Here is a 112,983-nt window from a genome sequence, read left to right as displayed (position 1 = left end):
CCCCCGCCCCCAGGTTCCCCGGCCTGGTCGACCTCGACCAGGCCGCTCATCAGCCGACCCCCTGTGCCGTCTCGCGAGCCGCCTACCGGGTCACCCGAATCCGCCGGGCGGTCTCCTCCCGTACCGCCCGGTGGGTCTGGGATGGTCAACGTTGTCTCGACAGCAGGTCGTCGGCCTGCTTGGCGGCGGCGTCGAGCGCCTGCTGGGGAGATTTCTTGCCGGTCAGGGCCGCCTGGATCTCGGCGGCGAGCAACGACATCACCTGCCGGGCGGCCGGGTTCGGCTCACCCGGGAAGGCGAACTCGAGCGCGTCGGAGAACTGCTGCGCCTGCGGGTCCTTGGCCGGCACCTTGGCGTCGGTCCGCGGCGACAGGAAGCCCGAAGCGGTGCCGAGGGCGATCAGTTGCTCGGGCTCGATCATGAAGCCGAGGAACTTCTCCGCGGCGGCGATGTTCTTCGAGCCGGCGTTGATCGCGAGCCCACCGGGCAGGCCGAAACCGACCTGCTTCTTGCCCTGCAACGGCTTCCCGACGATCACGTTGCCCGCGCCCCAGGTGCTCGCGACGGTCTTGGCGTCGGCCGGGGTGTTGGTGAAGCCCATCGCCACCTGCTGCTTGCCGAGTGCCTGGTCGGCGATCACGTTGCCGTTGGTCAGGCTGCTCTTCGGGATCGCGCCCGCGGAGTACAGGCTGGTCAGGAAGGTGAGTGCCTCGACGCCCTCGGGTCCGTTGAAGGCGGCCTTCTGACCGTCCTCGGAGAACACCGAACCGCCCGCCTGCCAGAGCAACGGGTAGAAGTTCAGGTTGAGTGTCGCCTCGGGAGAGGCCGAGTAGTCCAGCGTCGCGACGCCCGCGGCCTTGAGCTTCGGCGCCGCGGCCTTGATCTCTTCCCAGGTCTGCGGCGGGGTGGTGATGCCGGCCTTGTCGAGCAGTTTCTTGTTGTAGAGCGTGGTCGTGACGGTGTGGTAGATCGGTGCCCCGTAGACCTTGCCGTCCACGGTCAGGGCGCTGAGCGCGTTGGGCAGGAAGCTGTCCTTGGCCGGCTCCACCACCTTGTCGACCGGCGCCAGCGACCCGTTCTTCACGTACTGCGGGATCTGGTCCGGGTTGAGCAGCAGCACGTCCGGGCCCTTGCCACCGGAGAAGGCGGCCGCGAGTTTCTCGTCCCGCTTGGCCCACGGCTGCTGCTCGACCTTGAGATCGGTGTTCGTGTTGGCGGCTTCGAAGTCCTTCTCGATCTGCGCCCAGTAGGCGGTGTTGGCCTGCTCGTCGGCGATCACCGGATACATCCAGACCGTGACGGAGGCCGTCGACGACTCCGCGGAGTCCCCGCAGGCGCTGAGTGAGGCCGCGACCGCGAACGCGGTGAGCGGCGCCAGGATGCGGCTGACACTGGTTTTCATCGGACCCCTTAGTCCAGAGGAGGTGGAACAGTGGGACGTCGGGCTAATAACGGTCCAGGCCGAAACTAGCGGCCGACAATTTCTGCTGTCAACGGTTGAGGTCGACCCGGAACAACGAGGCGCCGGACGTCAGCAGCAATTGACAGTCACCCCGTACTCCGAGCCGCCGGTGCGGCTGCTGGAGGAGTAGGGTCGGGGCGTGGTTCGGCCGATGATCGATCCTGAAGACCTTGGTGAGATCGATGCTCACGTAGACGCCCTTGCTGTTGGCGACCAGGTCGCCGCTACTCGAGGTGGTGCCGAGGACGTAGCTGCGGACGACCTTGCCGTGCTTGGGTTCGAGGGCGAAGACGGTCTTGCCGGCAACTCCCCAGAGCAACCCGTCCGGTCCGAACGCGACCGCGCTGACCGTGGCCGCGCCGGGAACGGGAGCGGTCTCCCAGAGTTTGCGGGAGCCGGCGACGTCCCACGCGAAGATCGCGCCCTCGGTGCGGGTCGGCGGCGTGGTGGCCAGACCGCCGACGATCGAGGTACCGCCGTAGACGATGCCCTTGCGGGCGGTGAGCCCGAAGACGCTCTCGTCCTGGACGACGTTGCGGAACACCTGCGTGGTCCCTGTCTTCGGATCGTGGATCGCCAGTGCGCCACCGAGCCGGTCGCCGTCGGGGACGGTGCCGATCGCGATCTTGCCGTCCACCTCGACCAGGGCCCGGGCTCGCGTCTGCAGGTGTGGCTTGAGATTGACGGCGAGCTTGGGGTTGTCCGGCGTACCGGGTGGGCCGGGGGCGTACTCCGGACTGCTCCACGGCTTGTCCGGGTCGTAGGAGTAGAGCCGTGCGTCCGGGTAGGCGCCGACCCAGACCTTGCCGTCGGAGGTCTCCAGCAGGGCTTCGATCTGGGAGAACCGGTTGAAGACGGACGCTCCGGTGGTCGGGTTGACCACGCCCAGACCGCCGTTCAGGAAGCCGCCCGCGTAGATCGACGACTTCCCGCCCGCCACGGACAGAATCTCGATCGGTTCCCGCCGTACCTCGGTCGGCAGGATCGCGAACTTCTGGGTCTGCGGGTTGTAGCGGAACATCTCACCCCGCCACAGCGTCCCGACGATGCTCTTGCCCGGGTAGTCCGGCAGATCCAGTTCGGCCCAGCCGATCGAGCGGGTGTTCTGCACCCGGCCGGTCAGCGTCAGGCCCGTCCCGGTGAGGGTCTTGGCCACCGGGTCGTACCGCTTCAACTCGCTCTGCTGGAAGAAGTAGATCTCGCCGGCATCGCCTGGCGGTGACACGTCGAGCCCGTGGGCGCTGGGGATCTCGTCCACCCACGCGCGGGTGGTGAGGTCGTAGACGAACAACGGGCCGGGGAAGGTGTTGATCCGCGCGTAGAGCCGGCCGTCGTACGCGTTGAGGTCGTAGATGGTCTTGCCCGTGACGTCGCCGAGCCCTGGTGGTGTGGGGAGTTCGGTGATCGCGCCGGTGACCGGGTCCAGTTCCATCACGTGGGCGTCGGGGAGTGAGCCGGTGTAGATCTTGCCGCCGGCGTACACGATGCTCTTGACGTACGGCTGTCCCGGCTTGACCTGGCCGTAGTCGCGGACCGCCTTGGTCACCGGGTCGTAGCGGAAGACCCGGCCGCCGGGGTACGTACCGCCGTACACGTTGCCTTGGTCGTCGACGGTGACGTCCCAGGTGATCCCTTGTCCGGGGATCGGCTGGCCGAGGTCCTCGGCGACGTTGCCGGCGCCGGGCCGCCAGCGGTAGAGGTGGCCGTTGTTGTAGGTGCCGACATAGATCGAGCCGTCGGGTGCGGCGGCGACGGCGTAACTGCCGTCCGCGCCGGGGAGGGCGGCGGAGACCAGGCTCGCTCCGGTCGCCGGGTCGACGGCGTTGAGATACGCGGGCTTGCCGGTGGAGACGTTCCACAGAGCGGGTTTGCCGTTCGGGCCCGGAGCGACGGTCCCGCCGATCAGCAGGACGTCTGCCAGCGGCATCCCGAGCGGCACGACGGCTGGTGGGCCGGGCCTGGCAGGGGGCACGGCTTGGGCGCCGGTCAGGGGCGTGACGAGTAGGGCGGTGAGTGCTACCGCGATGAGCGAGCGGGCTGATCGCATGGGATCTCCCCTTGAAGCTGGCCTATTTACGGTCCTGTCCGAAAGTAGAGCCGCTCGCGGTGGGGTAAGTCAACCTCTAAACATGCCCATTGCCTGCAGCTTGTCATCCGGCCTTTCGGCCCTGGTCCTTACGGCTTGGGTAGCCGGGCCAGCAGGTTCTCCAGCATTTCGCGGGTGGCGGCGAAGTAGCTGTTCTCGCGGGTCAGCGCACGGTGGAAGGCGGCCAGTTCGGCGGCGGAGATGGTGTTGGAGAAGGTGCTGATCTCGGTCAGGTCGAGTCGGCGGTTGAACAGGTGCACGGTGTCGCGCCAGCGGTGCAGCAGGCCGACCAGTTCCGCGTCGCGGTGCCGGCCGAGCGCGCCGGACACCAGCGCGAGGTCGACCGCCGAGACGACCAGCCGCGGATAGACCTGGCGCTGGGTCGGGGTTTTGGGGGAGAAGCGCTCGTCGGACAGCAGCCGGGTGTTCTCCTGCAGTTCGTCGGCGACGGCCCGCAGTACTTCGGTGCGCCGCTCGGCCTCGGCGCTCAGGCGTTCGACGAAGATGCCGGTCAGGCCGGCGACCAGGGTGAGCGAGTTGACCGCAGGCTCCCAGCGGCTGTTCTCCGGCCAGAAGAACCAGATCACGCCGAGCACGAACGCGAGAGCCAGCAACCCGTAGCTGACCGCCGTCACGACCGTACGCCGGTACGCCGCCCAGCGCGGGTTCCCCGTCGTCCGGATCAGGGCCTTCGACAACACCCGCAACCGCGCGAGCACCCCGAGCCGGGCCCGGGCCACCCGTCGGGCCGAGTCCGGCGCAGCCGGGTCGAGCGGCTCCGGCGGGTCCTCCGCGGCGGGGCGGCCCGGAGTACCGGTCATCGGGCCCAGATGTCGTCGGCCAGGGTGTTGACGGTCTCCTTGGCCGCGCCGGGTGCGAGCAGCAGCAGGTCCAGGCCGAACGGGCTGGGCCGGCGGGTGTAGCGGAACCCCGAATGGGCGTGCTCGATCGGCGTCAGGTCGCACGCCACGGTGAGCTTCTTCAGCCGCTCGGTGGAGAACTTGCGGGTGGTGTAGAGCAGGATCGTGTCGTCCGGCTCGAGCACCACCTCGGTGTGGTCCGGCAGCCCCATCGTGATCGGCTTGCCGGTGTTGTTCTGCCAGACGATCTTGACCAGCAGCGCGTCGTCGTCCTCGACCTCGCCGCGGAAGTCGATCCGCTCGTTGTCGATCTTGAGGTCGGTGTTGTAGCGCAGCGCGCTGGTGACGAACTCGGCGAACGCCCGGGTCTGGTGGTACTCGTCGGCGGCCGCGTTCGCCGCCTCCTGGTCCAGGCTGCTGGTGCTGGCGACCTCCAGCAGCAGCCGGTCCTGCGGGCGCAGTACCCGGGTGATGGTGGCGAGCAGTTCCTGGTCGCTCTCGAAGTTGGCCAGCGTGTTGCCGGTCAGGGTGTAGAGCAACGGGTCGTCGCCGACCAGCCGGGACAGCATCTGGCCGAGCTCGTCGACGTTGTCGGAGATGGAGAAGTCGATCTGGACCGGGAGCACCTGGGCCATCGGGAACCTGGCGCCGCGGACCGGTTCGAGGGTGCCCATCCGGAGCATCTCCGAGCTCATGTCGACCGGGATGTAGAACATGTTGCGGTTCTGCCGGTAGAGGTCGCCGAGGATGGTGCGGTCCTTCACGCCGGTGCCGACGCCGAGGCTGACGAAGTGGAAGCCGCCCTTGTCCACGTGTGGGCGGATCTTGCGCCAGTGCCGCAGGAACGACTCCGCGCCGGCCTTCATCACCAGGTAGAAGGGGTCGTTGGTGGCGTTGGCCCAGGCGATCGTCGGGCCGATTCCCCAGTAGGAGAAGCCCGAGGTGATCTGTTTGCCGTCGCCGGTGGTGGAGAACGGGCCGCGCAGGTCGCCGGTCAGGGTGGCGAGCTTGTCGGTCTGGTCCTCGCCGACCAGCAGCAACGACCAGGCGAAGTCGTCGTCGGCCAGCGCCTGCTCGAGCTTGCGGATCACGTGCACCGGCTCGTCGGTCACAGTTGGCTACCCCTCCCACGGATGAGTGGTCAGGTTACCGGTTGGCCACGCTCCGCGCAGAGACGGAAAAGCCCTGACCGGCCCCGGCGTCGTTCCCACCGGCCCGGTCAGGGCTGTCTCGCGATCGTTCGGTCAGACGGTCTTCACCGCGTCGGCCTCACGGCCCTTGGGTCCGTCCACCACCTCGAACTCGACCTGCTGCCCGTCCTCCAGGGTCTTGTAGCCGTCGGAGACGATCTTGCTCCAGTGGACGAACACGTCGTCCTGGCCGTCGACGGCGAGAAAGCCGTAGCCCTTGTCGGCGTTGAACCACTTCACGGTGCCGCGCACCATCACTACTCCCGTAGACCTTCAACGGGACCCGCTCAGCTCGGGCCCCTCGGTTGATCGAGCGGTCAACAAGCCTAGCCCAGCGGCACCGGCGAGCGAATTTCAGCCGCGGTGGGAGGCGGCCAGGCCGATGATGCCGGCCGCGACCAGCAGCAGGGCGGCGGTCAGGCCGAGGTCGTCGGTCTGGACGATGCCGTTGTCGTTCAGGATCCAGATCGTCGCGCCGCCGGACAGCACGGTGCCGGCGATGATGCCGGGGACGTCCGGCTTCGGCTGCTTCATCCGCGCTCCACCTTGATGCTGCCGAGCTTGAGGTTCATATCCAGCACGACCGTCTGCGGGCCTGCCTTCCCGTCCGCGCCGAGGTCGTTCAGTATCACCTGAGCACTGTGCCCACCCTTGTGCCGGCCGAGCGCGTCCACCTCACCGGTCTTGGTGGTCAGGGTGCCCGACACGTCGATGTTCTGCGGCAGTTTCAGCACCACCTCGCCGACGCCGCCGGCGACGACCACCTTGGCGCCGGGCGCGAAGGTCGCCTTGGTCAGGTCCAGACGCACGGCCCCGGCGTCGAATTGGTACGCCGTACTGGTCGCGGTGATGGTCGTGTTCGCGTCGGCGACGACGTTCGCGTCCTCGAAGTCGCGGGGGATGTCCGGGAAGACCGTGCTCGCGCCGATGCCGAGGGCGAGCAGGATGCCGACCGGCAGCAGCGCCAGCGTCCGGCCGAGGAAGCCGCCGAGAAGCATGCCGAGGCCGAGCGTCCCCAGGCCGATCACCAGCATCGTCGTGGTGCTCGCGCCGGCCGCCCAGGCGATCGCGATCGCGAGACCGGTCAGCACGAGGATGGCCGGCTTCACGCCGCGGTAGCCCTTCACCGGCGGCGGTGCGGTGGTCCTGGTCGCCGCGGCGGTGGGCGCCGGCGGCTCGTCGACGTACAGGCCGAGGGGATCGTCCTCGGTCCACACAGGGTGGACCGGCTCGGTCACCCGGTCCTGAGGTCGCTGCGTGGCCGAGGACGATTGGCCCGCTGGGGGAGGTAGCGGGCCGCTCTGAGGTGCGCCCTGGTACGGCGAACCGGGCGTGGACTGCTGCGCCCCGGGCCCGTACTGCGTACCCGGGCCGTACTGCGCCGGTCCGTACTGCGCCGGCCCGTACGGCGAAGCCGGCGGGTACTGCGAGCCGGGCGCGTCCTGCTGCCCGTGCGCGGTGGTCTGACCCGGCGCGGGCTGCTGACCCGGGGCGGCGGGGGAGCCGGGCCGGTTGACGCTGCGGGACCAGTTGGCCCGGTCGGACCAGTTCGAGCGGCCGCCCTTGCGGCGGAACACGAACAGCCAGAGCAGCCCGAGCACCACCAGCGGTCCGGGGATCAGTTTGCCGAAGTTGAAGGACGACATCATTGCGATGGCGACGAACACGCAGACGCCGATCACCACCGGCCACAGCCACGGGTGGTCGGGCCGGACCCGGTCGCCGAGCAGGCCCTGCGCGGCCGAGCGGTCGCTGCCCTCGTCGGGCATCAGCACCCACGCGGCGACGTAGAAGAGCAGACCAGGACCGCTGAGCACCAGCACCGCCATCACGACGCGGATCAGCACCGGATCGACGTTCAGCGCGCGGGCCATCCCGCCGCAGACGCCGGCCAGCATCCGGTCGGATCGACTGCGCCGCCAGCTCTGCACATCCTTGAGCTGGGGGCGGTCGAATCCGCCGTTCGAGTTCTGCTCCATGTCATCGATACTGTCTCGCCGCGTCCGGCGGCAACATAGGGGATCCCCCTCGATCACCCCGGACGTCACGCAACGTGAGGCTGAGCGGGGCGGTCGGCTCGGGGTTGTCCCTCAGCGGCCCCTGACCCGGGCGGCGCCGAGCTGAGGAGACAGCCGGGGACAAGCCTGCTGGTGTCGGCCCGGTCCGCGTGTGACGATCGTGGGGATGACTCAACCAGCTGCTCCCGCGCCCACGGGCGGATCTCCGGTTCCCGGGGGCCCGGCCGCGGGTCCGTACGCCCCGCTGCCCTACGCGCAGCAGCCGTACGGACCGGCCGGCCAGCAGCAGCCACCGCCCAACGAGCCCCCTCCGGTACGCCGTGCCTACCGCCGCGCCGATGGACGTGTACTGAGTGGAGTGGCCGGCGGGATCGCGGACCACCTGGGCGTGTCCGACACCGTCGTACGGCTGGTGTTCATCGCCGCGACGGTGTTCGGCGGGTTCGGCGTACTGATCTACGCGGCGTTGTGGTTCCTGATGCCGCTGGAGGTTCCGACGGTTCCGGCGGCGCCGGGGCTGGCGGCGGCGACTCGCAACGACTTCCGGCGGGACCAGCCGCCACCCGTGACGGAGTACAAGGAACGCAAGCGGGAGAAGAACCGCGGCCAGCTGACGGCGCTGGTGGTCGTCGGGATCGGCGTGCTGCTGCTGCTCAACGTGGCCGGGATCGGTATCGCCGGGAAGATGTTCTGGCCGCTGGTGTTCGCCGGCACGGGCCTCGCGCTGATCTGGCGGCAGGCGGACGAAGGGCAGAAGCAGGCCTGGTCCACCAAGGCGCCGACGCTGGGCGCGCTGTTCGGCAAGGGCACGCTGAAGTCGGTCATCCGGGTACTGGTCGGGCTGATCCTGATCGGGACCGCGGTCACCGTATTCCTGGTGCAGAACAACCGGCTGTCGATGGTCGGCGACGTCCTGGTCGCCCTGCTGCTCGCGGTCGTCGGCATCGGCGTGATCGCCGGGCCCTGGATCCACCGGCTGACCAGAGACCTGAACTCGGAGCGCTCGGAGCGGATCCGGTCCCAGGAGCGGGCCGACATGGCCGCGCACCTGCACGACTCGGTGCTGCAGACGCTCGCGCTGATCCAGAAGCAGGCGAACGACCCGCGGGCCGTAGTACGGCTCGCTCGGTCGCAGGAACGGGATCTGCGGTCCTGGTTGTACGACGAGGACGACAACGCCGACCAGACCCTGGCCGGAGCGGCCAAGCGGGCCGCGGCGGAGGTCGAGGACTCGCACGGCGTACCGGTCGAGGTGGTGACGGTCGGGGACTGCGAGCTGACCGAAGGACTGTCGGCGATGGTCCGGGCGGCGCGGGAGTCGATGGTGAACGCCGCGAAGCACTCCGGAGCTGACAAGATCGACGTGTTCGTCGAGGTCGACGGGGACCGGGCCGAGATGTTCGTCCGGGACCGCGGCAAGGGCTTCGACACCGACGGGGTGCCGGAGGACCGGCTGGGGCTGCGGCACAGCGTGATGGGCAGGATGGAACGGCACGGCGGTCGCGCGACAGTGCGGTCGAACCCGGAGACAGGCACCGAAGTGCGACTGGAGATGGACAGATGAACGGACAGCGGCGAGTGGTCGTGGTGGACGACCACGACATGTTCCGGGCGGGCGTGCGGAGTGAGATCGGATCCTCGGTCGAGATCGTCGGCGAGGGCTCCGACGTGGACACCGCGGTGAAGGCGATCGTCGGGACCGAGCCGGACGTCGTCCTGCTCGACGTGCACCTTCCCGGCGGCGGTGGCACCGAGGTGATGAAGCAGGTGCACCAGCGGCACCCCGACATCAAGTTCCTGGCGCTGTCGGTGTCGGACGCGGCCGAGGACGTGATCGGTGTGATCCGGGCCGGCGCGCGCGGCTACGTCACCAAGAACATCAGCGGCACCGAACTGGTCGACGCGATCGGCCGGGTCGCCGATGGCGACGCGGTCTTCTCGCCGCGACTGGCCGGCTTCGTCCTGGACGCGTTCTCGGGTGCGATCGACATCGCCTCGGTCGACGAGGACCTGGACCGGCTGTCCCAGCGCGAACGCGAGGTACTCCGGTTGATCGCCCGCGGTTACGCGTACAAGGAAGTCGCCCGCGAGCTGTTCATCTCGGTGAAGACGGTGGAGACCCACGTCTCGTCGGTCCTGCGCAAGCTGCAACTCTCCAACCGCCACGAACTCACCCGCTGGGCCACCGACCGCCGCCTGGTCTGACCGCGCCCCGAAGTACAGGAAAGACAAAGCAGGAAAGACCGAGGCAAAAGCGGAGAGAGTCAGCTGCCGCAGGCCGGTGCCGGCGGAGGAGATGGGCCGGATGGCGGGCTGGTGCGGGCGTACCAGCGCCGCCTGATCGAGTGAGCGTCCCGGTCGGGGCAAGGGGCGCACGTGGCGAGTTTTGGACAGGGCGCACATTCGCCACCCCGACAGGGGCGCAAGGAGCTTTGCCGCTGTTATACCGTCGACTCTCATGGAGCGGAATCTCACTGCCGAACAGCTCGCGCTCTTCGAGAAGGAGTTCGCGTCGAACCCGCAGTACCGGGTGATGCAGAACGCCGTCACGGAGACACCGGTCACCAAGATCGCGCTGGACCGTCAGGTCGTCACCTCGATCGACCATTCCGTGTCGAACCTGCTCGACGACTGGAAGGTGACGAACCAGAAGAAGAGCGGCCGGTGCTGGCTGTTCGCGGGCCTGAACCTGCTCCGGGTCGGCGCGGCGGACAAGCTGAACGTCAAGGACTTCGAGTTCTCCCAGAACTACCTGCTGTTCTGGGACAAGTTCGAGCGGGCCAACTTCTTCCTCGAGGCGATGATCGACACCGCCGAGCGCGACGTCGACGACCGGACCGTGGCGCACCTGCTGTCCGACCCGATCGGTGACGGCGGTCAGTGGAACATGTTCGTCGCGCTGGTCCGCAAGCACGGTCTGGTGCCGAAGACCGCGATGCCGGAGACCGAGAGTTCGTCGGCGACCGCCCAGATGAACGACACCCTGCGCAAGCTGCTCCGCCAAGGCGCCCGGGACCTGCGCAAGCTCGACGGTGCGGAGACGCAGCGGGCCCACAAGCAGAAGATCCTCACCGACGTCCACCGGGTTCTGAGCATCCACCTCGGCACCCCGCCGCAGAAGTTCCTGTGGCAGTGGAAGGACAGCGAGAAGGACTTCCACCGCGACGGCTGGACCACCCCGGCCGAGTTCGCGGCGGCGTACGTGACGCTGCCGGTCGACGACTACGTCTGTCTGGTGCACGACCCGCGCGAGTCCAGCCCGACCGGCAAGACCTTCACCGTCGACTACCTGGGCAACGTCATCGACGCGCCGCCGGTGGTCTACCTGAATGTCGAGATCGAGCTGATGAAGAAGCTGGCCCAGGACGCCATCGTCGGCGGCGAGCCGGTCTGGTTCGGCTGCGACGTCGGCAAGCAGATGTCGGGCGACCTCGGCTACTGGGACGCGAAGCTGTACGACTACGACGCCGTTTACGACACCGAGTTCACGCTGGACAAGGCCGAGCGGCTGCTGCACCACGAGACGCTGATGACGCACGCGATGCTGTTCACCGGGGTCGACCTGGTCGACGGCAAGCCGCGCCGCTGGCGGGTGGAGAACAGCTGGGGCGACGAGAAGGCCGACAGCGGCTTCTGGACCATGAACGACTCGTGGTTCGGCGAGCACGTCTTCGAGATCGCCGTCCGCCGGTCCGCCCTGCCTGAGGACCTGCAGGCGCGTCTCGACGACGCCCCGATCGTGCTGCCGGCCTGGGACCCGATGGGCGCCCTCGCCGACTGACCTTTGTACGTTCCCGACGGCCGGCGCACCTCCTGGGGTGCGCCGGCCGTCGGTCATTTCACGCCAGAGCGGTACTCCGCCTGTCGGGCTGTTCTCAGCCCAGAGCCGTGCGGATCACCGCGTTCATCTCGTCCGGACGCTCCAGCGAGGGCAGGTGGCCAGCCCAGGCGAGCTCGGTGTGCTCGACGTCCGGGAGGAGCTCGGTCAAGTAGGCCGCGCAGGCGGCGAAGAACTTCAGCTCGTGAGCGCCGGTGAAGAGCTTGATCGGCGCCGGGATGCCGCTGACCTCCCACTCTTCGTTGTCCACGTCACCGGCAGCCAGCTGTACTTCGAAGGCGTGCTTCTGCATCACCCGCACGAGCTCACGGGCCTCGTCCCCGGCCTCCAGCAGCCGGTCTTCCTCGGCCGCGAACGCCCGGAAGTCGTCGGTCGGCTGCACGTTGTCCGCCGGCGGTGACATCAGCACCAGCCGGCTGAACCGCTCCGGCTGCCTGCTCGCCGCCTGCAGTACGACGTACGCCCCGTACGACGATCCCACCACCTTCGTGCTCTCGACTCCCACCTCGTCGAGCACGTCCAGCACATCCTGAGCATCCGCGTACTTCGCCCCCGCCTCGAGCGGCGACTGGCCGTACCCGCGCAGGTCCAGCGTGATCACCCGGTGGTCCCGCCGCAGGTCCTCGACCTGCCGACCCCACATCCGCGAATCACAAACCCCCGCATGAACCAGCAGAACCGTCGGCCCGTCGCCGACCACCTGATGAAAGATCGTCATCCCCGGAGCCTCCCCGGCCCGACCACAGACCGCAAATCCTTTACCTGTCCGTGGTCAGCCCATTCGGATGACGGTGAAGGTTTCCGCGTAGTGGCCGGTGGGGAAGCCGGCCGTGGTGGCGTTCTGCCGGAACCAGCCGCGCATCTTGGTGGGGAGGGTGTCCGGGTCGGGGTGCTGGCTGGTGTGGGACATCAGCGCCGCGATCTTCTGGTCGAAGGTGTCGGTGATGTCGACGTAGTGGTTGACGTCGGGGTGTTCCATCATCCACAGCTCGCCGGCGGTCCACGCCTCCTCCTCGACTTCCGGCAGGGCGAACGGGTTGCCCGCGGCCGGGAAGTACGCCCGGACGGTGGCTTCTCCGGCCGCCAGGTGGTCCGGGTGCGAGGCGGGCAGACGGCTCCAGTTCCGCTCCGGCGACTGGCTGAGGATCCGCTGCGGCCGGACCTTGCGGATCACCCGGACGATGTCGCGGACCAGGTCGTACGTCGGCTCGAGCGACCCGTCCTCGTAGCCGAGGAAATGCAGGTCCCGTACTCCGACGTGCTCGGCCGCGGCGGTCTGTTCGGCCCGGCGTACGGCCGGCATCTCGGCCCGGTCGCGGTCGGGCTCGAACCCGCCGGCCTGCCCGTCGGTGATGACGCAGTAGCTGACCTCGAGGCCGGCCTTGGTCCACAGCGCGACCGTGCCGGCGCCGCCGAAGTCGATGTCGTCGGGGTGCGCGACCACCACCAGTACGCGCTCGATCTCATCGTCTGGGCGGGGATTGCCGGCAGGAACGCTCACAAAGGCGACCCTAACCGCTCGGAGCAGGCGCCGGAGCGGGACCCGGCCCCGGGTCAGGCACCGACGGCGGCGCGGTCGAAGGTCAGTCCGGCCGGCAGGCGGTGCTCGATCACCGAGTCGACGATCCCGTACTCGCGGGCGTCCTGCGCGGTCAGCACGTGATCGCGATCGGTGTCGTGCCGCAACCTCTCGATCGACTTGCCGGTGTGCGCGGACAGGATCATCTCGACCTGGCTGCGCACCCGGACCACCTCGTCCGCCTGCAGAATCAGGTCGGGGATGGTGCCCTGACCGCGCGCCGCCGGCTGGTGCAGCACGACCCTGGCGTGCGGGAGGATCGCCCGCTGTCCCGGGTCCCCGGCGGCCAGCAGTACGGCGCCGGCCGCGATCGCCTGGCCGACGCAGAACGTGGCGATCGGCGACCGGACGAACTGCAGGGTGTCGTAGATCGCCAGCATCGCCGTCATGTCGCCACCCTCGCAGTTGATGTAGAGGTTGATCGGCATCTCGGGCTTGTCCGCCTCCAGGTGCAGCAACTGCGCGATCATCGCGTTGGCGACGCCGGCGTCGATCGCCGTACCGAGGTAGATGACGCGTTCGGACAGCAGGTGCGAGTAGACGTCCATGATCCGCTCGCCGCGCGGGTGCTGGGTGATGACGTTGGGGATCGTGTAGCTGCTCATCGCGCGGCCCCCGCTCCGACCTCGACCGGCTGTTTGCGCAGCGGCATGATCTGGTCGAACGAGTCGACCACGTGGTCGATGAACCCGAACTCCAGCGCCTCGGCCGCCGTGTACCAGTGGTCGTGCAGCGAGTCCTCGAACACCGTCCCGCGCGGCTGCCCGGTGTCCTCGGCGATCAGGCCGAGCACGGTGTCGCGGATGTGCCGCAGGTCGTTGGCCTGGATCTCGATCTCCACGGCCGATCCACCGATTCCCGCCGACCCCTGGTGCATCAGCACGCGGGCGTGCGGCAGGGCGAACCGCTTCCCCGGAGTACCGGCGGACAAGAGGAACTGCCCCGCACTGCAGGCCAGCCCGAGCGCCACGGTGGCGACGTCGCACGGCACCAGCCGCATCACGTCGCGGATCGCGAGCATGGAGGGGACGGACCCGCCGAGCGAGTGGATCCAGAGAGCCACGTCGGTGCCCGGGTCCTCGGCCGCCAGCGTCAGGATCTGCGTCGCCAGCAAGGTGCCGTTGTCGTCGTTCAACTGCCCGTCGAGTACGACGATCCGCTGCCGCAACAACTGCAGCCGCGCCTGCTCGGTGAACAAGGGAGCCTTCGATTCATCTGCCATGTCACCACCCTGACCGCCCGGGATCCGGCACCGAAGCGATTCTGCTGCCAGCAGGTCTGCTCACAGCCGACACGGATCCCGGCCGTCCACGGTGAAGGGCCCCGGTGCCGAAGCACCGGGGCCCAGGCACCCGCCCGGCGAAGTACCGGCACTGGCGGGTGATCCGACGGTGTAATCCCGTCCCTTCTTCTCGCGGACTGCGACTTGCGTACAGCAACTGCGAACTGCGTATTACCACTGCGAACTGCGACTGCGAACTGCGACTGCGAACTGCGACTGCGAACTGCGTTACTACAACTGCGAGAAAAAGGATCGGATCCGGCGTGAAACCCGAGCCCCTTCCTTGATCGGCCCGGCGGAATCCGCCGTCGTACTACTTCACAACTTTGGACAGGTCGTCAGCTGTCCACGTCAGCTTCGCTGTTCTCCTCTGTCAACACGAGGAACCTTACCCAGCCCAGCGGGCAATGTCTAATCCATCCACCATAGATTTTCCGAGCGGCTCGAATGAGCTTCGGCGGGTGCTGAAGTCTCGCTCCGGTTGGTGAGCCGCGCCGGAGAAGCAGCCTGGCGGCGGTGGTCACCGTCGTACGGCGACTGTCGGCGGGAGCGCCTAGGCTGGTGGGCGATGACGACGCTCTTTTCTCCAGACGAACTGCCGGTGCCGCTCGAGGAGCCCAAGAAGCACCGGGCCGACCCGGAAGCGCTGCTCGAGGGGCTGAACCCGCAGCAGCGGGCGGCTGTCGTGCACGCGGGGAAACCGCTGCTGGTGGTCGCCGGTGCCGGCTCGGGCAAGACCCGGGTGCTGACCCGGCGGATCGCCTATCTGCTGGCGGCGCGGGACGCGCATCCGGGCTCGATCCTGGCGATCACCTTCACCAACAAGGCCGCGGCGGAGATGCGGGAGCGCGTCGTCGAACTGGTCGGGCCGCGGGCGAAGCTGATGTGGGTGTCGACGTTCCACTCGTCCTGCGTGCGGATCCTGCGCCGCGACATCAAGCGGTTCGGGATCTCCTCGACGTTCTCGATCTACGACGACACCGACTCGCGCCGGCTGATGACGCTGGTCTGCCGTGAGCTCGACCTGGACGTCAAGCGGTACAACCCGCGCGCGGTGCTGAACTGGATCAGCACCCAGAAGAACGAGTTGATCGACCACGAGACCGCCGCGGCGAAGACCTCGAACTCCCTCGAGGAGACCTACGCCGAGTGCTACCGGATCTACCAGGAGCGGCTGGCGCAGGCGAACGCGCTGGACTTCGACGACCTGCTGATGACCACGGTCAACCTGCTGCAGGCCTTCCCCGAGGTCCGCGAGTACTACCGGCGCCGATTCCGCCACGTGCTCGTCGACGAGTACCAGGACACCAACCACGCGCAGTACACGCTGATCCGGGAGCTGTGCGCGGACCTCCAGCCGGGGCCGAACGACGGGCCGGTCAGCCCGCCGGCCGAGCTGATGGTGGTCGGTGACGCGGACCAGTCGATCTACGCCTTCCGGGGCGCGACGATCCGCAACATCCTCGCCTTCGAGGAGGACTTCACCAACGCCGAGACGATCCTGCTGGAGCAGAACTACCGCTCCACCCAGACCATCCTGACCGCGGCGAACGCGGTGATCAGCCGTAACGAGGGCCGCAAGGCCAAGAACCTGTGGTCGGACTCCGGCCAGGGCGAGCAGATCGCGGTGTACGTCGCCGACAACGAGCACGACGAGGCGCAGTTCGTCGCCGACGAGATCGACCGGCTGACCGACGCGGACGGGGTGAAGCCGTCGGACGTGGCGGTGTTCTACCGGACCAACGCGCAGTCCCGGGTGTTCGAGGAGGTCTTCATCCGCACCGGCCATCCGTACAAGGTGGTCGGCGGCGTCCGGTTCTACGAGCGCAAGGAGGTCCGCGACGCGCTCGCGTACCTGCGGGTGCTGGTGAACCCCGAGGACCTGGTCTCGCTGCGCCGGATCCTCAACGTCCCCAAGCGCGGCATCGGCGACCGGGCCGAGGCCGCGATCGAGGCGCTCGCGCAACGCGACCGGATTCCGTTCTCCGCCGCGCTCCGAAGGGCCCAGGACGCGCCGGCGATGGCGAGCCGCAGCGTGAACGCGGTCCAGGCCTTCGTCGACATCCTCGACGAGCTGACCGCGATGGTCGACTCGGGTGCTCCGCCGGACGACATCCTGGACGTCGCGCTGCACCGCTCCGGGTACTACGAGGAGCTGCAGAAGTCGCCGGATCCGCAGGACGAGACCAGGCTGGAGAACCTGGACGAGTTCATCTCGGTGGCCCGTGAGTTCGTCGAGGAGCGCACGGCGGCGGCGGAACCGTCCGACCTGCAGGCGTTCCTCGAGCGGGTCGCCCTGGTCGCCGACGCGGACCAGATCCCCGACGCCGCGGACGACGGTGGTGTCGTCACGCTGATGACGCTGCACACCGCGAAGGGCCTGGAGTTCCCGGTGGTGTTCCTGACCGGCATGGAGGACGGGGTCTTCCCGCACTCCCGGTCGCTGACCGACATGAAGGAACTCGAGGAGGAGCGCCGGCTCGCGTACGTCGGGATCACCCGCGCGCGGCAACGCCTGGCGATCTCCCGGGCCGCGGTGCGCTCGGCGTACGGGGCACCGCAGCACAACCCGCCGTCCAGGTTCCTCGAGGAGATCCCGGCCGAGCTGCTCGACTGGCGCCGCGACGAGTCCGCGATCACCCGCTGGTCGAGTACGGGTACGTCCACCACGCCTGGCAGCAGGATCACCAGCCGGTACGAGCCACCCCGCAAGACGGCGTCCGACAAGCCGGTGATCAGCCTGAACCCGGGAGATCGGGTGGTCCACGACAGCTTCGGGATGGGCACGGTCGTGGTGGTCCGCGGCGAGGGCCAGCAGGCTCAGGCGGACATCGACTTCGGCTCCCAGGGGGTCAAGCGGCTGCTGCTGCGGTACGCGCCGGTCCAGAAGATCTGAGCCGGATCGGTTGCTATCTGAGCTGGTTCGGTTGCTATCTGGGCGCCGACTGGGACAATCGGGGTTTCGACCCTCCCCGGACGAAGGTCCTCGCCCATGCCGAAGGCTCCCGACAGCAACCGCCGGATCATCCTGGCGGGTGCGAACCCTGGCCTGCGGCTGTTCGACACCGACGGCAAGGTCACCGCGTTCGCGTCGATCTGGATGGTCGACTGGTCGATCTGCGGCGCCGGTACCGCGGTGGTGCTGTGGTTCGACGGCATCGTCCGGGTCGTCTCGGAGGATGTCGATCTCGCCTCCTGGCTGGAGCGGTACTTCGTCCGCTCGTTCCTCGAGGTCCAGGGCCTGCCCTGGCACGAGCCGGCCGTCGAGCGGGATCTCGTCCAGGTGTCGATGAACCTGGCGGACGGCTTGAGCGCCAAGGCGGCCGACATCCAGATCGAGATGGGTGGCGTGCTGGACCGGCGGCTGTTCGCCACCGACGACTTTCAGCTTGCCGAGGGCAACCACAGCCTGAGCCTGGTGATCGCCCCGGTCCGCTCGGCCACCGTCTCCATCGGCGGCGCCGGCGTCCCCGGCTTGGTTCAGGTCGACGGCTCAGCCGACCGCCCCGGCTCCTCGGCTTTCCTCACCACAGCAGAAGTCTGGCGCCGTTAGTCAGTGCGGACTGTGGCCCACCAGGTGTCCATGCGGGGCGCGACGGCGGCACTGCGGCCTTGCTCTGTCACGCGGGCGGTGCGGAACAGGTAAGCGGCTATTCCGGCGGCGCCTTGCATCCAGCCGACGCCCGGGGGGAGTAGCGGGTCTTCGTTGCGGTGTTCGATGAACTGCCAGTACGCGTGGGAGCCGTCCCGGACCGCGCGCTCGACCAGGACGTCCGCCAGATGCAGAGCGAACTTCAGGTCCGTCTGGTCGCCAGTGGCCTGCCAGGAGTCCAGCAGCACGTCGGCGACGCCCGTAGTACCGCAGCAGCGGCCGTCGTTGTCCCAGAAGCCGGGGTAGAGCCGCTCTGGCAGGCCGGACGACTTCACGCTGTGCAGGCAGCGCTGTCGCCAGGTCATTGGCGCGTCGCCGGCCACGCTCTCGACTCCGGCATGATCCAACGCGGCGAAGAGCAACGAAGTACCGGCGGGGCCGTGGCACCAGTTGTAGGTGACCGGATCCTGGTCGGAGTCTTCTTTGATCGGCACCATCCGGGGAACGGCGAAGCCCTGGTCGTCACTGACGTTGAGGGTCACCAGGTAGTCCGCGCCGCTCCGGGCCGCCGAGACGAGGTCCGGCCGGTCGAGCTCGACCCCGGCAACAGCCAGGGTGGCCGCGATCCCCGCCAGGCCGTGCGTGAGGTTGGGCATCTCCGACCGCTGATCGGTGAGGAACCGCTGCGGAACGAAGGGCCAGGTGACACCAGGCGGCGCGGGAACCGCCTCGGCCAGCAACAAGGCCGCCGCCTGTTCGGCGAGCTCAGTGGCCGTGTCCACGCCGTGCCTGCGCGCCCACAAGGCGCCCAGAAGTACTCCGGCGGTGCCCAGAGTCATGTCGTTCAGCCGCGCGCCCGGCAGGTACCTCGGCGGCATGGCGAACGACTGCGGCCATCCGTCGGGCTCTGCCAACTCTTGGAGCCGCTGCACCGCCTCAGCCACACCGGGCGAATCCAGTGCCACCAGTACGTCGATGTTGCTGACCAGCCCGTCGAAGTACGTGCAATCGGTGCTCTTGGAGATCACCGCCCGCAGCCGCTCGGCGATTCCGTCGGCGAGCACCTGCTCCTCGTCAGTCCACGGTCGGTGAAGCTTGATCTCCGCCAGCACATGCGCCAGCCCACCGATCCCGCTGTGCACCCCGTCGCGGTCTGCCGGAATCTCTGGCCGCTCCGGACCGCCCACGGACTCCGGGATCCACGGGCCATCGTCCCAGCGCACCTGGTCGAGCACCCAGCGCCAGGCGGCATCAGCCACCTCGCGGTACATCAGCCACCCACCGGCAAGGCGGCGTTGCGGAACTGAATCCCGCTGAACTCGACCTCGATCGCGTGCACGCGGGTGCCAAGCCTTAGTCGGGAGCGGCAGGATCAGGGGTTGAGGCCGCAGTCGTTGCGCAGCCACGACAGCGGGTTGATCGGCTCGCCGCCGCCCGGCCGGACCTCGAAGTGCAGGTGCGGGCCGGTGGTGTTGCCGGTCATGCCGACCGCACCGACCTGGTCACCGGCGTACACGGTCTCGCCGACCGACACGGAGAACTTCGACATGTGGTTGTACCAGGTCTCGGTGCCGTCCTCGTGCCGGACGCGGACCTGGCGGCCGTAGGCGCCGGCGAACTCGGCGCCGACGACCTCGCCCTTCTTCACCGAGCGGATCGGCGTACCGATCGGGGCGGCGAAGTCGGTGCCGGTGTGGTTGCGGGCCCAGCGGCCGCCGCCCTGACCGAAGGTGGCGGTGATGTGGTAGCCGGAGATGATCATCTCGCAACGGCTGGCGGAGGTACGGGCCTTCTCCTCGGCCGCCTCGACGGCGGCCTTCGCGTTGGCCAGCGCGGTGGCGCGCTTGGCGGTCAGGTTCCGGGTGGCTTCGAGCTTCGCGGCCCGGAGCTTCGCGGTCCGGTCGGCCGAGGCCTGCTTCTTGGTCAGGTCCGCGCCGGTGAGCTCGACCCGGGAGGAGTCACGGGTGGCGAGCTGGCGCCGCTCGATCCGGGCGGTGGTCACCTCGGAGAGCTGGCTGTTGCCCATGCTGAGCGCGGCGATGTTGACCGCGGAGTTCGCCTGCGTCGGTGAGGCCAGCGAGCTGTGGCTGAAGCCGACTGCTCCTGCCGCGGCCGCGAGGGCCGCGGTCAATCCGACTACCTGCGTACTGCTGGGGGTATTACGCCTGGCAACACGATGCTTGGCACTGTGACGTCCTGCGCCGGTCTTGCGCGCAGCGTTGCCTGGCGTGACGCGGCTGGCCGCGGCACGGTGCTGGGACACAACGTGGCCTTTCGGTCACAGGGGAGGGGCTGGGACGGGCTAGGGAGGCCTTGTCCCGCCCTCGGGAGTTTTATTCCCCCCGGGGGCTCATGCACCATAACGGAACCGCAACGAGCCGACAAACCCCGCCACCCGTTTTTGGGCCTCTCCTTCACGAAACTTTTGCATGAGCCGCTGCACGTGCATCGGCGCGGCCGCTCAGTTGCCTGCTATGTCAGGAACAACTGTCACGCAACTGTGCCCTTCTCGTCGTCGTGTTCGTCGAGGTGCGAGAGCGCCCCGGTGATCTGGTGCACGACCTCGCCGTGGAAGGGCAGCGACAGGTGGCCGACGCCGTTCACCCGGACGTTGCGAGCGGTCAGGTCGGGGTGCCGGATCCGGGCCCGCCGCTGCGGCACGATGAGTTGGTCCACGTCGCTGTAGAACGCGACGAACCGGGTCCGGCAGCCGGGCGCCGGCTCCTCGAGTTCGGCCATCAGGTCGCTGTCCGGCCGGACCTGCTTGACCAGCGGCCAGGGCAGCAGCCGGGCGGCGACGGTGCCCTGGTGCGGAGTGCCGAGCGTGACGCAGGTGTGCACGCGCTGGTCGCCGCCGAGCCGCTGGACGTAGTACCGCGCGATCAGGCCGCCCAGACTGTGCCCGACCACGTGGATCTGCTCGGACCCGGACTCCTCGCAGAGCGCCTCGATCTCCTCGCCCATCCGCTCCGCCGTACTGCGGACGTCGAGCGTGAGGGGTGAGTACGAGAACGTGTGGATCCGGGTGAACCCCCGCCGGCGCAACTGGCGGCGCATCAGCGCGAAGATCGTGTGGTTGTCGATGATCCCGTGCGCGAGCAGGATCGGCGTACCGGCGGCGCGGACGTCGCCGACGAGCAGGCTGCGCTGGGCCGGGGTGAGACCGCTGAGGTTGAGCCGGTCGGCCCGGCTGCCGGCTGCGCTGACCAGGCCGAGTGGATACATCGCCAGATGGGTGGTGATCCAGCCGAGCTCGACGGCCGCACCCTGCAGGACCCGGGGTGACAACGCGGCCTGGGCGCCGTACCGGAGGCCGTCCAGCGCCTCCCGGAGACTGCTGCGGGCCGCCTCGTCCGCGAGGGCGGCGACGGGCTCTTCTGGTGGCTCGACGGCTTCGGAGCTCATCGGCGTCTCCTCGCTGGAATCAGACCCCCCGCGACATTGGTCCGATCTCTTTCCACGGTAACCGGTTCCCCGTTCGCGTGGCCGGGAACACACACCTCCGTGTCTTATCCGTGAGGGTGGGGCTCGGATAGCCTGCGAATGCTCCTGCACCATCCGGGGCGCACTGCCGCGTCCGCGTACCGAGAGGCCCACCACATGCCAGCCACCAGCCCACTGCGGGTCGTCGTCGCCAAGCCGGGACTGGACGGCCACGACCGGGGAGCCAAAGTGGTCGCCCGGGCGCTGCGGGACGCGGGCATGGAGGTCATCTACACCGGGCTGCACCAGACGCCGGAGCAGATCGTCGAGACGGCGATCGCCGAGGACGCCGACGCGATCGGCCTGTCGGTGCTGTCCGGCGCGCACATGACGCTGTTCAAGAAGGTCCGCGAACTGCTGACCGAGCGGGACGCGGACGACATCGTGGTCTTCGGCGGCGGGATCATCCCCGAGGCCGACCTGCAGCCGCTGGCCGAGCTCGGCGTGCACAAGATCTTCACCCCCGGCGCGACCACGGTCGAGATCGTCGAGTGGGTCCGCGCCAACGTCGGCGACGCCTCCGCCACCGCCTGAGCCTTCCCCGGGACGCCTGAGCCGCCGGACGGCGGTTGCGCCACCCATTCGACCCCCCGGATCCGTTCCGGAGCGCGTCGGCGACTTTGTGCAGCCGATCCGGGCATTCCTGCCCGCGGAACCGATGTTACTAATCGGTAATACCGAATCGTTAAGAAACACCTGGTTGTGCACGGTGTGGAATCGCGGTCGCATACAGCCATGCGTTTGTCTGTTCATGACGCTGGGATCGGCAACATGTGTGGCTCAGGACACATCGCCCCCGATCTCGGTTACTGTCCGGATAAGGCGGCTCGCAGCACAGGTGGGGGTCTGCGAACGGCCGACGCAGGACCAAGGACGTCCCATCGGGAGAGGGCAGGTACACGATGAGGTTTGAACGATCACACACACGCAAAGCGGTCGCTCTGGCCGTGGCCGGCAGCCTTGCGCTGCTCGCCTCCGCGTGTGGCGGTGACGACGGGGACAGCGGTGGTGGCTCGACCGGGGGCGGATCGGCTCTGGAGGGTCGTGGCCCGATCACGTTTGCCACCGGCAAGGACACCTCCGGCAACCTGACGAGCCAGGTGGCAGCCTGGAACTCGCAGCACCCGGAGGAGAAGGTCACGGTTTCGGAACTGCCGGAGTCCGCCGACCAGCAGCGCAACCAGATGATCCAGAACGCGCAGGCCAAGTCGGACGCCTTCAGCGTGCTCAACCTGGACGTGGTGTGGACCGCGGAGTTCGCGGCGAACCGGTGGGTCACCGAGTTGCCGGAGGACAAGTTCCCCGATCTCGGCAAGTTGCTGCCGTCAACGGTCGACACCGCGAAGTACCGCGACAAGTTGTACGCGGTACCGGTGACGTCCGACGGCGGGTTGCTCTACTACCGCAAGGATCTGCTCGACAAGGCGGGTGTCAAGGCGCCGACGACGTGGACCGAGATGCAGGAGGCCTGCACCAAGGTCAAGGCGCTGCCGGAGGCGAAGGCCGCTTCCTGCTACGCGGGCCAGTTCGAGAAGTACGAGGGCCTGACGGTGAACTTCTCCGAGGCCGTCAACGGCGCCGGTGGCGTCGTCGTCGGTGACGACGGGAAGCCGAACGTCGACACGCCCGAGGCGCTGGCGGGTCTGCAGTTCCTGGTGGACGGCTTCAAGTCCGGGATGATCCCGAAGGCCGGCATCACCTACACCGAGGAGCCGGGTCGCCGGGCGTTCCAGGAAGGCAACCTGATCTTCCACCGCAACTGGCCGTACGTGTACGCGCTGGCGAACAAGACCGACGGCTCGTCGAAGATCGCGAACAAGTTCGGCGTGGCTCCGCTGCCGGGCAAGGACAAGGCCGGCGTCTCGACGCTGGGCGGTCACAACTACGCGATCTCGGAGTTCGCCAAGAACAAGGCGACCGCGGCCGACTTCATCAACTTCATGGCCAGCGAGGAGCGGCAGAAGGCGAACATCGAGAAGACGTCGCAGGCACCGACCTGGGCGTCGCTGTACGACGATGCCGCACTGAACAAGTCGTTCCCGTACCTGGCGCCGCTGAAGGCCTCGATCGAGTCCGCGAAGTCGCGGCCGAAGGTGGTCAAGTACGGCGATGTCACCACCGCCATCCAGGAAGCCGCGTACGGCGCCCTGACCGGCACGACACCGCCCAAGGATGCGCTCGCCGGTCTCCAGACCAAGCTGAGCTCACTCATCACCCAATGATCGAAACGGCGGGGCCGGTGCGCGACGTGTTCGTCGCGTACCGGCCCCGGCCTGTCCCTGCCCGGCCCCGCCGGGCGGAGAGAAGGAGGCAACGGTGAGTGCATCCGCTCCGGTCGCCCAGCGACCGAGCAAGGAGACCACCAAGGCGCGGCGCACGACCTCGTTCAACGAGGGCACCGGCCGACTCGCGGCGACGCTGCTGTCGCCGACCCTGATCGTCTTGATCCTGGTCGTCGTCTATCCGATCCTCTCGGCGCTGCGCGAGTCGCTCTACACCAGCGGCCAGCGCATCGACGAGTCCGGCTTCGTCATCCAGGGCTCGGAGTTCGTCGGGCTGGACAACTACTCGGCGATCTTCAGCGGAGAGACCGCCGACCGATTCTGGAACGCCTTCTACAACACCACGTTCTTCACCGTCACCTGCGTCGCACTGGAGACCGTACTGGGTGTCGCGATGGCCCTGGTGATGCACAAGGCGTTCAAGGGCCGCGGCATCGTCCGGGCCAGCATCCTGGTGCCGTGGGCGATCCCGACCGTGGTGTCGGCGTTGCTGTGGAAGTGGATCTTCCAGGCCGACGGTGCGGCCAACGCCCTGCTGGGGCAGCAGATCCTGTGGTCCACCGAGGGCTGGCAGTCGGTGATGTCGGTGATCATCGCGGACACCTGGAAGACGGCGCCGTTCATCGGCCTGCTGGTGCTGGCGGGCCTGCAGACGATCCCGGACGAGGTGTACGAGGCGGCGAAGGTGGACGGTGCCAGTCCCTGGCAGACGTTCGTCCGGATCACCCTGCCGCTGGTCAAGCCGGCGCTGCTGGTCGCCGTACTGTTCCGCATCCTCGACACGCTGCGGATCTTCGACCTGCCGTTCGTGCTGGTCGGCCCGAACAAGTCGTCGGTGGAGACCTTGTCGATCCTGGCGTTCCTGGAGGCCAACCAGACCAGATACGGGCCGGCCGCGGCGTACGCGACGTTGCTGTTCATCTACGTCGCGGTGGTCGCGTTCGTGTTCGTCAAGTTGCTCGGTGCCGACGTGCTCGGTGACGCGGTGCAGAAGAAGAACAACAAGAAAAAGAAGAAGAACAAGGACGTCGAGAGCGCGCCGCCCGGGGTGGCGCTGGGTTCGGCATCCGGGATGAGCGGTCCGGGGAGTGGGGTCTGATGGCTGTTGCGGAGAAGGCTCCTGCGAAGGTTGACGTCAAGGCGGCCGAGGCCAGTCCGATGCGCCGGTACCTACCGCTGCTCGGCGTGGCGCTGATCGTCCTCTACTGTCTGGCGCCGTTCTACTGGATGGTGGTGTCGGCGCTGCGCCGGCCGAGTGATCAGTTCGACAACTCGATCATCCCGACCACCTGGTCGCTGGACAACGTCAGGGACGTGTTCAAGTCGGGCACCGGCTTCGGCCGCGGTCTGCTGAACAGCCTGCTGGTGGCCGGTACGGTGACGATCCTGACCCTGATCATCGGCCTGGTCGCGGCCTACACGCTGGCCCGGCTGGACTTCAAGTTCAAGAACTTCGTGCTGGCGATCATCATCACCACCTCGATGTTCCCGGGGATCTCGCTGGTGATCCCGCTGAAGAAGCTGTTCGTCGACATCGGCTGGATCAACACCTACCAGGCGATGATCGTGCCCAGCCTGTCGTTCGCGCTGCCACTGGCGGTGTGGACGCTGACCACGTTCTTCCGGCAGATGCCGCGAGAACTGGAACAGGCGGCGATGGTGGACGGCTGCACCCCGGCGCAGGCGTTCCGCAAGGTGATCCTGCCGCTGGCGGCACCTGGTGTGTTCACCACCGCCATCATCACCTTCATCGCGGCCTGGAACGAGTTCCTGATCGCGCTGAGCATGGTGAACCGGAAGGAGATCCAGACGGCGAACGTGGTGATCTCGCAGTTCACCGGTACGTCGGGACGCGACCAACCGTTCGGCAGCCAGATGGCGGCCGGCGTGGTGGTCACCATCCCGCTGGTGATCGCGGTGCTGATCTTCCAGCGCCGGATCGTGGCCGGCCTGACCGCGGGTGGTGTGAAGTGAGCTACGACGACGAGCGGCGCCGGCGCGAGCAGGAGGATCGCGACCGCCGGGACCGTGAGGAGCAGGACCGGCGGGACCGGGAGGAACGGGACCGCAGGGATCGCGATCGTCGGTAGGCGAACAAGCAGAAGGGGCTGGGATCGGTTGCCGATCCCAGCCCCTTCTGTCGGTCAGACCTTCAGCCAGGCCGTGGCGTCCACTGGCAGTTGGCCGTCCTGCAGCGGCTCACTGGTCAGTAGTACTTCGCTCTGAGCCGGTACGTCGATCGGCTCGTCGCTCAGGTTCACCAGGCACCGGAAACCCGGGTCACGCGTGAACGACAGGACCCCCTCCGGCGCCTCGGTGTCCCAGGTCAACCGGCCCTCGCCGAGCGCCTCTTCCGCATGGCGGATCCGCAGAGCCGCCTTGTAGAGCTCCAGGTGGCTCTCCGGATCACCCTGCTGGGCCTCGGCCGTCAGCGGAGCCCAGTCCGCCGGCTGCGGCAACCACGGCTGCCCGTCACCACTGCCGAACCCGTACGGCGGCTCGCTGCCGCTCCACGGAACCGGCACCCGGCAGCCGTCACGGCCACGCACGGTGTGCCCCGAGCGCTCCCAGGTCGGATCGTCCAGCACCTCTTCCGGCAGGTCCTCGACCTCCGGCAGGCCCAGCTCGTCACCCTGGTAGATGTACGCGCCACCCGGCAGTGCCAGCTCGAGCAGTGCCGCCGCCCGGGCCCGGCGCAGTCCCAGCGCCAGGTCGACCGGGACCGCTCCGGCCGCTGCCTGGGCCTCGGTCTGGTCGCGCCCGTAGCGAGTGCGGTGCCGGATGGTGTCGTGGTTGCTCAGCACCCAGGTCGCGGGCGCCCCGACGGCCCACAGGTTCTCGGTGGTGTGGTCGATGACGTTGCGGAGTTCCTTCGCGTCCCACGCACAGCGCAGTACGTCGAAGTTGAACGCGGAGTGCAGTTCGTTCGGCCGGACGTACTGCGCCAGCCGCTCCGCGGGGGACAGCCAGGCCTCGGCGACGAACACCCGCGGTCCCTGGGGCGTGTCGGCGTACTCGTCGGCGATGGCGCGCCAGCGCTGGTGGATCGTGTGCACGCCGGGCTGGTCGTAGAACGGGTTGCCGACGTACTTGTCCCGGGTCGGCTCGCCGTTCTCCAGCGGCACGTCCGGCAGCGCGGCGTCCTTGGCCATCGAGTCGGCCACGTCGATCCGGAAGCCGTCGATCCCGCGGTCGAACCAGAACCGCAGGATCGAGTCGAACTCCTCGATCACCTTCGGGTGGTCCCAGTTCCAGTCCGGCTGGGAGATGTCGAACAGGTGCAGGTACCACTGCCCGTCGTCGATCTGCTGCCAGGCGCCACCACCGAAGGCGGCCGGCCAGTTCGTCGGCGGCAGGCCCTCCTTGCCGTCGCGGAACCAGAACAGGTCCCGCTCGGGAGAGCCCTTGCCGGCCTCCAGGGCGGCCCTGAACCACGGGTGCTCCCAGGAGCAGTGGTTCGGCACCAGGTCGATCAGGATCCGGATCCCCAGCGCGTGCGCCTCGGCGATCAGCGCGTCCGCGTCGGCCAGGGTGCCGAAGTCGGGGTTGATGTCGCGGTAGTCGGACACGTCGTACCCGCCGTCGAGCAGCGGCGACGGATACCACGGGCTGATCCAGATCGCGTCGATGCCGAGGTCGGCCAGGTACGGCAGCCGGGCCCGGATGCCGTTCACGTCACCGGTGCCGTCACCGTCCGCGTCCGCGAAGGAGCGCGGGTACACCTGGTACACGACGGCGCTACGCCACCAGTCGTCAGCTGGTCTGGTTGATCCTTCAGTCATGCCATCCAGCCTTTCACGAGAGAGCAAGCCCGCTGTGACAGTCGTCTCAGCGTGTACCCCGACTGTTGCGGCGCGCGCCAGGGTGGCTAGTCTCAGGCCGACGGAACGCGCCGGCGACCGTGCCTCTCCGCACCGCAGCCTGCCGCGGCCTAACTCGAAAAGGCGAGAGAGGGACCACAGTCGTGGACTTGATGGAGTACCAGGCGAAGACTGTCTTCGCCAAGCACGGTGTACGGACGACGGTGGGTGAAGTCGTCCACACGCCCGAGGAAGCCCGCGCGGCGGCCGAGAAGCTCGGCGGCGGCACGGTCGTGGTGAAGGCCCAGGTGCTGACCGGCGGCCGCGGCAAGGCCGGCGGCGTCAAGCTGGCCTCCTCGCCCGACGAGGCGGAGGAAAGGGCCCGCGAGATCCTCGGTCTGGACATCAAGGGCCACATCGTCAAGACCCTGAACATCGTGCCGGCCGCGGCGATCGCGGAGGAGTACTACTTCTCCTTCCTGATCGACCGCGCCAACCGCAACTACCTGTGCATCGCCTCCGCCGCCGGCGGGATGGAGATCGAGGAGGTCGCGCACACGAACCCCGACGCGGTCGCCAAGATCTCGATCGACCCGGCCACCGGTGTCGACGAGGCCAAGGCCCGCGAGATCGCCGAGGCGGCGGGCTACCCGGCCGACATCCTCGACGCGGTCGCGCCGGAGATCGTCAAGCTGTACGAGGTCTTCCTGGCCGAGGACGCGACGCTGGTCGAGGTGAACCCGCTGGTCAAGCTCAAGGACGGCAACGTCGAGGCGCTGGACGGCAAGGTCTCGCTGGACGAGAACGCCGACTTCCGGCACCCCGACCACGCCGCCTTCGCCGACTCCTCGGCCGAGGACCCGCTGGAGGCCGCCGCGAAGGCCAAGGGCCTGAACTACGTGAAGCTCGACGGTTCCGTCGGCATCATCGGCAACGGCGCCGGCCTGGTCATGTCGACCCTCGACGTGGTCGCCTACGCCGGCGAGGCCTATTCAGACGGCAACAATGGAGGCGTCAAGCCGGCGAACTTCCTCGACATCGGCGGCGGCGCGTCCGCCGAGGTGATGGCGAACGGCCTGGAGATCATCATCTCCGACCAGCAGGTAGAGAGCGTCTTCGTCAACGTCTTCGGCGGCATCACCGCCTGTGACGCGGTCGCCAACGGCATCGTCCAGGCCTTCGAGTTGCTGGCGAGCCGGGACGAGCACGTCGACAAGCCGCTGGTCGTCCGGCTGGACGGCAACAACGCCGAGGAGGGGCGCCGGATCCTCGACGAGGCGAACCTGCCCGGACTCGAGCGGGTCGACACCATGGACGGCGCCGCCAAGCGGGCCGCCGAGCTGGCTGCGAAGTAAGGGATCGCTGAAATGTCTATCTTCCTGACCAAGGACAGCAAGGTCATCGTCCAGGGCATGACCGGCTCGGAAGGCACCAAGCACACCACCCGGATGCTTGCCTCCGGCACCAACATCGTCGGCGGCGTGAACCCGCGCAAGGCCGGCCAGAGTGTGGACTTCGAGGGCAGGGCCGTGCCGGTCTTCGGCACCGTCGCCGACGCGGTCAAGGAGACCGGCGCGAACGTGTCGGTCATCTTCGTCCCGCCGAAGTTCACCAAGGACGCCGTACTCGAGGCGATCGAGGCCGCCGTGCCGCTGGTCGTGGTGATCACCGAGGGCGTGCCGGTGCACGACACCGCCGCGTTCTTCGCCGCCGCGCAGGCGTCCGGCACCACCCGGATCATCGGCCCGAACTGCCCCGGCGTCATCACCCCGGGTGAGTCGAACGCCGGCATCATCCCGGCCGACATCGCCGGCCCCGGCCGGATCGGCCTGGTGTCGAAGTCGGGCACGCTGACCTACCAGATGATGTACGAACTGCGGGACTTCGGCTTCTCCACCGCGATCGGCATCGGCGGCGACCCGATCATCGGGACGACGCACATCGACGCGCTGCAGGCGTTCCAGGACGACCCGGACACCGACGCGATCGTGATGATCGGCGAGATCGGCGGCGACGCCGAGGAGCGGGCGGCGGCGTTCATCAAGGAGAACGTCACCAAGCCGGTCGTCGGCTACGTGGCCGGCTTCACCGCTCCCGAGGGCAAGACGATGGGCCACGCCGGCGCCATCGTCTCCGGCTCGTCGGGCACCGCGGCCGCCAAGCAGGAGGCCCTCGAGGCCGTCGGCGTCAAGGTCGGCAAGACGCCGACCGAGACCGCCAACCTGATGCGCGAGATCATGCAGGAACTGAACAAGTAGTACTTCGCACCGACGGATACGGCCCCCTGGGACTTCCCAGGGGGCCGTATCCGTTTGCGAGTCCCGGGTCCTACTTGTAAGCGACGGAGCGTTCCGCGGCGCGGGTGAGCACCTCGTTGAAGGCGGCGTCGCTGATGTCGAGGTCCTCGAGGACCGGGTAGAGGACGTAGACCGAGCGGGAGCCCGCGACGGCGATGCCGATCCGGTAGGTGAAGATCTTGCCGCCGCCGGTGTCGTAGGAGGCTCGCCAACTCTCGCCCTTGATGGTGCCGAGGCTGACGGTGCCGGTCGGCTTCACGGTGGCGTTGGACGTCGTCTTCTTGCAGTTGTCGACGTTCTTGCGGATCCCGCTGACGAAGGTGTTCGCGGCCGCCGAATTGGCGAAGGCGGCGACCATCGTGTCCAGGCCGAACTCGGTCGGCACCTTGGCCTCCGGTACCACGTACGTCTGCGCCTTCGAGGTGCGCGCCTTCGCCTTCTTCAGGTCGATCTTCTCGCAGCCGGTGCCCTTCGGCGGAGTGCTGGCCGTGCTCACCCACGGCTTGTCGATCGCCGGCAGCACCGGCAGGTCGATCGGTGCCATGAAGCCGGCCGGCTCGGCGGTGGGCAGCAGGCCCGGCTTGGCGGCCGGAGTACCGGTGGCGCACTCGGCCTCGGCGCAGATCCGCTGCAGGCCCACTCCCGCGGTCGCGAGCAGGCCGTCCGGCTTGGGCGGCGTCGCGCCGGTGCTGTCGTGCTCGACCACCATCGTGGTCTGGCCGACCGTGCTCACGCTGACCGTGCGGTACTTGTTCGTCTTCGCGCCGGGCTGGCCGAACACGGCGACCACGCCGCGGGCGCCGAGACCCTCGGTGACGTAGCTCGCGACCAGCCGGACCTGCGGAGTCGCGCAGGAACTGAGCCAGCCGGTGATCGTGGTGTACGCCTTGCCGGCGGCCGCCTCGTCGTTCGAGACCTCGACGTACTGGACCGCGGTGCCCTTGGTGGTGGCGTTCTTGAAGGTGCGGATCCAGGTCCGGATACCGGCCGGGTCGGCGAACCGCTGGGCCTGGCAGACGAACGACTGGTCCGGGGCGTTGCTGCCGTTGTTCGTGCTCGCGACGGTCCAGGCACCGGTGGTGGCCAGCGGCTTGGCGCTGGTGCCGTCCAGCAGCACCTTCTCGTCGGCGAGCAGGTTGGCGTCGTCGCCGGACTTGTCGTCGGTGTTGCCGGACTTGGCGTTGTCGGCGGAGCCGCCGCCACCGAAGGCGTTCACGGCGGCGATGCCACCGCCGCCGACCAGCAGCACGACGGCCGCTCCGGCACCGATCAACTGGTTCCGTCGGCGCGCCTGAGCACGGCGCGCCTCCCGGGCAGCGGCACGACCGCCGCCCCGCGGGGCACGGTGGGAACCGGTCATCGAACTCCTTGACCTCCTGACTGATCCCACCCGACGGTACCCGGTGGCCCAGCATCATCCACCCCGAGCTACAAGCAGGAGCGAAGTCTTCCATATCCGGCGTGTCAGAACGAGCCGTCCCCCGGGCGGGGGCGACCATGGACGCAGATGACCGACATGCTGAGCCGTCCGGGCGCCCGTGACGGCGGATCTCACCAGGCGCCCGGGCCCGCCCAGCCCGACGCCACCGCACCGACCAAGCCGGTGATCGTGTCGGCGGTGATCGGTGCGGGTGCCTGCCTGCTCACCGGGCTGCTGGCCTGTGCGGCCGTCGCCGTGGTCGGCTGGCTGGCCGCATCCTTCGGCGGTGCGTCCGGAGCGGTCCGGGCGGGGGCGACGGTGTGGCTGGTCGCTCACAAGACCGGAGTGACCTTCAAGGAGGCACCGATCTCGCTCGCTCCGCTGGGGCTGACCCTGTTCCTCGGCTGGTGCCTCTACCGGGGCGGCCGGTTCGCGGCCCGGGTCAGTGGCGCCGACCAGACGAAGGACCTGGCGACGGCTTCGGGCGTGCTCGCCGTCACTTACGGCATCGGCGCGCTCATCATCGCGTTGCTGACCTCCGACGGCTCCGTGAGGGTCTCCCCGCTGTCGGCCTTCCTGGGTGCTGCCACGCTGGCCATCGTCGCGGGAACAGCTGGGATCCTCGTGGAGTCCGGCGCCGGCGCGGATATCGCCGATGCGACACCGCAGGGCCTGCGCGACGCAGTACCGGCTGCTGCGGCCGCAGTACTGGGTGTGGTGGCCGTCGCGAGCCTCCTGTACGCCGTACTGCTGGCTGTGCACTTCTCTCGGGTCACCTCGATGCTGGAACTGCTCGACGCTGGCGTGGTCGGCTCGGTGGTTCTGTTCGCCATCTGCTTGATGCTGCTACCGAACGTGATCCTGTACGTCGTGTCGTTCCTCGCGGGGCCGGGGTTCCAGTTGGGCGTCGGTACGACGATCGCGCCGACTGGGGTGGACGTGGGGAACCTGCCGGCCTTGCCGCTGCTGGCCGCAGTACCGGCGGATGGGGCTACGCCGACGTACCTGCTGGTGCTGACCGCGGTAGTGCCGCTTGCTGCCGGAGCGTTGGCCGGGCTGGTTGTTGCCCGGCGAGGCCTGGCTGCGGAGGATGCGGAGGCTCTGGGGTGGGATGCCTTCGCTCTGCGTGGCTGTATCGCCGCACTACTCGCAGCGCTCACGCTGATGGTCCTGATGGTTCTGTCAGGCGGTGCCGCAGGCCCCGGCCGGATGGCTGAGGTCGGTATCCCCGGCGCGCTGCCCGCCGCTGGGGTGCTGGGTGCGGGGATGGCGATCGGTGCCGCGGTCAGCGCGGGCCTGCTGGCCGCCAGGCGTCCGCAAGCCGAAGCCTGACAGCCGCGGGACCGGCCGCGAGGCGGCTGATGCCGGGCGATAGGGTTTGCGCGTGACAGACCCGGTTGCGCCCACTCCGCCTGTGCCTGATTCTGGGCCGGCTCGGCTTGTCGTCCTCATCTCCGGATCGGGATCGAACCTGCAGGCTCTCCTCGACGCCTGCGCCGACCCGGCGTACGGCGCTCAGGTGGTCGCCGTCGGCGCCGACCGCGACGGGATCGCCGGGTTGGACCGGGCCCGGCAGGCGGGCGTGCCGACCTTCGTGCACAAGGTCAAGGAGCACGCTGAGCGGGCCGACTGGGATCGCGCGCTGACCGCGTCCGTCGCGGAGTACAAGCCCGATCTGGTCATCTCGGCCGGGTTCCTCAAGCTGGTCGGCGACGACTTCCTGGCCGGCTTCGGGGATCGCTACATCAACACCCACAACGCGCTGCTGCCGGCCTTCCCCGGCATCCACGGCCCGCGCGACGCGCTCGAGTACGGCGTCAAGGTGGCCGGCGCGACCCTCTTCTTCGTCGACGGCGGGGTGGACACCGGGCCGATCATCGCCCAGGTCGTCGTGCCGGTCGAGGACGACGACACCGAAGAAACCCTGACCGAGCGGATCAAGGAGGTCGAGCGCCGCCAGTTGGTCGAGTGGGTCGGCCGCCTGGTCCGCGACGGCTGGACCATCACCGGACGAAAGGTTCGAACGAAGTGAGCACCGATCGCAGGCCGATCCGCCGGGCGCTGATCAGCGTCTACGACAAAACCGGTCTGGAGGAGCTCGCGAAGGCGTTGTCCGATGCCGGGGTCCAGCTCGTGTCGACCGGTTCCACCGCCGCCCGGATCGCCGCGGCGGGCGTGCCGGTGACCAAGGTGGAGGAGCTCACCGGGTTCCCCGAGTGCCTGGACGGGCGGGTGAAGACCCTGCACCCGAAGGTGCACGCCGGCCTGCTCGCCGACGTCCGGCAGCCGACGCACGTGGAACAGCTCGCGGAGATGCGGGTCGAGCCGTTCGACCTGCTGGTGAGCAACCTGTACCCGTTCACCGAGACCGTCGCCTCCGGTGCCTCCACCGACGAGTGCATCGAGCAGATCGACATCGGCGGACCGTCGATGGTCCGCGGTGCGGCCAAGAACCACGCCAACGTCGCCGTCGTCACCTCGCCGGCCCGGTACGCCGAGGTGCTGGCCGCCATCGCCGAGGGCGGCTTCTCGCTGGAGCAGCGGCAGCGCCTGGCCGCCGAGGCGTTCGTGCACACCGCGTCGTACGACGTGGCGGTCGCCTCCTGGATGGGCAACGTGCTCACCGACACCAGCGACGGCACCGGATTCCCCGCCTGGGTCGGCGGCACCTGGGAGAAGTCAGCCGTCCTGCGCTACGGCGAGAACCCGCACCAGCCGGCCGCGCTCTACTCGAACGGCAGGGGTGGACTCGCCGCCGCCGAGCAGTTGCACGGCAAGGAGATGTCGTACAACAACTACGTCGACGCGGACGCGGCCCGTCGGACGGCGTACGACTTCAGTGAGCCGGCCGTCGCCATCATCAAGCACGCCAATCCCTGCGGGATTGCAGTCGTCGGCAAGGCCTCTAAAACATTGGCCGAGGCCCACCGGCGCGCGCACGAGTGCGACCCGGTCTCGGCGTACGGCGGCGTGATCGCCACCAACGCGCCGGTGTCGGTGGAGCTGGCCAAGCAGGTCGCCGAGATCTTCACCGAGGTGCTGGTCGCTCCCGCGTTCGAGGACGGCGCGGTCGAGATCCTGCAGGGCAAGAAGAACATCCGACTGCTGGTGGCGCCCGCGCTGGACAAGGGCGACGCGGTCGAGACCCGCTCGATCAGCGGCGGCCTGCTGATGCAGCACGTCGACCGCTTCCAGGCGCCGGGCGACGACCCGGCCGGCTGGCAACTCGCGGCCGGCGCCGCGGCCTCGGACGAGGTCCTGGCCGACCTCGCCTTCGCCTGGAAGGCCTGCCGCGCGGTGAAGTCGAACGCGATCCTCCTTGCCGCTGACGGTGCCTCGGTCGGCGTCGGCATGGGCCAGGTCAACCGGGTCGACTCGTGCCGCCTGGCCGTCTCCCGCGCCGGCGAGCGCGCCGCCGGCTCAGTGGCCGCCTCCGACGCCTTCTTCCCGTTCCCCGACGGCCTCGAAGTACTGATCGAGGCCGGCGTCAAGGCCGTCGTCCAGCCGGGCGGCTCCATCCGAGACGACCAGGCCATCGAGGCGGCGGAGAAGGCCGGGATCACGATGTACTTCACCGGGACCCGGCACTTCTTCCACTGAGCTCAGGGCTTCTCCAACTGGACCACGTCGTAGTCGGTACCGGGTGGGATCCCGGTACCGAGCGGCGGCGGCAGGCCGAGGTCGAAGCGGGCGTTCACGATCGCCAGCCGGTTACCGCGTTCGGCCACCGTGGTCGGGATCCGGAACAGCTCACTGGTGATCGCGGCGGTGATCCGTCCACTGGTCAGGTCGGAGCTGAGCCGGATCTTCACCAGTCGCTCGGCGAAGTTCTCCACCACCCACAGGGTCTTGCCGTCCAGCAGGATGCCGTCCGGCGTGCCCGGGGTGATCGCACCGCCGGTGATCGCGATCGTCTGGCTCGCCCCGGTCCGCGGGTCGACGGTCATCACCGCGCCCAGCCCCGAGTGCGCGACGATCAGAACCTTGCCGTTCCGCGGCGCGGTGATGCCGTTGAGGTTGAAATCCCCGCTGATGGTTGCCGCGGGCCCACTCAGCGCGATGGTCCGCGGTACGCCGATCCGGCCGCTCGGCGAGATCGGCACGTGGTAGAGCACCGGGTTGAGCGAGTCGGTGAAGTAGGCGCCGCCCTTCGTCACCACGACGTCGTTGATGAAGCTCGGCGAGCCGGAGCGGAGGACCAGATCGGCGATCGGCGAACCGCTGCGAGTGCTGTAGACGTACGCATGACCGGTCGGCCCACCCGCGACCCACAGGCGCGGGCGTTTCGGCTCGACCTTCAGCCCGGTGGCGATCCGTCCCGGCGGGGCGTCGACGAAGACCGCGCCCTTGCCGGTGCGCAGGTTCCCTCGGTAGATGTCGCCGTCGGCGAGCGAGCCGACGTAGAACGTGTTCCCCTTCCCGATGGCGATCCCCTCCGGCGAGAACTCGGGCGGCAACGGCACCGACGCCGGGAACGGGGCCGCCGCGGCGACCGTCAGTACGACGGCCGCCACGATGAGCAGCAATTTCCTGAACCGTGACATGAGACCCTCCCCCAAGGGGACGAAACCCCTTGTTCGGAAGGTAGATCCGGCCCCTCGATGCTGTCCATCTCCGGCGGCGGTAAGAAAATGCTCCGGCGGGCTCCGGGGCGGTCGGAAATTGCTTTCGGTAGGAAGGTTGCTTAACTATTGGCAGCGACCTAGGGTGAGCGCACTATCCCTCGAACCGCCCGTTGGGGAGAAGCATGGTGCTGAAACGTCGCAGTCTCGCGCTGCTGGTGGCAGCCGCGGTCACGGTCCCGCTGGGACTGGTCGCGGTGCCTGCCGAGGCTCACAGTCAGAAGCTCGTCGTCGGTTACTACACCCAGTGGAGCGGCTACGACCGCAACTTCCTGGTCAGTGACCTGGTCAAGAACGGAACGGCCGCCAAACTCACCCACCTGAACTACGCGTTCGGCTTCCTGGATGCCTCCGGCAACTGCATCTCCAGCGACCCGTGGGCCGACTACCAGCGGCCCTTCAGTGCCGAGCAGAGTGTCAGTGGCCAGGCCGACGAGCCGGGCCAGGCGCTGGCCGGCAACCTGAACCAGCTCAAGCAGTTGAAGAAGAAGTTCCCGAAGCTGCGGATCAGCATCTCGCTGGGCGGCTGGACCGGGTCGAAGTACTTCTCGGATGCCGCGCTGCCCGCCAACCGCGCCGCGCACGTGAGGTCGTGCCTGGACATGTGGCTGAAGGGCAACCTGCCGGGAGCTCCGGCCGGTGCCGCCAAGGGTGTCTTCGACGGGATCGACCTGGACTGGGAGTGGCCCGCCAGCGAGGGCAACCCGGGCAACGTGATCCGGCCCGAGGACAAGCAGAACTTCACCGCCCTGGTCCGCGAGTACCGCAAGCAGCTCGACCAGGCGTCCTGGCCGTTCAAGGGCCGGTACAACCTGACCGCATTCCTGCCGGCCGCACCGGCCCAGGTGGACGCCGGGTTCGAGGTCAAGCAACTGTTCAAGGACCTGACCTTCGGCACCACCCAGGGCTACGACTACCACGGTGCGTGGGACCCGGTGACGAACCAGCAGTCGGCGATCGACGGACCGGAGGGTGACCCGTCGACGGCCGAGTTCAGCTCGCAGGTGACGATCGACGCCTACCTGACCCGGGGTGCGCCGCGGAACAAGCTGGTGATGGGCGTGCCGTTCTACAGCCGCGGCTGGACCGGGGTGACGAACCAGAACAACGGCCTCTTCCAGCCCGCGACGGGACCCGCGCCGGCGACGTACGAGGCCGGCTATGAGGACTACCGGTTGCTGAAGCCGAAGTTGGCCGACTTCACCGTGCACCGTGACAACAAGGCCGGGTTCGCCTGGCTGTTCGACGGGACCACCTTCTGGACCTGGGACGACCCGACCGAGATGAAGCGCAAGGCGAAGTACATCTCGGACCGGCGGCTGGGTGGCGCGATGATCTGGTCGCTCGACGGTGACACCGAAAAGGGGGAGCTGATCTCGGCGTTGCACCGTAATCTTCGCTGAGTGAATCTCGACTCTCTGCTGGATCGGTTCGGCGCCTCGAGCGCCGAACCGATCCAGCTCGGTCAGTCCGCCGCCACCGTGGTCCGGTTGTCGCGCGGCGGCGAAGTCCTTTTCCACAAGGAAGGACCCGGGGTCGACGCGGAGGCCGATCGGCTCGCCTGGCTGGGCAGTACGGGGTTCCCCTGCCCGCAGGTCCTCGACCGTGGTGACGACTGGATGCTCAGCACCGAACTCCCCGGGCGCGACGCCTCCCAGCCCTGGCCGGCAGCCGACCGCCCAGCCGTCCTCACCGCGATGGCGGAAGGCCTGCGCGCCCTTCACGCGCTGACCGATTCCCCCTTCACCTCGCCCTTCCGCGGCGCCCGCGAGGTCGTCACCCACGGGGACTTCTGCGCCCCGAACGTTTTCATCGACCCCGCCACGCTCCGCTTCAGCGGAGTACTCGACCTCGCCCGCCTGGGCACCGGCGACCGCTACGTCGACATAGCGCTGATGGTGAAGAGCCTCTCCGGCACCCTCAATCCCCAGTACGGCGGCCCACCCGCCGCCCACCAGTTCGTGGAAACCTACGGCGCCGACCCCGAAGACCCCCGCATCGAGCTCTACATCGACCTGGACAACACCGAGACCTACTGACGAAAAGACCGGCGGAAGGCACCCGGGGGTTGATTAGTTGGACTCGTGCAGGTCGGTGCCGAGGCCGTGGACGGCGGGGATCGTGCCGAGCTTGCCGGCCTGGAAGTCTTCGAAGGCCTGGATGACCTCGGCGCGGGTGTTCATCACGAACGGGCCGGCCATCGCGACGGGCTCGCGGATCGGGCGGCCGCCGAGGACCAGTACCTCGAGGTTCGGCTCGGCGGACGACTGCGACGCGGAGGCCGCGGTACGGATCGTGTCGCCGGGGCCGAAGAGTGCCAACTGGCCCTTGCGGATCGGGCGGTGCTCGGCGCCGACCGTTCCCTGGCCGGCCAGGACGTACACCAGCGCGTTGTACTGCGGCTGCCACGGCAGCACCAACTCCGCGTTCGGGCTGACCGTCGCGTGCACGAGCGTGATCGGCGTATGCGTCGAGCCGGGCCCGTCATGGCCGTCGACAGAACCGGCGATCACCCGGATCAGCGCGCCGCCGTCCTCGGTGGACAGCAGAGCGGAGTCACCACCGCGGATGTCCTGGTACCGGGGTGCGGCCCACTTCTGGGCCTGCGGCAGGTTCACCCAGAGCTGGATGCCGTGGAAGAGGCCGCCGCTGAGCACGAGGTGCTCCGGTGGGGTCTCGATGTGGAGCAGGCCGCTGCCGGCCGTCATCCACTGGGTGTCGCCGTTGGAGATGACGCCGCCGCCACCCTGGGAGTCCTGGTGCTCCATGATGCCGTCGAGCATGTAGGTGACGGTCTCGAAGCCGCGGTGCGGGTGCCACGGGGTGCCCTTCGGCTCACCCGGCGCGTACTCCACCTCGCCCATCTGGTCCATGTGGATGAACGGATCCAGGTCGCGCAGGTCAACCCCGGCGAAGGCACGGCGTACCGGGAAGCCCTCGCCCTCGTAGCCGCTGGGAGCAGACGTCACCGACCGCACCGGACGCTCGTTAGCGACGGCCGGGTCGGGCTGGTGGACGCGGGGCAGCACAGTGATGTCGCTGACGGTGACGGCGGGCATCTGGGTCTCCTTGCTCGGGTAGTTAAAGAATAAACTAACCGCTTCAACTCCGGCAAGCCCCGGCGCATTCCGCGCTCTCAGCCGGCGACGGCGAGGGCGCGGAAAGGCCTGAGGCCCGGTGGTCAGTCGACGCTGACGAGTTCCTTCTCGGGAGCCTTCTGGCCGGTGCGCAGGTTCTCGCCCTCGATGTCGACCTTCGGGGTGATCCGGTCCAGCCACTTCGGGAAGGCCCAGGCGCGGTCGCCGAGCAGGGTCAGCACCGCCGGCACCAGTGTCATCCGGACCACGAAGGCGTCGATCAGGACGCCGATGGTCAGGCCGAAGCCGATCGTCTTGATGATCGGGTCGTGCACCAGGATGAAGCCGGCGAACACCGCGGCCATGATCAGGGCGGCCGCCGTGACCACCCGGGCGCCGTGCCCGACGCCCTGGATCGTCGCCTCGGTCGCGTGCTTGCCGTGCACGAACTCCTCCCGGACCCGCGACACGATGAACACCTCGTAGTCCATCGCGAGCCCGAACAGCACGCCCATCATGATGATCGGCAGGAAGCTGACCAGCGGACCGGGTGAGTCGACGCCGAGCAGTTCGGCGCCCCAGCCCTGCTGGAACACCGCGACGGTGATGCCGAAGGTCGCACCGATCGTGAGCAGGAACCCGAGCGTCGCCTTCAGCGGCACCAGGATCGACCGGAAGGCCAGGAGCAGCAGCAGGAACGACAGCCCGATCACGACCAGCAGGTACATCGGCAGCGCCGCGGTCAGCTTGTTCGACACGTCGACCCCGACGGCCGTGTTCCCGGTGATGGAGATCGACGCGTCCCCGGTCGCCAGCGGACTCACGGCCGACCGCAGATCTTTCACCAGGTCGGCGGTCTCCTCGCTGGCCGGACCGCTCTTGGGAACAACGCTCACCAGCCGCGTCGATCCATCAGCACTGGCCGGACCAGGCTGCGCGGCGACGACGTCCGCCAGGTCCTTGGTCTTCGCCATCACCTGCTGAACCAGTACTTCGGACGCCGCCGCGTTGTCGCTCTTCACCACGACGACCAGTGGCCCGTACGACCCCGGGCCGAAGGCCGCCGCGGCCAGGTCGTACGCGACCCGCTGGTTCGTGCCGGCCGCGGCCGCAGCGCCGTCGGGCAAGGCCAGCCGCATGTCCTGCGTCGGAATCGCCAGTACCCCGAGCCCGATGATGCCGACGGCAACGATCGGGATCCGGAACCGGGTCACCAGCCGGGCCCAGCGGAAGCCGAAGCCCTCCTGCTCCGGCGCCGCCGCCGTCTTCCGGATCTTCCGCGGCAGGATCCGCCGGCCGACGAACCCGAGCATCGCCGGAAGCAACGTCAGAGCAACCAGTACCGCGGTCAGCACCGTCGCCGCCGCGGCAAGCCCCATCGCCGTCAGGAACGGAACTCCCACCAGGCTCAACCCGGCCAGCGCGATCACCACAGTGGCGCCCGCGAACAACACAGCCGAGCCGGCGGTTGCCGTAGCTCGCGCGACTGACTCCTCCTCGTCCATCCCGGCAGCGAGTTGGGTGCGGTGGCGCGAGCTGATGAACAGCGCGTAGTCGATGCCGACCGCGAGCCCGAGCATCAGGGCCAGGATCGGCGCGGTGGAGGAAACGTCGATGACGGAGGTGGCCAGGAACAGGCCGGCCATTCCGGCGAGGACGCCCAGCAAGGCCGTCAGCAGGGTCATCCCGGCGGCGACCAGTGAGCCGAAGGTGACGACCAGGACGACGGCGGCGATCGCGACGCCGATGGCCTCGGTCGACCCGATCTCCGGCGGTCCGCCGACGACCTGTCCGCCCGGCACCACCTGGAGATCGGCGTTGCTCAGCGACGACAGGTTGTCGTAGGCCTCGGTGCTCTCCTTGGACAGCTCATCGGCGGCCTTGTCGAACTGGACGCTGATCAGGCCGGTCGCGCCGTCCGGGCTGACCGCCTTGCTGGTGAACGGATCGATCGCGGCGACCACCTCGGGCACCTTGGCGACCTGAGCGACGGTCGCGCCGACCGCTGCCTTCACGGCCGGGTCCGTCAGTGTCTTGCCCGCGGGTGCTTTCACAACGACCGATGCCGACGCGCCGCTGGCGGCCGGCAGATCCTTCTGCAGAGCGTCCAGGGCGCGCTGCGACTCGGTGCCGGGGATCGAGAAGGTGTTCGTGGTCCCGCCGCCGAGGGTCAGTGCCCCGACGCCGAGCAGGATGAGGACGAGCGCCCAGATCGCGGCGACGAGCCGCCGGTGGAGGTAGGAGAACCGGCCGAGCCGGTACAGCAGATTTGCCATCGGGAATGCGTCCGTTTCGCTGGTCGGGCGGGATCAGGCGGGCGGTTGAAGGAGGCGGCGCAGGGCCGTGTCGCACAGCTCGTGGAGCTCGGCGTCGGTGCGTTCACCCGGGTGGCGGCACTCGCCGAGCAGGCCGTTGATGGCGAACTTGGCCACGTCCAGCTCGAGCCGGCTGCCGGTGCCGCCGGCGAGGATCTCGGTCAGCCGGATGCCCTCGGCGACCAGGTCGGCGAACTCGGGTAGTTCATCGATCATCGGCAGCACGTCCTGCAGCACGCTGATGAGTCCGCGGAACTCGACCGCGAGCTCGACGAACCGGCTGATCGCCAACTGCTGGGCCTCGGCCGCGGGCAGCTTCGAGGTCTCCGCGACCACCTCGGCCAGTGCCAGGTGCGACGGCTCCAGCACGGCGGCGAGCACCGCCGCCTTGCCGTGGAAGTGGTAGAGCACGGTCGCCTTCGAACAGCCGGCCGCGGTCGCGATGTCCTGCAACGAGGTCGCGTTGTAGCCGTTGCTCTGGAACAGCGCCATCGCCTGCTGCACGATTTCGCGCCTGGTGCGCTCCCGCACCGGGGTGGTTGCTGCCATACTCGCCATGGTTCCTGACCGCTCGGACAGTTTTCAACCGATCGGTCAGATTGTGGCTGAGGTCACCACCTCCGGCTGCTGTCCGGGGTAGTGGCAGCGCGTGGCAGACTCTTGCCTTGTGACGGCGCAGATTCTGGACGGAAAAGCCACCGCGGCGGCGATCAAGAGCGAGCTGGCCGTGCGGGTGGCGAAGCTGGCCGAGCAGGGAGTGGTGCCCGGGCTGGGGACCATCCTGGTCGGCGACGATCCGGGCAGCCGGGCCTATGTGGCCGGCAAGCACCGTGACTGCGCGGCCGTCGGGATCGCCTCGATCCAGGTCGAGCTGCCCGCGACCGCGAGCCAGGACGAGATCGCGGCCAAGGTCCTCGAGCTGAACGAGAACCCGGACTGCACCGGCTTCATCGTCCAGTTGCCGCTGCCCAAGCACGTGGACACCAATGAGATCCTCGGGTTGATCGACCCGGCCAAGGACGCCGACGGGCTGCACCCGGTGAGCCTCGGCAAGCTCGTGCTCGGTCAGGACGGCCCCCTGCCCTGTACTCCGAAGGGCTGCGTCGAGCTCCTCCGCCGGTACGACGTACCGATCGCCGGGGCGCACGTGGTCGTCGTCGGCCGGGGTGTCACCGCGGGGCGCCCGATGGGCCTGCTCTTCACCCGCCGGTCCGAGAACGCGACCGTGACCCAGTGCCACACCGGTACCAAGGACCTGGCCGGGGTGGTTCGTACCGGCGACATCGTGATCGCGGCCGCCGGCTCGGCCGGGCTGATCACCGCCGACATGGTCAAGCCGGGTGCTGTTCTGCTCGACGTCGGCACCAGCCGCAGCGCCGAGGGCAAGATCGTCGGTGACATCGAGGAGGCCGCCCGCGAGGTGGCGAGCTGGATCGCGCCGATGCCGGGCGGTATCGGCCCGATGACCCGGGCGACGCTGCTCACCAACGTCGTCGAGGCAGCCGAGGCCGCTCAGCCGAACGCGGCCCAGGAGAACGCAGCGCAGGCAGGGTCGGCCCCGGCAGGGTCGGCGGGGTGATGGCGGGCGAGGCCGAGCGCCGCAGTGAGTGGCCGCTGGCGTTGGCCGGTGCCGTCGCCATCGCGGGCCTGGTGATTCTCACTTTCTACGACTGGCGCGACGGCGTTCTGGTCTTCGCCGGCGGCGTCGGGCTCGCCGCCCTGCTCCGAGCCGTCCTGAGTGACAGCGCCGCCGGCCTGCTGCACGTCCGCGGCCGGATGTTCGACACCCTCCTGCTCGTCGGCGTCGGTGCCGCGATCCTCCTGCTGGGGCTGATCGTCCCGAACTGACCGCTTATAGAAAATGATTGTCATGTGCTAACTTACCGCTCGACCCGTCCGCCATTCCGGGAAGAGACTTCGTGCGCACCCCTGTCGCCCTCACCGCCTGCCTGCTGTCCTCATCCCTGCTGCTGACCGGATGCTTCGCCGGGGCCGGTGCGCAGACCGCCGCGACCGACGAGGCGGGCGGCGGTGGCCGGATCAAGCTGGCGATGATGCAGCCACCGCGCTCCGGCTTGTCGCCGTTCAGCGATGACGCGTTCAAGCTGTCCCGCTGGAGCACTGCCGAGACCCTGGTCAAGCTGGACGAGGTCGGTGACGCCCAGCCGGCATTGGCCACCTCTTGGAAGCGAATCTCGCCGCAGGTCTGGGAGTTCACCATCCGGTCGGGCGTGACGTTCCACGACGGCACCGCGCTGACAGCCGACGTGGCCGCTTTCGCCCTCACCAGAGCCACCTCCGCCTCGCCCAAACCGCGCATCCTGGACGGCGTACGGCTGACGGCGGTTGCCAAGGGCAACAGCCTGGTGGTCACCACCGCCGAGGCCGACCCGCTGGTCCCGCAGCGGTTGTCCTCGCCGCAGCTGTCGATCCTGGCCAAGGCCGCGTACTCCGCGACCCGGGTCAACCCCGTCGGTACCGGCTCCGGCCCGTACCGGCTCGTCGAGGTACGCGGCACCAGCGGCGCCCGTCTCGATCGGTACGACGGGTACTGGGGCGGCAAGGCCCGTGCCGACGGCATCGATGTCTCGTTCGTCCCTGACGGCGCCGCTCGGGCCGCCGCGATCCGGAGCGGCTCAGCCCATCTGGTCGAGTCGGTGCCGGTGTCACAGGCGGCGCTGCTCGCTCCGGAGACGATCACCGAGGTGCCGATGCCCCGGACGAACACGCTCTATCTCAACACTCGATCGGGACGTCTGAAGGATCCGGCTCTGCGGGCAGCCATTCGTGCGGCCGTCGACCGCGAAGCCCTGGTGAAGGGTGTGTACGAGGGCCGCGCGGACCTGGCCACCGGCTTGCTCGGTCCTGCGCTGCCTTGGGCCGCGAAGGGACGAGCCGAGCTCACCGGCCGTACCGCGGCCAAGGCCCCGGCCGGTACGACGATCACGCTGGCCACCTTCTCCGATCGCGCCGAGCTTCCCGAGGTCGCCTCGGTCCTGCAGCAGCAACTCCAGCAGGCGGGCTTCGTCGTCAAGCAGGTCGTCCGCGAGTACGCCCACATCGAGGAGGACGCGCTGGCCGGCAAGTTCGACGCGTTCATCCTGTCGCGGGCCACCGTGCTGGACTCGGGTGACCCGATCGCCTACCTGTACAGCGATTTCGCCTGCGAGGGGTCCTTCAACATCGCCCAGTTGTGCGACCCGCGGGTGGATGCGGCGCTGACCACGGCGAAGGGAACCGCCGCCGGTGACGCCCGCCGCGCCGCGATCCTGGCGGCCGAAGCGGCGGTTCTCCGCACCGACGCGGCCGTCCCGCTGCTGCACGAGCGAGTTATCCAGGGTGACTCGGCCGACCTGATGGACTCTGCCAAGGACCCGCGGGAGCGGATGCTCGTCACGGCGGAGACCCGGTTGCGGTGAAACGCAGGACGACGGCGCTGACCTCCCGGGTCGGCGCGATGGCGATCGTCGTCATCGCCATCGGACTGCTGCCCTGGCTCTCCGGCCGCGATCCCGCCTTGTCGGTACTCCGGGCCCGCTCGGCCGAGCAGGACCCGACCCCCGAGGCGATCGGCGCGGTCCGCGCGGAACTCGGGCTGGACGCGGGACCACTGCACCTTCTCGGTCGCTGGTTCGGTGGAGCCCTGCGCGGCGACCTCGGACGGTCCTGGAGCAGCGGCGCAGAGGTCCTGCCGTCAGTCTTGTCCGGCGCCGGGGCGTCCCTGACTTTGATGGCTGCCGCGCTGATCATCGCCGTGGCGATCGCGGCGGCGTTGTGCGTACCCACGCTGGTTCGCGGTGCCCGCGGGACGTTGCGGACGGGTGGAACCGGTGTCGGTGCGAGCACGCTGGCCGCGCTGCCCGAGTTCCTTCTGGCCACGCTGCTGATGCTGGCGTTCTCGGTCTGGCTCCGCTGGCTCCCGCCGTACGGATGGGAAGGGCCACGCGACCTGATCCTTCCGGCCCTCGCGCTCGCCCTGCCGGCGGGCGGGATCCTCGGTCGCCTGGTCGATGACGCCTTGCCTGCGGTGTTCGCCGAACGCTGGGTCAGCCTCTGGCGATCCGCCGGCTGTACCCCGGCGCGGATCGCGGCAGCCGCCGTACGCCGGGCAGTGCCGGCCGTCGTACCGCAGCTTGGATTGGTGGCGGTCGGGCTGACCGGCGGCGCGGTCGCTGTGGAGACAGTGTTCGCGGTACCCGGTATCGGCCGTACTGCGTTGGGCGCGGCCGAGTCGCAAGATCTGCCTTTGCTGCAAGGCGCTGTCCTGACCCTGGTGTTGCTGGGAGTCGTGGCCGGGCTCGTGGCCCAGGCGGCAAGGCGTCGCTTGCTAGGGCCGGGACTGCGGGACGAGATTTTGTCTCTGCCGGTCCCGGTGGCGTCCTCCGGGCGCATGCATCAGGTGGCGCCGGCCGGCTGTGCCGCTCTGCTGGTCATCGTGATCGGCTGGGGTCTGTTCCTCGATCCGCTGCAGCTGGACACGACTGCCCGGCTCGCGGCGCCGAGTTGGGCGCATCCGCTGGGAACGGACTCCCTCGGTCGCGACGTTCTCGCCCGGGTTGGCCATGGTGCCGCCGCTACTGCCGGGGTGGCTGTCCTCGTGTGTGCCGCCTCGTACGTCGTGGCGATCGCCGCGGGTTTCCTGCCAGGGTTCACGATCGGTGCCTCCGAGACGGCGAACGCGGTACCGCCGGTGATCGCCGGCATCCTGGTCGTGGCCGTGCTCGGCCCGGGCACCACCGGCGCGTCCATCGCCGTGGCGCTCGTCTCCTGGCCGCCGCTCGCCGCGCATGCCGCGGCACTGGTACAGGAGACCCGCGCGGCCGGTTATCTGACCGCCCAGCGGGCGATCGGGTCGAGTCCCGGCTGGATTCTCACCCGCCATGTCCTTCCTGCCGTCGCAGGGCCGGTCGCCCGTCATGCCGTCCTTCGGCTGCCCGGAATCGCCTTGGCCCTTGCCTCGTTGGGATTCCTCGGCCTCGGCTCGCAGCCGCCGGCTCCTGAATGGGGCTCGAGCCTGGCCGAGGCGCTGCCGTACGTGGAACGCGCGCCGTGGGCGGCACTCGCGCCGGCGGTCATGCTCCTGCTCCTGGCTGCTCTGGCGGTCTCGTTGTCGACGCTGCGCGCCAAAACCCCTTTGCTGCGAGGGATTCGCGGATGACCGCGCTGCTCGAAGTACGCGACCTCGAGGTGACGGTGCCCGGCCGGAGTGGTGAGGTGCGAGCTGTCCGCGGACTGTCCTTCGAGGTGCGGCCCGGAGAGGTCCTCGCGATCGTGGGTGAGTCCGGTGCGGGGAAAACCCTTACTGTCCAGGCGGTTCTCGGCCTGCTTGGGTCCGCGGCCGTCGTACGGGGCAGCGTCCGTTTCGACGGGCAGGAGCTGGCCGGGGCGTCGCAGAGTTCCTATCGCGGGCTTCGTGGCCGGCGGTTGGGCTTCGTTCCGCAGGACGCGCTGTCGGTCTTGAGTCCGATCCACAGGGTCGGCGACCAACTGGCCATCGCGGTACGGTCCGTCCAAGGCGGTGGCCGGAAGGCGGCCTGGGACGTGGCCGTCCGGGCTCTCGACCAGGTCGGGATTCCCGACGCCGGCCGCCGGGCGCGGGCCTATCCGCACGAGTTCTCGGGCGGGATGCGGCAGCGGGCCGTCATCGCGATGGCGATGATCAACGAGCCGGAGCTGATCTTCGCCGACGAGCCGACCACCGCGCTCGACCCCCGGATCCAGGCGCAGATCCTGGCGTTGCTGACCCGGCTGCGCGACGAGTCGGGCACCGCGGTGGTGCTGGTGACGCACGATCTGGCCGCCGTCGCCGGATCGGCCGATCGAGTGCTGATCATGCAGGCCGGCCGCGAGGCCGAGTCTGGTCCGGTGGATCGCGTGCTGTCCGCTCCGCGCTCGCCCTACACCGCGGGCCTGATCGCGTCGCTCCGGGAGCTCTACCGATGACCGCGCTGCTCGAAGTACGGGACCTGACTGTCCGGTACGCCGGCCGCCGGCGTCGGGCGGAGCCGCTCGTGGCGGTCGACGGGGTGTCGTTCGAGATCAAGGCGGGGGAGACACTCGCGCTGGTCGGGGAGTCGGGGTGCGGCAAGTCCAGCACCGCGGCGGCGGTGTTGCGGCTACGCCGGCCCGATGGCGGCGAGGTCCGGTTCGGGGGAGTGGATCTGGCCACCCTCGACGAGTCCGCACTGCGTGGGTTGCGGCCGGCGCTGCAGCCCGTGTTCCAGGACCCGTACGGCTCACTCAGCCCGCGGCTGCGGATTCGTGCCGCGATCGCCGAACCACTGCGCGTCCAAGGGCGCTGGGATCCCGCCACCGGACCGGCCCGGGTGGCCGAACTCCTCGATCTCGTCCAGCTCGACCGATCCCTGGCCGGCCGGCTGCCGCACGAGCTGTCCGGCGGTCAGTGCCAGCGGGTCGGTATCGCGCGTGCTCTGGCGAGCGAACCCCGGCTACTCGTTCTCGACGAACCGGTGTCGGCGCTGGACCCGTCGATCCGGGCGGGGGTGATCAACCTGCTGACGAGGCTGCAGGCTGATCTCGGGCTCGCCTACTTGTTCATCTCCCACGACCTCCGGCTGGTCCGCCACCTCGCGCACCGGATGGCGGTGATGCGGCAGGGGCGGATCGTCGAGTCCGGCGACACCGCGGAGATCTGCGCGATGCCGTCGTCCGCCTACACCCGCGCCCTGCTGGACGCCGTACCGCCGTTCCCGCCGTCGCATTTCCGCAAATAGGGTCGATAGGCAACCAAACCGGCGAACCCGCGCGTCTCGCTCTTCGCGGTGCCCGGGGCTTCGCACAGTGAGGTCCGTCGGGGTGCCGCTGTTGAGGCCACCGACTTCACTGTCTATTCGCTGGGAACCCCTTGCTGCGTCCGGACACTGACCGGGTGATCCTCCTGGCTCCTTGGCTGTGTCTCGAAGGGGTGGGGAGCCCGACCACACCGACGAACTGAGGACCGAGTGGCGCACGTGGTGATGATGGTTGCCAACAGCATCGACAACGACAGCAGGGTGCTGAAGGAGGCCGTCGCGATCGCGCGCACCGGGGTCCGGGTCACACTGCTGGGGGTAGCGCCGACCGGCGGCTTGTCCGTCGACTGCCTGGACGCGAGTGCGGTGCTGGCACGGCTGCCGGCCGCCTTCCCGCTCCGCGACGAGCGTCGGCGACGGCTCGGCCGGCGCCGGGCCCGCCGGTTGCCCTTGCTGGGTTACCGGATCACCGCTGACCGCCTCGCCCGCCAGGCCTGGATCGGAGCGCGCCAGGCGGACCTCAAGGCCGAATCGGGCTGGGCCGTGGCGAACCGCCGCAGCGGGGCCCTCGGATCACTGCGCTACCGGGCCGGTGTCGCCGATCGCCGGTTGCGCCAGGAGTTGCTGCGCGTCGCTGCCAAGGGCGTGCGGGTGCGGGTCGCTCTCACTAGCCGGCAGAACAAGTGGTTCACCTCTGCCTGGGGACGCTGGGACCGCACGCTCTCCCGGATCGAGAGGCCGGCCCGGTGGCGGCGGGTCGTCCCGGAGGCCTACGACTACGAGCGGATCTTCGGTCAGGCGCTCGACGAACTCGCACCGGACGTGCTGCACGCCCACGATATGCACCTGGTCGGTGTCGCCGTTCGCGCCGCGGGCCGGGCCGCACTGCGCGGCCGGAAGATCGAGGTCATCTACGACGCCCACGAGTACGTCGTCGGCCTGTCCCGGTACGGCGGCCGCACGCCGCGGTTCATTTCCGCCTGGGCCAATCACGAGGCGGAGTACATCGGCGCGGCGGACCGGGTGATCACCGTCAGCCCGGCGATCGCCCGTACGCTGCGGGACCGCTACCGGCTGGACCGCGAACCGACGGTCGTGATCAACACCCCGAGGCGGGCCGAGATCGCCGCCGGCGTAGTCGATGTGCGCACCCGGCTCGAGTTGCCCTCCGACGTGCCGTTGCTGGTCTACAGCGGCGGGATCACCAAGGCCCGCGGGGTGGAGACCGCGATCCAAGCGCTCCCGTCCCTGCCCGGCGTTCACCTGGCGGTGGTTTGCGTGCCGTCGACTGAGACCGGGCCGGTGCGGGAGTTGCGGAAGCTGGCCGAATCACTGCGGGTCGGCGACCGGATGCACTACCTCGATCCGGTCGAGCCCGACGAGGTGGTGTCGTTCCTGCGGACGGCCGACATCGGGCTGATCCCCATCCTGCGTTATCCGAGCCACGACATGGCGCTGCCGAACAAGGTCTTCGAGTACGTCTTCGCCGGTCTGCCGGTGGTGACCAGCGACATGACCAGCCTGACGGAGTTCGTCCGTCGGACCGGGATCGGGGAGGCCTTCGAGGCGGAGAACCCGGCCGACCTGGCCGCCAAGGTGACCCGCGTCCTCGCGGACCCGACGCCGTACCGGGAGCAGGCGAGCCGTCCCGACTTCCAGGAAGAGGTGTCGTGGGAGGGGCAAGCCGCGAAACTGCGGGAGTTGTACGGCGAACTACTGGGCCAGGAATTGGCAGTAGCCGAGCGGCAGCCGACCGAGCCACGCTTGCTGATCACTCCCATCGACGGGAGTGGACAGGCTTCGCAGTGGGCGCAAGCGGTCGAGCGACTCCAGCCGCGGATCGGAGCCGAGGCGATGCCGGATCACAGCTCTGGTACCGGCCGGCTGCTCGGGCACGCCGACTACCTGCTGAACAACGTCAGCCATGTGCTTTTCCAGGCGGGACAGACCCCCGATGGATGGTTCCCGCTGGACCCGCGGTTCCTCGATGCGGCTGGGATCGCTCACGCGGTGGTGCTGCACGAGCCGGAGGTCCACGGGACGGGCTGGGCCGGATTGAAGGATCGCTTGGCCGATTACAAGGGGCTCCGGTTCGTCACGTCACCCGAGTTGCTCGACTACGTCGACGACAGCCTGTGGTTGCCGCTGGTGGTGGAGCTCGGCCACGAGGCGAATCCGCCGGTACTGGAGCGCGCAGTACCCAGAGTCCTTGCGGTGAAGGGAAGTGGGGCAGATGCGGCGCTCGGCGGGCTGGCCGAGCGCGGCCTGATCGAGTACGAGCTGATCAATCCCGCGCCGTCGGCAGATCTGCGGTCGAAGATGCGGGCCGCGGATCTGGTGATCGAACGGCCCGGCTCGTACGGCGTAGTCGCGGTCACTGCGATGGCCGCCGGCCGACTGACGATCGGCCACGTCCCGAGCAACGTCCGGGAGCGGCTACCGCTGGACCTCCCGATCGTGGAGGCAACACCCGAGACCGTCGGCGAGCTGATCGAAAAGCTCCTCATCGAGCGGGACGAGCCTCGGCAGCAAGCGGCGCGCGGCCCCGCCTACGTCCATCAGGTCCACGACGGAGGCCAGTCCGTCCAGGCGCTCCTGCCCTTCTTGCAGCAATAGCGAAACCCCGGGGCTCGATCCGCCCCGGGGTCTCCGTCGCGCTGAGGGTCAGCGTCAGCCGAGCAGGCCGAGCGCCTGTACTGCGTCGCGCTCCTCGCCGAGCTCCGCGGTGCTGGCGTCGATCCGGGCGCGAGAGAACTCGTTGATCTCCAGGCCCTGGACGATCTCGTAGTTGCCTTCCTTGGTGGTCACCGGGAACGAGGAGATCAGCCCCTCCGGTACGCCGTACGAGCCGTCGGAGACGACCGCCATCGACAGCCAGTCACCGTCGGCCGAACCGCGCAGCCAGTCGCGCGCGTGGTCGACCGTGGCGGCGGCGGCAGAAGCAGCCGAAGAGGCGCCGCGGGCCTCGATGATCGCCGCGCCCCGCTTCTGCACGGTCGGGATGAAGTCGTTCTCCAGCCAGGTCTGGTCGTTCACGACCTCGGCGGCGTTCTTGCCGGCCACCTCGGCGTGGAAGATGTCCGGGTACTGGGTGGCCGAGTGGTTGCCCCAGATCGTCATCTTCTTCAGGTCCGTCACGTGGCTGCCGGTCTTCTTCGCCAGCTGGGCCAGGGCGCGGTTGTGGTCCAGCCGGGTCAGCGCGGAGAAGCGCTCGGCCGGGATGTCCGGGGCGTTGCTGCGGGCGATCAGCGCGTTGGTGTTGGCCGGGTTGCCGGTCACGGTGATCCGGATGTCGTCGGCGGCGTGGTCGTTCAGCGCCTTGCCCTGGACGGTGAAGATCGCGCCGTTGGCCTCCAGCAGGTCGCCGCGCTCCATCCCCTTGGTGCGGGGGCGGGCGCCGACCAGCAGGGCCACGTTCGCGCCGTCGAGGATGATGTTCGGGTCGTCGCCGATCTCCACCCCGGCCAGGGTCGGGAAGGCGGAGTCCTCGAGCTCCATCACGACGCCCTCGAGCGCCTTCAGGGCCGGGGTGATCTCCAGCAGCCGCAGCTCGATGGGCGTGTCCGGGCCGAGCAACGCTCCGCTCGCGAGACGGAACAGCAGGCTGTAGCCGATCTGGCCGGCAGCGCCGGTGACGGCGACCTTCACGGGTGAATTGCTCACGACACGCTCCTCAGGAGGGTTCAACGACGGACTTGCTTCGGACGCTAGCAAGTCGGCCCGGAGTAGGCGACGGTGGGTCAGGTGATCCACACCACCCGTTCATCGACAGGTTGCCGTCCGGCCCTCTGCCGGCCGTCACCCGCGCTGAGGGTGTGCTCAGTCCCTGACCTGTAAGGAGAAGCTTGATGAGAACGGTGCTGCCTCGCCGGTTCATCCCGGCGACCGCCTCGGCCCTGGCCGTGGCCGCCGCGGTCCTCGTGCCGCAGGTGTCTGGTTCGTCACACGAGTCCGCCCCGAACGCCGCCGCCTCGGCGGCCGCCGCGACCAAGCACGACGACTTCGTGGTGGTCGGGCACCGCGGCGCGTCCGGCTACCGCCCGGAGCACACGCTGGCGTCGTACGAGCTGGCCGCGCGGATGGGCGCCGACTACATCGAGCCCGACCTGGTCACCACCAAGGACCGGGTCCTGGTCGCCCGGCACGAGCCCGAGATCGGCGGTACGACGGACGTCGCCGCGCACCCGGAGTTCGCCGCCCGGAAGAAGACCAAGATCCTCGACGGCGCGCCGCTGACCGGCTGGTTCACCGAGGACTTCACCCTGCGGGAGCTGAAGACGCTCCGGGCGAAGGAGCGGATCCCGGCGATCCGGCAGCAGAACACCGTGTTCGACGGGCGCTACCAGGTCCCCACCCTGCAGGAGGTGATCGACCTGACCAAGCGGCTGTCCCGCGAGCTCGACCGGCAGATCGGGATCTACCCCGAGACCAAGCACCCGACCTACTTCCAGCAGCAGGGCCTGGCGCTCGAGCCGGCACTGGTGAAGACGCTGAACCGCAACGGCCTGAACCGCCCGGACGCGAAGGTGTTCGTGCAGTCGTTCGAGGTGTCGAACCTGCAGGCGCTGGACAAGGACCTCCGGGTCCCGCTGGTCCAGCTGACCAGCTCCTCCGGCGCGCCGTACGACTTCGTGGTGCGGGGCGACACGCGCACGTACGCCGACATCGTGTCCGCCAACGGACTGCGCGAGGTCTCCACGTACGCCGATGGGGTCGGTCCGTCGAAGGACCAGGTCATCCCGCTCGACGCCACCGGCAAGCTCGGCACGCCGACGGCGCTGGTCCGGGACGCGCACCGGGCCGGGCTGGTGGTCCACCCGTACACGTTCCGGGTGGAGAACAGCTTCCTGCCGGTGAACTTCCGCAGTTCGGCCGTCCCGGACGACTCGGGCAACCTGTTCGGCGAGATCGAGGCGTACCGCAAGGCCGGCATCGACGGGCTGTTCTCGGACAACGCCGACATCGCCGTGGCCGCCGACGCCGAGGCGGGCTGACCCAGCTGACAAGATGACCGGGTGGAACGGAAGGTAGCCGGCGGGACGGCGACGGTCGAGGCGGAGCCGGACGGCACCTTCGTCCTGCGGGTCGACGGGTCGCTGCAGTCCCAGGTCGACCTCGCCGACCCCACCCATCTCGGGTTCGAGTACGTCCGCCGCATCGGGGACGTACTCGACCTGGTCGCTCCCCGCCGGCAGCCGATCTCCGTGGTGCACGTCGGGGGCGCGGGGTTCACGCTCGCCCGGTACGTCGCCGTCACCCGGCCGCGGTCCCGGCAGATCGTGCTGGAGCCCGACGAGGATCTGACCGAGTTCGTCCGGGAGACGCTGCCGCTGCCGAAGCGGGCCGGGATCAAGGTGCGCGGCGTCTCCGGCCGGGCCGGGATCACCGACCTCTACGACGACTCCACCGACGTCGTGATCATCGACGCCTTCGTCCGCGAGGCGGTCCCGCCGAACCTCGTCACCGCCGAGTTCGTCGCCCACTGCGCCCGGATCCTACGGCCGACCGGACTGCTCGTCTTCAACCTGATCGACGGAACCGCCGGCCTCGGCTTCGTCCGCCGCGTCGCCGCGACGGTCCGCGCCGGCCTCGGCGACGGCGTGGTACTGGCCGAACGCAAGGTTCTCCGCGGCAAGGGCTTCGGCAACGTCGTGCTGGTCGCCTCGGCCCAGCCAGTCCCGCCGCTCGAGGCCTCCGGCCGCCGCGCGCAACCGCCGTACGAGGTCCTCCCACTCGCGGACCTGGCCGGCAAGGCCCAGCCGCTGACCGACGCGGAAGGCTTCACCACCCCAGCCGCCCCGGCCGGCACCTTCGGCCGCTGAACAGCCTGCCGGCAGGTCGAACTGGACAAAGTGCGGTCAGGTTCGGTCGATCCACAGGAAACCGGAGGCCGCTGCCGGGTAGCTTTGGCGGGTGTCTGACGCCAGAGTCTCAGCTTTGATCCACTACCCGGTGAAAGGTCTCGCCGGGGTTCCCGTCGAGCGCACCGAGGTGGGCGCGACCGGCCTGCGGCACGACCGGAACTTCATGCTGGTCGACGCCGACGGGGTGTTCCTCAGCCAGCGCAGCGTGCCCTCGATGGCCCCGCTGCGGGTCCACGTCCTGGCTGACGGCGACGCGCTCCGGCTGTCCGCCGACGGCGCCGACGACCTCGAAGTACCGGTCGCGTACGACGGGAAGCGGCGCGACGTGAGCCTGTTCGGCAAGTGGTTCGGTGCCGGGGTGGTGCAGGCCGCCGCCGCCGACGAATGGTTCTCCGAGCGTCTCGGCCGGCCCGTCGGACTGGTCCGGGTGACGCCCGAACACGATCGGCCGGGATGGGGCGTGCATCAGGGGCAGACCGGGTTCGGTGACGCGCACGCGCTGATGATCACCTCGCTGTCGTCCCTGGACGGCCTGAACGAGCGGATCGTGGAGACCGGCGCCGACCCGATCCCGATGAACCGCTTCCGCCCGAACCTCGTCGTCTCCGGCTGGCCCGAGGCCCACACCGAGGACCGGGTACTGCGCGCGTCGGTGGGCGAGGTCGAGTTCGGGTACGCGGCCCGGTCGATCCGTTGCGCCGTACCGACGGTCGACCAGGCCACGGGGGAGAAGCGCGGCCCCGAGCCGACGCGGACGCTGGCGACGTACCGGCGGCAGCCCGACTACGGCGGCGGCGTCAGCTTCGGCATGAAGGCAGCCGTCCTGAGGCAGGGCGTAGTCGCCGTCGGCGACGAGATCCTCGTCCACGACTGGCTCCAGGACGGCCCCGACCCCGCGCCCTCCAGCCGCTAGCGCGTCCCGTTTGGCAAGTGCACTCGAAGTACGAGGAGCTCACAGTGACAGGGGCTTTCCGGCGGGTGGGAGGTGGAGGTCGAGACCTGCGGCGGCGAAGGTCTTGGCGAGGACTTCGGGACCCTCGGAGAAGTGGGCCCAGCCTTCGGTGTGGACGGGGACGATGGCGGCGGGGGCCAGGAAGCGGGCGGCTTCGACTGCGGCTTCCGAGGTGAGGGTGAGTGGGGCGCCGCCCAGGAGGGGAGTGCGTGCCGCGCCGGCGAAGAGTACGGCGACGTCGACCGCGCGGGCGGTGATGCCGGGGATGGTGCCGGCTGCCAGGCGGGTGGTGAGGTCGGCGACCAAGTCGACCGAGGCGTTGTCGCCGGAGACGTAGACCGTCGGCAGGTCGGAGCCGCTGAGCAGGAAGCCGGTGACGACGCCGGTGATCGGCTCGCAGCCCTCGGGCCCGTGTCGCGCGGGTAGCCCGGTCACCGTCAAGGTGCCGCCATCGGGTCGGGCGAGTTCGACCGACTCCCAGTTCTCCAGACCGCGCACGCCCTCGATCCGCCCGGCGGCATCCGGTGTCGACAGAACCACCGGCACCGACGACAGCAGTTCCCGGCCGGACTCGTCGAGGTTGTCCTTGTGCTGGTCGTGTGAGAGCAGCACCGCGTCGATCGGGCCGAGGCTGGCCACGGACACCGCGGGCCCGGTCAGCTTGGTCATCACCCGCCCGGCCAGGTGGTACTCGCGGGGTTCGTCGAAGGCAGGATCCGTCAGCAGGGACAGTCCACCGAGGCTGATCAGAGCGGTCGGCCCGCCCACATGGGTGATCTTCATGCCTTCATCCTCCGGCCTGGTTGGCCGCCGGGCCATTGGCCCGAGGGACATGCTTCCTTAAGATCGGGCCATGAGGTCAGTTGCCGTTCTCGCTTATGACGGGATGAGCCCGTTCCACCTGTCCGTGCCCTGCCTGGTCCTCGGGGACCGCCTCGGCGGCGAGCGCCAGTACGACGTGCTGGTGTGCGCGGAGCGGCCTGGTCGCCTTCGCACCAACGCCGGCTTCGACCTCCATGTCGAGCACGACCTGGCCGTGATGGAGCGAGCCGACCTGGTCATCCTGCCGAGTTGGGAGCCTGACCAGCAGCCGTCCGGGCTGCTCATCGAGGCCATCCGGGCGGCTCATGCGCGAGGTGCCACCGTGGTCGGGTTGTGTATCGGGGCTTTCCTGGTCGCCGCCAGCGGGATCGCGGACGGGCGGGAGGTGGTGACGCACTGGCGCTGGGCCGACCGCCTCGCTGCGCAGTACCCGAAGGTGGATGTCCGGGCGGACGTGCTCTGGTCGGATCTGGGCGACCTCGTGACCTCCGCCGGTACTGCGGCCTCCCTCGACTGTTGTCTCCACCTGGTCCGCGCCCACCACGGGGTGGAACTGGCTGAGCGCCTGGCCCGCTCGATCGTGGTCGCGCCGCACCGGAGTGGGTCGCAGGCGCAGTACATCCCCGTGCCGGTGCCGCCGGATCCCTCGGACGACGTGATCGAGCGCGCGATGGTCTGGGCTCGATCCAGGCTGGACGAGCCGATCTCGCTGGACGAGTGGGCCGCGGCGGTCGCGTTGTCCCGGCGTACGTTCACCAGGCAGTTCCGGTTGCGGACGGGAAGCAGCGGGCAGGCCTGGTTGCTGCGCCAGCGGCTGGATCGGGCCCGGCTGCTGCTCGAGACCACGGACCACCCGGTCGAACGGGTTGCGACGGACAGCGGCTTCGGCTCCAGCGCCGCGCTCAGGCACCACTTCCACCAGATTCTCGGTACTACGCCGCAGCGGCATCGGCAGGAGTTCGGGGTGATATCTTGACGTCAAGAGATATATCTTGATGTCAAGAAACCTGACCGAGGGGACCGATCCATCGCCATGGCCAAGATCAGAGTGACCAACCCTGTCGTCGAACTCGACGGCGACGAGATGACCCGGATCATCTGGCAGTTCATCAAGGACCGCCTGATCCACCCGTACCTCGACCTCGACCTCGAGTACTACGACCTCGGCATCGAGCACCGGGACGCCACCGGCGACCAGGTCACCATCGACGCGGCCCACGCGATCAAGCGGCACGGCGCCGGCGTCAAGTGCGCCACGATCACGCCGGACGAGGCCAGGGTCGAGGAGTTCGGCCTGCAGAAGATGTGGGTCTCCCCGAACGGCACCATCCGCAACATCCTCGGCGGCGTGGTGTTCCGCGAGCCGATCATCATCTCGAACATCCCGCGCCTGGTGCCGGGCTGGACCAAGCCGATCATCATCGGCCGGCACGCCCACGGCGACCAGTACAAGGCGACCAACTTCAAGATCCCCGGCGCCGGCGAGCTGACCATCACCTTCACCCCCGAGGACGGCTCCGAGCCGATCCAGCACGTCGTCGCGAACTATGGCGCCGACGGTGGCGTGGCGATGGGCATGTACAACTTCACCAAGTCCATCGAGGACTTCGCCCGCGCCTCGTTCTCGTACGGTCTGCAGCGCGACTACCCGGTCTACCTGTCCACCAAGAACACCATCCTCAAGGCGTACGACGGCGCCTTCAAGGACATCTTCCAGCGGATCTTCGAGACGGAGTTCAAGGAGGAGTTCGACAAGAACGGGCTGACCTACGAGCACCGCTTGATCGACGACATGGTCGCCACCGCGATGAAGTGGGAGGGCGGTTACGTCTGGGCCTGCAAGAACTACGACGGTGACGTGCAGTCCGACACCGTCGCGCAGGGGTTCGGCTCGCTCGGCCTGATGACCTCGGTGCTGATGACCCCGGACGGCAGGACCATCGAGGCCGAGGCCGCGCACGGCACGGTCACCCGGCACTACCGCCGGCACCAGCAGGGCAAGCCGACGTCGACCAACCCGATCGCGTCGATCTTCGCCTGGACCGGTGGCCTGAAGCACCGCGGCAAGCTGGACAACACCCCCGAGGTGATCGGCTTCGCCGAGGCGCTCGAGCAGGTCTGCGTCGAGACCGTCGAGGACGGCAAGATGACCAAGGATCTGGCGCTGCTGGTCGGCAAGGACCAAGAGTGGCTGACCACCGAGGGCTTCCTGGCCGCGCTGGACGAGAACCTGCAGAAGAAGGTCGGCTGACCTTCCTCCCGCGTCTTCAGACCAGCAGGAACAGGGTGTACAAGGCCGGCGCGGCGAACGTGACGAGCAGGACCCAGGCCATCATCTTGTGGCCTGGCTTCGCGCCGTCCAGCTGGGCCGCGAAGTGCACGACCGCGCCTTCCTCGGTATGACGGCTCAACCCGACCCGCTTGGCGTCCTCGGGGCGGCGGTCGGGCCGCTCGTCGGCGAGGGCGTCCGGCGGGATCCCGAACAACGCAGGCCGGGCCGGATCGAGATCGTCACGCTCGCCGTACATCCGGCCTCCCGCGGAATGGTGGAGGCTCAAGCTAACCCCGCGCCGGCGGCCGGCTCAAGCACCTCACTCCATCGTCCCACCCACAAGACAGAACGGCGGCTCAACCTGCCGAGCCGCCGTTCTGCGTAGTCTTGCGGTTACTTGAAGTCAGCCACCCAGGCGACCCGGGTCGACGTACCGACGCAGAGGCCCAGCAGCTTCGAGGAGCAGTAGTCGGCCTCCGCGCGGCCGACCCCGAGCTCGTCCAGACCGCAGTTGAACAGCGTGCCCGAACTGTCGGACTTGAGCCGGTCGAACGCCGCCTTCGCCGTCATGCCCTTGCCGCCGGCGGCGGCCTTCGACGACGTGGTCCCGGAGAGCTGACCGCTCTCGGCTCGGTCGCCCGCCTCGGACCGGGCGCCGCCGGTCAGGTTGCTGTCGCGCTCCAACGGCTGGCAACCGCGCTCGACCCGCGCGTTGTCCACCAGCGTGAAGAGCTCCTGCTCGGCAGCCTCCATGTTGCCGTCGTCCGCGGGCGGCGGCGGGGTCGTCGTCCTGGGCGTACTGGGCGTACTGCTCGGGGAGCTCGACGGCTTCGGGTCCTCGGTGGTCGGCGGCCGCGTCGGAGCGGACGTCGTACCGGGACCGTCCGTCGGGGCGGTCGTCGTCGGGCCGTCGGTCGGGGTGGTCGAAGGGGTCTGGCCCGGTGTCGGCGTCTTGGATGGTGTTGGCGTCGGCGTGCCGGTGGTCTGCTCGGGCGTCGGAGTCGGGCTGTCGTCCGGCGCGGGCGTCGGCGTATCCACCACCGGCTCGTTCGACGGCTCGAGGTAGGTGTCGTCGTCCCGGGTGACATACGGGACCGAGGCGTCGGCCTGGTCGGACTGTGGTTCGTGCAGCAGGATCCAGGAGATCGGGGTGATCACCAGGACCACGGTCCCGAGAGCGACCAGGGTGCGCTTGGCCCGCGATTCCGGCCGGGCGGCCGCTCTTCTGCTGCGCCGCCCCCAAGAGGCGGTTCCTCGCTGTGACATTACGTGCGTGTTCCCTTCACGGTCGCCCCCAGGACGTGCCTCATTCGTCTCACCGCGGCGCTGTGAGGAGCGCCCGATGGCATAGCAAGGACGGATCTACCCGCAGTGATCGGCCACCAACCGGAGAGTCGTCGTGGTGCGGCCACAACAAATCCGGCGAACACGGTGGCCGCAGTACAACGGTCAGCCGCGACCAAAGTCCTGCACCCAACTGCCGGCGCCCCACTGGGACTTGACCTGCCCCGGGTCGTACCCGATGCCGATCTTGGTGAACTTGCAGTTCAGGATGTTCGCGCGGTGCCCGTCGCTGTTCATCCAGGCGTTGAACACCCGCTGTGCGGAGTCGTAGCCGGCGGCGATGTTCTCGCCCCAGCCCGAGCCCTGGAACCCGGCGGCCTTCATGCGGTCGCCCGGTCCCTTGCCGTCGGGATTGGTGTGGTCCATGTAGTGCCGGCGGACCATGTCCGACGCGTGCGATCCGGCGGCCTCGACCAGGCTGTCGTCCAGGCTCAGCGCCCGGCAGCCCTGGTTGCGCCGCGCCGCGTTGGTCAGTTCGAGCACCTCGCGCTCCTGCGCGTTGGTGCCACCTCCGCCCGGCGGTGGCGGCGGCGGGTCGTCCGGCGTCGGCTCGCTGGTGACCGTCCTGGTCGGCGACTTCGTCGGCCGGGTGGTGGTCCGGGTGGCTGTCTTGGTCGGCTTCGGCCTGCCGCTGCCGGAGGTCGTCCGGCGCGCGCTCGGCGTGACCGTCACGGTCTCGACACCGCCGGCCGGGGTGGTGCCCGCGGTCGTCGGTACGCCGGACGACGCCGGCGTGCCGGCGATCGACTCGGCCGAGCCGATGGCCGGAGTACCCGACGGGGTGATCGTGGTGGTGAGGCCGTTCGGCAGCGTCTGGGTGACCGTGACCTTCGGCCGGTTCACCCGGCCGTCACCCGCGGCGCCGCTGGCGTCGAGGCCGGCCGGACCGGCGTTGTCCTCGGAGACGTTCAGGACCTTGTTGGCATCGGCGACCGCGGAACCGTCCCGCGCCGTCATCACCCAGACCACGGGTCCGATGGCGAGGAGCACAGACAGAGCACTGACGATCGGGCCGATCAGGCCTCTTCGTCGGGATGCCTTTCGTCTGCCGCGGTGCCGCCCAGGGGTAGGCGAGTCCGTCATGGGTGGGCGAGTCCTCTTCAGTTTCGTCGTACCGGAAGTGCGTCGAACACCAGCGCGTTCGTTGCCAGGCCCCCCTGGTTACCGAACAGCGACCTTAACCGACACGAAAGGTCACCGTTACGGGTCGCTCACCGGTCTTAACGAACCCCAAAGGTTTCGTTGTCAGGCACCGAAGTTCTGCACCCAACTGCCGTTGCCCCACTCGCTCTTGACCTGGCCCGCGTCATAGCCGATGCCGATCATCGTGTAGTCGCAGTTGAGGATGTTGCGGCGGTGTCCTTCGCTCTTCATCCAGCCGTCGACGACGGCGGCCGCGGACTTGTAGCCGACGGCGATGTTCTCCGCCATCGCGCCACCCTTGAACCCGGCGGCCTTCATCCGGTCGAACGGCGACCGGCCGTCCTGGCTGGTGTGGTCGAAGTAGTGGTTCACCACCATGTCGGTCGCGTGCAGGTCGGCGGCCCGGGTCAGCGCGCTGTTGGTGCGCAGCGGACCGCAGCCGGACTTGGCGCGCTCGCTGTTGGTCAACTGCAGGACCTGCGCCTCCGCGCCGCCGCTGGGCGCCGGTGGCTGCGTGCTCGGCTTGACGGTCGGTTTGGGGCTGGGCTTCTTCGTCGGAATCGGCGACCGGGTGCTGTCACGGCTCGGCGCGGTAGAAGACCGGGTCGGCGTCGGCGTGGTCCTCGGTGTCTTCGACGGCGTTCGTGACGGCGTCCGTGAGGGCGTCACGCTCGGAGTCTTGGTGGGGGTTTTCGACGGAGTGACCACCGGAGTGCTCTCGGCCTCCGTCGGTGTGGCCGATGTCTCGTCGGTACCGGTGACCAGCGGCGTGTCCTGGCTGGTCGGGCTGGTGGTGTCGCGGGTGACGTACCAGCCGACGCCGGCCAGCAGCGCGAGTACGGTCAGCGCGGCCAGGATCGGGCCGGCGACACCGCGCCGCTCCCGCCGCCTGCGCCGCGACGGGCGCGGCTGCTGCTGCCGGGGTTCCTGCGGGTGCTGCTGGTAATAGGGATCGTTTGGTGCGTCGGTCATGGAACTACAGAACCTCTCGTCGTCGTCCGTCGATCCCCGTGATCCCCAGACGTGCCCGCTGATAACGAAGCGGTCACGCACGGGACCGTAGCGGATCTCCGCACGCTCCACGACCCCTTGCGGGATACCTCACCTCGGCATTGACGAACCTTTTACGGCGGGTCGTACTGTTCTAGACCTCTAGCAAGGGGGTCGCACATGCGGGTCGTAGTGGGCGCCGGGCCGGTCGGTACCGCGGTATCGCGGCAACTGGCGGATCGCGGCGAACAGGTGCGGCTGATCACTCGCAGTGGCAGCGGGCCCGAACACCCTCGGGTGGACAGGGTCGCGGCCGACGCCACCGATCCCGCAGTACTGCTCAGGCTCGCGGATGGCGCGGACGCCATCTTCAGTTGTGGTGGTCCCGCCTACGACCGGTGGCCCGTCGACTGGCCACCGCTTGGGGCGTCGTTGATCCAGACCGCGGCGGCGACCGGCGCGGTACTGGTGACCACCGGCAACCTCTACGCCTACGGGCAGCCGAATGGGCCGATGAAGGAAGGCGACCCGGACCGGCCGAACTCGGTCAAGGGTGCGGTCAGGGCGAAGCTCTGGGCCGACGCGCTGGAGGCGAAGATCCACACCGCCGAGGTTCGCGGCTCCGACTACCTGGGCGCGGGGGCGTCCTCGTTCTTCACGGTTGGAGTGCTGCCGGGAGTGCTCGCAGGCAAGAAGACCGCGGTGCCAGCCGACCTGGATGCCTTGCACAGTTGGACCTACGTCGGCGATGTCGCCCGGACGTTGGTTGCGGTTGCTTCGGACGAGACGGCCTGGGGACGGGTCTGGCACGTTCCGACGGCCGCACCCGTCTCCATCCGGGAGCTTGCCACCGCGGCCACGGAGATCGCCGGAGTACCGGCGCCGCGGTTGTCGGCGATGCCGCCCGCAGTACTGCGGCTCGGTGGGCTGTTCAACAAGCAGGCGCGCGAGATCCGCGAACTGCAGTACCAGTTCCGGGCACCGTTCGTGCTCGACTCGTCACAGGCGCAGGATGCCTTCGGCATCGAACCCGTCCCGACCGCCGACGCGCTCGAGGAGACGATCAAGAACGGGCGATGACGATGTCCGCGACAACCTTCCAGCCGAGGCTGCGGTAGAGGCGCAGGCCGTCGATCGAGGCGATCAGAATGCCCCGCTTGGCGCCCTGGGCGGCCGCGGTCTCAACCAATGAGGCCATCACCGCGCTGCCCAGGCCGCGCCGCCGGTGGGCCGGATCGGTCTCGATCCGGTCGGCGACGGCGTCCTCGCCGACCACTGCCATCCGGCCGCTGGAGACCACCCCGCCGTGCAGCGTCGCGCGGGTGATGATCAGGTCGGACTCGAGCTCGGAATGCAGCGCGTACCGCTCGTTCAGCTTCAGCGCGGGCTGCTCGGACAGCTGGATCGTCATCAGCCAGTCCTGGTCGCGTTGCACCTCGAGACCGAGGTCCTCCAACTGCTCGATCCTGGCCTCGCGGTCGTCGGTGGCCAGCGTCACCCAGCCGGCGCCCCGGCCGCTGCCCGCGGCCTTGGCCAGCTCGGCGGCCCGTTCGACCCGCTCGGGTTTGTCGTCGGCGTCCAGCACGACGTACTCCATCGCGCGGTTCTCCTCGCCCGCACGGACGGTCAGGATCCCGTCGTTGTCATCCTCGACGGTGGTCCAGCCACGCGATACAGACCACCCGGCCTGCCAGCGGCGGACGAGTTCCTCACGATCTCTCACTCGTCGATTCAACCAGTCAGAACGTTCCACGGCGAGGGGAAGATGTGTCGGCTGTCACCAACTGGTCGCGCAGGAGCAGATTCGTTACCTTTCCGCACCAGGTTTCCCGTCCCTGGCGCCGGCGTCGGTGACCAGCAGGTCGAACCCGTACGCGTCGCGGAAGTCACCGTCGCGGGTCGGGCCGGCCGCGCGCTCGATCCCGAAGCGGGTGAACCCGTTGACCTCGGCAACCCGCATCGACGCGGTGTTGCCCTCGGCAGCGAACAGCACCAGCCGGCGCCGGCCGAGCCCGCCGACCTCGATCGGGGTGAAGGCGTGACGGATCACATAGCGGACGGCGGTCGACATCACGCCCCGGCCGCGAGCGTCGGGGTGAGCCCAGTAGCCGATCTCGCCCATCGTCTTGTCGATCCGGTTCCGCAGGTCGAACACGCTCACACAGCCGAGCAGGTCGTCGGTGTCCGGGTCCGCGATCGCCCAGGAGACCCCCTCGCCGCCGGCGAGATTCTCCTGCCGGCTCTCGATGAAACCCTCGGCATCCTCCACCTGATAGGGCGACGGCAACCCGGTCAGCCAGTACTGCGTCCGCTCGTCGTCGCACGCCTCCGCGACCCGCTTGGCGTCGGTGGCGCGAAACTCCCGCAGCCGTACGCCGTCGGCCTCGATCACAGGCACCCGCCACCAGTTCCCCTGCGGCACGGGCTCGTCGTCGCGGGCGATCGACGCGACCCACTCGTCCTTGCGTACGCCGCGCGCCACGCCGCCACCGGGAATCGTCACCAGGTTCCGGAAGCCGCACTTCCAGGCGACCCGGCGGGATCCCCAGTTGCCGGTGAAGGCGCGCCAGATCACCCGGTCCCAGCCCTGCTCGAACGCATACCTCACGGTCAGCTTCAGTGCCCGGGTCATCACCCCGTGGCCGCGGGCCCACGGAGCCACCGCGAATCCGACCTCTCCGACGTTCCCGTCGCCCGGACGCAGGTCGATCGTGCCGGCGTAGCGTCCGTCGTACTCGATCGCCCAGGCCCAGGAAGAGCCGCCGCGCCAGCCGGCCGGGATCTGCTCGGTCAGGTACTGCTCGGCGTGCCGGCGCTCGTACGGGACCGGGATCGTCGTCCAGCGCTGCATCTCCGGGTCCTGGCAGACGTCGTACGCCGGCTCGATGTCCGCCGGCGTGTGAGCACGCAGCGTGATCAGCTCATCGGCGAGCGTGGGGACGTCCTCGGGAAATCGCATGCCTCAGGGTGACAAGCCGAACCCGGCGCGGCAACGACATTTCGGGCCTTCGGTGAGTGCCGGCGCCGACCCGCGGCACAGGAATCAACACAATCCGACTGCGATCGAGCATCGCAGACCTTAGGCTGTCAGATGTGAACGCAGCCTCGAACGCCGAACCCTCCCGCGGCCGGGGCGGTCAACTCGCCGCCCAGCGGCAGGCCACGATCGTTGCCGAGGTCAACAGCCGGGGCGCGATCACGGTCGCCGAACTGGTCGAGCGGTTCGGCGTGTCCGACATGACGATCCGCCGCGACCTGGACGCGCTGGACTCGAGCGGCCTGCTGCACAAGGTGCACGGCGGCGCCACCTCGGTCGGATTGCGCAGTGCGCACGAGCCCGGCTTCGACGCCAAGCTGACGCAGGAATCGGCTGCCAAGCAGGCGATCGCCGCCGAGGCCGCCCGCCGGGTGCAACCGGACAGCGCGATCGGCATCGGTGCCGGCACCACCACCTACGCCCTGGCCCGGCAGTTGCTCCGCGTCGAGAACCTCACCGTGGTGACCAACTCCGCCCGCATCGCAGACGTCTTCCACGGCAACGGCCGCTCGGACCGCACCGTCGTCCTGATCGGCGGTATCCGTACTCCGTCCGACGCGCTGGTCGGCCCGATCGCCACAGCGGCCTTGCAGTCGCTGCACCTAGACCTGCTCTTCCTGGGCGCCCACGGCGTAGACGCCGAGCACGGCCTCAGCACCCCCAACCTGATGGAAGCCGAAACCAACCGCTCCTTCATCGCCGCCAGCCGCGAGGTAGTCCTAGTAGCCGACCACACCAAGTGGGGCACGGTCGGCCTGAGCACCTTCGCCACCTGGTCAGACCTCAACCTGGTAGTCACGGACTCCGGCCTACCCCCCGCAGCCCGCAAAACCATGAAAGAAACCGGCTGCGAACTGATCATCGCGTCGTAGGGCCGCTGGCCGCGGCGGTCAGCGCTCTGGGGCGACTAGTACCGGGCGGGCTTCGGCGACGGTGAGGGCGGTGGCCGGGCCGGGGATGTCCACGGTCCTCGGCAGGGTCGTCCACCCGCGACCTGGCAACCGATAACGAGCGGTGTAATGCACGACTACGCTGACCGCGACCGCGCCGCGCTTCTTGTACCGGTGAACGACATCGAGCGCCGGGTAAGGCCGCCCTGGTGAGGTGGTCGTCTTGGTGCTCCCGTCACCGAAACTCCAGGTATAGCTGGAAGCCGTGGCTCGCACCCCCACCGGCCAGGTGAGAACCGGCACCACTCGATCCACGGGAACCGGCTTCGTGTAAACGATCGTTTCCAGATTCACCAACGTCCGAGTCCGCGGCTGCACCTGCACCACCAGCGCCGGAAACTCCACGTTCTTCAACTCAGTCCGAACCACCTCGGTAGTGATCTGCTCAACCCGAGGCCGAGCCGGCTCCCCAGGCTCCTGCGGCGTCACCGGCGGCGGCGGATCAATACACCCCCGCTCCACCAACATCGCATCCGTAGCCCCCGTCAACACACAAGACCCCTCCTCAGCCTCAATCCCAGGAAACCGATCAACCTCCTCAGGCGCGACCTTCGCCTTCTTACCGGACCCCTTGCCGGTCCCGCTCCCGTTCCGGCCAGATTTCGACGGAGGATCGAACACGTTGAAACGGTCGTCCCTCTTGGTGTCCTCGCCGATGATGGTCAGCCCTTTCTCGCCTGAAATGACATCCGGTGGGTCGGCGTCGGCAAGTTGCGGGTGCGCGAGCGCGAGCGCGAGCGCGAGAAGGCCGGCCGCCAGCAGGCCAACGACGCGGCGGCTCATTGGTCTCTCATCTCGTACATGACCCAATGACCGCTCTGGTTCATCAGAGCCATCTGCCACTGTGATTGGCCGCCGGGAAAGACGGTCGGCTTGGCACCTTTGCTGGGAACGATCGTGTGCCGACCCTCGGTGAACTGCAGCGTGATGTCGGCTGCCTTGGTGTCCTTCAATCGAGCAGAGGTGGTCTTGGCGTTGGTCGAGCGGAAGTTGCCGGTGACTGAGCCGCCTGCGCCATAAACGTCTGTGTAGTGCTTGATGAGCTTGTTGCAGGAGATGCAGCCCTTGTCGGACCAGGTGCGGAGGGTGGTTACGTCTCCGGTGGCTGCGGCGTGGTCGATGGCGGTTAGGTAGAAGCGGGCGAAGGCGTCTGCGGAGGTGACGGTGATGCCCGCGGCTGCGGCGGGGGGCGTTGGGGCGGGGGCGACCGAGGGAGTGGGGGGCGAAGGCGGCAGCGTGCTTGACGAGGGTGGGGAGGTGGCGGGGCCGCCGGGGGGTTCGGGATTGTCGGTGCAGGAGGTGGTGAAGGCCAGGACGACGGCGGCGGTGAAGGCCGTGGTCGTACGGAATCGGCGCCTGCTCATTGGGGGTTCTCCCGTTTGAAGTCGAACATCATCCAGTGCTGTCCCTGGGCTGACAGCGTCAGGCGGAGGGAGAATTCCGTGGGTGCAGCCGTTTCGATCGGTGCCGTCGGGGCGGGCTTGATCGAGTACGCGCCTTGGCGGGCGGTCATTGTCACCTCGGCGGTGCTCGGGTCGAGGAGTTTCGCACTCGATACCGTGACGTCGCGCCAGGCGTAGTCGCCGGTGACCGCATCGTTGGCGCCGTTGGCTTTGCGGTACGTGGTGAGCATCGCGTTGCAGGGTTTGCAGCCGGGGTCGGCGGCTTGTGTTGTGGCGCTGTCGTCGCCGGTGGTCTTCAAGTAGTTCAGGGTCTCGAAGAAGTACCGGACGAAGCCCTCTGCCGCAGGCACTGTCAGGCCGACTGCGGCCTCAGGCCTGAGCGGCGCTTCGCCCGCCTCAACCGCTGACGGTGCGCCGGGCTCGGCGGTGGGCGCAGGCGTGGTGCCGTCACTCTGGAGCGGCGAGGCGGAGCGATCCTCCGCAGCACTGGCACTGGCACTGGCACTGGCACTAGCGCGGGCGCTGGCACTGGCGGTGGCGGTGGCGGCGGCGGCGGCGGGAGCCGAGCCGGCCTTGGGGTTCGACGCGCAGGCCGCGCAGAGGCCGAGACAGAGCAACAACCCCAGCCCGGCCTTCAGCCGACTCCAACCTACCGTGAACATCCGCTCCCCCAGAGTGATCGCGAACCTCGATGCTAACCGCAGTCGCGGTCACTCTGCGTGGAGTGTTGTGGATAACTCAGGAGACGCGGGAGGCGCCGGGGGAGGGGGTGGCGTCCAAGGACGTCGGCTTGGTGAAGGAGTGCGCGGCGAAGGCCTGCTCGATGGCGGTGAGGACTGTGGCGGTGGCGGAGGCTTCGACCAACGCGATGATGCAGCCGCCGAAGCCGCCGCCGGTCATGCGGGCCCCTAGGGCGCCAGCCGCAAGGGCGGTGTCGACTGCTACGTCCAGTTCGGGGACGGTGATCTCGAAGTCGTCGCGCAAGGAGACATGCGACGCAGTGAAGAGTGGGCCGACGTCGCGCAGGCGGCCGGCCTGCATCAGGGCGCCAGCATCCTCGACCCGGCGTATCTCCGTGACCACGTGACGGACTCGGCGGCGTACGACGTCGTCTGACAGGCGAGCCAGCGCGTCGTCGAGGTCGTCGAAGGCAACCGACCGCAAAGCCGGTACTCCGAGCTCTGCCGCGGCTTGTTCGCAGGCCTTGCGCCGGGCGGCGTACTCGCCGTCGACGTGGCGGTGCGGGGCCTTCACATCGACCACCAGCAAGGCGAGTCCGTCGGCCGCCGGGTCGAACGGGATCTGGTCGGTCGTCATCGCGCGGATGTCGAAGTACAGGGCGTGCCCGGCCGTGCAGCACATCGACGCCATCTGGTCCATCAGCCCGACCGGCGCCCCGACGTACTGGTTCTCGGCGCGCTGGGCGAGCCGGGCCACCTCGGCCGGGTCGATCTCCAGACCGCGCAAACCCAACAACGCAACGGCTGTCGCGCACAGCAGCGCGGCCGACGACGAGAGCCCGGCGCCCGACGGAAGGTCGGACTCGACCAGCAGGTTCGCGCCGCCGATGTCGTAGCCGGCCTCGCGCAGGACCCACGCGGCGCCGGCCGGGTACGCGGCCCAGTCCTTCACCGAACCGGGAGCCAGGTCGGCCAACTCGAACTCGATCACGCCGTCCTGCCCGGAGGAGGCGACCGCCACCTTGCCGTCGGTGCGGGCCGACGCGGTCACCAGGATCCGGTTCGGCAGCGCGATCGGCAGCACCAGGCCGTCGTTGTAGTCGGTGTGCTCACCGATCAGGTTGACCCGGCCTGGCGCCCGCCAGGCGCCGTCGGGCTCGGTGCCGTAGATCTCCGCGAACCTGCTCACGATCCAACCTTCCGCAAAGACTCGGCCACGTCCTCGGGCCTGGTGTCGGAAATGAAAGCACCCATCCCGGACTCGGACCCGGCCAGGTACTTGATCTTGTCCTTGGCCCGCCGGATCGACAGCAGTTCCAGGTGCAGGTAGCCCAGTTCGCGATCCACCCGGACCGGTGCCGAGTTCCAGGCGGCGATGTAGGGCAGGGCGTCGTCATACTGGCTGTCGAAGCGGTGCAGTACGTCGAGGTACAGCTGGGCGAAGTCGTCGCGCTCCTCGACCGAGAGCTCGGCGAGGTCGGCGACCTGGCGATGCGGGTAGAGGTGCACCTCGACCGGCCAGCGGGCGGCCTCGGGAACGAAGGCGGTCCAGTTGCCGTTCTCAACGATCACCCGGCTGCCGTCCTTGCGCTCGGCGGCCAGTACGTCGGCGAACAGGTTGCTGCCGGCAGCTTCCTGGTACTCCCGCGCCCGCGCCATCAGCGTCTTGGTCCGCGGCGGCAGGAACGGGTACGCGTAGATCTGGCCGTGCGGGTGGCTCAGCGTGACGCCGATCTCCCGACCCCGGTTCTCGAACGGGAAGACGTACTCGACGTCCGGGCGGGCGCTGAGTTCCGCAGTACGGTCGGCCCAGGCGTCGACCACCAGCCGGGCCTGGCCCTGCGACAGCTCGGTGAACGACTTGTTGTGGTCGCTGGTGAAGCAGACCACCTCGCACCGGCCCGGCCCGGAGAAGGACGGGAACCGGTTCTCGAAGACGGCCACGTTGTAGTCGAGGTCCGGGATCTCGGTAGGGTTGCCCGGCTTGCTGGCGTCCAGCGGGCACTGGTCGGCCGGCGGCAGGTAGGTGCGGGTGTTGCGATGCGTGGCGTAGGTGATCACGTCACCGGTCAGCGGGTCGGTCCGGAACTCGGCCTGCGGCTTGGGCGCCGGCAGTCCGCGGGTGTCTTCGAGCGGGACCCGGACGGGTGCGTCTGCGGGGTCGTAGTAGATCAGTTGCCGGCCGTCGGACAGGGTGGTGTCCGTCCGGCGGGCACCGCGCGGGGTGGTGTTCATCGTCCGACCTTCCGAGTAGAGCCGAGAATCGACGCTCCTGTCACAAACCCGGCCACCAACCATCGTAAACCAACATATTCGAACATGCATGGTCGGACCCGCCGCCGGTACGCTGGATCGATGGACGACGCCCAACCATCGCGTCCTCTCCCGCCGATCCGGAGAGGGCGTAGGCACCTCCCATCTGGATACCGCCAGCACTCGAGCACCACCGACCCAGAGGCGCCGAGAACTCCCCTGTCATGAACGAGACCCTGCTCAACATCGCCCTGATCTTCGTCTTCGTGCTCATCGGTGGCGTCTTCGCCGCGGCCGAGATGGCGCTGGTCTCCCTGCGGGACAGCCAGCTGAAGTCGATCTCCCAGCGCGGCCGACGGGGCGAGACCGTCGCCCGGGTGGCCGCCAACCCGAACCGCTTCCTGTCCGCCGTGCAGATCGGCGTGACCGTGATGGGCTTCCTGTCCGCCGCCTTCGGTGGCGCGACGCTGGCCGACGGGCTGTCCCCGCACCTGCAGGACCTCGGCCTGCCGGAGTCCTTCGCGAACACCGTCGCCCTGGTGCTGATCACCATCGCGATCTCGTACGTGTCGATCGTGCTCGGCGAGCTCGCGGCCAAGCGGCTCGCGCTGCAGCGGGCCGAGACGTTCGCGCTCGGCCTGGCCCCGCTGGTGGACCGGATCGCCTCGGCGGTCCGGCCGGTGATCTGGCTGCTGTCCAGGTCCACCGACCTGGTCGTCCGGGCCCTCGGCGGCGACCCGAACGCGAACCGCGAGGTGATGTCGGACGAGGAACTGCGTGAGATCGTCTCCGCGCACGAGTCGCTCGGCGAGGAAGAACGCCGGATCGTGGACGACGTGTTCGAGGCCGGCGGCCGGCAGTTGCGCGAGCTGATGCTGCCCCGGACCGAGGTGGACTTCGTCGACGCCGAGATGCCGGCGTACAAGGCGGTGAAGTTCGCGGCGGAGCGGCCGCACTCGCGCTACCCGGTGATGAACGGCTCAGCTGACGACATCGTCGGGTTCGTGCACGTCCGGGACCTGTTCGATCCCGCGGTCGCGTCCCGGTCGGTCCGGGTCGGCGACCTGGCGCGCGACGTACTGATGCTGCCCGACACCGCGAAGCTGCTGCCGACCCTGACCGAGATGCGCCGGCGCAGTACGCATCTGGCCATCGTCCTGGACGAGTACGGCGGTACGGCGGGCATCGTGACGCTGGAGGATCTCGTCGAGGAGCTGATCGGCGACATCAAGGACGAGTACGACGAGGAGTCCGCCGAGACCACCCGGCTGCGCAGCGGCGACGTCGAGGTGGACGGCCTGCTCAACCTGGACGACTTCGCGGACGAGACCGGGGTGGAACTGCCGGACGGGCCGTACGAGACAGTGGCCGGCTTCCTCGCCGCCCAGCTGGGTCGAGTCCCGGCTGTCGGTGACGAAGGTGGCGTCGACGGCTACAAGATCACCGTCACGGAGATGGACGGCCGCCGGGTCGCCCGGGTCCGCGTGCACCGGGTCAGCGCCGACGACGGCAACCCGGTCACGACCACGGACTAGCAGGCCCTCTCGGAGATAGGGCACTAGGCGGCGAGCTCGACGACGTCGCGTTCAGGAGCGAGGATGCGCAGGCGGCTGAGGATGACGATGCCGCCGACGAAGAAGCCGAGACCCTGGACGACCAGGACGGGGATGATGCCGACCACGTCGCCGAGCACGCCGGCGGCGGAGATCCCGACCAGGACGGCGAGGCCCTCGGCCGCGAACAGCGCGCCGAAGACCCGGCCACGGGAGGCGTCGTCGGTCAGTCGCTGGATCACGGTCATCGCGCCCGCGACCAGGAAGGCGCCGGGCAGGCCGACCAGGATCATGCCGGCGAAGGCGGGCCACAAACCGTCCCAGAACAAGGGATACAGGAAGATCGCCAGGTCGATCAGCCCGAACGCGACCGCCCCGACGCCCCACATCATCGCGGCCCGGAAGCGCGAGCCGAGCGCCGCCGCGACCAGCCCGCCGATGATCCCGCCGACCGCCTGGGACGACGTGATCAGCCCGTACGCCGTACCGTCGCCGCCCAGTTCCGCCGAGACGAACGGCGCGAACAACGTGCTCATCACGCCCTCTCCCACCCCGGTCACCACGCCGAACACGAACACCAGCCGCATCGCCGGCCCACTCAGGCAGATCCGGATCCCCTCCACCCACTCGGCCTTCATCTTCAGTACTGCGGGCCGCACGCCACCGGCGCGCTCCACCTTCAGCCGCTCCGGCCGATGCCGTACGCCGAGCAGCAACGCCATCGCCACCACGTAGGTCGCCGCATCCACCAAAGCCAGCAAGGCGATTCCGCCGGTCGCCGCCAGCATGCCACCCACCGCCGCACCGATGAGTCGGGCGATGTCGCTGGTCTGGCTGTTCAACGCGTTTGCCGTCAGCAACTGACGGGACTCCACCAGCGACGGCACCAACGACTGCTCGGCCGGCCGGAAAAATTGCTGCAGGCAACTTTGTCCGAGAATGACCAGGTAGATCAGCCAGATCGCGCTCTCGTCGTGGACCAGCAGCAGCGGCAGGAGCACGATCGCGTGCAGCAGGTTGGTGACGATCATCGTCCGCCGCCGGTCCCACCGGTCGACGAAGACCCCGGCCAGCGAGCCGAGCAGCACCGGCGGCAAGAACGATGCCAGCAGCAACCCACCGGAGGCCAGGGTCGAACCGGTCAGCACGTAGACGTGGAACGCGAGCCCGGTCCGCAGAATCCAGTCGCCGGTCAGCGAGACCAGGCCTGCGCTCAGCACCAGCCGGTAGTCCCGCTGGCGCGTGAGCACCTGCCACAAGTCCTTCATCGATCCCCCTCGACCGGGTGCACGGTGACGATCCGGGTGATGTCGACCAGCCGGCTCCCGGCGGGCCGGGTGGACTTGTCGTCAATCGGCCGCTCGTCGACGTAGCGCTGCAGCAGCGCGCTGATCTGCTCCTCCAGTTCGGCGAGTTCCTCGCCGGTGAGGTAGATGCCGGTGTGCCCGATGCCCGCGTTGTCGCGCCAGACCGGGTCTTCTTGCGGCCGTCGCTGCTGCCAGTCCGCGAGGTCGCCCAGTGCCCGCTCGGCCAGCAACTGCTCCAGGATGTCGGCGGCTGCCAAGGCCTCGGGAGTCAGGTCGGCTTTGCGCCACGACTGCGAGGTCGAGACCAGCCGCCACGGCCGCTCGCGGTTGTCCTTGCCCGGCGCCGGCTCGACGAAGTCGTACTTCGCCAACTGCCGCAGGTGGTGCGAAGCCAGCGCCTGGCTGATCCCCAGTCGCCGGGCCGCGTCGGCGGCGGTCAGTGGACCTTCCTTGCCGAGCAGAGCCTGCAGGTCCAGCCGGACCGGGTGGGCCATCGCCCGGATCGCCAACGGATCGTCCAGCAGTCGCCGGCGGCGGGGATCATCCGATTCCAAAGACATGCTTGGAATATGACGCGCACGTCAGGCGATGTCAAGCCTTTGCTTGGAATACCGCGGCCGCAGGGCAGTCGGGGCGGTTCCCACGGAACGCCGCGGCCGCGGCGCCGTAGTCAGTTGCTGGCGATCATCGTCGAGTACGGCGCGCGGATATAGGTCTCTGCCGCTGCCGCTGCCGCTGCCGCTGCCGCTGCCGCTGCCGCTGCCGCTGCCGCTGCCGCTGCCGCCTGGTTAGCCCTTGGTCTTTCTGGGCTCGGCGGGCTTGCCGGGGGGCTTGGCGGGCTTGCCTTGTCTGGCCGCGTTCGGGTTGCTCGGCTTGGTGGAGGGCTCGTTGCCGGTCGACGTCGTGGACCTGGCCGGCCCAGCAAGCGCCTTGCTCGGCTTCTGCGATTGCGGCGGTGCGGTGGGCCGCGTCGTGGAGACCGCGCGCACCGAGGGCGTAGTACCGGGCTTGGGTGCCGGCGTGGTGGTGCTCACCTTGGGACGGAGGTCGTTCGTCGCGGGCAGTTCAGCGGTCTTCGCTTCGAGCAGGAGGCCGCCCGTCGCGACCAGCGCAAGCGTTAGCGTCGCACCGGCCGCGGTAAGTACTCTCCGCCGCCTCGCTTGCGTCGGCAGGACGGCGGTCTCGGTGATCGCGTCCTGAGCGAGCGTTTCGCCCGCGATGACGACAGGCGGCGTCGCACCCTCCGCGACCTGAGCCGCAGTAGGCCGCTGCGCCGGATCCTTGGCGAGCAGCCAGAACAGGAAAGCCTCGAAGTCGCCGGCCAGCTCAGGGCGCAGCTCGCTCGGCGGCGCCGGCTTGGTCTCGACGTGCTGGTACATGATCGAGGCGGGGTCCTCGGCCATGAACGGCGGATGACCGGCGACGAGTTGGTACAGGACGCAGCCGAGCGCGTACACGTCCGAAGCGGCCTCGGCCGGCTTGCCCAGGGCCCGCTCCGGCGACAGATAGTGGCTGGTGCCGACGATCTGCCCGGTCGAGGTCAGCGTCGTCGTGGTGTCGTTCAGGAAGCGGACGATGCCGAAGTCGGCCACCTTCACCTGACCGTCCTCGGTCAGCAGCAGGTTGCCCGGCTTGATGTCGCGGTGCACGATGCCGACCTGGTGCGCGGCCGCCAGGCCGGCGGCGGCTTGCCTGATGATGTCGACGGCCTGCTCAGCCGGCAGCGGTCCGTTCCGCCGCAATTCCTCGCTGACGGTCCATCCCTCGACCAGTTCCATCGCGAGGAAGAAGCCCTCGCCGTGGGGGCCGAAATCGTAGCCGGCGACCACGTGGGGGTCGGAGAGCATCGCGGCCGCCCGGGCCTCGCGCTCGAACCGTTCGACCGCGGCGAGAGTTTCCCGGACGGGGAGAAGCAGCTTGATCGCCACCTCACGACCGAGTACCTCGTCCGTGGCGCGGTAGACCTCACCCATACCGCCACGGCCGAGGGCCGCCCCGAGCCTGTACCGCTCCGCAACCAGCATCGTCCCTACGTACCCACTGGGGTGGATCGGTAACACCTGGGGAGCCGGCTAGTCCCTGGGGGTTGGTGATCCCTTGCTCTGGGTGTCTGGTGAGGGAGTGCCTGTTGACGGAGTACTCGTCGAGGGACCGTCAGTAGGCGGTGTGCTCGACGGAGGGTCTGTCGGCGGAGTGCTCTTAGTCGGGGTGCTGGAGGTGCTGGTGCTCGTGGCGGGTGCACTCGGCGACGGCGCGTTCTGCGACGGAGTACTGGTTGGTGGGGTGCTTGAGGGCGGGGTGCTCGGCGTGGGCGAGGCTGACTGAGAGGCGCTCTGCGAGGGTTGAGCGGTTTGAGTCGCTGGATCCACGGCGCCGGGTTGGGTCGGGCCTGTTGTGGATGGATTGGTCGTCGTGGTCCCCGGAGTAGCTGGGGTGACGACGCCTGGTTGCGGGCCGACGTCGGTCGTCGCGGGCAGTTTCGGGTCGTTCCCGTTGAGCAAGATGCCGCCCACCACCGCCGCTGCGGTGGCGGCGAGGGCGATCCCGCCGGCGAGCAGTGTCTTACGCGTCCGGCTGGGCCCCTGCTCCGCGGGAAGCGCGCTGGTCGCAACGGTCTGCCCGGCGCCCGCGCCTGCGTCCGCAGCCGCGGCGCCCGCAGGTACGGCGGTTGCCGCCGCGGTCGTGGAGTCGGCGGGCGAATCCCCGGCCGCAGGGGTGGCAGCCGCTTGGCCGGCAACGCCGCCGACGGCAGCGGCTTGCCCGGCTACACCGGCGGCGGCGGCTTGCCCGGCTACACCGGCGGCGGCGGCTTGCCCGGCTACACCGGCGGCAGGCGCGGCGGCGAGCGGCCAGGCGGTGACCGGGCCGGTGCGTAGGGAGCCAGCCGCAATCTCAGCGGCGGTCGGTCGGTCGGCGGGGTTCTTGGCGAGCATCCGGAGTAGAACGCTCTCGAACGGGCCGCTGAGCTCCGGACGGCTCGCACTCGGCGGCACCGGCGGAGTGTCGACGTGCTTGTAGAGGATCGCCGTCGGATGTTCCGCCGTAAAGGGTGGCTGACCGGTGACCAGTTGATAGAGCACGCACCCCAGCGCGTACACATCCGATTCCTTGCCGGCCCGCCCACCCTTCGCCCGCTCCGGCGCGAGGTAGTGAGTGCTGCCGATGATCTGTCCGGCCGCCGTCAGCGTGGTCGCACCCTCACCCGGCAGATGAGCGATCCCGAAGTCCGCGACCTTCACGGTCCCGTCGCCTGCCAGCAGCAGGTTGCCCGGCTTCACGTCGCGATGGACGACGTCCAGGCGATGCGCCGCGGCCAGGCCGGCGGCACTCTGCTCGACGATGTCGATCGCCCGGTCCTTCGGCAACGGCCCGTGCGCCGCGAGTTCGTCCGCGACCGTTCGGCCCTCGACCAACTCCATCACCAGGAAGAACTGGTCCCCATGGCTGCCGAAGTCGTACACGGCGACCAGATGCGTGTCGTTCAGCATCGCCGCGGCCCGAGCCTCGCGCTGGAATCGCTCCGCCGCCCGGGGGTCGCGATCCGTCGGCAGCAGCAACTTGACCGCGACCGGCCGTCCCAACAGTTCATCCGTGGCGCGGAAGACCTCTCCCATGCCACCACGGCCCAACGACGGACCCAGTCTGTATCGCTTCGCTACCAGCACCCTGCCACCCGTACCCACCGTCGCCGAGAGCCAACCTGTTCGACCGGCGAGCTCAGCTCACGGTAGCGAGCCACTCGAGGCCGGCCTCGGCCCGCCCCAGGATCGAGATGTGGCTGTCGGAGGGGGAGAGTCGAAGCTCAGCAGTCGGGCAGTGGTCCGCCAACCAGGAGCCGTGCGAGCTCGGGATGATGCGGTCCTGCTCGCCGTGCAGCAGCAGCACCGGCGCGGTGATCGTAGCGAGGTCGCAGCCCCAGGGAATGACGTAGGAGACATCGTCATCGATCAGGCCGTACGGCCCCGCAGCCATCCCGGCCTCGCCTGCCACGCTTCCCAACCACCCCCACGGACCTTCGAACATCGCCAGATCCGCGTCGGTGAATTCCGGGTCGTACTCGGCGCCCGACGTCTCGTGCTCGGTCTTCACCTCGCGCCCGCCGAGCGCCGCCTGCAACGACGCCACCCCGGACGGGATCATCCCGGCGAACCAGTCCAGCCCGCCAACGCCGTACGGCGCGATGGCGGCGAGCGTGAGCACGGCCCGCACCCGCTCGCCGAGGGTGGCGGCGCTACCGAGCGCGTACGAGCCGCCGCCCGAGTAGCCGGCGATGGCGAACCGGTCGATCCCCAGCGAGTCCGCGACCGTCGCGACATCGCCGGCAACCGTGGCCATCGTGCGACCGGGCGCCGGTGTGGACCCGTCGTACCCGGGCCGGTCGACGGAGAACCAGCGGACCCCGAGTCGTTCCGCCGCGGGGAACAGGGGAGCGGGCGGTGTGCCGAGGTTCGGGGTGCCGTGGTGCCAGAAGATGGGCAGGTCGCCGCGGCCCGAGTCGTAGACGTGCAGTTGGCGTCCATCGCTGAGCAGCAGATCGGTCTCGTTCACGGGCTCACCCTAGAGAAACACCGAAATGTCGAGCACCGCCGGCAGGCTCCGACCTCTGCTGCGAGGATCCACCCACCGCGGATCCACTCGACTGAAGGGAACTGCCGTGAAGTACTTGTTGTTGATCCACAGCAACCCGCTGACCTGGGGACATCCCTCCTTCCTGCACACCGAGGAGGGTCGCAAGCTGCCGAAGTCGGCCCGGGATGCCCTGTCGGCACAGCTGGAGAAGCTGCTGGCCGAGCTGAGCGAACGCGGCGAACTGGTCGTGGCCGAGCCGCTGGCGGCCCCGAGCAGGACGAAGGTGGTCCGCGTCCGCGACGGCGTCCGCGCCACCACCGACGGCCCGTACTCCGAGGCCAAGGAGCAACTGGCCGGCGTCTTCATCGTGGACGTCGACTCGCCCGAACGCGCCGAGGAGATCGCCGCCCGGATCCCCGAGGCCGAGTACTTCGGCGTGGAACTCCGCCCGATCTCCGTGTCCGACTGACCTCGTTCTGTACTACGTACGCGCGCGCGTACGTAGTACAGAAGGTCTAGCTGACCAGACGGGCGTGGTTGGAGCGGGTGGCCAGGGCGGGATCGAGGACGCCCAGCGCCAGCCAGGTCGCCCCACCCACCCCGTCGCGGGCGGTCAGCACCTCGCCGTCGAAGTGCTCGTGAATGCTTTGCCGCAGCAACCGGCCGACCGGCGAGGATTCGCCCGCGACACTGCCGGCCAGTACCAACGGGCCGTTGTCCGACGTTGTCCGGAGCCGGCTGACCGTTTCTGTGAGCAGTTCGGCTGCGCGTTTCACGATGGCGTGTGCGGTCTTGTCGTTCTGGTCGAACGCCGTCACCACGGTCCGGGCCAGTTCGGCCAGCAGGACGGGCGGACGGGCGTTCACGGTGCGAACCAGGTCGTCACGGAGCCGGTCGTACCCTTCACGCTCCGCCACAGCGGCCCGATCGTGGTCCGGCAGCAGCGTTTTCACGACCTCCTCGCCGAGCAGCCCGATCGGCTCGCCGAGATCGAGAGCGCGCAGCAGACTGCGCACTGCCTCCCGGCCCAGCCAGAACCCCGAGCCGTCGTCGCCGAGCAGCCAGCCGTGGCCGTCCGCGGTCCGGGTCAGGCGATGGTCGCGGACCAGGCCGGCCGCGGACCCGGTGCCCGCGATCAGCACGGTGCCGTCGGGTTCCGGCGTACCGGAGGCGAAGGCGACCTCGAGATCGCCGATGTAGTCCGCCTCGCAGACCAGTCCGGCGCCGCTCCAGGCCGCGTCGAACTGGGCCCGGACGCCCGGGTTGGACAGGGCGGACCCGCCCGCCGCGCCGATCACGGCCGTCGTCACCAGAGTGGGATCGAGGCCTTCCAGGGCCTGGTGAATGGCCTGTCCGAAGTTGGCCGCGGCACTTGCGGGGTGGCTTGTCGGGTTTCCGCCGGCAGCGGCCCCTCGGCCCACTACGTTGCCCTCATGGTCCGCGATCACGATCCGGGTGGAGGTGCCGCCGAGGTCGCCGCCCAGGACCAGTGTGGATGCTGGCATCAAGACCATTGAATCCTTTGGTTGCGCGAGTGGGCGTTCGACCGACATACGCGATGCTCCAAACTGCTCAAAAGAGGCTATTCGTGAACAACAATGGACAAGGTCACGCAACGGTCCCGATCTGGAGGGAAGAGTGAGATGACCCTTGACTTTAGCTGCCAGGTGAGAAAAGTTCTGTCCAGCAAACCGCAAACTTGCGCACTTGTCGGCACCAGGAGTGTCGCGGCGAACACATTAGTCGAGGGGTGGGGCCTCTGATGGCCAGCACGGCAGACGGCAGCGACCAGGCCGCCAACGGGGACGGGGACGCTGTGAGCGCGCAGGCGTATGTTCACGCGCTGACCCCGATCATGGCCGCGGTGACCGGGCAGATCGACGGCCCGATCCAGCAGGCGGCCGACCTGTTCACCGAGTCGCTGCGGAACAACGGCGTCATCCAGGCCTTCGGCTCCGGCCACTCCGAGGCACTGGCGATGGAGATCGCCGGCCGCGCGGGCGGCCTGATCGCGACGAACCGGATCGCGCTGCGCGACCTGGTGCTGCTCGGCGGCGAGTCGCCCGAACTGCTCCGCGGCGGCGAGCTCGAGCGCGACCCGTCGTACTCCCGCAAGCTCTACGACCTGTCCGCGGCCCAGCCCGGCGACGTCTTCGTGATCGCCTCGAACTCCGGCGTGAACGGCTCGATCGTGGAGCTCGCCACGGTCGTCAAGGAAAAGGGTCACCCCCTGATCGCGATCACCTCGCTGCAGCACACCAGCGGGGTGGACTCCCGGCACCCGTCGGGCAAGAAGTTGATCGACTTCGCCGACGTGGTGCTCGACAACCACGCTCCTTACGGCGACTCCGTGCTCGATCTTCCCGATGGCGGGAAGGTTTGCGCCGTGTCGTCCATCACTGCCGCGCTGATCGCGCAGATGCTGGTCGCAGAAGTACTGCGCCGGCTGACCGAGGCCGGCGAGAAACCACCGGTCTACCTGTCCGCGAACATCCCGGGCGGCGACGACCACAACCACGCCCTTGAAGCACAGTACGTCGGCCGGATCCGTCGTACTGCTTGAAACACTCCTCGGAAGGCGGGACCAATGACCACTCCCAACAACCTGTCGCGGCGGCTGTTCCTGCAGCGCGCGGCGGTCGGCACCCTGATGGCCTCTGGCGGCGCGACGCTGCTCTCGGCCTGCGCGAGCGGCGGCGGTGATGACAGCGCCAGTGGCGGCGGTGCCGAGAAGACGTCGGACAACCCGTTCGGTGTGAAATCGGCCGATCCGCTGGACGTGGTGATCTTCAAGGGCGGTTACGGCGACGACTACGCCAAGGCCCATGAGGAGCTGTACAAGAAGAAGTTCCCCGAGACCACGATCAAGCATGCCGGTATCACCGACATCACCCCGCAGCTGCAGCCGCGCTTCAACGGCGGCAACCCGCCGGACGTGATCGACAACTCCGGTGCGTCGCTGCTGCCGATGTCGACGCTGGCCAGCACCGGTCAGCTGGCCGATCTGACCGAGCTGTTCGACGCGCCGTCGATCGACGACCCGAACAAGAAGGTCCGCGACACCCTGGAATCGATTGCGATCGACGCCGCGATGATCGAGGGCAAGCCGCAGGTGCTCGAGTACGTGCTGACCGTGTTCGCGCTCTGGTACAACAAGAAGCTGTTCACGGAGAAGGGCTGGAAGCCGGCCGAGACCTGGCAGCAGTTCCTCGACCTGTGCGGGGAGATCAAGAAGGCCGGCATCGCGCCGCTGGCGCACCAGGGCAAGCACCCGTACTACATCGGTCAGATCCTGCTGGACATGGCCGTCAAGCACGGTGGGCACGATGTGATCAGGGCGATCGACGGCCTGGAGCCGAACGCGTGGAAGCACCCATCGATGAAAGCGGCGGCCGAGGCGATCCTCGAGCTGAAGGGCAAGGGCTTCATGATGCAGGGCACCGAGGGCCTGGACCACATCCAGTCCCAGACAGCCTGGAACCAGGGCAAGGCCGCCTTCATCCCCAGTGGTTCGTGGCTGGAGAACGAGCAGAAGCCGGTCGCGCCGAAAGACTTCGAGACTACTGCGACCTTCACCCCGCTGCTCGACGGCGCCAAGTTGCCGGTCGACTGCACCGAGATCAGCGCCGGCGAAAACTTCATCGTGCCCTCCAAGGCCAAGAACAAAGCCGGCGGTCTGGAGTACCTGCGGATCATGCTGTCGAAGGAGGCGGCCGGCAAGTTCACCGAGATGACCGGCTCCCCGACAGTGGTCAAGGGGGCGGCCGAGGGCAAGAAGCTCACCCCGGGCGCTTCGTCGGCCGGTGCTCTGCTGGCCAGCGGTGGTGAGAACAACTGGACGACGTTCTTCGCGACCTGGTACTCGACCATGGACAAGCCGATCCGTAACGTGTACGGCGAGCTGGCTGCCGCGCGCATCACGGCCGACGAGTTCTGCACCCGGGCGCAGAAGATCGCCGACGACACGGCGAAGGACCCGAAGACCAAGAAGCAGACCCGAAGCTGAGCTGATCCTCCACACCCCCTGCTCTGAAGGAGAGAGATGCGGCACGGCAGTTACCGGTTCGTCGCGAGCTTCCTCGCGATACCGCTGGCGTTGTATGCGATCTTCGTGATCTCGCCGTTCGTCCAGGCGTTCTACTACTCGCTGACCGACTGGACCGGCATTTCGCCGAAGTTCGAGTTCGTGGGTCTGGAGAACTTCCAGACCCTGGCCCGCGATGCCGTGTTCCGGCAGGCGCTCGGCCACAACGTCATCCTGCTGATCGGTGTGCCGCTGATCACCATCTTCCTCGCGCTGGTCTTCGCCTATCTGCTGAACGTCGGCGGACGGTCGAACAGCGCGGGGGTGCAGGGGGTGCGGGGGAACGGCTTCTACAAGCTGGCGTTCTTCCTGCCCCAGGTCTTGTCCATCCCGGTGATCGCGGTGATCTGGTCGGTGGTGATGACCTCGACCGACACCGGTCTGGCCAACTCCGTGACGAAGCGGCTGGGTCTGGGCACGTCGCAGTACCTGGCAAGCCCGGACATCGCCCTGTACTGCGTGATGTGGGTGATGATTTGGGGCAGCGTCGGGTTTTACCTGGTGTTGTTCAACGCAGCCATGTCGGGCATCCCGAAGGACATCTTCGAGGCCGCGATCATCGACGGCGCGGGCCGTTTCTCCACCTTCTACCGGATCACCCTGCCGCTGCTGTGGGACACCATCCAGACGGCCTGGGTGTACCTGGCCATCCTGGCGCTGGACGCCTACGCGCTGGTCGCGGTGATGACGGCCGGGCCGGGTGGACCGGACAACTCCACCCAGGTCATGGGTCTGCAGATCGCGGACAACGGCTTCCAGTACGGCCGGGCCGGCTACGCCTCGGCGATGGGTGTCGTGCTGTTCTTCCTGACCCTGCTCATCGCGGCAGTGATGCTCCGGGCCACCCGGCGCGACCGGATCGAATACTGAGGGGCCTGAGATGACTGTGTTGAATGCCGCGCCTCCGGCGCGGGGGCCATGGGGCTCAACCTCCTGGTCTTCCCTCGTCGCTCCAGTCGCTTCGCTCCTTCCGCTCCTCAGTCCAGACCAGGAGGCCCCATGACCCTGCAGATCGACGTCGAGGGCACCCGCTCCGAGCCTGCGCCGAAACTCCAGCCCGTCGGAGCGAAGGACCGTGCCTTCAGCCCGGTGAACGTGTTCTCCCACACGGTGCTGATCGCCTGGAGCATCCTGGTGGTCGTGCCCTTCGTCTGGGCCCTGATCGCCTCCCTGAAGAGCACCGGCGAGATCTTCGGTGACAACCCGTGGGCGCTGCCGAAGGAACTGCTGTTCGACAACTTCTCCAAGGCCTGGGACAAGGGTGTCGGGGACTACCTCTTCAACAGCTTGGTGGTCGTCACCGGCGGTGTCTTCGGCACCATGCTGTTCGGCTCGATGGTGGCCTACGTGCTGGCCCGCTACGAGTTCCCGGGCAACCGCTTCGTCTACTACCTGTTCGCCGCCGGGATGATGTTCCCGACCTTCCTGGCGATCGTGCCGCTGTTCTTCGTGGTGAAGGGCTTCGGCATGGTGTCCACCTACCAGGGCCTGATCCTGGTCTACATCGCCTACTCGCTGCCGTTCACGGTGTTCTTCATGCACGCGTTCTTCCGGACGCTGCCGCAGTCGATCGCCGAGGCCGCGATGGTGGACGGGGCTTCGCACGCGACCACGTTCTTCCGCGTGATGCTGCCGATGGCCAAGCCCGGCCTGATCAGCGTCGGCATCTTCAACGTGCTGGGCCAGTTCAACCAGTTCGTCCTACCGTCGTTCCTCTCGCCCGAGAAGCCGGTCCTCTCCCAGGGCATCGCCACTTTGCTGGGCAGCCAACGCTACGAGAACGAGTGGGGCATCCTGTTCGCCGCCCTCACCATCGCCATGGTCCCGGTGGTCGCTGTCTACCTGGTCTTCTACCGCCAGGTCCAGGCAGGCCTCACCGGCGCCACCCTCAAGTAGTCGATGCTCAGACGGAGGACAGTTCTGCAGGGGGGTGGCCGGCGCTCTGCTGAGTGGGTGTTCCTCTGGTCGGTCGGACGACGGCGCGGTGGTCGATCCGCGCAACCCCTTCGGCGTGGCTGACGATGCCGCTGGAGGTGGTGGTCTCCGAGGAGTACGGCGGGTTCGGCGCGCCGCAGTACCGGAGGAAGTACGCGAAAGCGGCCGTCACCGTCACGTCGGGGCGGCCGTGGATGGACAGGTTCGCCGCGGGGAGTCCGCCGGATGTTGTGCTCAACACCGGCGACAAGGCGCTCGTGGTGAGCCGGCTGGTTGCGGAGAACCGCCCGGCGGACCTGCAGCAAGTGCTGGATGCGCCGTCCTGGGAGGACGAGGGCAGCCCGGTCAAGGACACCGTGCTGCCCGGCATGCTCGACGCCGGGCGGTACGAGGGCACGCTGAGGAGCATCTGCTGCGTAGCGACCGTCTACGGGTTCTGGTACTCCGCCAGGCTCTTCCAGAAGTACGGCTGGGAGGTCCCACGCAGCTGGCCTGACCTGTTGGCGTTGGGCGCGGAGATGAAGGCCAAGGGACTCCCCGCCTTCACCTACGCCGGCACCCACCCGTACTACGTACTCGAGCCGCTGCTGACTCTCGCGGCCAAGACCGGCGGGCAGGACGTCCTCAAGCGGATCGACAACCTCGAGGACGGTGCCTGGCAGGACGAGAGCGTGAGCCGCGCGCTCAAGGCGTTCGGCGAGTTGAGCAAGCGCGGCCTGCTCCTCAAGAACACCGCCAAGCTGGATCACCTGGGCTCCCAAACCCAACTGCTGACCTCGAAGGTCGGCCTGCTGCCGTGTGGCAACTGGCTTGAGAACGAGATGAAGGCGGTTATCCAGCCCGACTTCGGCCTGACCATGGTCGGGATTCCGCCGCTCGACGCTTCGCCGGCGCTGCCGAAGGCGCTCCACGTGGCTCCGACCGCTCCGCTGCTGGTGTCTGAGCAGGCGAAGAACAAGCCCGGCGGGCTGGAGTACCTCCGGGCCTTGCTGTCCAAGGACGTAGCGGCTCAGGTGACCGCCGAGAGCAACCAGTTGACGTAATACGGGGTACGGCGGATGGCCTGGAAATCAGTACTGCGCTCCGCTCCGCCCGGGACCTCCTGACAGCCGCGGGCGATCAGGTGGTCACCTGGTACTTCGCCGATTGGTACCCCGACCTCGCCCAGACCGCGGCCCAAGCCACCGCCGACTACCTGGCTGTTGGATCCCCGCAGAGGAATGGACCGGCCAGATCCAGGCGGCAGCCGACAAGCTCAAGAAGAACGACACGGTCACCAAGTATCACCGCGAGTGAGCGTGAACTCCCGCGCGAGGCCGCCGGGCAGGATGATCGCCTCGCGTGAGCTCATAATTGCGACCCTATGCACGTCCCAGGGCCGCCCGGGTGTGGCCGAGAGCCGGGACGCTGGCAGAATCGAGCCCATGTCAGCAGCCGTCTCCGACGACACCCCTGTGCCGGCCGCCGGATCCGAGCGACGCCCCCGCGTCCTCTCCGGAATCCAGCCGACCGCGGATTCCTTCCACTTCGGCAACTACCTCGGCGCGGTCCGCCAGTGGGTGGCGCTGCAGGACGACCACGACGCGTTCTACTGCGTGGTCGATCTGCACGCGATCACGGTCGAGTACGACCCGAAGGTGCTGCGGGAGCGGATCCGTCGCTCGGCCGCGCAACTGCTGGCCGCCGGGATCGACCCGGCGCGGTCGACGCTGTTCGTCCAGTCGCACGTCCCCGAGCACGCCCAGCTCGGCTGGGTGCTCGGCTGCCTGACCGGCTTCGGCGAGGCCAGCCGGATGACCCAGTTCAAGGACAAGTCCGTCAAGGGCGGCGCCGATCGGGCCACCGTCGGCCTGTTCACCTACCCGATCCTGCAGGCCGCGGACATCCTGATCTACCAGGCCGACCGGGTCCCGGTGGGCGAGGACCAGCGCCAGCACCTGGAGCTGACCCGCGATCTGGCGCAGCGGTTCAACCACCGGTTCGGCAAGACCTTCCGGCTGCCCGAGCCGTACATCGTCAAGGAGACCGCGAAGATCTCCGACCTGCAGGAGCCGGGCGCGAAGATGAGCAAGTCGTCCTCCTCGCCGGGCGGCATCATCGACCTGCTGGACGACCCGAAGGTGAGCGCGAAGAAGATCCGCTCGGCCGTCACCGACTCCGGCCGGGACGTGATCTTCGACCCGGAGAACAAGGCCGGCGTGGCGAACCTGCTGACCATCTACTCCGCCCTCAGCGGCCGCAAGATCAGCGAACTCGAGGACGAGTACGCCGGCCGCGGCTACGGCGACTTCAAGAAGGACCTGGCCGAGCAGGTGGTCGAGTTCGTCACCCCGTTCCGGGAGAAGACGCTCGCCTTCCTGGACGACAAGGCCGAACTGGACGCGATCCTGGCCGCGGGCGCCGAGCGCGCCCGTGCCGTCACCGAGCCGACGCTGCAGCGGGTCTTCGACCGGCTCGGCTTCGTGCCCGGCCCGGCACTGGGCCGGTAGGCCCGGATGGCAACGATCGGTGTGGCGATCCCGATCGCGGAACCGTACGGCACGGAACTGCAGAAGCACCGGGCCGAGTTCGGCGACCCGATGGCGTCGTCGATCCCGACCCACGTGACGCTGCTGCCGCCGACCGAGGTGGCCGACGAGGACCTGGCCCGGATCGACGAGCACCTGCTGGCGGTGGCGGCCCGGTTCCCGAGCTTCCGGATCCGGCTGCGCGGTACCGCGACCTTCCGGCCGATCTCGCCGGTGGTGTTCGTGCCGCTGGCGGAGGGGATCTCGTCGTGTGAGGTGCTGCAGTCCCAGGTCCGCTCGGGCCCGCTCGAGGTCGAGCTGCGGTTCCCGTACCACCCGCACGTCACGGTGGCGCACGACCTGGACAAGGAGGCGCTGGACCGCGCCTACGACACGTTGTCGGAGTACGACTGCGCCTTCGACGTGGACGCTTTCAGCCGCTACGAGCACGGCGCCGACGGCGTGTGGCGCCCGCAGAGGTCCTTCCCGCTGGCAGGGTAGCTCTCCTGACTCGGGGTACAGGAGACCGCATGGGGATCAAGGATCGGGCCAAGGCGGTCTGGGCGCGCTTCAGCCGGACACAGCTGTGGCGCGCCTGGAAACGGTACGGCGACCGGCGCGGAAACCGGTTGGCCGGGGCAACGACCTTCTTCGCGTTCCTGTCGATGTTCCCGCTGATCGTGCTGACCGCCGCCGTCACCGGCAAGCTGCTGAACGAGAGGGCCGTCGACCGGCTCAAGGAGGGGCTGAGGGCGAACCTGCCGGGGATCGGCGACCAGATCGACCTGGACTCGCTGATCAGCAACGCCGGCACGATCGGGGTGGTCTCCGCCGTCACGCTGCTGCTCACCGGCCTGGGCTGGATCGACTCGCTGCGGGCGTCGATCCGGTCGATGCACGAGCTCGACGACCAGCCGGGGAACGCGGTCAAGCTGAAGCTCCAGGACCTCGGCGCGCTGATCGGTCTGGGCATCATCGGCGCGATCGCGACCGGCGCCTCGTCGGTGCTGACCGGCTTGTCGAACCGGATCGTCGACTGGGCCGGCCTGGAGGGCAGCTGGCTGGCGACCTGGGGTCTCCAGCTGATCAGCATCGTGGTGGGCGTCGCGGCCGGCGCGCTTCTCTTCCTGTACCTGCAGACCGCGATGCCGCGGATCCTCCTGCCGCGGAAGGCGGCGCTGATCGCGGCCCTGGTCGGCGGCGTGCTGTTCTACATCGCCCAGCAGTTGGGCAACAGCTACGTGAAGAACGTGATCGGCAACAACGCGGCGTACGGGACGCTGGCGCTGCCGCTCGCGCTGCTGGTGTGGATCTATCTGATGACGCGCGCGATCATGCTCATCGCCGCCTGGACCAAGGAAGCCACCCTCGACCACCGCTGGCGCACCGGCGAGGCCGAGGAAGCCGCGCGCGCGGCGATGCCGTTCGAAACCCCGTCCAGTACTCCGTACGCGACCGCGGCGCGCACGTCCGGGCCCGACGAGGACGGCCTCCTGCCCGGCCCGCCCGGCAAGAAGTACAAGGTCGTCCCCATCCCGGCTCGCAAGGCAGACACGGTCGCCGTAGCCGCCGGCGCAGTCCTGGGCGCCACAGCCACAGCCATAGCCGTCCAACTGGCCCGAGCCACCCGGTCCCTCCGCCGCTAGTTGTACTCGGTCAGGACAGCTAGTGGCGTCTGGCTCGGGCTGCGCGGGCTCGGGCCTTCAGAGCCTTTGGGCGGCGGAGGAACAGGCCTAGCAGGAGGATGGGTGGGGCGGCGTAGGCCCACTCTGGGATCCGCAAGACAACCGCCTGGACGGCGACCCCGGCAGCCAAAGCTGCTCGAGTTCGCCTCGGAGGCAGCGCGGGCGCCTTCTTGGAGGTCGTCGGGCCGGTGCCTTCAGCGGTCTTCGGAGTAGCGGCGGCAGGCTTCACCAGCGTGCCGACCGGCTTCAGTACGCCGTACGACTTGAATCCCCAGTCGAGCAGGTTCGTCGCGTCCGCGGTGATGCCGTGCGGTGAGTTCACCAGCGTCACCACCAGGGTGTGCCCGTTCCGCCGGGCCGCGCCGATGAACGTGTTCCGGGCCAGCGTCGTGAAGCCCGTCTTCACCCCGAGCGCGCCGTCATAATTGAACAGCAGCTTGTTCTGGTTGGCGACCTGGTAGGTGCCCTTCTTGGCAAGCGGGAAGTTCGTGTACTTCGTCGCCGCGTACTTCGCGAAGTCCGGCCGCCCGAGTCCTGCCTGCGCGAACAGCGCCAGGTCGTACGCGCTCGAGTACTGGCCGTCCGCGTCCAGCCCGGTCGGATCCGTCACGTGCGTGTCGCGTGCTCCGAGCTCAGCGGCCAGCTTGTTCATCCGCTGGATCGTTGCCGGGACACCGCCCTCGTCGTGCGCTGCCAGGGCGTGCACTGCGTCGTTACCCGACGCCAGGAACATCCCCTCGAAGAGCAGATCGACGGAGTACTTCAGTCCCGGATAGACCCCGACCTTGCTGCCTTCGATGCCGGCGTCCTTGTCCGTACCGATCACCTGGTCGGACTTGTTCAGCCTCGGCAGCAGTACGAGCGCGGTGAGTGTCTTGAGCGTGCTGGCCGGCCGCAGCTTGGCGTGCGGCGCCTTGGCGGCCAGTACGGAGCCGGTCGTCAGGTCAGCCACCACGAACGCAGATGCCTGTACCGCCGGCGGTGTCGCCCCGCTGGCGACAACCGTCGACTCCGTGGTCAGCTGCGCACCGCCGACCGGGCTGTGTGAGCCCTGGCCGACGGCAGTCGCAGCAAGAGGACCCGCCACCACAAGTGCCGTGGTAGCGAGAGCCGTCATGAGGACACGCATCGGCGGAACCCTAGACGGCCTTCAGTCCACAAGTCACGCGCGGTACGCGGTCCAGGCGTTGCTGATGCGCATGGAAGCGCTCCTCGGAATCATGGGCCGCTGGGCGGTGCGGCCGGGTCAGCCGATTTTGAGCGCCATCGCGGTAAGTGAGAAGCCGATCACTGTCCGAAACGTTCCAAGGCAGTACTGCGCCGAGGCGCCGTCAGATCTCGTCCAGGGTTCCGGTCAGTCGTTGATCGACGATCGATTCCAGCCCGTTCCCGCTCGTGCGGTTGAGGAGCAGCCGCCGCTCCCATCGGCCCGGAGTGTCTCTCAGGTGCAGGACCATCGTGCTGTTGGCGTCTACGTCGCAGACGACCTCGACGGCAGGGGACGGACACTTGAACTCGACGACGCCGAGGGGTGTGAATCCCATCGACGACCACGGAGACTTCAGCTCCACCAGCCGCAGCCGGTAGGTGACGTCGGGCTGATGGCCGCCCAGCTCCACGCGCTCCGAGCGCCTCGTCGGGACCGTTGTTCCCTTACGGAGGAGATCGAGCACAACGGTGTTGGCCTCGTCGGTCCGAGCCAGCCGCGGGAGCGTGCCCTCGGTCCCGGGGTCGGACTCGACCAGAACGCCGATACCTTGCTGGATCGTGTCCAGCAGCAGCTGGTCTGTCCGCAGTCCCTCGAGAACCCCGGCCTGCGCCGCGAGCCCTTGCAGAACAGCGTCGTTCTGGTAGCTGGTGATGAGCGGAGCCGGCGTGACGGACGAGATGGCGCGGACGAGACTCGGCAGTCGGCTCGCCTGGCCACAGAGCATCACATGTTTGAGTCCGCGCAGAGCGCTGATGACGTCGTGGTCGGACGGAATCGTGTCGGGCACCCGCGAACGCAGGAGCCTCTCCCGCATCACAGCCATGATCGATTCGGAGACCCGAAGATCGAGGTGCCTGACCGCCGTTTCGAACGCCGCCCGGTCCACCTGGAACTGGAGGTCGTGATAGGTCCCGCCCTCACCTTCGACGTCGGAGATGATGACCTCACAGGACTCGCGGGCCGACAGCACATGCTTGGCCCGCATCGCCTCCCGCTTGACCTGGTTGCGCACAAAGGGGGAGAGCGGCGCGGACCCCAGTTGTGCCTCGACGCGCCGCAGGAGCAGTTTCTCGAGAGCCTCGTCGTAGTCGATCCCTCCCAGCCGACCGTCGCCATGGGTCGCCTTGACCTCCGTCACACCCTCGGCGTTCTCGTAGACGGCCACATCGAGTGTTCCGCCACCGATGTCGACGATCAGCATGTCCTCGAGGACGTACGGAGAGCCCTCCGGACCGATCATCCCGCTGGCCGAGGGTTCGGGGACCAGCCGCATCACCTCGAGTCCGGCGAGGTCGAGAACCTGCTGCAACGCATTGGTCTGGGCGATGCTGAAACTGGCGGGATAGGACGCGATGACGCCCCGGACCGGTTCGCCCAGGAACTCCTCCGCGTTCTTCACCGCCGAGCGCACGATCAGGCTGCAGACGAACTCGGCGGTCAGGCTCTTGTCGTGGACGGTGAAGCCGAGCGGCGAACCGAGGCCGCGCTTCGGGTACCAGACGGTCCCCTCCGGACGCAGCCGGTCCAGTTCGAGGGCTTCGCCACCGACCACGTAGTCCCAGTCCGTGTCGAAGTTGACGACCGACGGGACGAAGGGCCGCCCGTCGGCGGCGGGAACGGCGTGCATCCGCCCCTGCGAGTCGAGCAGTGCGGCGAGGGTGGTGCTGGTGCCGAAATCGAGCGCCAGTTTCGGCCTCAGCCCCCGGATCGGAGCCGGAGGAACCCGGCCCGCCCGTCGTTCGATGCCTACGCTCAGGGACGTCCGCCACTCGCTACGCTTGGTTTGGGACACGATCTCCAGGGCGAGCACCTCGGCCGGCTCGAGTCTCGCGACGGGGTCCTGTCGCGGTTTGCCGTAGAGCTTGCAGAGCTCCGGGACGCGACGCTGCACGAAGGAGTTCAGATCGTGCAGAGTGCGGCATCGGCCGCGGTCGCTGAGCCCCTCGCACAGCGCCGCGGTGAAGATCCCGCTCCCGATCGCCTGGTGTTCGTAGGACCGCTGCCCGGGCGAACACGAGCTGAAGATGATGTTCCCGGTAGGGAGGAGCTTGTTGACGTCGACCCCCGGCACCTCGTCCTCAGCCCCGCCCTTGCTCTCGCCGACGGCTTCACGGCAGGCGTCCACGAGCAGGACGAGATGGCGCGGGCCCCACTCCTGGAGCCGGGCGATGACGGTCTGGACGGCGAGCGCGGTGCGCTCGAGGTCCTCGGCCACCGAGTCTCCGAGCAGCAGGTACTCGCTCCCGTCCTCGACCGAGTGGTAGCCGTGGCCGCTGAAGAAGAAGAACAAGGTGTCCAGGTTGGCGGTCCGGCCGTACTGCCTTGCCCGGGACAGCGTGCGCAGTACGTTGGTGAACGTCGGACGGGAGCGCAGGTCCTCGGCATCCTCGCTCAGCAGGAGGATTTCGTCGTCCTGCAACCCGCAGGTGGTGCGCAGCGTGTCCGCCATCCGGCGGGCATCGGCGGAGGCGAAGCGCAGTGACGGGATCGGGTGCTCGTAGGTGGCGCAGCCGACGACGACGGCGAGGTTCATGGCGTGGTGCTGCTGTCCTTCTTCTTGAAGGTCAGCCGTACTCCGCCGGTCACCTCCAGCCCGACCGAGCCGATCAGCCGGACCTCGCCGGATCCGGTGAACTCGGCCGATACCTCGAAGCTCTCGAGCTCGTACGGTCCGTTCGTGGACCGGATCCGGTCGAACACCTGGTCCATGGTGCGGCTCAACCGGGCGACGCTGTCGGCCAGCCGGTCGGCGTTGACCTCGGTCACCTTGAGCACCGGGTCCCGGCGGCCGAAGACCTTGGCGTCGGGGTCCAGCTCCCGGTCGGCGTACACGAGTTCAACAGATCCGAGATCGTCCATCCCCAGCTCCACCCTTCGGTCGCCTTCACCGGCCCTGGCCGCTTCAGTCATTCAAGCAGGGGCAGGGCTCCCGTGGAGCGTCCGGACGACGTCAGTTGATCGACGGCCCGGCTCGTAGGACCCCACGCACCTCGTCGAGCCGTAGCGCTTCCGGATCGAAATCCGTCAGCCACCAGGTCGCGCCTGCCGCCTCGTACGGTATGGGGTCGGTGCCGGGCTCCAGCGCGACCACGAGGTCGAAGGAGTCTTTGGTGCCGATCTCCGCGAGCGTGCCGGCGATCTCGGCCACCTGGTCCCAATGGGTCAGGTTGACCGGGAAGAACCCGTCGTACCGCGCGGCGCGCCGTAGCGGCTTGAGGTTGCCCGGGAACCCGGCGGCCCAGACGGGAACGCCAGGGCGCTGGGCGGGCCGGGGCAGGAAGCGGAGATTGTCGACGGTGTGGTGAGTGCCGTGGTGATCAACGGGCTCGCCGGACCACGCAGCGGTCAGAACGGCCAGTGACTCGTCCATCAGTTGAGCGCGGACGCGGTCGTCGGTCTGGTCGCCGGTGGCGGAGAACTCGCGGCCGAAGCGATCGCTGCCCAGGCCGACGCCGAGCGTCAGGCGCCCGCCGCTCAGTTGGTCGAGCGTCGCGGTCTCCCGCGCGAGCTTGACCGGGCGGCGGCGGGCGATCGGCGTCACCATCGTGCCGATCCGCAAGGCCGACGTCCGGACCGCGACCGCCGCGAGCACGATCCAGGGGTCCGCCACCGCCTGGACCGGCTCGCGCCAGTTCACGTGGTCCCAGACGAAGAACGCGTCCCAGCCCACCTCCTCCGCCTCCACGGCCAGCTGTACCGCGACCGCGGGGTCGGCCAGTTCGTCGAAGAGCGGCACCCAGAGCGCGGCCTTCACGACAGTTCGGACTCGGCCTGCTGGATCGCGGCGAACTCCTCTTCGGGAGCGGACGCGACCAGGTGGTGCCGGCTGTAGAACCAGAAGTAGGCGAGGGCGACCACGAAGATGCCGGCGGTGATGGCGGCGGCGAGTTCGTCGACGATGAAGGTGGCGACCACGGCCATGCAGGCGAGGGCGAGAGCGATGCCGGTCGTGACCATGCCGCCAGGAGTCCGATAGGGGCGTTCCAGTCCGGGCTCGCGGACTCGGAGCACAATGTGGGCCAGCATCATCAGCACGTACGACACGGTGGCGCCGAAGACCGCGATGTTGATCAGCAGCGCGCCGTCCTGGGTGATGGCGGCCAGCAGGAAACCGATCAGGCCGGGAACGGTCAGCGCCAGGTACGGCGTCTTGCGCTTGCCCGTGACCGACAGGAAGCGTGGCAGGTAGCCCGCACGGGACAAGGCGAACAGTTGCCGGGAGTACGCGTAGACGATGGAGAAGAAGCTCGCCACGAGCCCGGCCAGGCCGACGTAGTTGACGAAGTCGGCGACCCACGTGTCACCGCCGAACGCGGTACGCAAGGCCAGTGGGAGGGGATTGTCGGACTCCGCGATCACCGAGGAGCCGGCGCCGCCGGCCGTGAAGACGAGCATCAGGGCGGCGAACACGAGCAGGATGCCCATCGCGGTGATAATTCCGCGCGGCATGTCCTTCCGCGGATCGCGAGCCTCCTCGGCGGCCAGCGGGACGCCTTCCACCGCGAGGAAGAACCAGATGCCGTAGACCAGCGCGGCCAGTACGCCGGCGTACCCGAACGGGATGAAGTCGCTCGCCCCGGCGGCCGTGTTCGGCACGATGTCGAACAGCTTGTCCGCGTCGAACTTCGGGATCATCGCGATCACGAAGACGACCAGCGCGACCACGGCGATCGCGGTGATCGCGAGCGTCAGCCGCAGCGCCTCGCCGACGCCGTACAGGTGGATGCCGATGAAGATCACGTAGCAGGCCAGGTAGACCGGCCAGCTGGAGGTCAGCCCGAACAGCCCGAGCGCCTCGATGTAGCCGCCGATGAAGGTCGCGATGGCGGCCGGCGCGATCGCGTACTCGATCAGGATCGCCGTCCCGGTCGCGAATCCGCCGAGTGGACCCAGCGCGCGCCGGGCGAACCCGTACCCCGCGCCGGCCACCGGGATCGCGGAGGCCAGTTCGGCCAGGCCGAACACCATGCAGGTGTACATCGTCGCCATCAGCACGGTCGCGATCAGCAGACCGCCCCAGCCGCCCTCGGCGAGGCCGAAGTTCCAGCCGGCGAAGTCGCCGGAGATGACGTAGGCGACGCCGAGCCCGGCCAGCAGCACCCAGCCGGCCGCGCCCCGCTTCAGCTGCCGCTGTTCCAGATACTCCTTGCCGACCTGCTGGTAGTCGACACGGGCGTTCTTCCGGCTCATCGCTGGGCCTCCAATGGTCTACGTCCATACCACTAGGAATGGCCACGAGGTTCCTCGCGCGGCGGCCCGCTGTCAAGGGAACGGCCGGATTGACATCGGGCCGCCCACTTGCGTCAATGGACTGACCGCAGACCAATAGAACCTCCGGGAGCGACCGTGGCGAACACCGGCAAGCTGACCGTGCAGGAACTCCGGGACCAGGTCGGGGCGGGCCGGATCGACACCGTGCTGGTCGCGATCACCGACATGCAGGGACGGCTGCAGGGCAAGCGCTGCGGTGCCAGGTACTTCATCGAGGAGGTGCTGCGGCACGGCACCGAGGGCTGCAACTACCTGCTCGCGGTCGACGTCGACATGAACACCGTCGACGGCTACGAGATGTCGTCCTGGGAGCGCGGCTACGGCGACCTGCTGATGGCGCCCGACCTGGACACCCTGCGGCTGCTGCCCTGGCACGAGGGCACCGCGCTGGTGCTCTGCGACGTCCAGTGGCTCGACGGCAGCCCGATGCCCGCGTCGCCGCGGCAGATCCTCAGGGCCCAGCTGGACCGGCTGGCCGAGCGCGGCCTGAAGGCGTACGTCGGGACGGAGCTCGAGTTCATCGTCTTCAACGACACCTTCGAGCAGGCCTGGTCCAAGAGCTACAAGGGCCTCGACCCGGCCAACCAGTACAACGTCGACTACTCCCTGCTCGGCACCGCCCGGATCGAGCCGCTGCTGCGCGACATCCGCAACTCGATGGAAGGCGCCGGCCTGTACGTCGAGTCCGCCAAGGGCGAGTGCAACCTCGGCCAGCAGGAGATCGCGTTCCGGTACGCCGAGGCGCTGGTGACCTGCGACAACCACTCGATCTACAAGACCGGGGCCAAGGAGATCGCGGTCAAGCACGGCAAGAGCCTCACCTTCATGGCGAAGTTCGACGAGCGCGAGGGCAACTCCTGCCACATCCACCTGAGCTTCCGCTCCGACGGCGGCGAGGCCGTGCTCGCGGGCGACCGGCAGTACGGGTTCTCCGAGTTGATGGAGCAGTTCATCGCCGGGCAGTTGGCCTGCCTGGAGGAGTTCACCTACCTGCTCGCGCCGAACATCAACTCCTACAAGCGGTTCGTGCCCGGCAGCTTCGCGCCGACAGCCGTCGCCTGGGGGCTGGACAACCGCACCTGCGCGCTGCGAGTGGTCGGCCACGGCGAGTCGCTGCGGGTGGAGAACCGGCTGCCCGGCGGCGACGTGAACCCGTACCTCGCGGTCGCGGCGCTGATCGCGTCCGGCCTGCACGGCATCGAGAACGAACTCGAACTGGAACCGATGCTCGAGGGCAACGCCTACACCTCGGACAAGCCGCACGTGCCGACCACGCTGCAGGAGGCGTCGGCGTTGTTCGGCGGCTCGAAGATCGCCCGCGAGGCCTTCGGCGACGAGGTGGTGGACCACTACCTCAACGCGGCCCGGGTGGAGTTGGACGCCTACAACGCCGCCGTCACCGACTGGGAGCGGATCCGTGGTTTCGAGCGACTCTAGGCGGCCGAGAATCGGCATCACCACGTATCTGGAGCCGACGATCTGGGGAGTCTGGGAGCGGGACGCGTCGCTGCTGCCGCGGGTGTACCTCGACGCCGTGGCGGCGGCCGGTGGCGTACCGCTGCTGCTGCCGCCGGTCGGGACGGACCCGGCCGTGCTGGACATCCTCGACGGCCTGATCATCGCCGGCGGGTGCGACGTCGACCCCGGTTCGTACGGCGCCGCTGCGCATCCGGAGACGGTGGACACCCGGCCCGGGCGGGACGAGCACGAGGCGATCCTGATCCGGGCGGCGCTCGACCAGGATGTTCCGCTGCTGGCGATCTGCCGGGGGCTGCAGATGCTCAACGTCACGCTCGGCGGGACCCTGCAACAGCATCTGCCGGACGCGGTCGGGCACGACGAGCATCGGCCGTCGCCCGCGGTGTTCGGCCAGACCGACGTGAAGGTCGAGCCGGACACGCTCACCGGGAAGCTGTTCGGCGACCGCACCACCGTGCACTGTTACCACCACCAGGCCATCGCCGTGGTCGCGCCCGGCCTGCAGGTGACCGCGCGGGCGGGCGACGGAACCGTCGAGGCCGCCGAGGTGGCCGGCCACGACTTCGCATTGGGCGTTCAGTGGCACCCGGAAGAGGACCCTGAGGACCTTAGGTTGTTCACGGCCCTGGTGGCCGCATCGACAAGGAGGACGACTCCGTGACGTACGACGTACTGAATCCCGCGACGGAGAAGGTGGTTCGCAGCCTCCAACTGGCCTCCGTCGAGGACACCGACCAGGCGATCGCCCGAGCCGCTGCGGCCTTCGAGACCTGGCGTGAGGTGACTCCTGCCGACCGCGGCCGGCTGTTGCGGCGTTTCGCGGACGCGGTCGACGCCGACCTCGACAACCTGGCGGCGCTGGAGGTGGAGAACGCCGGGCACACGATCGGCAACGCGAAGTGGGAGGCGGGCAACGTCCGGGACGTGCTGACCTACTACTCGGCAGCGCCCGAGCGGTTGTTCGGCAAGCAGATACCTGTTGCCGGGGGCATCAATGTCACCTTCCACGAGCCGCTCGGCGTGGTCGGCATCATCGTGCCGTGGAACTTCCCGATGCCGATCGCCGGCTGGGGGTTCGCGCCCGCACTGGCGGCGGGGAACACGGTCGTCCTGAAGCCCGCCGAGCTCACCCCGCTGACCGCGATCCGCCTGGGCGAGCTGGCGCTGGAGGCGGGACTGCCGCCGGGCGTGCTGGAGATCGTGCCGGGCGCGGGGACCGTGGTGGGACAGCGGTTCGTGACGCATCCCGCGGTACGGAAGGTCGTGTTCACCGGGTCCACCGGGGTCGGCAAGCAGATCATGGCCGGCTGCGCGGACCAGGTGAAGCGGGTGACGCTCGAGCTCGGCGGCAAGTCCGCGAACATCGTCTTCGCGGACTCGGACCTGGCCAAGGCGGCCGCCCAGGCGCCGTACGGGGTGTTCGACAACGCCGGGCAGGACTGTTGCGCGCGGTCGCGGATCCTGGTCGAGCGGTCGGCGTACGACACCTTCCTGGAGTTGCTCGAGCCGGCGGTGAAGTCCTTCAGGGTGGGCGATCCGTCGGATCCCGCGACCGAGATGGGTCCGCTGATCTCGGCCAAGCAGCGCGAGCGGGTCGCGGCCTACACCGAGCACGACGTCGCCTTCACCGGTACCGCGCCGGACGGTCCCGGGTTCTGGTTCCCGCCGACGGTGCTCACCCCGGCGGCGGATTCGCCCGCGGTACGGGACGAGATCTTCGGGCCGGTGGTCGCGGTGGTCCCGTTCGAGGACGAGGCGGACGCGGTGCGGATCGCGAACGACACGGAGTACGGGCTGTCCGGCTCGATCTGGACCCGCGACGTCGGCCGGGCGCTGCGGGTGTCGCGCGGGGTCGAGGCCGGGAACCTGTCGGTCAACTCGCACTCGTCGGTGCGGTACTCGACGCCGTTCGGCGGCTACAAGCAGTCCGGGCTCGGTCGCGAGCTCGGCCCGGACGCGCTGGACGCGTTCACCGAGACCAAGAACATCTTCATTTCCACGGAGGACTGACTGAGATGGCAGACGACTACAAGGCGCACCGGCTGGAGGGCCGCGTCGCGGTGGTGACCGGCGGGGCGAGCGGGATCGGCCTGGCCAGCGTCCGGCGGCTGGCCGGCGAGGGCGCGAAGGTCGTCATCGGCGATCTCGACCCGGCGGCCGGCAAGGCGGCCGCGGACGAGGTCGGCGGCCTGTTCGTGGCCACCGACGTGACGAACCAGACCGAGGTCGAGAACCTCTTCCGGCAGGCCTACGACACCTTCGGCTCGGTCGACATCGCCTTCAACAACGCGGGCATCTCGCCGCCCGAGGACGCGTCGATCCTCGACACCGGGCTGGACGCCTGGCGCAAGGTGCAGGAGGTCAACCTGACCTCGGTCTACCTGTGCTGCAAGGCGGCCATTCCCTACATGCAGCGCCAGGGCAAGGGCTCGATCATCAACACCGCCTCCTTCGTCGCCCTGATGGGTGCCGCCACCTCACAGATCTCGTACTCCGCGTCGAAGGGCGGCGTGCTCGCGATGAGCCGGGAGCTCGGCGTCGAGTTCGCCCGCGAGGGCATCCGGGTGAACGCGCTGTGCCCGGGACCGGTGAACACGCCGTTGCTGAAGGAGCTGTTCGCCTCCGACCCGGAGCGGGCCCAGCGCCGGATGGTGCACGTCCCGGTCGGGCGCTTCGGCGAGCCGGAGGAGATCGCCGCGGCGGTCGCCTTCCTGGCCTCCGACGACTCGTCGTTCATCACCGCCAACACGTTCCTGGTCGACGGTGGCATCTCCGGCGCGTACGTGACGCCGCTGTAGCTACCCTGAGCAGACGACCACGGGGAGAAGGTGGCAGGTGAGCGAGCACGCCGACCCGGCGGCCCGGGCCGACGACGCCCTGTTCCGCCCGGTGCGGGCCGGCAACCCGTTCGAGGAGACCGTCGAACGGTTGCTCCAGGCAATCAAGCTCGGGGTGGTCGCGCCCGGCGACCGGCTGCCGTCCGAGCGCGACCTGGCCGCCCGGCTGAGCGTCTCCCGGGTCACCCTCCGGGAGGCGATCCGCGCCCTGACCGAATCCGGGTACGTCGAGTCCCGCCGCGGCCGGTACGGCGGGACGTTCGTCAACGACCGGCTCCCCAAACCCCGCCGGGTCGCGCCCAAGCGGCTGGCCCGGGAGCTCGGCAGCGGCCTCGAGGACGCCCTCGTCCTCCGCGCCGCGCTGGAGGTCGGCGCGGCCGAGGCCGCCGCGTCCCGCGACCTGAGCGACGAGGAGCGGGACCACCTGGGCAGCCGGCTCGCCGACACGGCCGGTGCCAAGCTCGCCGACTACCGGCGGATGGACTCGCGCCTGCATCTGGCCATCGCCGAGGCCAGCGGATCTCCCTCGCTCACCTCGGCGGTGGCCGACGTCCGGATGCGGCTGAACGCGCTGCTCGACGCCATCCCGCTGCTCGAACGCAACATCGTCCACTCCGACGAGCAGCACCAAGCCGTCGTCGAGGCGATTCTGGCCGCCGATCCGGCGACGGCGCGCCGGGCGATGCAGGAACATGTGGCCGGCACCGCGGCGCTGCTCCGGGCCTTTCTGACCTGATCCCCTCTCGGCGCGTTTTGGGCGACACGCCGCGGAATTGCGCAAGGGTGAGCGCAGTACCGGATGAACGGATAGGTAACGAGGTGGTGGCCGGGCGGTCTCCATATGTGACACTCGCCGTGTCCATTGGCACTCGACTGTGATGTCGGCGAATGTAATCCTTCGGGGAGAATGTGGATCGATGACTGACGACGAGCTGGTCGGGCGCGCCGGACTGGTCGAGCGTGCCAAGAAGCAGCTCGAGACCAGTGGCTCCGTGCTGCTCTACGGCCCGACCGGGGTCGGCAAGTCCGCCGCAGCCCGTGCGCTGGTCGCGGAACGCACCCGGGCGGGCTGCCGGGTGCTGAGCGCCGCACCCTCACAGAGCGAGGCCGGCCTGCCCTATGTCACGCTCCTCGACCTCCTCTCGAACCAGCTCGAGCTCGCCTGGCAGGTGCTGCCCGACCACCTCCGCCAGCCGCTGGAAGTAGCCCTGCTCAAGGCGAGCGCGCCGGACACCGTCCGGGACGAGCTCGCGGTGCGCCTCGCAGTACTGCACGTACTGCGTCGCCTGGCGGCCTCCGGGCCCGTGCTGCTCGTGGTGGACGACATCCAGTGGGTCGACCCGTCCAGTCTCGAAGTGCTGACCTTCTGCGCGCGCCGCCTGACCGAAGGCGTCCACATGCTCGCCACCGAGCAGGTGGCCGACGGCGATCTCCCGCTGATGGCCGAGGCCTGCCCCGAGCCGGTGCTGCAGGTGGAGGTCCCACCGCTGGCCGAGGCCGACGTACTGGCTCTGCTCCGCAATCGGCTCTCCAGCCCGCTCCCGGTGCGTACCGCCCGGCGGATCTTCACCGCGAGCGCCGGCAACCCGTTCATGGCGCTGGAGCTCGGCCGAGCCGTGCTGCGCCACCCGCAGGGCGTCTCGCCGAACGACCCGCTGCCGGTGTCGAGCCGCCTGAAGACCCTGCTGGGAGACCGGCTCGCCGACCTCAGCCCTTCGACGTACGAGTTGCTGCTGCACGCGGCCTCGTCGCCGCGGCCCACGACCAGCCAGCTCGCGCAGTCGCTGGACCGTTCTCTCGACGCCGAGCTGACCGAGGCGGAAGCACTCGGGCTGATCGATGTGTCGTCCGAGCGGCTGCGGTTCACGCACCCGCTGCTCAGAGAGTTCGTGTACGCCGAGGCGTCGTCCGCGGCCCGTCGGCAGGCACACGCCCAGCTGGCAGCCGTGGTGGACGAGCCGGTCGAGAACGCCACCCACAGGGCGCTCGCGACGCAGGAAGCCAACTCAGAGCTGGCAGCGACGATCGAGGAAGCAGCGATCGTCGCAGGCGGGCGAGGAGCTCTCGGCGCGGCCGCGACGCTCTGGCGGCTCGCTGCCGAGCGCACTCCGACGGACGCGCAGGACGACCGGGCCAGGCGGTTGTCGAGCTCGGCGGACGCTGCTGCCGCGGCCGGGCACCTGGTGGAATCCGCCGAGATGGCGCGCCTCGCAGTACAGGCTGCGACGACTCCGGAGACCAAGGTCGGGGCGCTGCTGCTCCTGGTGGACGCGGCCTGGCCCGAGCGGGACCAGCGGCTGGAGCTACTCGCTGACGCCTTCGCCGCCGCCGACGGAGACGACCGGCTGGAGGCACGGGTCCGGATCATGCGCAGCCACAGCGCGTACTTCGACCGCCGCCTCGACGACGCGCAGGAAGACGCCCGGGTGGCCGAGCGGCTCGCCCGCAAGTGCGGCGACATCGAGGGCGTCGTCGACGCGCTGAGCGCGGCCAGTTCGGTGCAGATCGCCCGCGGCGGCGAGCAGACCGCCGATGCGCTGCTGGAGCAGGCGGCCGAGCTCTCCCAGGGACTGCCGCTCACCAAGACCGTGGTCAACGCCCGGCAGATGGCCGCGATGCGCGAGCTGTTCCGCGGCCGGACCAGCGAGGCGATCGAGGCGATCAGCGCGCTGGTCGACGAAGTACGGGCCGGTGGCGCGGTTCGCTGGCTGGCCTCGGTGCTGGTGTCGGCGACGGCGATCTACGAGCGCAGCGGGCATGGTGCGGCGGCGGTCGCGGCCGGGCACGAGTGCTACCAGTTGATGCAGGATCTGGGTGACGAGCCCGAGGTCGGCCTGGTGGTCGCCTGCCGCGCGGAGTGGGCCGGCGGTACCGCGACGATGGCGCGCGAGCTGGCCGAGGCGGCACTGGAAGGCGTCCGGCTGGTCGGCAACGACGAGTGGAACGGCCCGGCGCTGGCCAGCCTCGGCCTGGTCGGCGTGCTCACCGGTGATCCGCAGCGCGCGGTGGAGGCGTTCGACGCGATCGCGGACTCCGTCGAGGCCGCCATGCCGTTCGACCCGGCGGTGATCCCGTGGCACGCGGACTATGCCGAAGCCCTGGTCGCGGCCGGCCGGCTGGACGATGCAGCGGCGCTGATCGCGGAGATCCGGGAGCGGGCCGAGACGCTGGATCGTGGCGTCGTGATGGTTGGCCTGGCCCGGTCCGAGGCGCTGCTGATCGCCAAGCAAGGCGATCCCGCCGCCGCGTTGGAGCTGCTGGAGAAGACGATCAGTACCGCGGGGGACCACGTCTACCCGCTGGATGTGGCCCGCTGTGAGCTGACCCGCGGCCGGGTGGCCAGGCAGGCCCGCCGCCGGTCGGTGGCGCGGACCGCGTTCCTGGACGCGATCGAGCAGTTCGAGGCGTACGGCGCACCCGCCTGGCGTGAGGTGGCCGAGACCGAGCTGGCGCGACTCGACGTACCGAGCCGGAGCCGGCAGCCGTCGGAGCTGACCGACAACGAGCTGCAGATCGTCGCGATGGTCCGCGACGGCTCCACCAACCGCGAGATCGCGGCGGCGCTCTACCTGAGCGTCAAGGCGGTCGAGTCGCAGCTGACCCGGCTGTACCGCCGCTTCGGCGTGGCCAACCGCACCCAGTTGCTGCGCACGGTCGACCGCGGCAGTTCCTGACGGTCCGAGTGAGGTGCGGCCCGCCCTCGCTACGCGGCACGAGGGACAATGGTTGGGTGAAGCTCGAGCGAAAGCACGCCCTGGTCCTGATCGGCATCGCCGTCTGGAACGTCGTCACCTACGTGACCTTCATCAAGAACCTGGCCGGCACCTCCGGGCGCCCCACCGGGTACTACGTCGCCCACACGGTGCTGATCGTGGTGAACCTGTTCATCGCCGCGCTGCTCGGCAACTGGGGGTATCGCGCCTTCAAGGCGTCCCAGAGGGAGAAGATCAAGGCCTGACGAAGGCTGCCGGCGTCACGCCGAGCATCTTGCGGAAGTGCCGGTTCAGGTGCGACTGGTCGTAGAAGCCGGCCAGCCCGGCGACCTCCGCGGGCGGCCTGCCCTCCAGCAGGAACCGCCTGGCCAGGTCGACCCGCCGCCCGGTCAAATAGCGATGCGGCGGCATCCCGTACTCCCGGCTGAACGCCCGCACCAGGTGCGCCGGGTGCGCGTGCACGAGCTTCGACGCCTCGTCGAGGGTGATCCCAGTCGGCAGATGCCCGTCGAGCACCTCTCGTAGCTTCGCCGCCACCCCGGCGTCGCGACGGTCGGGCGGGTCGGTGACCTGCCGGCGCAGATGCTGCTGCAGCCGCTCCTCGATCAGCGTGAGCCGGCTCTGGGCCTCCAGGTCCTCGCGCCCATCGACGAGTACGCCGTGCAACTGGTGGAGGCGGCGCCGCAGTACCGGGTCGACGTACTCCGGGTGGTCGACCGCCGCGCCGACCAGGCCTTCACCGCCCAGCCTCTGCGGGTCCAGGTAGAGCACCCGCTTGCGGAATCCTTCGGGGTGGACCGAGCGGCCGTCGTGCGGGACGTTTGGGGGTAGCAGCGAGACCTGCGCCTGGGCGAGACCGTGCTCGCGGTGGTCCAGGTCGTACCGGACCGCGCCCTCGTCCACGATCAGCACGGTCCACGCGTCGTGCGTGTGGCTCGGGTAGGCGTGCGACGGGAAATAGGCGTGCAGCACCTCCACGACCCCGTCGATCCCGGGTCGCCAGGCCCGCACCTGCGCGCCGCCGCTCATAGCTCAGAACATACTCTCGGGGACGGAATCATCCCCTGGGAGAGGTGGGCGGCTTGAAGGTCTACATCAGCGCGGACATGGAAGGCATCACCGGACTGGTCGACGCAGAGGACGTCCAGCCGCCTGGGCGCGACTACGAGCGCGGCCGGGTGATGATGACCGAGGACGTGAACGCGGCCGTCCGCGGGGCCTTCCTGGGCGGCGCGACGACGGTCCTGGTGAACGACGCCCACGGCCCGATGCGTAACCTGCTGCCCGACCTGCTCGATCCCCACGCCACCTTGATCAAGGGCCGCCCGAAGCCGATGGGGATGATCGAGGGCCTCGGCCCGGAGTACGACGTGGTCCTGTGCGTCGGCTTCCACGCCCGCGCCGGCGTCCTCGGGGTGCTCAGCCACAGCTTCATGGGCCACGAGATCGAGGACATCTGGCTGGACGACCAGGTGGTCGGCGAGATCGGCCTCCTGCACGACGCCGCCGCCGCGTACGGCGTACCGGTCGCGCTGCTCACCGGCGACGACACCGCCTGCGCCGAGATGAATGCCTGGGACTCCACGGTCGCCACGGTCGCGGTCAAGCACGCCAAGGACCGCTTCGCCGCCCAACTCGTCCCGGTCGCCGAGGCGCGTGCCGCCATCGAGTCGACCGCCCACAAGGCGCTCCGCGCCACCCGGCCGACCCCGACGGTCAACCGCACGACCCGCCGCCTCACCGTCCGCTGGCAGAACGCCTCGGTCGCCAACCACCTCCCGGCCATCCCCGGCGTCACCCGCACCGACGACCGCACAGTCACCGTCGACGCCCCCATGCCCGACCTCTACCGCCTCTTCAACCTCTTCCTCCGAGTAGCCACCGCCGTAACCACCAACCCGCCGTACTGCTAGCGGGCAAGCAGCAGCTTGACAGCGGCTGGGAGGCCCAGGCCGAGGCTCAGGTGGTGCCAGGCCTGGGAGAAGGAATCGCGGAAGCGGGCGCGCAGCGTGAAGGCGATGGCGGTGATGAGCGCCTGGCCGACGGCGAACAAGATGATGCCGCCGACGAATTGTGGCCCGGTGCCGCCGGTGAACTGGAGGGAGAGAATCCAGAGGACGCCGACCAGCCAGGCGAGGAATCCGAGCACGTACGCAGCGGCCAGAGCTCGGGCTTTCGGGTGTTCCGTCCAGGTCATGGACGTCAGTATGACGGTGAGAGCCGGGGTGTCGCGGTTTCAGGGAGTGCGGAGGATCGCCCATTGGTAGTGCATCGAGGTGCCGTCCTGCCAGGTCTCCCATTGCTCGAGGTTTCCGTGCCGCTGTAGGGCGGTGCGGAGTGCGTCGTCGGTGCGGATGCTGAAGAAGCGGGCCGGCCCGAAGCCGGAGCTGTCCTCCCACAGCCTCTCGCCGCCGTCCTGATCTCCCCACAGCCCGATCGCGAGCGGCGCGCCGGGGCGGAGTACGCGAACGATCTCCGTCAGCGCCGCGTCGAGGTCTTCGTCAGCGACGTGCAGCAGCGTGCTCATCGTCCAGCCGGCGTCGAAGCTGGAACTGTCGAACGGCAACTCCAGCACGGAAGCAACCTGAGCCTCGAGCCCGAGCGACCGGCAGGCACTCACACTCTCCGGCGCAAGATCGACACCTGTATAGCCGAAACCCGCCGCCGCGAAGGCCTGCGCGTCCCGACCTGGACCACACCCGATCTCCAGGACGCTTCGGAGCCCTTCGAGCTTCAGCTGCTCGAGGTACGCCGTACGCCGCTCGACCCGAGGAGCCGGCAACTCCCGATCGGCACGGTTCTGCACCTCGTTGTCGTAGTACGCGACGAGATCGGTCTCGCGCCGGGCGCGGGCGGTGTCGTTCATGTTTAGAACGTACAAGACCTGGAACCCCTCGCGGAGGCAGATTTGGTCTTGTGGATAACGTGAATGAGCCGATCCGGTTCGATACCAAGATCGCGGTGTTGCTGCGAGACGACCTGGCCACCTGGCAACGGTTGAACGTGACGGCGTTCCTGGTCAGCGGCATCGCGGCGACGCAACCCGAGCTGGTGGGGGAGCCGTACGAGGACGCGGACGGTACGCAGTACCAGCCGATGTTCCGCCAGCCGGTCCTCGTCTTCGAGGGCACCAAGGAACTCATGAGCACCGCCCACCAGCGCGCCCTCAGCCGGGAGATCACCCTCGCCGTCTTCACTCAGGAACTATTTGCCACCGGCAACGACCGCGACAACCGCGCCGCCGTGAAGGCAGTCCAGCAGGGCCAGCTCGACTTGGTCGGCCTGGCCCTGCACGGCCCGAAGAACGCAGTGGACAAGATCCTCAAGGGCGCCAGGATGCACCCCTAGCGCGGTTCGAAGTACTGCCAGGTCTTGCCTCGATCGGTGCTGGTGATGGCCTGGCTGTTCTTGCCGTCCACGGGATACCTGCTCGCGTAGACGAACCCGTTGACACTGTTCAGCTCACCGAGGTCGGCAGGTGGGGTGAACGCCGCACCTGCACCCGGCATCCCCGAACGACAACGTCCCGAAGAACCTCCGCGGGTTCTTCGGGACGTCGAGGACGGACAGCGTCAGACGCGGCGGAAGATCAGGGCTCGCTTGACCTCTTGGATGGCCTTGGTGACCTCGATGCCGCGGGGGCAGGCGTCGGTGCAGTTGAAGGTGGTCCGGCAGCGCCAGACGCCCTCCTTGTCGTTCAGGATCTCCAGCCGCTGCTCGGTGCCCTCGTCGCGGCTGTCGAAGATGAACCGGTGCGCGCCGACGATCGCCTGCGGGCCGAAGTACTGGCCGTCGGACCAGAAGACCGGGCAGGACGTCGTACAGGCGGCGCAGAGGATGCACTTGGTGGTGTCGTCGAAGCGGTCCCGGTCGGACTGCGACTGGATCCGCTCCCGGGTCGGCTCGTGGCCGCTGGTGACCAGGAACGGCATCACCGAGCGGTAGGCGTCGAAGAACGGCTCCATGTCGACGACCAGGTCCTTGAGCACCGGCAGGCCCTTGATCGGCTCGACGGTGATCTCCTTCTCCGGGTTCAGGTCCTTGATCAGCGTCTTGCAGGCCAGCCGGTTGCGGCCGTTGATCCGCATCGCGTCGGAGCCGCAGACACCGTGGGCGCAGGACCGCCGGAACGTCAGCGAGCCGTCCTGCTCCCACTTGACCTTGTGCAGCGCGTCGAGCACCCGGTCGGTCGGCTGCAGGGTGACCGAGTAGGTCTTCCACTCGGCCTCGTCGACGACCTCGGGGTTGTACCGAAGGATCTTGACCTTGACGTCCATCAGTACTTCCGCTCCATCGGCTTGTAGCGAGTCTGGACGACCGGTTTGTAGTCCAGCCGGATGTTCACCGTGCCCTCGTCGTCGACCGACCGGTAGGCCATCGTGTGCCGCATGAAGTTCACGTCGTCGCGCTTGTCGTAGTCCTCCCGGAAGTGCCCGCCGCGGGACTCCTTGCGGGCCAGCGCGGAGACGACCAGGACCTCGGCCAGGTCGATCAGGAAGCCGAGTTCGACCGCCTCGAGCAGGTCGGTGTTGAACCGCTTGCCCTTGTCCTGCACCGCCACGTTCGCGAACCGCAGCTTGAGCGCCTCGATGTCGGACAGCGCCTGCTTCAGCGAGCCCTCGGTCCGGTACACCTGCGCGTTCAGGTCCATCGTGGCCTGCAGGTCGTTGCGGATCGCCGCCACCCGCTCGTGCCCGGTCGCGGTCCGCATCCCCTCGATCAGGTCCACCACGAACTGCTCCGGCCCGGCCGGCAGTTCCTCGAAGTCGGCGGTCGCCGCGTACTCCGCCGCGGCGATCCCGGCCCGCCGGCCGAACACGTTGATGTCGAGCAGCGAGTTCGTGCCGAGCCGGTTCGCGCCGTGCACGGAGACGCAGGCGACCTCGCCGGCGGCGTACAGGCCGGGGATGACGTCGTCGTTGTTGGCCAGCGCCTCGCCCTTGATGTTGGTCGGGATGCCGCCCATCGCGTAGTGCGCGGTCGGGAACACCGGGATCTGCTCGGTGTACGGCTCGACGCCGAGGTAGGTCCGGGCGAACTCGGTGATGTCCGGCAGCTTCGCGTCGATGTGCGCGGGCTCCAGGTGGGTCAGGTCGAGCATCACGTACGCGCCGTCCGGGCCACAGCCACGGCCTTCGCGTACTTCGTTCGCCATCGCCCGGGCCACCATGTCCCGCGGCGCCAGGTCCTTCACGGTCGGCGCGTAGCGCTCCATGAACCGCTCGTTGTCCTTGTTCCGCAGGATGCCGCCCTCGCCGCGAGCGGCCTCGGACAGCAGCACGCCGAGCCCGGCCAGGCCGGTCGGGTGGAACTGGAAGAACTCCATGTCCTCCAGCGGCAGGCCCTTGCGCCAGACGATGCCCATCCCGTCGCCGGTCAGGGTGTGCGCGTTCGAGGTGGTCCGGAACACCTTGCCGAAGCCGCCGGAGGCGAACACGATCGACTTGGCCGAGAAGATGTGCAGCTCGCCGGTGGCCAGTTCGTACGCGACCACGCCGGTGGCCCGGCCGGCCACCATCAGCAGGTCGAGCACGTAGAACTCGTTGAAGAACTCGACGTTCTGCTTGATGCACTGCTGGTAGAGCGTCTGCAGGATCATGTGGCCGGTGCGGTCGGCCGCGAAGCAGGACCGCCGGACCACGGCCTCACCGTGGTTGCGGGTGTGGCCGCCGAAGAAGCGCTGGTCGATCTTGCCCTCGGCCGTCCGGTTGAACGGCAGGCCCATCTTCTCCAGGTCGAGCACCGCGTCGACGGCCTCGCGGCACATCACCTCGGCCGCGTCCTGGTCGACCAGGAAGTCGCCGCCCTTGACCGTGTCGAAGGTGTGCCACTCCCAGTTGTCCTCCTCGACGTTGGCCAGCGCGGCGCACATGCCGCCCTGGGCCGCGCCGGTGTGGGACCGGGTCGGGTAGAGCTTGGTGAGCACCGCGGTCCGGGTCCGCTTGCTGGACTCCAGGGCGGCGCGCATCCCCGCTCCGCCCGCGCCGACGATGACGACGTCGTACTGATGGCGCTGCATGGTGAACTGTCCTTACTTGCTGCAGACCGACAGCGTGGAGCTGGGGTCGAGGCAGGGGTCGAAGGTGAAGATGACCAGGGTGCCGAGCACGACGATCACGATCGAGGCGGTGATCAGCAGCGCCTTCAGCCAGAACCGGCTCTGGTCCTTCTCGGCGTAGTCGTTGATGATCGTGCGCATCCCGTTGGTGCCGTGCAGCATCGCCAGCCACAGCATCAGCAGGTCCCAGACCTGCCAGAGCGGATTGGCCCACTTGCCGGCCACGAAGGCGAAGTCGAGCGCGGTGATCCCGCCGCCCAGCATCAGGTTGACGAACAGGTGGCCGAGCACCAGCACCACCAGGGCGAGGCCGGACAGCCGCATGAACAGCCAGCTGTACAGCTCGAAGTTGGTCTGGCCGGACCGGTTCCGGCCGCCGCCCTTGAGCGAGCGGGCCGGACTGGAGGAACGCGGCCGAGCGATTTCAGGCGTGGTCATCGGGCCTCCCGGTCTGGACTGAGGAGTGGAGGGAGCCCGGTCATGGGGCCTCCCGGTCTGGACTGAGGAGTGGAGGGAGCGAAGCGACTGGAGCGACGAGGTAAGACCGGGAGTTCAAGCCCCATGACCCGCCGCGCCGGAGGCGCGGCCAAAAGCACAGCGACTGGAGCGACGAGGTAAGACCGGGAGGCAAAGCCCGATGACCCTCCGAGCCGGAGGCGAGGCATTGACTCAGCCTCCGAACACGTGCATCAGGTGCCGGATCACAAACGGCACGAACAGGACGACCCAGACGATCCCGACGCCGATCATCATCTTGCGCTGGTTGCGCGGGCCCTTGGCCCAGAAGTCGACCAGGATCAGCCGGATGCCGTTGAAGGCGTGGAACAGGATGGCGCCGACCAGCCCGACCTCCATCAGTCCGACGATCGGGTTCTTGTAGGTGCCGATCACCTCGTTGTAGGCCTCCGGCGAGACCCGGACGAGCGCGGTGTCGAGCACGTGCACCAGGAGGAAGAAGAAGATCCCGACGCCGGTGATCCGGTGCCCTACCCACGACCACATGCCTTCGTGACCGCGGTAGAGGGTCCCGATGGGTTTGCTGGGCAAACCGATCCTCCGATCGGACGACAGACCAGAGCCGGTGAACGCGGCGACTCCGGGGCGTCAGTTCAGCAAAGGGGCCGCGATCGGCTCGGCCTGGAAGGGAACCAGGCCGTTCTTGATGCTATCGCTGCGGTGCGCCCGTTCTGGCCCGCTGCCGTGTGACATCGCTCTCGGAGGCTGCTCCGTTTCGGCCGGCTGAGCGCCGGCACAGCGCCGCCGATGCCGCCGGTGACGGTCTCGTCACACCACTCGGGCGGTCCGCGGACCGGCCTGTTGACTTCAACCGCACTTGAGCGCCGAGGCTTCGGTGGACCCCGCGGATGGGGCCGGATTGGCCCATGGCGGAGGACCTGACCGGGCCTAGTGTCCTGAGGACACTAGCGTGGGGATTGTCGACAGATGAGAGGGGATGACTGTGAGTTTCTGGATCTGCGAGACCTGTGCGGTCGAGCATTCCGAGCAGGTCGGGGTGTGCGCGATCTGCGCCGACGAGCGCCAGTGGGTGCCCGCCGACGGTCAGCGCTGGACGACGCTGGAGGAGATGACCGCGGCGGGTACGACGGTCAGCATCAAGGAGGTCGAGCCCGGCCTGTACGGCGTCACGTCGGAGCCGCCCACCGGGATCGGCCAGCAGGCGATGCTGGTGCAGACAGCCAAGGGCAACCTGCTCTGGGACCCGATCGGCTACGTCGACGACGACGCCGTACGCCGGGTCCGGGAGTTGGGCGAGGTCGCCGCGATCATCGCGAGCCACCCGCACATGTACGGCGTACAGGTCGAGTGGAGTCACCGGCTCGGCGGAGTACCGGTGTACGTCTCCGAGGCGGACGCCGAGTGGGTCGCCCGGCAGGACCCGGTGATCCAGACCTGGTCAGGCAAGCTGACCCCGCTCCCGGGCATCACTGTGATCCAGCCCGGCGGCCACTTCCCCGGCAGCGCGGTGACCCACTGGTCCGAAGGCGCCGACGGCAAGGGCGTCATCCTGTCCGGCGACACCATCTTCGCCAACCCCGACCGCACCTCGGTCAGCTTCATGCGCAGCTACCCCAACCGCATCCCACTGTCCGGCCCGGTCGTCGAGCGGGTCGCCCGCTCCCTCGACGTCTTCGACTATGACCGCCTCTACAACAACTTCGGCGCCTCCATCCCCACCGACGCCAAGTCCGTAGTCCACCGCTCCGCCGCCCGCCACGCCGCCTGGACCCGCGGCGACTACGACCACCTCACCTAGTGCGGTGAGTCGGACACTAGGCCGCGAGGCGGCTCGAGGCGAGGCGGGTGTGGAGGGTGAGCATGTGCTGGATGCAGGTGTTCCAGTCGTAGAGCTCGGCTCGTTCGCGGGCCGCGGCTCTGCGGTTGGGGAGTTGGGCGAGGGCTAGTACTGCGTCCGCCAGCGCCTCGGGGGTGGGCCGGGCCCAGCGGCCGCAGGAGGTGGTGACTAGTTCTCTGGCGCCGCCGGTGTTGGCGGTTACTACTGGGGTGCCGGCGGCTAGGGCTTCTAGGACGGCTAGGCCGAAGGTTTCGCCCGGGCAGACGGAGAGGGCGATGTCGGCCTCGGCTAGGTGCCGGGCGAGGGTTCTCCGGCCGTCTACGTAGCCGTGGAAGGTGACCGGGGCGGAGCCGGCGATGGCGACTAGTTCGTCCAGGTGCGGGCCGGAGCCGTAGACGTCCAGCCGCATGCGTACTCCGCGGCGGTGGAGTTCGGCCGCGGTGGCTACCGCGAGGTGCGGGCTCTTCTCTCGGGAGAGCCGGCCCGCGTGCACGAGCTTGAGTACGCCGTCGTCGGCGGGGGTGGCGAGGGACGGATGGAAGGTGTCCAGGTCGACGCCGAGCGGGATCCGAACCAGCGGTGTGGTGACCTCGTCGAACTCGGCTGCCGCGTAGCGGGACGTGACCACCACGGCGTCGTATGTGCGGCTCAGCAGTTTGTAGAGCGCGCCGACGCCGGCGGCGACGCCGAGCTGGCGGTACTGAGGTCCTTCGCCACCTAACCGCCCCGGCCGGGCGGTCCGCAGGGACAGCATCGCGTCCAGCCGCTCGTGGCTGAAGAGCACCGAGCCGATGTCGTTGCGCCTGGCCCACCTTGCCACCGGCAACAACGTGGACTTGTCCGAGATCTCCACCGTGGTGGGGCGGAACCGTTCGAGTGTGTCGATCACCCGCCACGGATCGGTGATCAGCCGGTACCCGCCGCCCACCTTCGGGGCCTTCATCCGGACCACTGTGCCGGCCCCGGTCTCGGTGACGCTGTCGCGTTCGCCGGGGATGATCAGGATCCGCTCGGCACCGGCGGCGCAGTACCCCTGGCCGAGGTGTTCGATCGCCGTCCGCATCCCGCCGGAGGTCGGTCCGACGAAGTTCGCGAGCTGGGCGATCCGGGTTCCGGGGAAGGACGTCATGCGGCCCGCCGGAGCTTCGTCGTACGGGTGGCCGCCGAGCCAGCAGCATCCAGTACTTCGGTGTAGTGCCGGTCCACCAGCTCATCAACCACCACGGGCCAAGTCCTGCTCTGAACCCGGCGCAAACCGTCAGCCGCCATCGAGGCGCGTTCGTCAGGATGATCGAGCAGAACCGAGACCGCCGCGCGGAGCGACCCCGGCAACCCAGGCTCGAAGAGCAGACCGTTCTCACCCGGCCGGATCAGATCGAGCGGCCCACCCGCGGCCGGTCCCACCGTCGCCACGCCGGAAGCCTGCGCCTCCTGGATGGTCTGGCAGAACGTCTCGTGCTCACCCGTATGCACGAACACATCCAGCCCGGCGAAGATCGACGCCAGGTCCGCGCCCCGCCGCATCCCGAGGAAGGTAGCCCCAGGCAACGAATTCTGCAGCGCCGCACGATCCGGCCCGTCGCCCACGACCACCACCTGACAGTCGAGCTCGGCCAGCTCGGCGAGCCGCCGTACCTTCTTCTCCGCCGCGAGCCGGCCGACGTACCCCACGATCGGCTTGCCGTCGGGCGAGATCTCCCGGCGCCACCGCTCGTCGCGGTTCGACGGATCGAAGAGCTCGAGGTTCACGCCACGCCCCCAGTGGTGAACCCGCGGAACACCAGCCTGGACCAGTTGCGCCACCGACGCCGACGAAGGCGCGAGAGTCCGGTCGGCCCGCGAGTGGACCCGCCGGACCCAGGTCTGGATGCCGCGATCCGCCTTCGCGAACCAGGGGTACTGCCGTGCGAACCCCGCGAGGTCCGTCTGGAACACGGCAACCGTCGGCAACCCGAGCCGGCGCGCGCTGCGCAACCCGTAAGCCCCAAGAATGAAAGGAGACGCCAGGTGAACGAGATCCGGCTGGAAGGCGGCCATCGCCCGTTCGATCGCGGGATCGGGCAGCCCGACCGGAACCTCTTTGTAGCCAGGAATCCCAAAGCTGCGAGCCCGGATCACCCGGACGCCCAGGTAGCTGTCAGGCCCAGGACCGGCGGCGATGATCAGCAACTGGTGCCCGCGGGCCAGCAGCCGGTCGGCGACGTGGCGAACCGTGTTCGCCACGCCATTGATCTGCGGCAGGAAGGACTCGGCGACCATCACTATGCGCACACTCCGGAGGTTCCCGACCGCGCGTGAACCCTCGGCGACACCTCTGTGACAGCGGGTGGAGGAGCAGACGAGGAATCAGCAGCAAGCAGATGACCCGGCGATGACGAGTGGGAGGATTTGCCGTGCCCGCTGACCTGACTGCCGCCCTGCCCGCCGATCTGCCGCCCGGTCGCCTGGTCGGCGCCGGTGGCCCGCCGCTGTTCTGGCTGAGCGACGGCCCGCCCGATGCCGGCCTGTACCGGCGGTTGCTCGCGGCGCAGCCCCGGACCGGGCTCTGGCCGGTGATCACCGACGCGCAGGCGTGGACCGAAGGGCTGTCGCCGGAGCCGGTGGCCGACATCGACGGGTACGACGCCGCCACCGTGCTGCGGGAGATCTGGACCGAGATGATGACGCCGGTCGACGGCGAGGAAGAGGTCTTCGGCACCGAGGCGTTCGAGGACTTTGCGCCGTTCGACCAGGAGTTCCCGGGCCTCGCCGATCCAGGCGAGCCGATGGCGGCGGCGTCCGCGGCCGCCGAGTGGT

Annotated in this window: 105 protein-coding genes (1 of these 105 cut by a window edge); 51 read left to right on the top strand and 54 right to left on the bottom strand. The window is 68.9% G+C overall.

Translation table 11 applies throughout. The annotated features are described in order from the left end of the window. Positions 1-145: 145 nt before the first annotated feature. The 7 genes from ABD255_RS04725 to ABD255_RS04695 all read right to left on the bottom strand — a co-directional run bounded on the left by ABD255_RS04725 (position 146) and on the right by ABD255_RS04695 (position 7,577). Positions 146-1,402 carry a sugar ABC transporter substrate-binding protein gene (locus ABD255_RS04725; protein ID WP_344210127.1) on the bottom strand — a complete coding sequence of 419 codons (1,257 nt, stop codon included), beginning with the start codon at positions 1,400-1,402 and terminating at the stop codon, positions 146-148. An 88-nt stretch (positions 1,403-1,490) separates the two neighbouring features. Beyond that, complete coding sequence (locus ABD255_RS04720; RefSeq protein ID WP_344210124.1) at positions 1,491-3,509, bottom strand: ligand-binding sensor domain-containing protein; 2,019 nt, start codon at positions 3,507-3,509, stop codon at positions 1,491-1,493. Between the two features lie 128 nt (positions 3,510-3,637). Beyond that, positions 3,638-4,369: a hypothetical protein gene (locus ABD255_RS04715; protein WP_344210121.1), complete on the bottom strand. Its 732-nt coding sequence runs from the start codon at positions 4,367-4,369 to the stop codon at positions 3,638-3,640. Beyond that, on the bottom strand, positions 4,366-5,520 hold the full coding sequence (locus tag ABD255_RS04710; protein ID WP_344210119.1) for an L-histidine N(alpha)-methyltransferase: 1,155 nt from the start codon (positions 5,518-5,520) through the stop codon (positions 4,366-4,368). The genes ABD255_RS04715 and ABD255_RS04710 overlap by 4 nt, the downstream gene beginning before the upstream one ends. A gap of 132 nt (positions 5,521-5,652) precedes the next feature. Continuing rightward, positions 5,653-5,853: a cold-shock protein gene (locus ABD255_RS04705; RefSeq protein WP_020386989.1), complete on the bottom strand. Its 201-nt coding sequence runs from the start codon at positions 5,851-5,853 to the stop codon at positions 5,653-5,655. A gap of 99 nt (positions 5,854-5,952) precedes the next feature. Then, positions 5,953-6,132 carry a hypothetical protein gene (locus ABD255_RS04700; protein WP_344210114.1) on the bottom strand — a complete coding sequence of 60 codons (180 nt, stop codon included), beginning with the start codon at positions 6,130-6,132 and terminating at the stop codon, positions 5,953-5,955. Further along, entirely contained in the window at positions 6,129-7,577 is a 1,449-nt protein-coding gene (locus ABD255_RS04695; protein ID WP_344210112.1) for a PspC domain-containing protein, read from the bottom strand. The genes ABD255_RS04700 and ABD255_RS04695 overlap by 4 nt, the downstream gene beginning before the upstream one ends. Before the next feature lie 205 nt (positions 7,578-7,782). Here ABD255_RS04695 and ABD255_RS04690 point away from each other — a divergent pair, with 205 nt between their 5' ends. The 3 genes from ABD255_RS04690 (at position 7,783) to ABD255_RS04680 (ending at position 11,397) form a co-directional block, all read left to right on the top strand. Next, positions 7,783-9,180 (top strand): PspC domain-containing protein, encoded by a 1,398-nt coding sequence (locus tag ABD255_RS04690; protein WP_344210110.1) that lies wholly within the window; start codon positions 7,783-7,785, stop codon positions 9,178-9,180. Further along, positions 9,177-9,821 (top strand): response regulator, encoded by a 645-nt coding sequence (locus ABD255_RS04685; RefSeq protein WP_344210108.1) that lies wholly within the window; start codon positions 9,177-9,179, stop codon positions 9,819-9,821. Before ABD255_RS04690 ends, ABD255_RS04685 begins: the two co-directional genes overlap by 4 nt. 253 nt (positions 9,822-10,074) lie before the next feature. Then, positions 10,075-11,397, top strand: a complete 1,323-nt coding sequence (locus ABD255_RS04680; protein ID WP_344210106.1) for a C1 family peptidase — start codon at positions 10,075-10,077, stop codon at positions 11,395-11,397. Between the two features lie 94 nt (positions 11,398-11,491). Here the strand turns inward: ABD255_RS04680 and ABD255_RS04675 are convergent, their stop codons facing one another. Genes ABD255_RS04675 through ABD255_RS04660 form a run of 4 tightly spaced genes read right to left on the bottom strand, consistent with a single transcriptional unit; the run spans position 11,492 to position 14,255 of the window. Then, positions 11,492-12,172 (bottom strand): alpha/beta fold hydrolase, encoded by a 681-nt coding sequence (locus ABD255_RS04675; RefSeq protein WP_344210104.1) that lies wholly within the window; start codon positions 12,170-12,172, stop codon positions 11,492-11,494. A 54-nt stretch (positions 12,173-12,226) separates the two neighbouring features. Next, complete coding sequence (locus ABD255_RS04670) at positions 12,227-12,955, bottom strand: PIG-L deacetylase family protein (RefSeq protein WP_344210102.1); 729 nt, start codon at positions 12,953-12,955, stop codon at positions 12,227-12,229. Between the two features lie 53 nt (positions 12,956-13,008). Continuing rightward, positions 13,009-13,638, bottom strand: coding sequence for a ClpP family protease (locus ABD255_RS04665; RefSeq protein ID WP_344210098.1), 630 nt, complete (start codon positions 13,636-13,638; stop codon positions 13,009-13,011). Next, the gene (locus ABD255_RS04660) at positions 13,635-14,255 is read right to left on the bottom strand and encodes a ClpP family protease (protein ID WP_344210097.1); all 621 of its coding nucleotides are present in this window, start codon (positions 14,253-14,255) and stop codon (positions 13,635-13,637) included. Before ABD255_RS04660 ends, ABD255_RS04665 begins: the two co-directional genes overlap by 4 nt. 628 nt (positions 14,256-14,883) lie before the next feature. Between ABD255_RS04660 and pcrA the strand changes: the two genes are divergently transcribed. Both pcrA and ABD255_RS04650 read left to right on the top strand, forming a co-directional pair. Then, positions 14,884-17,211 (top strand): DNA helicase PcrA, encoded by a 2,328-nt coding sequence (gene pcrA / locus ABD255_RS04655; RefSeq protein ID WP_344210095.1) that lies wholly within the window; start codon positions 14,884-14,886, stop codon positions 17,209-17,211. A gap of 96 nt (positions 17,212-17,307) precedes the next feature. Then, a complete protein-coding gene (locus tag ABD255_RS04650) occupies positions 17,308-17,868 on the top strand; it encodes a hypothetical protein (protein WP_344210093.1) in 561 nt (186 codons plus the stop codon). On the opposite strand, the gene ABD255_RS04645 is transcribed toward ABD255_RS04650, so the two are convergent. From ABD255_RS04645 to ABD255_RS04635, 3 genes are all read right to left on the bottom strand, one after another. Next, positions 17,865-19,178, bottom strand: a complete 1,314-nt coding sequence (locus tag ABD255_RS04645) for a lanthionine synthetase LanC family protein (RefSeq protein WP_344210091.1) — start codon at positions 19,176-19,178, stop codon at positions 17,865-17,867. The genes ABD255_RS04650 and ABD255_RS04645 overlap by 4 nt on opposite strands. A 101-nt stretch (positions 19,179-19,279) precedes the next feature. Then, positions 19,280-20,038 (bottom strand): M23 family metallopeptidase, encoded by a 759-nt coding sequence (locus ABD255_RS04640; protein WP_344210090.1) that lies wholly within the window; start codon positions 20,036-20,038, stop codon positions 19,280-19,282. Positions 20,039-20,397: 359 nt separating this feature from the next. After that, entirely contained in the window at positions 20,398-21,312 is a 915-nt protein-coding gene (locus ABD255_RS04635) for an esterase/lipase family protein (protein WP_344210088.1), read from the bottom strand. A gap of 195 nt (positions 21,313-21,507) precedes the next feature. Here ABD255_RS04635 and icmB point away from each other — a divergent pair, with 195 nt between their 5' ends. The 4 genes from icmB to ABD255_RS04615 all read left to right on the top strand — a co-directional run bounded on the left by icmB (position 21,508) and on the right by ABD255_RS04615 (position 25,646). Beyond that, the gene (gene icmB / locus ABD255_RS04630) at positions 21,508-21,924 is read left to right on the top strand and encodes a coenzyme B12-dependent isobutyryl CoA mutase small subunit (protein ID WP_344210086.1); all 417 of its coding nucleotides are present in this window, start codon (positions 21,508-21,510) and stop codon (positions 21,922-21,924) included. A gap of 413 nt (positions 21,925-22,337) precedes the next feature. Then, positions 22,338-23,612, top strand: coding sequence for an ABC transporter substrate-binding protein (locus ABD255_RS04625; protein WP_344210084.1), 1,275 nt, complete (start codon positions 22,338-22,340; stop codon positions 23,610-23,612). A 94-nt stretch (positions 23,613-23,706) separates the two neighbouring features. Then, positions 23,707-24,771, top strand: a complete 1,065-nt coding sequence (locus ABD255_RS04620) for a carbohydrate ABC transporter permease (protein ID WP_425554379.1) — start codon at positions 23,707-23,709, stop codon at positions 24,769-24,771. Beyond that, positions 24,768-25,646: a carbohydrate ABC transporter permease gene (locus ABD255_RS04615; RefSeq protein WP_425554382.1), complete on the top strand. Its 879-nt coding sequence runs from the start codon at positions 24,768-24,770 to the stop codon at positions 25,644-25,646. The genes ABD255_RS04620 and ABD255_RS04615 overlap by 4 nt, the downstream gene beginning before the upstream one ends. A gap of 170 nt (positions 25,647-25,816) precedes the next feature. Here the strand turns inward: ABD255_RS04615 and ABD255_RS04610 are convergent, their stop codons facing one another. Continuing rightward, complete coding sequence (locus ABD255_RS04610; protein WP_344210082.1) at positions 25,817-27,454, bottom strand: glycoside hydrolase family 13 protein; 1,638 nt, start codon at positions 27,452-27,454, stop codon at positions 25,817-25,819. Positions 27,455-27,636: 182 nt separating this feature from the next. On the opposite strand from ABD255_RS04610, the gene sucC reads away from it, so the two are divergent. Both sucC and sucD read left to right on the top strand, forming a co-directional pair. Further along, positions 27,637-28,827: an ADP-forming succinate--CoA ligase subunit beta gene (gene sucC / locus ABD255_RS04605; RefSeq protein ID WP_344210080.1), complete on the top strand. Its 1,191-nt coding sequence runs from the start codon at positions 27,637-27,639 to the stop codon at positions 28,825-28,827. A gap of 12 nt (positions 28,828-28,839) precedes the next feature. Next, positions 28,840-29,730, top strand: a complete 891-nt coding sequence (gene sucD / locus ABD255_RS04600) for a succinate--CoA ligase subunit alpha (protein ID WP_344210077.1) — start codon at positions 28,840-28,842, stop codon at positions 29,728-29,730. A 70-nt stretch (positions 29,731-29,800) separates the two neighbouring features. On the opposite strand, the gene ABD255_RS04595 is transcribed toward sucD, so the two are convergent. Then, the gene (locus ABD255_RS04595) at positions 29,801-31,129 is read right to left on the bottom strand and encodes a hypothetical protein (RefSeq protein ID WP_344210075.1); all 1,329 of its coding nucleotides are present in this window, start codon (positions 31,127-31,129) and stop codon (positions 29,801-29,803) included. 147 nt (positions 31,130-31,276) lie between these two features. Between ABD255_RS04595 and ABD255_RS04590 the strand changes: the two genes are divergently transcribed. The 3 genes from ABD255_RS04590 to purH are packed head-to-tail and all read left to right on the top strand — an operon-like array spanning position 31,277 to position 34,789. Continuing rightward, positions 31,277-32,521 (top strand): cell division protein PerM, encoded by a 1,245-nt coding sequence (locus ABD255_RS04590; protein ID WP_344210073.1) that lies wholly within the window; start codon positions 31,277-31,279, stop codon positions 32,519-32,521. 52 nt (positions 32,522-32,573) lie between these two features. Beyond that, the gene (gene purN, locus ABD255_RS04585; protein ID WP_344210071.1) at positions 32,574-33,221 is read left to right on the top strand and encodes a phosphoribosylglycinamide formyltransferase; all 648 of its coding nucleotides are present in this window, start codon (positions 32,574-32,576) and stop codon (positions 33,219-33,221) included. Further along, the gene (gene purH / locus ABD255_RS04580; RefSeq protein ID WP_344210068.1) at positions 33,218-34,789 is read left to right on the top strand and encodes a bifunctional phosphoribosylaminoimidazolecarboxamide formyltransferase/IMP cyclohydrolase; all 1,572 of its coding nucleotides are present in this window, start codon (positions 33,218-33,220) and stop codon (positions 34,787-34,789) included. Before purN ends, purH begins: the two co-directional genes overlap by 4 nt. Before the next feature lie 2 nt (positions 34,790-34,791). On the opposite strand, the gene ABD255_RS04575 is transcribed toward purH, so the two are convergent. Then, complete coding sequence (locus ABD255_RS04575; RefSeq protein ID WP_344210066.1) at positions 34,792-35,733, bottom strand: SMP-30/gluconolactonase/LRE family protein; 942 nt, start codon at positions 35,731-35,733, stop codon at positions 34,792-34,794. A gap of 203 nt (positions 35,734-35,936) precedes the next feature. Between ABD255_RS04575 and ABD255_RS04570 the strand changes: the two genes are divergently transcribed. Both ABD255_RS04570 and ABD255_RS04565 read left to right on the top strand, forming a co-directional pair. Next, complete coding sequence (locus ABD255_RS04570) at positions 35,937-37,214, top strand: glycoside hydrolase family 18 protein (protein ID WP_344210064.1); 1,278 nt, start codon at positions 35,937-35,939, stop codon at positions 37,212-37,214. Beyond that, the gene (locus ABD255_RS04565) at positions 37,215-37,850 is read left to right on the top strand and encodes a phosphotransferase (protein WP_344210062.1); all 636 of its coding nucleotides are present in this window, start codon (positions 37,215-37,217) and stop codon (positions 37,848-37,850) included. 33 nt (positions 37,851-37,883) lie between these two features. Here the strand turns inward: ABD255_RS04565 and ABD255_RS04560 are convergent, their stop codons facing one another. From ABD255_RS04560 to ABD255_RS04550, 3 genes are all read right to left on the bottom strand, one after another. Beyond that, the gene (locus tag ABD255_RS04560) at positions 37,884-38,870 is read right to left on the bottom strand and encodes a pirin family protein (protein ID WP_344210060.1); all 987 of its coding nucleotides are present in this window, start codon (positions 38,868-38,870) and stop codon (positions 37,884-37,886) included. 122 nt (positions 38,871-38,992) lie between these two features. After that, positions 38,993-41,164 carry an MMPL family transporter gene (locus ABD255_RS04555; RefSeq protein ID WP_344210058.1) on the bottom strand — a complete coding sequence of 724 codons (2,172 nt, stop codon included), beginning with the start codon at positions 41,162-41,164 and terminating at the stop codon, positions 38,993-38,995. A 33-nt stretch (positions 41,165-41,197) separates the two neighbouring features. Then, complete coding sequence (locus ABD255_RS04550) at positions 41,198-41,752, bottom strand: TetR/AcrR family transcriptional regulator (RefSeq protein ID WP_344210056.1); 555 nt, start codon at positions 41,750-41,752, stop codon at positions 41,198-41,200. Positions 41,753-41,870: 118 nt separating this feature from the next. On the opposite strand from ABD255_RS04550, the gene ABD255_RS04545 reads away from it, so the two are divergent. The 7 genes from ABD255_RS04545 to ABD255_RS04515 all read left to right on the top strand — a co-directional run bounded on the left by ABD255_RS04545 (position 41,871) and on the right by ABD255_RS04515 (position 50,571). Continuing rightward, complete coding sequence (locus tag ABD255_RS04545) at positions 41,871-42,782, top strand: bifunctional methylenetetrahydrofolate dehydrogenase/methenyltetrahydrofolate cyclohydrolase (protein WP_344210054.1); 912 nt, start codon at positions 41,871-41,873, stop codon at positions 42,780-42,782. Further along, positions 42,782-43,051 carry a DUF3017 domain-containing protein gene (locus ABD255_RS04540; RefSeq protein WP_344210536.1) on the top strand — a complete coding sequence of 90 codons (270 nt, stop codon included), beginning with the start codon at positions 42,782-42,784 and terminating at the stop codon, positions 43,049-43,051. The genes ABD255_RS04545 and ABD255_RS04540 overlap by 1 nt, the downstream gene beginning before the upstream one ends. A gap of 71 nt (positions 43,052-43,122) precedes the next feature. After that, positions 43,123-44,622, top strand: a complete 1,500-nt coding sequence (locus ABD255_RS04535; protein ID WP_344210052.1) for an ABC transporter substrate-binding protein — start codon at positions 43,123-43,125, stop codon at positions 44,620-44,622. After that, positions 44,619-46,361 (top strand): ABC transporter permease subunit, encoded by a 1,743-nt coding sequence (locus ABD255_RS04530; RefSeq protein WP_344210050.1) that lies wholly within the window; start codon positions 44,619-44,621, stop codon positions 46,359-46,361. The genes ABD255_RS04535 and ABD255_RS04530 overlap by 4 nt, the downstream gene beginning before the upstream one ends. Then, positions 46,358-47,146: an ABC transporter ATP-binding protein gene (locus ABD255_RS04525; RefSeq protein WP_344210048.1), complete on the top strand. Its 789-nt coding sequence runs from the start codon at positions 46,358-46,360 to the stop codon at positions 47,144-47,146. Before ABD255_RS04530 ends, ABD255_RS04525 begins: the two co-directional genes overlap by 4 nt. After that, entirely contained in the window at positions 47,143-47,937 is a 795-nt protein-coding gene (locus ABD255_RS04520; protein ID WP_344210046.1) for an ATP-binding cassette domain-containing protein, read from the top strand. Before ABD255_RS04525 ends, ABD255_RS04520 begins: the two co-directional genes overlap by 4 nt. 228 nt (positions 47,938-48,165) lie before the next feature. Next, the gene (locus tag ABD255_RS04515) at positions 48,166-50,571 is read left to right on the top strand and encodes a glycosyltransferase family 4 protein (RefSeq protein ID WP_344210044.1); all 2,406 of its coding nucleotides are present in this window, start codon (positions 48,166-48,168) and stop codon (positions 50,569-50,571) included. Positions 50,572-50,625: 54 nt separating this feature from the next. On the opposite strand, the gene ABD255_RS04510 is transcribed toward ABD255_RS04515, so the two are convergent. Further along, positions 50,626-51,618 (bottom strand): malate dehydrogenase, encoded by a 993-nt coding sequence (locus tag ABD255_RS04510; protein ID WP_344210042.1) that lies wholly within the window; start codon positions 51,616-51,618, stop codon positions 50,626-50,628. A gap of 185 nt (positions 51,619-51,803) precedes the next feature. Between ABD255_RS04510 and ABD255_RS04505 the strand changes: the two genes are divergently transcribed. The 3 genes from ABD255_RS04505 (at position 51,804) to ABD255_RS04495 (ending at position 54,732) form a co-directional block, all read left to right on the top strand. After that, a complete protein-coding gene (locus ABD255_RS04505) occupies positions 51,804-52,949 on the top strand; it encodes a glycerophosphodiester phosphodiesterase (RefSeq protein WP_344210040.1) in 1,146 nt (381 codons plus the stop codon). A gap of 21 nt (positions 52,950-52,970) precedes the next feature. Continuing rightward, complete coding sequence (locus tag ABD255_RS04500) at positions 52,971-53,777, top strand: spermidine synthase (protein WP_344210038.1); 807 nt, start codon at positions 52,971-52,973, stop codon at positions 53,775-53,777. A 91-nt stretch (positions 53,778-53,868) separates the two neighbouring features. Continuing rightward, positions 53,869-54,732 carry an MOSC domain-containing protein gene (locus ABD255_RS04495; RefSeq protein WP_344210036.1) on the top strand — a complete coding sequence of 288 codons (864 nt, stop codon included), beginning with the start codon at positions 53,869-53,871 and terminating at the stop codon, positions 54,730-54,732. Positions 54,733-54,771: 39 nt separating this feature from the next. On the opposite strand, the gene ABD255_RS04490 is transcribed toward ABD255_RS04495, so the two are convergent. After that, positions 54,772-55,554: an MBL fold metallo-hydrolase gene (locus ABD255_RS04490; protein ID WP_344210034.1), complete on the bottom strand. Its 783-nt coding sequence runs from the start codon at positions 55,552-55,554 to the stop codon at positions 54,772-54,774. A 70-nt stretch (positions 55,555-55,624) separates the two neighbouring features. On the opposite strand from ABD255_RS04490, the gene ABD255_RS04485 reads away from it, so the two are divergent. Both ABD255_RS04485 and ABD255_RS04480 read left to right on the top strand, forming a co-directional pair. Beyond that, positions 55,625-56,569, top strand: coding sequence for a GlxA family transcriptional regulator (locus ABD255_RS04485; protein WP_344210032.1), 945 nt, complete (start codon positions 55,625-55,627; stop codon positions 56,567-56,569). 57 nt (positions 56,570-56,626) lie between these two features. Continuing rightward, positions 56,627-57,844: an NADP-dependent isocitrate dehydrogenase gene (locus tag ABD255_RS04480; RefSeq protein WP_344210030.1), complete on the top strand. Its 1,218-nt coding sequence runs from the start codon at positions 56,627-56,629 to the stop codon at positions 57,842-57,844. 16 nt (positions 57,845-57,860) lie between these two features. Here ABD255_RS04480 and ABD255_RS04475 read toward each other — a convergent pair whose 3' ends face one another. The 4 genes from ABD255_RS04475 to ABD255_RS04460 all read right to left on the bottom strand — a co-directional run bounded on the left by ABD255_RS04475 (position 57,861) and on the right by ABD255_RS04460 (position 61,324). Then, a complete protein-coding gene (locus tag ABD255_RS04475) occupies positions 57,861-58,121 on the bottom strand; it encodes a hypothetical protein (RefSeq protein WP_344210028.1) in 261 nt (86 codons plus the stop codon). 137 nt (positions 58,122-58,258) lie between these two features. After that, positions 58,259-59,131, bottom strand: coding sequence for a CAP domain-containing protein (locus ABD255_RS04470; protein ID WP_344210026.1), 873 nt, complete (start codon positions 59,129-59,131; stop codon positions 58,259-58,261). Between the two features lie 183 nt (positions 59,132-59,314). After that, positions 59,315-60,199: a CAP domain-containing protein gene (locus ABD255_RS04465; protein WP_344210024.1), complete on the bottom strand. Its 885-nt coding sequence runs from the start codon at positions 60,197-60,199 to the stop codon at positions 59,315-59,317. A 255-nt stretch (positions 60,200-60,454) separates the two neighbouring features. Beyond that, positions 60,455-61,324 (bottom strand): CAP domain-containing protein, encoded by an 870-nt coding sequence (locus ABD255_RS04460; RefSeq protein WP_344210022.1) that lies wholly within the window; start codon positions 61,322-61,324, stop codon positions 60,455-60,457. A gap of 198 nt (positions 61,325-61,522) precedes the next feature. Here ABD255_RS04460 and ABD255_RS04455 point away from each other — a divergent pair, with 198 nt between their 5' ends. Further along, positions 61,523-62,422 (top strand): NAD-dependent epimerase/dehydratase family protein, encoded by a 900-nt coding sequence (locus ABD255_RS04455; RefSeq protein ID WP_344210020.1) that lies wholly within the window; start codon positions 61,523-61,525, stop codon positions 62,420-62,422. Here the strand turns inward: ABD255_RS04455 and ABD255_RS04450 are convergent. After that, positions 62,406-63,065: a GNAT family N-acetyltransferase gene (locus tag ABD255_RS04450; protein ID WP_344210018.1), complete on the bottom strand. Its 660-nt coding sequence runs from the start codon at positions 63,063-63,065 to the stop codon at positions 62,406-62,408. The two genes, ABD255_RS04455 and ABD255_RS04450, sit on opposite strands and share 17 nt — an antisense overlap. Positions 63,066-63,149: 84 nt before the next feature. Then, positions 63,150-64,301 carry a GNAT family N-acetyltransferase gene (locus ABD255_RS04445; protein WP_344210016.1) on the bottom strand — a complete coding sequence of 384 codons (1,152 nt, stop codon included), beginning with the start codon at positions 64,299-64,301 and terminating at the stop codon, positions 63,150-63,152. A 134-nt stretch (positions 64,302-64,435) separates the two neighbouring features. Between ABD255_RS04445 and ABD255_RS04440 the strand changes: the two genes are divergently transcribed. Beyond that, positions 64,436-65,251 carry a DeoR/GlpR family DNA-binding transcription regulator gene (locus ABD255_RS04440; RefSeq protein WP_344210014.1) on the top strand — a complete coding sequence of 272 codons (816 nt, stop codon included), beginning with the start codon at positions 64,436-64,438 and terminating at the stop codon, positions 65,249-65,251. Between the two features lie 18 nt (positions 65,252-65,269). Here the strand turns inward: ABD255_RS04440 and ABD255_RS04435 are convergent, their stop codons facing one another. The 5 genes from ABD255_RS04435 to galT form a co-directional block, all read right to left on the bottom strand. Beyond that, positions 65,270-66,112 carry a PKD domain-containing protein gene (locus ABD255_RS04435; RefSeq protein ID WP_344210012.1) on the bottom strand — a complete coding sequence of 281 codons (843 nt, stop codon included), beginning with the start codon at positions 66,110-66,112 and terminating at the stop codon, positions 65,270-65,272. Continuing rightward, the gene (locus ABD255_RS04430) at positions 66,109-66,693 is read right to left on the bottom strand and encodes a DUF6318 family protein (RefSeq protein WP_344210010.1); all 585 of its coding nucleotides are present in this window, start codon (positions 66,691-66,693) and stop codon (positions 66,109-66,111) included. The genes ABD255_RS04435 and ABD255_RS04430 overlap by 4 nt, the downstream gene beginning before the upstream one ends. Continuing rightward, positions 66,690-67,394 carry a DUF6318 family protein gene (locus ABD255_RS04425; protein ID WP_344210008.1) on the bottom strand — a complete coding sequence of 235 codons (705 nt, stop codon included), beginning with the start codon at positions 67,392-67,394 and terminating at the stop codon, positions 66,690-66,692. Before ABD255_RS04425 ends, ABD255_RS04430 begins: the two co-directional genes overlap by 4 nt. 76 nt (positions 67,395-67,470) lie before the next feature. Then, positions 67,471-68,601, bottom strand: coding sequence for a galactokinase (gene galK / locus ABD255_RS04420; RefSeq protein ID WP_344210006.1), 1,131 nt, complete (start codon positions 68,599-68,601; stop codon positions 67,471-67,473). Further along, complete coding sequence (gene galT / locus ABD255_RS04415) at positions 68,598-69,647, bottom strand: galactose-1-phosphate uridylyltransferase (RefSeq protein WP_344210004.1); 1,050 nt, start codon at positions 69,645-69,647, stop codon at positions 68,598-68,600. The genes galK and galT overlap by 4 nt, the downstream gene beginning before the upstream one ends. Before the next feature lie 242 nt (positions 69,648-69,889). Between galT and ABD255_RS04410 the strand changes: the two genes are divergently transcribed. Further along, a complete protein-coding gene (locus ABD255_RS04410) occupies positions 69,890-71,200 on the top strand; it encodes a hemolysin family protein (RefSeq protein ID WP_344210002.1) in 1,311 nt (436 codons plus the stop codon). A gap of 23 nt (positions 71,201-71,223) precedes the next feature. On the opposite strand, the gene ABD255_RS04405 is transcribed toward ABD255_RS04410, so the two are convergent. From ABD255_RS04405 to ABD255_RS04385, 5 genes are all read right to left on the bottom strand, one after another. After that, a complete protein-coding gene (locus tag ABD255_RS04405) occupies positions 71,224-72,486 on the bottom strand; it encodes an MFS transporter (RefSeq protein WP_344210000.1) in 1,263 nt (420 codons plus the stop codon). Further along, complete coding sequence (locus ABD255_RS04400) at positions 72,483-73,085, bottom strand: ArsR/SmtB family transcription factor (protein WP_344209998.1); 603 nt, start codon at positions 73,083-73,085, stop codon at positions 72,483-72,485. The genes ABD255_RS04405 and ABD255_RS04400 overlap by 4 nt, the downstream gene beginning before the upstream one ends. Before the next feature lie 228 nt (positions 73,086-73,313). Further along, positions 73,314-74,549 (bottom strand): serine/threonine-protein kinase, encoded by a 1,236-nt coding sequence (locus ABD255_RS04395; RefSeq protein WP_344209996.1) that lies wholly within the window; start codon positions 74,547-74,549, stop codon positions 73,314-73,316. 48 nt (positions 74,550-74,597) lie between these two features. Further along, the gene (locus ABD255_RS04390; protein WP_344209994.1) at positions 74,598-76,190 is read right to left on the bottom strand and encodes a serine/threonine-protein kinase; all 1,593 of its coding nucleotides are present in this window, start codon (positions 76,188-76,190) and stop codon (positions 74,598-74,600) included. Between the two features lie 52 nt (positions 76,191-76,242). Beyond that, complete coding sequence (locus ABD255_RS04385) at positions 76,243-77,073, bottom strand: alpha/beta fold hydrolase (RefSeq protein WP_344209993.1); 831 nt, start codon at positions 77,071-77,073, stop codon at positions 76,243-76,245. A 106-nt stretch (positions 77,074-77,179) separates the two neighbouring features. On the opposite strand from ABD255_RS04385, the gene ABD255_RS04380 reads away from it, so the two are divergent. After that, positions 77,180-77,563 (top strand): YciI family protein, encoded by a 384-nt coding sequence (locus ABD255_RS04380; RefSeq protein ID WP_344209991.1) that lies wholly within the window; start codon positions 77,180-77,182, stop codon positions 77,561-77,563. Positions 77,564-77,609: 46 nt separating this feature from the next. On the opposite strand, the gene ABD255_RS04375 is transcribed toward ABD255_RS04380, so the two are convergent. Continuing rightward, complete coding sequence (locus ABD255_RS04375) at positions 77,610-78,599, bottom strand: N-acetylglucosamine kinase (RefSeq protein WP_344209989.1); 990 nt, start codon at positions 78,597-78,599, stop codon at positions 77,610-77,612. Positions 78,600-78,856: 257 nt separating this feature from the next. Between ABD255_RS04375 and ABD255_RS04370 the strand changes: the two genes are divergently transcribed. The 8 genes from ABD255_RS04370 (at position 78,857) to ABD255_RS04335 (ending at position 87,266) form a co-directional block, all read left to right on the top strand. Next, complete coding sequence (locus ABD255_RS04370) at positions 78,857-79,657, top strand: sugar isomerase domain-containing protein (RefSeq protein ID WP_344209987.1); 801 nt, start codon at positions 78,857-78,859, stop codon at positions 79,655-79,657. Between the two features lie 24 nt (positions 79,658-79,681). Next, positions 79,682-81,100 carry an N-acetylglucosamine/diacetylchitobiose ABC transporter substrate-binding protein gene (gene ngcE, locus ABD255_RS04365; protein WP_344209985.1) on the top strand — a complete coding sequence of 473 codons (1,419 nt, stop codon included), beginning with the start codon at positions 79,682-79,684 and terminating at the stop codon, positions 81,098-81,100. Positions 81,101-81,136: 36 nt separating this feature from the next. Beyond that, positions 81,137-82,048: a carbohydrate ABC transporter permease gene (locus ABD255_RS04360; RefSeq protein WP_344209983.1), complete on the top strand. Its 912-nt coding sequence runs from the start codon at positions 81,137-81,139 to the stop codon at positions 82,046-82,048. A gap of 129 nt (positions 82,049-82,177) precedes the next feature. After that, the gene (locus ABD255_RS04355) at positions 82,178-83,074 is read left to right on the top strand and encodes a carbohydrate ABC transporter permease (protein WP_344209981.1); all 897 of its coding nucleotides are present in this window, start codon (positions 82,178-82,180) and stop codon (positions 83,072-83,074) included. A 53-nt stretch (positions 83,075-83,127) separates the two neighbouring features. Then, positions 83,128-84,156, top strand: coding sequence for an extracellular solute-binding protein (locus ABD255_RS04350; RefSeq protein WP_344209979.1), 1,029 nt, complete (start codon positions 83,128-83,130; stop codon positions 84,154-84,156). 381 nt (positions 84,157-84,537) lie between these two features. Next, entirely contained in the window at positions 84,538-85,602 is a 1,065-nt protein-coding gene (trpS, locus tag ABD255_RS04345; RefSeq protein WP_344209977.1) for a tryptophan--tRNA ligase, read from the top strand. A gap of 6 nt (positions 85,603-85,608) precedes the next feature. Next, positions 85,609-86,121, top strand: coding sequence for a 2'-5' RNA ligase family protein (locus tag ABD255_RS04340; RefSeq protein ID WP_344209975.1), 513 nt, complete (start codon positions 85,609-85,611; stop codon positions 86,119-86,121). A gap of 29 nt (positions 86,122-86,150) precedes the next feature. Then, positions 86,151-87,266: a YihY/virulence factor BrkB family protein gene (locus ABD255_RS04335; protein WP_344209973.1), complete on the top strand. Its 1,116-nt coding sequence runs from the start codon at positions 86,151-86,153 to the stop codon at positions 87,264-87,266. A 19-nt stretch (positions 87,267-87,285) separates the two neighbouring features. Here ABD255_RS04335 and ABD255_RS04330 read toward each other — a convergent pair whose 3' ends face one another. The 5 genes from ABD255_RS04330 to eat form a co-directional block, all read right to left on the bottom strand. Next, the gene (locus ABD255_RS04330) at positions 87,286-88,434 is read right to left on the bottom strand and encodes a D-alanyl-D-alanine carboxypeptidase family protein (RefSeq protein ID WP_344209971.1); all 1,149 of its coding nucleotides are present in this window, start codon (positions 88,432-88,434) and stop codon (positions 87,286-87,288) included. A 202-nt stretch (positions 88,435-88,636) separates the two neighbouring features. Next, positions 88,637-91,048, bottom strand: a complete 2,412-nt coding sequence (locus ABD255_RS04325; RefSeq protein WP_344209969.1) for an Hsp70 family protein — start codon at positions 91,046-91,048, stop codon at positions 88,637-88,639. Beyond that, the gene (locus ABD255_RS04320; RefSeq protein WP_344209967.1) at positions 91,045-91,374 is read right to left on the bottom strand and encodes a Pepco domain-containing protein; all 330 of its coding nucleotides are present in this window, start codon (positions 91,372-91,374) and stop codon (positions 91,045-91,047) included. Before ABD255_RS04320 ends, ABD255_RS04325 begins: the two co-directional genes overlap by 4 nt. A gap of 91 nt (positions 91,375-91,465) precedes the next feature. After that, complete coding sequence (locus ABD255_RS04315) at positions 91,466-92,269, bottom strand: LLM class flavin-dependent oxidoreductase (RefSeq protein ID WP_344209965.1); 804 nt, start codon at positions 92,267-92,269, stop codon at positions 91,466-91,468. Beyond that, the gene (gene eat / locus ABD255_RS04310; protein WP_344209963.1) at positions 92,266-93,705 is read right to left on the bottom strand and encodes an ethanolamine permease; all 1,440 of its coding nucleotides are present in this window, start codon (positions 93,703-93,705) and stop codon (positions 92,266-92,268) included. Before eat ends, ABD255_RS04315 begins: the two co-directional genes overlap by 4 nt. A 156-nt stretch (positions 93,706-93,861) precedes the next feature. Between eat and ABD255_RS04305 the strand changes: the two genes are divergently transcribed. The 7 genes from ABD255_RS04305 to ABD255_RS04275 all read left to right on the top strand — a co-directional run bounded on the left by ABD255_RS04305 (position 93,862) and on the right by ABD255_RS04275 (position 102,060). Next, entirely contained in the window at positions 93,862-95,223 is a 1,362-nt protein-coding gene (locus ABD255_RS04305; RefSeq protein WP_344209961.1) for a glutamine synthetase family protein, read from the top strand. Further along, positions 95,204-95,926, top strand: coding sequence for a gamma-glutamyl-gamma-aminobutyrate hydrolase family protein (locus ABD255_RS04300; RefSeq protein WP_344209959.1), 723 nt, complete (start codon positions 95,204-95,206; stop codon positions 95,924-95,926). Before ABD255_RS04305 ends, ABD255_RS04300 begins: the two co-directional genes overlap by 20 nt. Next, on the top strand, positions 95,923-97,275 hold the full coding sequence (locus ABD255_RS04295) for an aldehyde dehydrogenase family protein (RefSeq protein WP_344209956.1): 1,353 nt from the start codon (positions 95,923-95,925) through the stop codon (positions 97,273-97,275). Before ABD255_RS04300 ends, ABD255_RS04295 begins: the two co-directional genes overlap by 4 nt. Positions 97,276-97,280: 5 nt before the next feature. Further along, a complete protein-coding gene (locus tag ABD255_RS04290) occupies positions 97,281-98,063 on the top strand; it encodes a 3-oxoacyl-ACP reductase (RefSeq protein WP_344209954.1) in 783 nt (260 codons plus the stop codon). A gap of 37 nt (positions 98,064-98,100) precedes the next feature. Continuing rightward, positions 98,101-98,838, top strand: coding sequence for a FadR/GntR family transcriptional regulator (locus tag ABD255_RS04285; protein ID WP_344209951.1), 738 nt, complete (start codon positions 98,101-98,103; stop codon positions 98,836-98,838). A 181-nt stretch (positions 98,839-99,019) separates the two neighbouring features. Continuing rightward, the gene (locus ABD255_RS04280; protein WP_344209950.1) at positions 99,020-101,776 is read left to right on the top strand and encodes a helix-turn-helix transcriptional regulator; all 2,757 of its coding nucleotides are present in this window, start codon (positions 99,020-99,022) and stop codon (positions 101,774-101,776) included. A 56-nt stretch (positions 101,777-101,832) separates the two neighbouring features. Further along, positions 101,833-102,060: an SCO4848 family membrane protein gene (locus ABD255_RS04275; RefSeq protein ID WP_344209949.1), complete on the top strand. Its 228-nt coding sequence runs from the start codon at positions 101,833-101,835 to the stop codon at positions 102,058-102,060. Here ABD255_RS04275 and ABD255_RS04270 read toward each other — a convergent pair. Continuing rightward, the gene (locus tag ABD255_RS04270; protein ID WP_344209948.1) at positions 102,050-102,844 is read right to left on the bottom strand and encodes a helix-turn-helix transcriptional regulator; all 795 of its coding nucleotides are present in this window, start codon (positions 102,842-102,844) and stop codon (positions 102,050-102,052) included. The two genes, ABD255_RS04275 and ABD255_RS04270, sit on opposite strands and share 11 nt — an antisense overlap. Positions 102,845-102,897: 53 nt before the next feature. Between ABD255_RS04270 and ABD255_RS04265 the strand changes: the two genes are divergently transcribed. Continuing rightward, positions 102,898-103,728, top strand: a complete 831-nt coding sequence (locus ABD255_RS04265) for a M55 family metallopeptidase (RefSeq protein WP_344209946.1) — start codon at positions 102,898-102,900, stop codon at positions 103,726-103,728. Here the strand turns inward: ABD255_RS04265 and ABD255_RS04260 are convergent. Then, positions 103,725-104,012 carry a hypothetical protein gene (locus ABD255_RS04260; RefSeq protein WP_344209944.1) on the bottom strand — a complete coding sequence of 96 codons (288 nt, stop codon included), beginning with the start codon at positions 104,010-104,012 and terminating at the stop codon, positions 103,725-103,727. The two genes, ABD255_RS04265 and ABD255_RS04260, sit on opposite strands and share 4 nt — an antisense overlap. A gap of 39 nt (positions 104,013-104,051) precedes the next feature. Further along, positions 104,052-104,681: a class I SAM-dependent methyltransferase gene (locus tag ABD255_RS04255; RefSeq protein WP_344209942.1), complete on the bottom strand. Its 630-nt coding sequence runs from the start codon at positions 104,679-104,681 to the stop codon at positions 104,052-104,054. A gap of 50 nt (positions 104,682-104,731) precedes the next feature. Between ABD255_RS04255 and ABD255_RS04250 the strand changes: the two genes are divergently transcribed. Continuing rightward, positions 104,732-105,163, top strand: a complete 432-nt coding sequence (locus ABD255_RS04250) for a DUF2000 family protein (protein ID WP_344209940.1) — start codon at positions 104,732-104,734, stop codon at positions 105,161-105,163. On the opposite strand, the gene ABD255_RS04245 is transcribed toward ABD255_RS04250, so the two are convergent. The 5 genes from ABD255_RS04245 to sdhC form a co-directional block, all read right to left on the bottom strand. Continuing rightward, the gene (locus ABD255_RS04245; RefSeq protein WP_344209938.1) at positions 105,160-105,324 is read right to left on the bottom strand and encodes a hypothetical protein; all 165 of its coding nucleotides are present in this window, start codon (positions 105,322-105,324) and stop codon (positions 105,160-105,162) included. The genes ABD255_RS04250 and ABD255_RS04245 overlap by 4 nt on opposite strands. Before the next feature lie 63 nt (positions 105,325-105,387). Then, the gene (locus ABD255_RS04240) at positions 105,388-106,092 is read right to left on the bottom strand and encodes a succinate dehydrogenase iron-sulfur subunit (RefSeq protein ID WP_344209936.1); all 705 of its coding nucleotides are present in this window, start codon (positions 106,090-106,092) and stop codon (positions 105,388-105,390) included. Further along, positions 106,092-107,834 (bottom strand): succinate dehydrogenase flavoprotein subunit, encoded by a 1,743-nt coding sequence (sdhA, locus tag ABD255_RS04235; protein ID WP_344209934.1) that lies wholly within the window; start codon positions 107,832-107,834, stop codon positions 106,092-106,094. The genes ABD255_RS04240 and sdhA overlap by 1 nt, the downstream gene beginning before the upstream one ends. 12 nt (positions 107,835-107,846) lie before the next feature. Beyond that, positions 107,847-108,311 carry a succinate dehydrogenase hydrophobic membrane anchor subunit gene (locus ABD255_RS04230; protein ID WP_344209932.1) on the bottom strand — a complete coding sequence of 155 codons (465 nt, stop codon included), beginning with the start codon at positions 108,309-108,311 and terminating at the stop codon, positions 107,847-107,849. Positions 108,312-108,542: 231 nt separating this feature from the next. Then, the gene (gene sdhC, locus ABD255_RS04225; RefSeq protein ID WP_344209930.1) at positions 108,543-108,920 is read right to left on the bottom strand and encodes a succinate dehydrogenase, cytochrome b556 subunit; all 378 of its coding nucleotides are present in this window, start codon (positions 108,918-108,920) and stop codon (positions 108,543-108,545) included. A gap of 406 nt (positions 108,921-109,326) precedes the next feature. On the opposite strand from sdhC, the gene ABD255_RS04220 reads away from it, so the two are divergent. After that, positions 109,327-110,148 carry an MBL fold metallo-hydrolase gene (locus ABD255_RS04220; RefSeq protein ID WP_344209928.1) on the top strand — a complete coding sequence of 274 codons (822 nt, stop codon included), beginning with the start codon at positions 109,327-109,329 and terminating at the stop codon, positions 110,146-110,148. Positions 110,149-110,164: 16 nt separating this feature from the next. Here the strand turns inward: ABD255_RS04220 and ABD255_RS04215 are convergent, their stop codons facing one another. Continuing rightward, complete coding sequence (locus tag ABD255_RS04215; RefSeq protein WP_344209926.1) at positions 110,165-111,316, bottom strand: glycosyltransferase; 1,152 nt, start codon at positions 111,314-111,316, stop codon at positions 110,165-110,167. Further along, positions 111,313-112,458 (bottom strand): glycosyltransferase family 4 protein, encoded by a 1,146-nt coding sequence (locus ABD255_RS04210; RefSeq protein ID WP_344209924.1) that lies wholly within the window; start codon positions 112,456-112,458, stop codon positions 111,313-111,315. Before ABD255_RS04210 ends, ABD255_RS04215 begins: the two co-directional genes overlap by 4 nt. 122 nt (positions 112,459-112,580) lie before the next feature. On the opposite strand from ABD255_RS04210, the gene ABD255_RS04205 reads away from it, so the two are divergent. Beyond that, a protein-coding gene (locus tag ABD255_RS04205) for a DUF4253 domain-containing protein (protein WP_344209922.1) crosses the window boundary here: on the top strand, positions 112,581-112,983 show its 5' portion. The gene runs 362 nt beyond the window's last position; only the first 403 of its 765 coding nucleotides appear in the window; it begins with the start codon at positions 112,581-112,583; its stop codon lies beyond the right edge, outside the window.

Source organism: Kribbella sancticallisti (genome assembly GCF_039530625.1).
Classification (GTDB): domain Bacteria; phylum Actinomycetota; class Actinomycetes; order Propionibacteriales; family Kribbellaceae; genus Kribbella; species Kribbella sancticallisti.
The sequence above is the reverse complement of the archived record's forward strand: the minus strand, read 5'-3'. Positions and strand labels throughout refer to the sequence as shown.

Excerpts from the sequence above, each read along its gene's own strand:
- ABD255_RS04645 (WP_344210091.1), bottom strand. The coding sequence starts at position 19,178 with ATGTACCGCGAGGTGGCTGATGCCGCCTGGCGCTGGGTGCTCGACCAG.
- icmB (WP_344210086.1), top strand. The coding sequence starts at position 21,508 with ATGCCAGCCACCAGCCCACTGCGGGTCGTCGTCGCCAAGCCGGGACTG.
- ABD255_RS04505 (WP_344210040.1), top strand. The coding sequence starts at position 51,804 with ATGAGAACGGTGCTGCCTCGCCGGTTCATCCCGGCGACCGCCTCGGCC.
- ABD255_RS04370 (WP_344209987.1), top strand. The coding sequence starts at position 78,857 with ATGGCCAGCACGGCAGACGGCAGCGACCAGGCCGCCAACGGGGACGGG.
- ABD255_RS04320 (WP_344209967.1), bottom strand. The coding sequence starts at position 91,374 with ATGGACGATCTCGGATCTGTTGAACTCGTGTACGCCGACCGGGAGCTG.
- ABD255_RS04720 (WP_344210124.1), bottom strand. The coding sequence starts at position 3,509 with ATGCGATCAGCCCGCTCGCTCATCGCGGTAGCACTCACCGCCCTACTC.
- ABD255_RS04330 (WP_344209971.1), bottom strand. The coding sequence starts at position 88,434 with ATGCGTGTCCTCATGACGGCTCTCGCTACCACGGCACTTGTGGTGGCG.
- ABD255_RS04595 (WP_344210075.1), bottom strand. The coding sequence starts at position 31,129 with ATGACCGGTTCCCACCGTGCCCCGCGGGGCGGCGGTCGTGCCGCTGCC.
- ABD255_RS04685 (WP_344210108.1), top strand. The coding sequence starts at position 9,177 with ATGAACGGACAGCGGCGAGTGGTCGTGGTGGACGACCACGACATGTTC.
- ABD255_RS04690 (WP_344210110.1), top strand. The coding sequence starts at position 7,783 with ATGACTCAACCAGCTGCTCCCGCGCCCACGGGCGGATCTCCGGTTCCC.
- trpS (WP_344209977.1), top strand. The coding sequence starts at position 84,538 with ATGTCAGCAGCCGTCTCCGACGACACCCCTGTGCCGGCCGCCGGATCC.
- ABD255_RS04375 (WP_344209989.1), bottom strand. The coding sequence starts at position 78,599 with ATGCCAGCATCCACACTGGTCCTGGGCGGCGACCTCGGCGGCACCTCC.
- ABD255_RS04395 (WP_344209996.1), bottom strand. The coding sequence starts at position 74,549 with ATGCTGGTTGCGGAGCGGTACAGGCTCGGGGCGGCCCTCGGCCGTGGC.
- ABD255_RS04485 (WP_344210032.1), top strand. The coding sequence starts at position 55,625 with ATGAGGTCAGTTGCCGTTCTCGCTTATGACGGGATGAGCCCGTTCCAC.
- ABD255_RS04445 (WP_344210016.1), bottom strand. The coding sequence starts at position 64,301 with ATGCGATTTCCCGAGGACGTCCCCACGCTCGCCGATGAGCTGATCACG.
- ABD255_RS04290 (WP_344209954.1), top strand. The coding sequence starts at position 97,281 with ATGGCAGACGACTACAAGGCGCACCGGCTGGAGGGCCGCGTCGCGGTG.
- ABD255_RS04610 (WP_344210082.1), bottom strand. The coding sequence starts at position 27,454 with ATGACTGAAGGATCAACCAGACCAGCTGACGACTGGTGGCGTAGCGCC.
- ABD255_RS04660 (WP_344210097.1), bottom strand. The coding sequence starts at position 14,255 with ATGGCAGATGAATCGAAGGCTCCCTTGTTCACCGAGCAGGCGCGGCTG.
- ABD255_RS04215 (WP_344209926.1), bottom strand. The coding sequence starts at position 111,316 with ATGACGTCCTTCCCCGGAACCCGGATCGCCCAGCTCGCGAACTTCGTC.
- ABD255_RS04570 (WP_344210064.1), top strand. The coding sequence starts at position 35,937 with ATGGTGCTGAAACGTCGCAGTCTCGCGCTGCTGGTGGCAGCCGCGGTC.
- ABD255_RS04325 (WP_344209969.1), bottom strand. The coding sequence starts at position 91,048 with ATGAACCTCGCCGTCGTCGTCGGCTGCGCCACCTACGAGCACCCGATC.
- ABD255_RS04425 (WP_344210008.1), bottom strand. The coding sequence starts at position 67,394 with ATGTTCACGGTAGGTTGGAGTCGGCTGAAGGCCGGGCTGGGGTTGTTG.
- ABD255_RS04705 (WP_020386989.1), bottom strand. The coding sequence starts at position 5,853 with ATGGTGCGCGGCACCGTGAAGTGGTTCAACGCCGACAAGGGCTACGGC.
- ABD255_RS04555 (WP_344210058.1), bottom strand. The coding sequence starts at position 41,164 with ATGGCAAATCTGCTGTACCGGCTCGGCCGGTTCTCCTACCTCCACCGG.
- ABD255_RS04220 (WP_344209928.1), top strand. The coding sequence starts at position 109,327 with ATGACTGTGAGTTTCTGGATCTGCGAGACCTGTGCGGTCGAGCATTCC.
- ABD255_RS04405 (WP_344210000.1), bottom strand. The coding sequence starts at position 72,486 with ATGAAGGACTTGTGGCAGGTGCTCACGCGCCAGCGGGACTACCGGCTG.
- ABD255_RS04695 (WP_344210112.1), bottom strand. The coding sequence starts at position 7,577 with ATGGAGCAGAACTCGAACGGCGGATTCGACCGCCCCCAGCTCAAGGAT.
- eat (WP_344209963.1), bottom strand. The coding sequence starts at position 93,705 with ATGAGCCGGAAGAACGCCCGTGTCGACTACCAGCAGGTCGGCAAGGAG.
- sdhA (WP_344209934.1), bottom strand. The coding sequence starts at position 107,834 with ATGCAGCGCCATCAGTACGACGTCGTCATCGTCGGCGCGGGCGGAGCG.
- ABD255_RS04340 (WP_344209975.1), top strand. The coding sequence starts at position 85,609 with ATGGCAACGATCGGTGTGGCGATCCCGATCGCGGAACCGTACGGCACG.
- ABD255_RS04680 (WP_344210106.1), top strand. The coding sequence starts at position 10,075 with ATGGAGCGGAATCTCACTGCCGAACAGCTCGCGCTCTTCGAGAAGGAG.
- ABD255_RS04575 (WP_344210066.1), bottom strand. The coding sequence starts at position 35,733 with ATGTCACGGTTCAGGAAATTGCTGCTCATCGTGGCGGCCGTCGTACTG.
- ABD255_RS04520 (WP_344210046.1), top strand. The coding sequence starts at position 47,143 with ATGACCGCGCTGCTCGAAGTACGGGACCTGACTGTCCGGTACGCCGGC.
- ABD255_RS04715 (WP_344210121.1), bottom strand. The coding sequence starts at position 4,369 with ATGACCGGTACTCCGGGCCGCCCCGCCGCGGAGGACCCGCCGGAGCCG.
- ABD255_RS04590 (WP_344210073.1), top strand. The coding sequence starts at position 31,277 with ATGACCGACATGCTGAGCCGTCCGGGCGCCCGTGACGGCGGATCTCAC.
- ABD255_RS04455 (WP_344210020.1), top strand. The coding sequence starts at position 61,523 with ATGCGGGTCGTAGTGGGCGCCGGGCCGGTCGGTACCGCGGTATCGCGG.
- ABD255_RS04475 (WP_344210028.1), bottom strand. The coding sequence starts at position 58,121 with ATGTACGGCGAGCGTGACGATCTCGATCCGGCCCGGCCTGCGTTGTTC.
- ABD255_RS04245 (WP_344209938.1), bottom strand. The coding sequence starts at position 105,324 with ATGCCGGGTGCAGGTGCGGCGTTCACCCCACCTGCCGACCTCGGTGAG.
- sucD (WP_344210077.1), top strand. The coding sequence starts at position 28,840 with ATGTCTATCTTCCTGACCAAGGACAGCAAGGTCATCGTCCAGGGCATG.
- ABD255_RS04650 (WP_344210093.1), top strand. The coding sequence starts at position 17,308 with ATGCCGAAGGCTCCCGACAGCAACCGCCGGATCATCCTGGCGGGTGCG.
- ABD255_RS04255 (WP_344209942.1), bottom strand. The coding sequence starts at position 104,681 with ATGAACGACACCGCCCGCGCCCGGCGCGAGACCGATCTCGTCGCGTAC.
- ABD255_RS04360 (WP_344209983.1), top strand. The coding sequence starts at position 81,137 with ATGCGGCACGGCAGTTACCGGTTCGTCGCGAGCTTCCTCGCGATACCG.
- ABD255_RS04430 (WP_344210010.1), bottom strand. The coding sequence starts at position 66,693 with ATGAGCAGGCGCCGATTCCGTACGACCACGGCCTTCACCGCCGCCGTC.
- ABD255_RS04460 (WP_344210022.1), bottom strand. The coding sequence starts at position 61,324 with ATGACCGACGCACCAAACGATCCCTATTACCAGCAGCACCCGCAGGAA.
- ABD255_RS04230 (WP_344209932.1), bottom strand. The coding sequence starts at position 108,311 with ATGACCACGCCTGAAATCGCTCGGCCGCGTTCCTCCAGTCCGGCCCGC.
- ABD255_RS04480 (WP_344210030.1), top strand. The coding sequence starts at position 56,627 with ATGGCCAAGATCAGAGTGACCAACCCTGTCGTCGAACTCGACGGCGAC.
- ABD255_RS04470 (WP_344210026.1), bottom strand. The coding sequence starts at position 59,131 with ATGTCACAGCGAGGAACCGCCTCTTGGGGGCGGCGCAGCAGAAGAGCG.
- ABD255_RS04280 (WP_344209950.1), top strand. The coding sequence starts at position 99,020 with ATGACTGACGACGAGCTGGTCGGGCGCGCCGGACTGGTCGAGCGTGCC.
- ABD255_RS04260 (WP_344209944.1), bottom strand. The coding sequence starts at position 104,012 with ATGACCTGGACGGAACACCCGAAAGCCCGAGCTCTGGCCGCTGCGTAC.
- ABD255_RS04635 (WP_344210088.1), bottom strand. The coding sequence starts at position 21,312 with ATGAGCTCCGAAGCCGTCGAGCCACCAGAAGAGCCCGTCGCCGCCCTC.
- ABD255_RS04335 (WP_344209973.1), top strand. The coding sequence starts at position 86,151 with ATGGGGATCAAGGATCGGGCCAAGGCGGTCTGGGCGCGCTTCAGCCGG.
- ABD255_RS04550 (WP_344210056.1), bottom strand. The coding sequence starts at position 41,752 with ATGGCAGCAACCACCCCGGTGCGGGAGCGCACCAGGCGCGAAATCGTG.
- ABD255_RS04675 (WP_344210104.1), bottom strand. The coding sequence starts at position 12,172 with ATGACGATCTTTCATCAGGTGGTCGGCGACGGGCCGACGGTTCTGCTG.
- ABD255_RS04665 (WP_344210098.1), bottom strand. The coding sequence starts at position 13,638 with ATGAGCAGCTACACGATCCCCAACGTCATCACCCAGCACCCGCGCGGC.
- ABD255_RS04400 (WP_344209998.1), bottom strand. The coding sequence starts at position 73,085 with ATGTCTTTGGAATCGGATGATCCCCGCCGCCGGCGACTGCTGGACGAT.
- ABD255_RS04490 (WP_344210034.1), bottom strand. The coding sequence starts at position 55,554 with ATGAAGATCACCCATGTGGGCGGGCCGACCGCTCTGATCAGCCTCGGT.
- ABD255_RS04410 (WP_344210002.1), top strand. The coding sequence starts at position 69,890 with ATGAACGAGACCCTGCTCAACATCGCCCTGATCTTCGTCTTCGTGCTC.
- galT (WP_344210004.1), bottom strand. The coding sequence starts at position 69,647 with ATGAACACCACCCCGCGCGGTGCCCGCCGGACGGACACCACCCTGTCC.
- ABD255_RS04240 (WP_344209936.1), bottom strand. The coding sequence starts at position 106,092 with ATGGACGTCAAGGTCAAGATCCTTCGGTACAACCCCGAGGTCGTCGAC.
- ngcE (WP_344209985.1), top strand. The coding sequence starts at position 79,682 with ATGACCACTCCCAACAACCTGTCGCGGCGGCTGTTCCTGCAGCGCGCG.
- ABD255_RS04355 (WP_344209981.1), top strand. The coding sequence starts at position 82,178 with ATGACCCTGCAGATCGACGTCGAGGGCACCCGCTCCGAGCCTGCGCCG.
- ABD255_RS04560 (WP_344210060.1), bottom strand. The coding sequence starts at position 38,870 with ATGCCCGCCGTCACCGTCAGCGACATCACTGTGCTGCCCCGCGTCCAC.
- ABD255_RS04525 (WP_344210048.1), top strand. The coding sequence starts at position 46,358 with ATGACCGCGCTGCTCGAAGTACGCGACCTCGAGGTGACGGTGCCCGGC.
- ABD255_RS04435 (WP_344210012.1), bottom strand. The coding sequence starts at position 66,112 with ATGAGCCGCCGCGTCGTTGGCCTGCTGGCGGCCGGCCTTCTCGCGCTC.
- pcrA (WP_344210095.1), top strand. The coding sequence starts at position 14,884 with ATGACGACGCTCTTTTCTCCAGACGAACTGCCGGTGCCGCTCGAGGAG.
- ABD255_RS04270 (WP_344209948.1), bottom strand. The coding sequence starts at position 102,844 with ATGAGCGGCGGCGCGCAGGTGCGGGCCTGGCGACCCGGGATCGACGGG.
- ABD255_RS04725 (WP_344210127.1), bottom strand. The coding sequence starts at position 1,402 with ATGAAAACCAGTGTCAGCCGCATCCTGGCGCCGCTCACCGCGTTCGCG.
- ABD255_RS04700 (WP_344210114.1), bottom strand. The coding sequence starts at position 6,132 with ATGAAGCAGCCGAAGCCGGACGTCCCCGGCATCATCGCCGGCACCGTG.
- ABD255_RS04540 (WP_344210536.1), top strand. The coding sequence starts at position 42,782 with ATGGCGGGCGAGGCCGAGCGCCGCAGTGAGTGGCCGCTGGCGTTGGCC.